93 protein-coding genes and 1 pseudogene are annotated in these 99860 nt (G+C 72.0%); 47 read left to right on the forward strand and 47 right to left on the reverse strand.

Annotated features, from left to right (window positions below; genetic code table 11):
* Positions 1-545: enolase C-terminal domain-like protein (locus tag ACLQ3K_RS23940; protein WP_426001944.1), on the forward strand; the 545-nt coding region annotated here is incomplete at its 5' end.
* 13 nt (positions 546-558) lie between these two features.
* On the opposite strand, the gene ACLQ3K_RS23945 is transcribed toward ACLQ3K_RS23940, so the two are convergent.
* Both ACLQ3K_RS23945 and glpK read right to left on the reverse strand, forming a co-directional pair.
* Entirely contained in the window at positions 559-1716 is a 1158-nt protein-coding gene (locus ACLQ3K_RS23945) for a PLP-dependent aminotransferase family protein (RefSeq protein WP_426001945.1), read from the reverse strand.
* Between the two features lie 68 nt (positions 1717-1784).
* Complete coding sequence (glpK, locus tag ACLQ3K_RS23950; RefSeq protein ID WP_426001946.1) at positions 1785-3344, reverse strand: glycerol kinase GlpK; 1560 nt, start codon at positions 3342-3344, stop codon at positions 1785-1787.
* Between the two features lie 27 nt (positions 3345-3371).
* Between glpK and ACLQ3K_RS23955 the strand changes: the two genes are divergently transcribed.
* Positions 3372-5186 carry a glycerol-3-phosphate dehydrogenase/oxidase gene (locus tag ACLQ3K_RS23955; RefSeq protein ID WP_426001947.1) on the forward strand — a complete coding sequence of 605 codons (1815 nt, stop codon included), beginning with the start codon at positions 3372-3374 and terminating at the stop codon, positions 5184-5186.
* Here ACLQ3K_RS23955 and ACLQ3K_RS23960 read toward each other — a convergent pair whose 3' ends face one another.
* Positions 5187-5702 (reverse strand): META domain-containing protein, encoded by a 516-nt coding sequence (locus ACLQ3K_RS23960; protein WP_426001948.1) that lies wholly within the window; start codon positions 5700-5702, stop codon positions 5187-5189.
* A gap of 50 nt (positions 5703-5752) precedes the next feature.
* Positions 5753-7378 (reverse strand): MDR family MFS transporter, encoded by a 1626-nt coding sequence (locus tag ACLQ3K_RS23965; protein ID WP_426001949.1) that lies wholly within the window; start codon positions 7376-7378, stop codon positions 5753-5755.
* Positions 7379-7506: 128 nt separating this feature from the next.
* Here ACLQ3K_RS23965 and ACLQ3K_RS23970 point away from each other — a divergent pair, with 128 nt between their 5' ends.
* The gene (locus ACLQ3K_RS23970; protein WP_426001950.1) at positions 7507-7950 is read left to right on the forward strand and encodes an SRPBCC family protein; all 444 of its coding nucleotides are present in this window, start codon (positions 7507-7509) and stop codon (positions 7948-7950) included.
* Between the two features lie 26 nt (positions 7951-7976).
* On the opposite strand, the gene ACLQ3K_RS23975 is transcribed toward ACLQ3K_RS23970, so the two are convergent.
* The 5 genes and pseudogenes from ACLQ3K_RS23975 to ACLQ3K_RS23995 all read right to left on the reverse strand — a co-directional run bounded on the left by ACLQ3K_RS23975 (position 7977) and on the right by ACLQ3K_RS23995 (position 12602).
* Positions 7977-8192, reverse strand: a complete 216-nt coding sequence (locus tag ACLQ3K_RS23975; protein ID WP_224647287.1) for a dodecin — start codon at positions 8190-8192, stop codon at positions 7977-7979.
* A gap of 65 nt (positions 8193-8257) precedes the next feature.
* Entirely contained in the window at positions 8258-8515 is a 258-nt protein-coding gene (locus tag ACLQ3K_RS23980) for a VOC family protein (RefSeq protein WP_426001951.1), read from the reverse strand.
* Between the two features lie 240 nt (positions 8516-8755).
* A complete protein-coding gene (locus ACLQ3K_RS23985) occupies positions 8756-9145 on the reverse strand; it encodes a PaaI family thioesterase (RefSeq protein WP_224647284.1) in 390 nt (129 codons plus the stop codon).
* A gap of 719 nt (positions 9146-9864) precedes the next feature.
* Positions 9865-11268: pseudogene (locus tag ACLQ3K_RS23990) on the reverse strand (acyl-CoA synthetase); the annotation flags it as partial.
* Positions 11265-12602: an SLC13 family permease gene (locus ACLQ3K_RS23995; protein ID WP_426001952.1), complete on the reverse strand. Its 1338-nt coding sequence runs from the start codon at positions 12600-12602 to the stop codon at positions 11265-11267. The pseudogene ACLQ3K_RS23990 and the gene ACLQ3K_RS23995, both read right to left, overlap by 4 nt.
* A 100-nt stretch (positions 12603-12702) precedes the next feature.
* Between ACLQ3K_RS23995 and ACLQ3K_RS24000 the strand changes: the two genes are divergently transcribed.
* Positions 12703-13446 carry an IclR family transcriptional regulator gene (locus tag ACLQ3K_RS24000; protein WP_426001953.1) on the forward strand — a complete coding sequence of 248 codons (744 nt, stop codon included), beginning with the start codon at positions 12703-12705 and terminating at the stop codon, positions 13444-13446.
* A 10-nt stretch (positions 13447-13456) separates the two neighbouring features.
* Here the strand turns inward: ACLQ3K_RS24000 and ACLQ3K_RS24005 are convergent, their stop codons facing one another.
* Entirely contained in the window at positions 13457-17923 is a 4467-nt protein-coding gene (locus ACLQ3K_RS24005; protein ID WP_426001954.1) for an ATP-dependent helicase, read from the reverse strand.
* Positions 17924-18094: 171 nt separating this feature from the next.
* Here ACLQ3K_RS24005 and ACLQ3K_RS24010 point away from each other — a divergent pair, with 171 nt between their 5' ends.
* The 3 genes from ACLQ3K_RS24010 to mftM all read left to right on the forward strand — a co-directional run bounded on the left by ACLQ3K_RS24010 (position 18095) and on the right by mftM (position 21140).
* Positions 18095-19519 (forward strand): carboxylesterase/lipase family protein, encoded by a 1425-nt coding sequence (locus tag ACLQ3K_RS24010; RefSeq protein ID WP_224647277.1) that lies wholly within the window; start codon positions 18095-18097, stop codon positions 19517-19519.
* 109 nt (positions 19520-19628) lie between these two features.
* Positions 19629-20246 carry an LGFP repeat-containing protein gene (locus tag ACLQ3K_RS24015; protein ID WP_224647275.1) on the forward strand — a complete coding sequence of 206 codons (618 nt, stop codon included), beginning with the start codon at positions 19629-19631 and terminating at the stop codon, positions 20244-20246.
* A gap of 87 nt (positions 20247-20333) precedes the next feature.
* On the forward strand, positions 20334-21140 hold the full coding sequence (mftM, locus tag ACLQ3K_RS24020; RefSeq protein WP_426001955.1) for a mycofactocin oligosaccharide methyltransferase MftM: 807 nt from the start codon (positions 20334-20336) through the stop codon (positions 21138-21140).
* Positions 21141-21146: 6 nt separating this feature from the next.
* Here mftM and ACLQ3K_RS24025 read toward each other — a convergent pair whose 3' ends face one another.
* From ACLQ3K_RS24025 to ACLQ3K_RS24060, 8 genes are all read right to left on the reverse strand, one after another.
* Positions 21147-21803, reverse strand: coding sequence for a MadR family response regulator transcription factor (locus tag ACLQ3K_RS24025; protein WP_224647271.1), 657 nt, complete (start codon positions 21801-21803; stop codon positions 21147-21149).
* Positions 21800-23134 (reverse strand): MadS family sensor histidine kinase, encoded by a 1335-nt coding sequence (locus tag ACLQ3K_RS24030; RefSeq protein ID WP_308011446.1) that lies wholly within the window; start codon positions 23132-23134, stop codon positions 21800-21802. Before ACLQ3K_RS24030 ends, ACLQ3K_RS24025 begins: the two co-directional genes overlap by 4 nt.
* The gene (locus ACLQ3K_RS24035) at positions 23131-24303 is read right to left on the reverse strand and encodes an iron-containing alcohol dehydrogenase (protein WP_336671307.1); all 1173 of its coding nucleotides are present in this window, start codon (positions 24301-24303) and stop codon (positions 23131-23133) included. Before ACLQ3K_RS24035 ends, ACLQ3K_RS24030 begins: the two co-directional genes overlap by 4 nt.
* Positions 24304-24462: 159 nt before the next feature.
* Positions 24463-25959: a MadC family VWA domain-containing protein gene (madC, locus tag ACLQ3K_RS24040; protein ID WP_426001956.1), complete on the reverse strand. Its 1497-nt coding sequence runs from the start codon at positions 25957-25959 to the stop codon at positions 24463-24465.
* On the reverse strand, positions 25946-27007 hold the full coding sequence (locus ACLQ3K_RS24045) for a MadB family AAA-type ATPase (RefSeq protein ID WP_426001957.1): 1062 nt from the start codon (positions 27005-27007) through the stop codon (positions 25946-25948). Before ACLQ3K_RS24045 ends, madC begins: the two co-directional genes overlap by 14 nt.
* Before the next feature lie 29 nt (positions 27008-27036).
* Positions 27037-28308 (reverse strand): NDMA-dependent methanol dehydrogenase, encoded by a 1272-nt coding sequence (mdo, locus tag ACLQ3K_RS24050; RefSeq protein ID WP_224647266.1) that lies wholly within the window; start codon positions 28306-28308, stop codon positions 27037-27039.
* A 177-nt stretch (positions 28309-28485) separates the two neighbouring features.
* Positions 28486-30249 (reverse strand): N-acyl-D-amino-acid deacylase family protein, encoded by a 1764-nt coding sequence (locus tag ACLQ3K_RS24055; protein WP_426001958.1) that lies wholly within the window; start codon positions 30247-30249, stop codon positions 28486-28488.
* Positions 30250-30342: 93 nt separating this feature from the next.
* Positions 30343-30903 (reverse strand): NADPH-dependent FMN reductase, encoded by a 561-nt coding sequence (locus ACLQ3K_RS24060; protein ID WP_426001959.1) that lies wholly within the window; start codon positions 30901-30903, stop codon positions 30343-30345.
* A gap of 125 nt (positions 30904-31028) precedes the next feature.
* Between ACLQ3K_RS24060 and ACLQ3K_RS24065 the strand changes: the two genes are divergently transcribed.
* Genes ACLQ3K_RS24065 through ACLQ3K_RS24075 form a run of 3 tightly spaced genes read left to right on the forward strand, consistent with a single transcriptional unit; the run spans position 31029 to position 32298 of the window.
* Entirely contained in the window at positions 31029-31289 is a 261-nt protein-coding gene (locus ACLQ3K_RS24065) for a type II toxin-antitoxin system Phd/YefM family antitoxin (protein ID WP_426001960.1), read from the forward strand.
* Positions 31286-31699, forward strand: a complete 414-nt coding sequence (locus tag ACLQ3K_RS24070) for a type II toxin-antitoxin system VapC family toxin (protein WP_426001961.1) — start codon at positions 31286-31288, stop codon at positions 31697-31699. Before ACLQ3K_RS24065 ends, ACLQ3K_RS24070 begins: the two co-directional genes overlap by 4 nt.
* Positions 31700-31719: 20 nt before the next feature.
* A complete protein-coding gene (locus ACLQ3K_RS24075; RefSeq protein WP_224647257.1) occupies positions 31720-32298 on the forward strand; it encodes a helix-turn-helix domain-containing protein in 579 nt (192 codons plus the stop codon).
* A gap of 3 nt (positions 32299-32301) precedes the next feature.
* On the opposite strand, the gene ACLQ3K_RS24080 is transcribed toward ACLQ3K_RS24075, so the two are convergent.
* Complete coding sequence (locus tag ACLQ3K_RS24080; RefSeq protein WP_224647255.1) at positions 32302-32718, reverse strand: hypothetical protein; 417 nt, start codon at positions 32716-32718, stop codon at positions 32302-32304.
* A gap of 186 nt (positions 32719-32904) precedes the next feature.
* Here ACLQ3K_RS24080 and ACLQ3K_RS24085 point away from each other — a divergent pair, with 186 nt between their 5' ends.
* Complete coding sequence (locus ACLQ3K_RS24085) at positions 32905-34125, forward strand: DUF222 domain-containing protein (protein ID WP_426001962.1); 1221 nt, start codon at positions 32905-32907, stop codon at positions 34123-34125.
* Here the strand turns inward: ACLQ3K_RS24085 and ACLQ3K_RS24090 are convergent.
* The 14 genes from ACLQ3K_RS24090 to ACLQ3K_RS24155 form a co-directional block, all read right to left on the reverse strand.
* Positions 34122-34349 (reverse strand): hypothetical protein, encoded by a 228-nt coding sequence (locus ACLQ3K_RS24090; protein ID WP_426001963.1) that lies wholly within the window; start codon positions 34347-34349, stop codon positions 34122-34124. The genes ACLQ3K_RS24085 and ACLQ3K_RS24090 overlap by 4 nt on opposite strands.
* A 3-nt stretch (positions 34350-34352) precedes the next feature.
* Complete coding sequence (locus ACLQ3K_RS24095; protein WP_224647250.1) at positions 34353-36161, reverse strand: acetyl/propionyl/methylcrotonyl-CoA carboxylase subunit alpha; 1809 nt, start codon at positions 36159-36161, stop codon at positions 34353-34355.
* Positions 36162-36290: 129 nt separating this feature from the next.
* Positions 36291-37751, reverse strand: a complete 1461-nt coding sequence (locus ACLQ3K_RS24100) for a condensation domain-containing protein (protein WP_224647249.1) — start codon at positions 37749-37751, stop codon at positions 36291-36293.
* A 24-nt stretch (positions 37752-37775) separates the two neighbouring features.
* Complete coding sequence (locus ACLQ3K_RS24105; protein ID WP_224647247.1) at positions 37776-38192, reverse strand: SufE family protein; 417 nt, start codon at positions 38190-38192, stop codon at positions 37776-37778.
* The gene (locus ACLQ3K_RS24110) at positions 38189-39082 is read right to left on the reverse strand and encodes a sulfurtransferase (RefSeq protein ID WP_224647245.1); all 894 of its coding nucleotides are present in this window, start codon (positions 39080-39082) and stop codon (positions 38189-38191) included. The genes ACLQ3K_RS24105 and ACLQ3K_RS24110 overlap by 4 nt, the downstream gene beginning before the upstream one ends.
* Before the next feature lie 70 nt (positions 39083-39152).
* Positions 39153-40442, reverse strand: a complete 1290-nt coding sequence (locus ACLQ3K_RS24115; protein WP_426001964.1) for a hypothetical protein — start codon at positions 40440-40442, stop codon at positions 39153-39155.
* Positions 40439-41686: a phthiocerol/phthiodiolone dimycocerosyl transferase family protein gene (locus tag ACLQ3K_RS24120; protein WP_426001965.1), complete on the reverse strand. Its 1248-nt coding sequence runs from the start codon at positions 41684-41686 to the stop codon at positions 40439-40441. Before ACLQ3K_RS24120 ends, ACLQ3K_RS24115 begins: the two co-directional genes overlap by 4 nt.
* A 1-nt stretch (position 41687) precedes the next feature.
* Positions 41688-43070, reverse strand: coding sequence for a glycosyltransferase (locus ACLQ3K_RS24125; protein ID WP_426001966.1), 1383 nt, complete (start codon positions 43068-43070; stop codon positions 41688-41690).
* A gap of 1 nt (position 43071) precedes the next feature.
* Positions 43072-43779 carry a VC0807 family protein gene (locus ACLQ3K_RS24130; protein ID WP_426001967.1) on the reverse strand — a complete coding sequence of 236 codons (708 nt, stop codon included), beginning with the start codon at positions 43777-43779 and terminating at the stop codon, positions 43072-43074.
* Entirely contained in the window at positions 43776-45062 is a 1287-nt protein-coding gene (locus tag ACLQ3K_RS24135; protein ID WP_426001968.1) for a phthiocerol/phthiodiolone dimycocerosyl transferase family protein, read from the reverse strand. The genes ACLQ3K_RS24130 and ACLQ3K_RS24135 overlap by 4 nt, the downstream gene beginning before the upstream one ends.
* Positions 45063-45117: 55 nt before the next feature.
* Entirely contained in the window at positions 45118-46359 is a 1242-nt protein-coding gene (locus tag ACLQ3K_RS24140; RefSeq protein WP_426001969.1) for a phthiocerol/phthiodiolone dimycocerosyl transferase family protein, read from the reverse strand.
* Positions 46360-46624: 265 nt separating this feature from the next.
* Positions 46625-47254, reverse strand: coding sequence for a Maf family protein (locus ACLQ3K_RS24145; protein WP_426001999.1), 630 nt, complete (start codon positions 47252-47254; stop codon positions 46625-46627).
* Positions 47255-47274: 20 nt separating this feature from the next.
* On the reverse strand, positions 47275-47547 hold the full coding sequence (locus ACLQ3K_RS24150; RefSeq protein WP_336671165.1) for an acyl-CoA carboxylase epsilon subunit: 273 nt from the start codon (positions 47545-47547) through the stop codon (positions 47275-47277).
* Positions 47544-49196, reverse strand: coding sequence for an acyl-CoA carboxylase subunit beta (locus ACLQ3K_RS24155; RefSeq protein ID WP_426001970.1), 1653 nt, complete (start codon positions 49194-49196; stop codon positions 47544-47546). The genes ACLQ3K_RS24150 and ACLQ3K_RS24155 overlap by 4 nt, the downstream gene beginning before the upstream one ends.
* 61 nt (positions 49197-49257) lie before the next feature.
* Here ACLQ3K_RS24155 and ACLQ3K_RS24160 point away from each other — a divergent pair, with 61 nt between their 5' ends.
* From ACLQ3K_RS24160 to ACLQ3K_RS24170, 3 genes are read left to right on the forward strand one after another with little or no spacing between them, the layout of a single operon-like run.
* The gene (locus ACLQ3K_RS24160; RefSeq protein ID WP_426001971.1) at positions 49258-50064 is read left to right on the forward strand and encodes a biotin--[acetyl-CoA-carboxylase] ligase; all 807 of its coding nucleotides are present in this window, start codon (positions 49258-49260) and stop codon (positions 50062-50064) included.
* Positions 50065-50066: 2 nt separating this feature from the next.
* Positions 50067-50636 (forward strand): PH domain-containing protein, encoded by a 570-nt coding sequence (locus ACLQ3K_RS24165; RefSeq protein ID WP_426001972.1) that lies wholly within the window; start codon positions 50067-50069, stop codon positions 50634-50636.
* On the forward strand, positions 50633-51322 hold the full coding sequence (locus tag ACLQ3K_RS24170; RefSeq protein ID WP_426001973.1) for a response regulator transcription factor: 690 nt from the start codon (positions 50633-50635) through the stop codon (positions 51320-51322). The genes ACLQ3K_RS24165 and ACLQ3K_RS24170 overlap by 4 nt, the downstream gene beginning before the upstream one ends.
* Positions 51323-51332: 10 nt before the next feature.
* On the opposite strand, the gene ACLQ3K_RS24175 is transcribed toward ACLQ3K_RS24170, so the two are convergent.
* Together ACLQ3K_RS24175 and ACLQ3K_RS24180 are read right to left on the reverse strand one after the other, a co-directional pair.
* Positions 51333-52634 (reverse strand): sensor histidine kinase, encoded by a 1302-nt coding sequence (locus ACLQ3K_RS24175; protein ID WP_426001974.1) that lies wholly within the window; start codon positions 52632-52634, stop codon positions 51333-51335.
* Between the two features lie 11 nt (positions 52635-52645).
* Positions 52646-53131: a GtrA family protein gene (locus ACLQ3K_RS24180; protein ID WP_255603464.1), complete on the reverse strand. Its 486-nt coding sequence runs from the start codon at positions 53129-53131 to the stop codon at positions 52646-52648.
* A 216-nt stretch (positions 53132-53347) separates the two neighbouring features.
* Here ACLQ3K_RS24180 and ACLQ3K_RS24185 point away from each other — a divergent pair, with 216 nt between their 5' ends.
* The 6 genes from ACLQ3K_RS24185 to ACLQ3K_RS24210 all read left to right on the forward strand — a co-directional run bounded on the left by ACLQ3K_RS24185 (position 53348) and on the right by ACLQ3K_RS24210 (position 58458).
* Positions 53348-54532 carry a 5-(carboxyamino)imidazole ribonucleotide synthase gene (locus ACLQ3K_RS24185; RefSeq protein WP_426002000.1) on the forward strand — a complete coding sequence of 395 codons (1185 nt, stop codon included), beginning with the start codon at positions 53348-53350 and terminating at the stop codon, positions 54530-54532.
* Positions 54525-55031 carry a 5-(carboxyamino)imidazole ribonucleotide mutase gene (gene purE, locus ACLQ3K_RS24190; RefSeq protein ID WP_224647218.1) on the forward strand — a complete coding sequence of 169 codons (507 nt, stop codon included), beginning with the start codon at positions 54525-54527 and terminating at the stop codon, positions 55029-55031. Before ACLQ3K_RS24185 ends, purE begins: the two co-directional genes overlap by 8 nt.
* 20 nt (positions 55032-55051) lie before the next feature.
* A complete protein-coding gene (locus ACLQ3K_RS24195) occupies positions 55052-55708 on the forward strand; it encodes a dihydrofolate reductase family protein (RefSeq protein WP_426001975.1) in 657 nt (218 codons plus the stop codon).
* Entirely contained in the window at positions 55705-56445 is a 741-nt protein-coding gene (locus ACLQ3K_RS24200) for a hypothetical protein (protein WP_426001976.1), read from the forward strand. Before ACLQ3K_RS24195 ends, ACLQ3K_RS24200 begins: the two co-directional genes overlap by 4 nt.
* A gap of 142 nt (positions 56446-56587) precedes the next feature.
* The gene (locus ACLQ3K_RS24205; protein ID WP_426001977.1) at positions 56588-57748 is read left to right on the forward strand and encodes an acyl-CoA dehydrogenase; all 1161 of its coding nucleotides are present in this window, start codon (positions 56588-56590) and stop codon (positions 57746-57748) included.
* Between the two features lie 98 nt (positions 57749-57846).
* Positions 57847-58458, forward strand: a complete 612-nt coding sequence (locus tag ACLQ3K_RS24210) for an AMIN-like domain-containing (lipo)protein (RefSeq protein ID WP_426001978.1) — start codon at positions 57847-57849, stop codon at positions 58456-58458.
* Between the two features lie 4 nt (positions 58459-58462).
* On the opposite strand, the gene ACLQ3K_RS24215 is transcribed toward ACLQ3K_RS24210, so the two are convergent.
* Both ACLQ3K_RS24215 and ACLQ3K_RS24220 read right to left on the reverse strand, forming a co-directional pair.
* A complete protein-coding gene (locus tag ACLQ3K_RS24215) occupies positions 58463-59164 on the reverse strand; it encodes a TIGR03089 family protein (RefSeq protein WP_114514669.1) in 702 nt (233 codons plus the stop codon).
* Positions 59152-60900 carry an LCP family protein gene (locus tag ACLQ3K_RS24220; protein WP_426001979.1) on the reverse strand — a complete coding sequence of 583 codons (1749 nt, stop codon included), beginning with the start codon at positions 60898-60900 and terminating at the stop codon, positions 59152-59154. The genes ACLQ3K_RS24215 and ACLQ3K_RS24220 overlap by 13 nt, the downstream gene beginning before the upstream one ends.
* 123 nt (positions 60901-61023) lie before the next feature.
* On the opposite strand from ACLQ3K_RS24220, the gene rfbD reads away from it, so the two are divergent.
* From rfbD to ACLQ3K_RS24240, 4 genes are read left to right on the forward strand one after another with little or no spacing between them, the layout of a single operon-like run.
* On the forward strand, positions 61024-61920 hold the full coding sequence (gene rfbD / locus ACLQ3K_RS24225) for a dTDP-4-dehydrorhamnose reductase (RefSeq protein ID WP_426001980.1): 897 nt from the start codon (positions 61024-61026) through the stop codon (positions 61918-61920).
* Positions 61921-61929: 9 nt separating this feature from the next.
* Positions 61930-62832, forward strand: coding sequence for a glycosyltransferase family 2 protein (locus ACLQ3K_RS24230; RefSeq protein WP_426001981.1), 903 nt, complete (start codon positions 61930-61932; stop codon positions 62830-62832).
* Complete coding sequence (locus ACLQ3K_RS24235; RefSeq protein ID WP_224647205.1) at positions 62832-63935, forward strand: sugar phosphate nucleotidyltransferase; 1104 nt, start codon at positions 62832-62834, stop codon at positions 63933-63935. Before ACLQ3K_RS24230 ends, ACLQ3K_RS24235 begins: the two co-directional genes overlap by 1 nt.
* A gap of 8 nt (positions 63936-63943) precedes the next feature.
* A complete protein-coding gene (locus ACLQ3K_RS24240) occupies positions 63944-64750 on the forward strand; it encodes an SGNH/GDSL hydrolase family protein (RefSeq protein ID WP_426001982.1) in 807 nt (268 codons plus the stop codon).
* A gap of 181 nt (positions 64751-64931) precedes the next feature.
* Here the strand turns inward: ACLQ3K_RS24240 and ACLQ3K_RS24245 are convergent, their stop codons facing one another.
* Positions 64932-65585 carry an O-methyltransferase gene (locus ACLQ3K_RS24245; protein ID WP_224647203.1) on the reverse strand — a complete coding sequence of 218 codons (654 nt, stop codon included), beginning with the start codon at positions 65583-65585 and terminating at the stop codon, positions 64932-64934.
* Positions 65586-65827: 242 nt separating this feature from the next.
* On the opposite strand from ACLQ3K_RS24245, the gene sigE reads away from it, so the two are divergent.
* The 5 genes from sigE to ACLQ3K_RS24270 all read left to right on the forward strand — a co-directional run bounded on the left by sigE (position 65828) and on the right by ACLQ3K_RS24270 (position 70188).
* Positions 65828-66481, forward strand: coding sequence for an RNA polymerase sigma factor SigE (gene sigE / locus ACLQ3K_RS24250; RefSeq protein WP_224647201.1), 654 nt, complete (start codon positions 65828-65830; stop codon positions 66479-66481).
* Between the two features lie 118 nt (positions 66482-66599).
* A complete protein-coding gene (locus ACLQ3K_RS24255) occupies positions 66600-66980 on the forward strand; it encodes a hypothetical protein (RefSeq protein WP_426001983.1) in 381 nt (126 codons plus the stop codon).
* Between the two features lie 10 nt (positions 66981-66990).
* A complete protein-coding gene (locus ACLQ3K_RS24260) occupies positions 66991-68472 on the forward strand; it encodes a S1C family serine protease (RefSeq protein ID WP_426001984.1) in 1482 nt (493 codons plus the stop codon).
* A gap of 60 nt (positions 68473-68532) precedes the next feature.
* Positions 68533-69024, forward strand: coding sequence for a Sec-independent protein translocase protein TatB (gene tatB, locus ACLQ3K_RS24265; protein ID WP_224647197.1), 492 nt, complete (start codon positions 68533-68535; stop codon positions 69022-69024).
* 639 nt (positions 69025-69663) lie between these two features.
* A complete protein-coding gene (locus ACLQ3K_RS24270) occupies positions 69664-70188 on the forward strand; it encodes a hypothetical protein (protein WP_426001985.1) in 525 nt (174 codons plus the stop codon).
* 198 nt (positions 70189-70386) lie between these two features.
* Here the strand turns inward: ACLQ3K_RS24270 and ACLQ3K_RS24275 are convergent, their stop codons facing one another.
* The 3 genes from ACLQ3K_RS24275 to ACLQ3K_RS24285 all read right to left on the reverse strand — a co-directional run bounded on the left by ACLQ3K_RS24275 (position 70387) and on the right by ACLQ3K_RS24285 (position 73659).
* Entirely contained in the window at positions 70387-71523 is a 1137-nt protein-coding gene (locus ACLQ3K_RS24275; protein WP_426001986.1) for an Mrp/NBP35 family ATP-binding protein, read from the reverse strand.
* Positions 71524-71579: 56 nt separating this feature from the next.
* The gene (locus tag ACLQ3K_RS24280) at positions 71580-72920 is read right to left on the reverse strand and encodes a lytic transglycosylase domain-containing protein (protein WP_426001987.1); all 1341 of its coding nucleotides are present in this window, start codon (positions 72918-72920) and stop codon (positions 71580-71582) included.
* 100 nt (positions 72921-73020) lie between these two features.
* A complete protein-coding gene (locus ACLQ3K_RS24285) occupies positions 73021-73659 on the reverse strand; it encodes a dTMP kinase (protein WP_426001988.1) in 639 nt (212 codons plus the stop codon).
* A gap of 52 nt (positions 73660-73711) precedes the next feature.
* Here ACLQ3K_RS24285 and mtrA point away from each other — a divergent pair, with 52 nt between their 5' ends.
* The 6 genes from mtrA (at position 73712) to secA (ending at position 82417) form a co-directional block, all read left to right on the forward strand.
* Positions 73712-74398: an MtrAB system response regulator MtrA gene (gene mtrA, locus ACLQ3K_RS24290; RefSeq protein WP_224649371.1), complete on the forward strand. Its 687-nt coding sequence runs from the start codon at positions 73712-73714 to the stop codon at positions 74396-74398.
* 94 nt (positions 74399-74492) lie between these two features.
* Positions 74493-76103 carry an MtrAB system histidine kinase MtrB gene (gene mtrB, locus ACLQ3K_RS24295; protein WP_224649473.1) on the forward strand — a complete coding sequence of 537 codons (1611 nt, stop codon included), beginning with the start codon at positions 74493-74495 and terminating at the stop codon, positions 76101-76103.
* Positions 76096-77907 carry an MtrAB system accessory lipoprotein LpqB gene (gene lpqB / locus ACLQ3K_RS24300; RefSeq protein WP_426001989.1) on the forward strand — a complete coding sequence of 604 codons (1812 nt, stop codon included), beginning with the start codon at positions 76096-76098 and terminating at the stop codon, positions 77905-77907. Before mtrB ends, lpqB begins: the two co-directional genes overlap by 8 nt.
* Before the next feature lie 23 nt (positions 77908-77930).
* The gene (locus tag ACLQ3K_RS24305; protein ID WP_336671156.1) at positions 77931-78611 is read left to right on the forward strand and encodes a ComF family protein; all 681 of its coding nucleotides are present in this window, start codon (positions 77931-77933) and stop codon (positions 78609-78611) included.
* Between the two features lie 230 nt (positions 78612-78841).
* A complete protein-coding gene (gene hpf, locus ACLQ3K_RS24310) occupies positions 78842-79567 on the forward strand; it encodes a ribosome hibernation-promoting factor, HPF/YfiA family (RefSeq protein WP_224649388.1) in 726 nt (241 codons plus the stop codon).
* 135 nt (positions 79568-79702) lie between these two features.
* On the forward strand, positions 79703-82417 hold the full coding sequence (gene secA / locus ACLQ3K_RS24315) for a preprotein translocase subunit SecA (protein WP_426002001.1): 2715 nt from the start codon (positions 79703-79705) through the stop codon (positions 82415-82417).
* A 66-nt stretch (positions 82418-82483) separates the two neighbouring features.
* Here secA and ACLQ3K_RS24320 read toward each other — a convergent pair whose 3' ends face one another.
* Positions 82484-83164 (reverse strand): lysophospholipid acyltransferase family protein, encoded by a 681-nt coding sequence (locus tag ACLQ3K_RS24320; RefSeq protein ID WP_426001990.1) that lies wholly within the window; start codon positions 83162-83164, stop codon positions 82484-82486.
* Between the two features lie 66 nt (positions 83165-83230).
* The gene (locus tag ACLQ3K_RS24325) at positions 83231-83791 is read right to left on the reverse strand and encodes an Rv3235 family protein (protein ID WP_336671153.1); all 561 of its coding nucleotides are present in this window, start codon (positions 83789-83791) and stop codon (positions 83231-83233) included.
* Positions 83792-83898: 107 nt separating this feature from the next.
* On the opposite strand from ACLQ3K_RS24325, the gene ACLQ3K_RS24330 reads away from it, so the two are divergent.
* The 5 genes from ACLQ3K_RS24330 to ACLQ3K_RS24350 all read left to right on the forward strand — a co-directional run bounded on the left by ACLQ3K_RS24330 (position 83899) and on the right by ACLQ3K_RS24350 (position 88957).
* On the forward strand, positions 83899-85302 hold the full coding sequence (locus ACLQ3K_RS24330) for a WS/DGAT/MGAT family O-acyltransferase (RefSeq protein WP_426001991.1): 1404 nt from the start codon (positions 83899-83901) through the stop codon (positions 85300-85302).
* Positions 85303-85851: a DUF6912 family protein gene (locus ACLQ3K_RS24335; RefSeq protein WP_224649400.1), complete on the forward strand. Its 549-nt coding sequence runs from the start codon at positions 85303-85305 to the stop codon at positions 85849-85851.
* 31 nt (positions 85852-85882) lie between these two features.
* The gene (locus ACLQ3K_RS24340; RefSeq protein ID WP_224649402.1) at positions 85883-86317 is read left to right on the forward strand and encodes an META domain-containing protein; all 435 of its coding nucleotides are present in this window, start codon (positions 85883-85885) and stop codon (positions 86315-86317) included.
* Between the two features lie 72 nt (positions 86318-86389).
* Entirely contained in the window at positions 86390-87535 is a 1146-nt protein-coding gene (locus ACLQ3K_RS24345; RefSeq protein WP_224649405.1) for a ferredoxin reductase, read from the forward strand.
* A 162-nt stretch (positions 87536-87697) separates the two neighbouring features.
* Complete coding sequence (locus tag ACLQ3K_RS24350) at positions 87698-88957, forward strand: fatty acid desaturase family protein (RefSeq protein ID WP_426001992.1); 1260 nt, start codon at positions 87698-87700, stop codon at positions 88955-88957.
* 63 nt (positions 88958-89020) lie between these two features.
* On the opposite strand, the gene ACLQ3K_RS24355 is transcribed toward ACLQ3K_RS24350, so the two are convergent.
* Entirely contained in the window at positions 89021-89362 is a 342-nt protein-coding gene (locus ACLQ3K_RS24355; RefSeq protein ID WP_426001993.1) for a hypothetical protein, read from the reverse strand.
* Between the two features lie 258 nt (positions 89363-89620).
* Between ACLQ3K_RS24355 and ACLQ3K_RS24360 the strand changes: the two genes are divergently transcribed.
* From ACLQ3K_RS24360 to msrA, 5 genes are read left to right on the forward strand one after another with little or no spacing between them, the layout of a single operon-like run.
* The gene (locus ACLQ3K_RS24360; protein WP_224649418.1) at positions 89621-90907 is read left to right on the forward strand and encodes a fatty acid desaturase family protein; all 1287 of its coding nucleotides are present in this window, start codon (positions 89621-89623) and stop codon (positions 90905-90907) included.
* 33 nt (positions 90908-90940) lie between these two features.
* Complete coding sequence (locus tag ACLQ3K_RS24365; RefSeq protein ID WP_426001994.1) at positions 90941-92359, forward strand: fatty acid desaturase; 1419 nt, start codon at positions 90941-90943, stop codon at positions 92357-92359.
* A 60-nt stretch (positions 92360-92419) separates the two neighbouring features.
* On the forward strand, positions 92420-93787 hold the full coding sequence (locus ACLQ3K_RS24370) for an FAD-dependent oxidoreductase (protein ID WP_426001995.1): 1368 nt from the start codon (positions 92420-92422) through the stop codon (positions 93785-93787).
* Positions 93784-94272, forward strand: coding sequence for a GNAT family N-acetyltransferase (locus tag ACLQ3K_RS24375; RefSeq protein WP_426001996.1), 489 nt, complete (start codon positions 93784-93786; stop codon positions 94270-94272). The genes ACLQ3K_RS24370 and ACLQ3K_RS24375 overlap by 4 nt, the downstream gene beginning before the upstream one ends.
* Before the next feature lie 44 nt (positions 94273-94316).
* The gene (msrA, locus tag ACLQ3K_RS24380; RefSeq protein ID WP_426001997.1) at positions 94317-94853 is read left to right on the forward strand and encodes a peptide-methionine (S)-S-oxide reductase MsrA; all 537 of its coding nucleotides are present in this window, start codon (positions 94317-94319) and stop codon (positions 94851-94853) included.
* Positions 94854-94865: 12 nt separating this feature from the next.
* Here msrA and ACLQ3K_RS24385 read toward each other — a convergent pair whose 3' ends face one another.
* From ACLQ3K_RS24385 to aroA, 3 genes are read right to left on the reverse strand one after another with little or no spacing between them, the layout of a single operon-like run.
* On the reverse strand, positions 94866-96041 hold the full coding sequence (locus ACLQ3K_RS24385; protein WP_426001998.1) for a glycosyltransferase: 1176 nt from the start codon (positions 96039-96041) through the stop codon (positions 94866-94868).
* Between the two features lie 35 nt (positions 96042-96076).
* The gene (gene rsgA / locus ACLQ3K_RS24390) at positions 96077-97069 is read right to left on the reverse strand and encodes a ribosome small subunit-dependent GTPase A (protein ID WP_224649439.1); all 993 of its coding nucleotides are present in this window, start codon (positions 97067-97069) and stop codon (positions 96077-96079) included.
* 3 nt (positions 97070-97072) lie between these two features.
* A complete protein-coding gene (aroA, locus tag ACLQ3K_RS24395; protein ID WP_426002002.1) occupies positions 97073-98350 on the reverse strand; it encodes a 3-phosphoshikimate 1-carboxyvinyltransferase in 1278 nt (425 codons plus the stop codon).
* 81 nt (positions 98351-98431) lie between these two features.
* Here aroA and ACLQ3K_RS24400 point away from each other — a divergent pair, with 81 nt between their 5' ends.
* A complete protein-coding gene (locus ACLQ3K_RS24400) occupies positions 98432-99301 on the forward strand; it encodes a hypothetical protein (protein WP_224649444.1) in 870 nt (289 codons plus the stop codon).
* Between the two features lie 33 nt (positions 99302-99334).
* A complete protein-coding gene (gene soxR / locus ACLQ3K_RS24405; protein WP_224649446.1) occupies positions 99335-99787 on the forward strand; it encodes a redox-sensitive transcriptional activator SoxR in 453 nt (150 codons plus the stop codon).
* Positions 99788-99860: the final 73 nt, after the last annotated feature.

The raw sequence follows: 99860 nt of genomic DNA on the forward strand, positions 1-99860 counted from the left end.
CGGAGTTCTACAGCCCGGAGGGTTACAAGTTCGAGGGCAAGGTGCTCAGTGCCGCTGAGATGGGTGAGTTCTACGCCACGCTGATCGGTGAGTTCCCGCTGGTCTCGATCGAGGATCCGCTGTCGGAGGACGACTGGGAGGGCTGGGTCGACCTGACGGATGCGATCGGCGACAAGATCCAGCTCGTCGGCGACGATCTGTTCGTCACCAACCCCGAGCGGCTGGAGGACGGCATCGCCCGCGGCGCCGCGAACGCCCTGCTGGTGAAGGTCAACCAGATCGGCACGCTGACGGAGACCCTCGACGCGGTCGCGCTGGCGCACAACAACGGCTACAAGAGCATGATGAGCCATCGCTCGGGCGAGACGGAGGACACCACCATCGCCGACCTGGCCGTCGCGGTGGGCTCGGGCCAGATCAAGACCGGTGCCCCGGCGAGGTCGGAGCGGGTCGCGAAGTACAACCAGCTGCTGCGCATCGAGGAGGAGCTGGGCGACGCCGCGCGGTACGCCGGCGACACCGCATTCCCCCGCTACGGCGCTTGACTGGCCTGCCCGATCACAGCACCGTCGACAGTCGCCGGACGGCCTCGCGGAGGTCGTCCGGCGATCCGGTCGTGAAGCACAGGCGCAGGGCGTGCTCGAGGTCGCGCTGCACCGCGAAGGCGGAGCCGGGGACGTAGGCGACGCCGGCGTCCACGGCCGCAGTGAGGGCCCGGGATGTCGGTGTGCCGTCGGTGAACTCGCCCCAGAGGAACATTCCGCCCTCGGGCGTGGTCAGGCTCAGCCGGTCGTCGAAGGCGTCGACGAGTGCGGCGTGCAGGGCCAGCGCCCGCTCGGCGTAGACCTCCCGGATGCCGGCGACGTGCGAATCGAGCCAGGCGGTGTCCGCGAGCAGCTCCGCCGCGATCGCCTGGGTGAGGCTCGAGCCGCACAGGTCGGCGCCCTGTTTGAGCCGCTCCACGAGGGCGAGAACGGAAGCGTCGCCGTGCATCCAGCCCACGCGCAGCGACGGCGCGACGATCTTCGACGCGCTCGACAGGCGCAGCGCCCGGTCCGAGAAGGCGGCGACGGGCGGCACCGTCGTTCCGGCGAAGCGCAGCCCTCCGTACGGGTCGTCCTCGATGATCCAGAAGCCGAATTCGTCGGCGAGGCGGGCGAGTTCGCGCCGCCGTTCCTCGGAGAGGGTGGCGCCGCCGGGGTTGTGGAAGTTCGAGACGGTGTGCACGACCCGGACCCGCTCGCGCTCCAGCAGCGGGCGCAGCTCGTCGACGCGCATCCCGTCGGCGTCCATCGGCACGCCGATGACGCGCGCGCGGGTGGTGTCGAAGGCCTGCAGCGCGCCGATGTAGCCGGGGTCCTCGACGATCACCGCGTCGCCGGGGTCGAGCAGCGCCTGGGCCAGGAGGGAGAGCGCCTGCTGTGAGCCGTGCGTGACGACCACGGCGCCCGCGTCGCGTCCGAGCGCGGCCGACTCGCGGGCGTGGACCACGTCCCGGAGTGCGGGGGCGCCGGTGGTGAGGCCGTACTGCAGCGCCGACGGCGAGCGCAACGCGGACTCCGCCGCGCGGGCCACCCGTGCGGCGGGCAGCAGGTCCGCCGCCGGCAGACCGCCGGCGAGGGAGATGACCCCGGGACGTTCGGTCACGGCGAGCAGATCGCGGATCGCCGAGCCGCGCACGGCCCGGACGGACTGGGAACCGGTTTCCTCGGACATGCGAGCACTCTCTCAACAACCCCTCCCAGTTGTCGAGATAGATATCTCAGTATATGAACACTCGCAGGTCAGGCCCAGTTCAGCGTGCGCTCCACCGCGCGGTTCCACTCGCTGAACAGGTGCTCGCGCTCGTCGGCGGGCATCGTCGGCAGCCACCGGGCGTCCTCCGCCCAGTTGGTGCGGATCTCGTCGAGCGTCCACACGCCCGTGGCGTAGCCGGCCGCGTAGGCGGCGCCGAGCGCGGTGGTCTCGATGATCCGCGGCCGGATCACGGGCACGTTCAGCACGTCGGCCTGGAACTGCATCAGCGTGTCGTTGACGACCATGCCGCCGTCGACCCGCAGCTCGGTGAGCGGGATCCCGCTGTCGCCGTTCATCGCCTCGATCACCTCGCGCGACTGGTACGCGGTCGCCTCCAGGGCGGCCCGCGCGATGTGCCGCTTGTCGGAGAAGCGGGTCAGGCCCACGATCACCCCGCGGGCGTCCGGCCGCCAGCGCGGCGCGAACAGGCCGGAGAAGGCCGGCACCACGTAGACCCCGCCGTTGTCGGGGACGCCGGTGGCGAGCTCCTCGATCTCGGGCGCCGCGGAGATGATGCCGAGGTTGTCGCGCAGCCACTGCACCAGCGAGCCGCTCACCGCGACGGACCCCTCGAGCGCGTACACGGTGGCCTCGTCGCCGAGTTTGTAGCAGACCGTCGTGAGGAGGCCGTGTTCGCTGAAGATCGGTCGCTCGCCCGTGTTGAGGAGCAGGAAGTTGCCGGTGCCGTAGGTGTTCTTGGCCGAGCCCTCGTCGAGCGCGGCCTGGCCGAACATCGCGGCCTGCTGGTCGCCCAGGATCCCGGCGATCGGCACGCCGCCGAAGACGCCGCGCTCGCGGACGGTGCCGTAGACCTCGGCGCTGGAACGGATCTCGGGGAGCATCGCCATGGGGATCCCCATCGCCGCGCAGGTCGCCGGGTCCCAGGCGCCGTCCGCCAGGTTCATCAGCATCGTCCGCGAGGCGTTGGTGATGTCGGTGACGTGCAGGGGGCGGGCGGTGTCGCTGCGCTCCGTGCCGGTGCCGAAGTCGTCGTCCGTGGTCAGGTTCCACACGAGCCACGAGTCGATGGTCCCGGCGCACAGCTCCCCGCGCTCGGCGCGCTCGCGCGCACCGTCGACGTGGTCGAGGATCCAGGCGATCTTGGGTCCCGAGAAGTAGGTGGAGAGCGGCAGGCCGGACGAGGCCTTGAACCGGTCGCGGTCGGGCTCGTCGAGGCCGACGGCGGCGAGCTCCTCGCACAGCGCGTCGGTGCGGGTGTCCTGCCAGACGATGGCGTTGTGGATCGGTGCGCCGGTGGCGCGGTCCCAGACCACGACGGTCTCGCGCTGGTTGGTGATCCCGACGGCTGCGATGTCGGTGGCGGTGAGGTCGGACGCCGCGAGGGCCTCCGCGCACACCAGTCGCGTGTTCACCCATATCTGCGTGGCGTCGTGCTCGACCCAGCCGCCGCGTGGGAAGATCTGGTCGTGTTCCCGTTGTTCGGAGGCCACGATGGTCCCGTGCCGATCGAAGATGATGCACCGCGTCGAGCTGGTGCCCTGATCGATTGCGGCGACGAACTGCGGGTCGCGCGATGAAAGAGCCACGACCGAATACTGACATGGTGATCACTGATGAACGCTGCCAACCCTGAAACCGCCACGACTCCGGGGAGTTCCGGAACGGCGTCCGCGGGTGTCGCGACCGCCGCGCCGCTGCTGTCGCCGGAGTACCGGGCGCAGGCCTGGGACCGGCTGGGCTCGGAGGAGTTCGACGTCGTCGTGATCGGCGGCGGCATCGTCGGCGTCGGCTCGGCCCTGGACGCGGCCACGCGCGGTCTCAAGGTGGCGCTGGTTGAGGCCCGCGACTTCGCGTCGGGCACCAGTTCCCGCAGCTCGAAGATGTTCCACGGCGGGCTCCGCTACCTGGAGCAGCTGGAGTTCGGCCTGGTCCGCGAGGCCCTGCACGAGCGTGAGCTCTCGCTCTCGACGCTGGCGCCGCACCTGGTCAAGCCGCTCCCCTTCCTCGCGCCGCTCACCAAGCGCGTCTTCGAGCGGCCCTACATGGCCGCCGGCATGTTCCTCTACGACACCATGGGCGGCGCCAAGTCGGTGCCCGCGCAGAAGCACCTCACCCGCGCCGGTGCCCTGCGGCTCGCGCCCGGCCTCAAGCGCGGCGCGCTGGTCGGCGGCATCCGCTACTACGACACCGTCGTCGACGACGCCCGGCACACCATGACCGTCGCCCGGACCGCCGCGCACTACGGCGCGGTCGTCCGCACGTCGACGCAGGTCGTCGACTTCCTCCGCGAGGCCGACCGGGTCTCCGGCGTGGTGGTCCGCGACAGCGAGACCGGCGCCACCACCGAGATCCGCTCGACGGTGGTCATCAACGCCACCGGCGTGTGGACCGACGAGCTGCAGGCCCTCTCGCACCAGAAGGGGCGCTTCCGCGTCCGCGCGAGCAAGGGCGTGCACATCCTGGTGCCGCGCGACCGCATCGTCAGCGACGTGGCGCTGATCCTGCGCACCGAGAAGAGCGTCCTGTTCGTGATCCCGTGGGGCATCCACTGGATCATCGGCACCACCGACACCGACTGGAACCTCGACCTGGCGCACCCCGCGGCCACGGCGACGGACATCGACTACATCCTCGACCACGTCAACAAGGTCCTCATCACCGAGCTGACGCGCGAGGACATCACCGGCGTCTACGCCGGCCTGCGCCCGTTGCTGGCGGGGGAGTCGGACGAGACGTCGAAGCTGTCGCGTGAGCACGCTGTGGCTGCCATCGCGCCCGGCCTCGTGACCATCGCTGGCGGCAAGTACACCACCTACCGGGTCATGGGATCCGACGCCGTCGACGCCGCGGAGGCCTACCTGCCGCACAAGATCCCCGCGTCCTGCACGGAGAAGGTGCCGCTGCTCGGCGCCGACGGCTACTACGCCCTCACCAATCAGACCACGTCGATCGCGCGCGAGCACGACGTGCACCCGCACCGCGTGACGCACCTGCTCAACCGGTACGGCTCGCTCATCGGCGACGTGCTCGCCCTCGCCGAGAGCGACCGCGGCCTGCTGGAGCCCCTGGCCGGGGCGCCGCAGTACCTCCGCGTGGAGGCGCTCTACGCGGCGAAGGCCGAGGGGGCGCTGCACCTCGAGGACGTGCTGGCCCGACGGACCCGCATTTCCATCGAGTACCCGGACCGCGGGCTCGAGGCCGCCGCCGAGGTCGCCGAGCTCATCGCCCCCGTCCTGGGCTGGTCGGCCGCGGACGTCGAGCGGGAGCTCGAGAACTACGGCGCGCGCGTGGCCGCCGAGCTCGAATCGCAGAACATGCCCGACGACGAGACGGCCGACGCGCTGCGCGCCGCCGCGCCCGAGGCGCGGGGCGAGATCCTCGAGCCCGTGCCGGTGCCCGACGCGGTCGCGCGGGCGATCAAGCGCTGATCAGCGCGCGGGGGTGACCGCGGCCGACGGTGCCGGGGTCGCCGCGCTCGACGAGGCGCCCGCGGGGGTCAGGACGAAGGTCCACGCCCGGTTGTTGTCGGGGTCGGTGAGCACAAGCTCGGTGCCGTTGCGCGACCAGATGCGTTCGCCCTTGAGGGCCTCGCTGATCGCCGTCTGCGTGCCCTTGGGGTCCGTGCAGTAGCGCGACGTGGCCGCGAGGCCGGCACCGAAGTCGACGCGGTCCGCGGTGGCCAGCGATGTGGCCGTGCCGGTGAGCGAGTTGCAGGAGTCGTTGCCCGTGATGTTCGAGCCGCGGACCCAGAACCAGGCCGTCGGATCGGACTTCAGGCGCCACTGCGAGCCCACGAGGGCGGGCTTCGACGGGGCCGCCGACGCGGACGGGGCGGCGGACGTCGAGGTGGCCGGGTCGGCGCCCGCGGAGGCGGCGCAGCCGGCCGTCAGGACCGCGGCGCCCGCGAGCAGCGGAAGGGCGAGGGAGGCGGACTTACGCATCATGCCTGCGATTATGCCGTCTCACTCGCCCCTTGCGCACCTTCAGTTACACCTCAGTTGGTCTTGGAGATCCCTACCCGAGGCCTGTCGGCGGCCTCCGTCGGGGCGCCGGTGACGGCGTCCGTGCTGGTCGGGGCGTTCGGGCCGGTCTCGTCGGCCGGCGCGGCATCCGCGCCGGACTCCATGTCGATCGTGGTGCGCAGCGGCTTGTTGGGCAGCAACGCGACCGCGATCAAGGTGACGATCGCGCACGCCGTCGAGACCAGGAAGATGCGTCCGGTCGCGTCGCCGAACGCGGCATTGGTGATCTCCCGGATGAGCGGGCTGTGCGGATCGCGGACGTGGTTCGCGACGACGCCCTCCTTGACCAGGTCCGTGACGCGGGCGGTGAGGACCGCGCCGAGCGCGGAGACGCCGATCGCGCCGCCGAAGGTCCGGAAGAAGGCGACCGAACTGGACGCTGCGCCGATGTTCTGCACGCTCACGGTGTTCTGCACGGCGAGCACCAGGTTCTGCATCAGCGCGCCGATGCCGAAGCCCATGACGGCGATGTACGCCTGCACCTGCCAGATGGGCGTCAGGTGATCGATGGTGCTGAGCAGCGCGAAACCGATGACCAGGATGACGGCGCCGCCCACGACGTACCGCTTCCACTGGCCGGTGCGGGTGATCAGCTGGCCGGAGGCGACGGACGAGATCAGCATGCCGAGCACCATCGGGATGGTGAGGATGCCGGCCATCGTCGGGCTGTAGCCGCGCGAGTTCTGGAAGTACAGGCCCAGGAAGGACATGGCGCCGAACATGCCCACGCCCACGGCGATCGAGGCGATGATCGCGAGACCCGTGGTCTTCTCCGTGATGATCTTCAGCGGGATGATCGGCTCTTTCGCCCGCGATTCCACGAACACGGTGGCCGCGAGCAGCCCGAATCCGCCGACGAGGTACACGACGGTCGACACCGATAGCCAGCCGTAGTTCTTGCCGGCGAACGAGACCCAGATGAGCAGCACGGAGACACCGGCGGTGAGCAGAGTGGCACCGAGCCAGTCGATGGAGACCTGGTCGTTGCGCTTCGTCGGCAGGTGCAGGGTGCGCTGGATGAGGATCAATGCGGCCACCGCGACCGGGACGCTGATGTAGAAGCACCAGCGCCAGCCGATGTGATCGGTGATGATGCCGCCCAGGATGGGGCCGCCGGCCATCGAGACCGCCATGACGGCGCCCATGTAGCCGGAGTACCGGCCGCGCTCGCGCGGCGGGATGATGCTGCCCATGATGGCGACGACGAGCGCCGTGAGGCCGCCCATGCCGATGCCCTGGATCACGCGGGCGACCAGCAGGACCTCGATGTTCGGGGTGGCGCCGGCGAGGACCGAGCCGGCGACGAAGATGACGATCGCGGCCTGGACCAGGACCTTCTTGTTGAACAGGTCGGCCAGCTTGCCCCAGATCGGGGTGGAGGCCGCGTTGGCCAGCAGCGCGGCGGTGATGACCCAGGAGAACGCCGTCGTGGAGGCGCCCAGGTCGGAGATGATCTTCGGCAGCGCGGTCGAGACGACCGTGGTGCTCAGCAGTGCGGTGAACAGTGCGGCGAGCAGGCCCGCCATGACCTCGAGGATCTCCCGGTGCGTCATGGGGGCCGAGGCCTGTGGTTCGGCTTCCGCCGTGATCTCGGACATCGGGACCTTCCTTCAAAGCTCTAAGCAATAACGTGCAGGGTGCAACTGTAACTTCGGCGAAGATATTCCGCCACCTCATTACCTGTGACTCAGCTCGCAACGGGTGGAACATGTTCTAGGTTGGTGGCATGCCCTTCACCATCGATCACACCCGCGAGATCGCCGCCCCTCCGGCGCTCGTCTGGCAGGCGCTCACCGACTTCGACGCCTACGGGCAGTGGAACCCCTTCGCCGTCGAGGCGGCCTGCGACCTCCGGCCCGGCGGCGCCATCACCATGCGGGTGGCGCTCCGGCCGCCGAAGGTGATGACGCAGAAGGAGTTCATCGTCTCCGTCGACGAGGGCCGCGGCTTCGCGTACGCCATGAAGCCCGCGCCCGCCGGGCTGTTGCGCAGCATCCGCGAGCAGGACATCGTCGACCTCGGCGACGGCCGGTCGCGCTACACCTCGCACTTCCAGCTCGACGGTCCGCTCTCACCCGTCGTGGGCGCACTTCTCGGCGCGCACCTGCGCCGCGGCTTCGACGGCAACGTCGACGGACTCGTGAGGCAGACGGAGAAGCTGGCTCGGTGACCGCCGACCGCCTGACCCGCACGGGGTCAGGCGGTGTCGTCCATCCGGAAGCCGATCTTCAGCGTCACTTGGGTGTGCGCGACGGCGCCGTTCTCGATGTGTCCGCGGGTGGACACCACCTCGAACCACTCCAGGTTTCGCATCGTCTGCGAGGCGCGGCCGACCGCGTTCGCCACGGCCGCGTCGTACCCCTCGGTGGAGGTGCCGACGACTTCGATGACTCGGTACACGTTGTTCGTCATACCTCCCCATACTCCGCTTCCCGCGGTGCCGGGGTGGCGGAACGGCGAGGTCGCTAGCGTCCGGCTCAGTCCACCGGGGAGACCCGGATGAGGTTGCCGTCGGGGTCCGTGACCACGAACGTGCGGCCGAAGACCGCGTCGTGCGGCTCCTCCACGACGCGGACCCCCTTCGCGACCCACTTCGTGAAGATCTCGTCCACCGCGGACGCCGGTCCCGGCACCATCAGTCCGACCTCGCTCGTGCGCGGGGTGGCAGGGACGACGTGCTCGCCGCCTCCCGTCCACACCGCGAACAGGACGCCGGGAGCGACGTCGAAAGCCACGTAGTGGGGGGGTGATGAAGCTCGGTTCGATCTCGAACAGGTCGCTGTAGAAGGTCGTCGCGGCCGTTGCGTCGCGGACGTAGGTCAGGAACAGGTTGGGTGCGGGCACGGAGCGCTCCTCGGGTCGGTGACTGTCGTACCGCTCCAGTCGACCGAACCATCGGGACAGTTCCTGTCCCGAATTCGCCAGGAACGCCCAGGGGGCCGCCCCGCCCTCGATCGGCGCCCCTGTAGGGCGGGCTATCTCGCGCGGACGCGCCGGGTGAACCGGGCGGTGGCGCGGGCGATCACCTGCTCCTCCGGGTCGGTGACCCGGATGACGAAGATGTCCTCCTTGGGGAGCCGCTCGCCTACGCTCGCCTCGGCGCGCAGGGCGTCGCCGAGGCGGGTGGGACGCAGGTAGTCGATGTGGATCGCGCTGGCGACGCCGGTGTGCTCGTCGTCGTTCGCCGCCGCGGCGACGGCCGTGCCCACGAGGGCGAAGACGAAGGCGCCGTGCGTGGTGTCGTGCGGGTTGAGGTGGTCCTCGGTGACGGTCACCGTCGACACCGCCCGGCCACCGCCGTGCCCGGTGACCTCGATCCCGAGGAACTGCGCGTAGCGGTCGACGGGCTGTTGCGGGGTGCTCATCGGTCCATCTTCTCCGATCGGGCATCGGCCGCCGCGAGCGCGGCGCGCATCGCCTCTCGCTCGGCCTCGGGCCAGGGGCCGGACGCGGCGAGGGGGATCTCGGTGAGGAAGCGCCGTTGGTCCTCCGGGATCCGGGTGACGAACAGGTCGGGGTCGCGTCCCGCCGTCGCGAACAGGTCCGGGCCGTCGGCGTAGTACGGGTCGATGAGGACGGGGCTGCCGTCCGCGCGGAGCATGACGTTCGACGGGTTGGTGTCGAGCGGCCCGCACCACGGCAGGTCTCGGAGCGCGTTCTCGTGGACCCGGCCCACGACGGCCGCCAGCTCGGCGACCTCCTCCGTCCCGGCCGCGATGGACCGATGGAAGGCCTCCGCCGCGCCCTGCGGGGCCTCGGCGAGCCGCTCCATCACCTGCAGGTCGCCGCCTCCCGCCAGCCGGCGGTGCGCGTGCAACACGGGAACCTGCCCGGTGCCGGCCGCCTCCCGGTACAGCGTCGCGCTGTACGGCCCGACGGGGTCGAACGGGCTGATCCGCGCGACGAGGGCACCGTCGGGCGAGGCCAGCGCGACGGCCCAGTCCCCGGCCCCGCACCGCTCCCAGCCCGCGGCCGCGAAGGCGGCCTCCGCGGCGCGATGATCGGCGCCGGACGGCAGGTCGACGGGGAGCGGGTCCATGGCCCCAGTGTGCCCGGCGGCGTCGGCGGCGGGCCCGTCGCCGCGGATCAGGGCGGCCTTCTGCACCTTGCCCATCGCGTTGCGCGGCAGTGCGTCGACGAAGCGGATCTCGCGCGGACGCTTGTGCCAGGACAGCTCGCCGGCGACGTGTGCGACGAGCGCCTCGGCGTCCGCGTCGCTCCCGGGTGTCGCGGCCACGTACGCGACGATCCGCTGCCCGAGGTCGGCGTCCGGCACGCCCACGACGGCGACCTCGCGGACCTCCGGCCGGGCGAGGAGTGAGGTCTCGATCTCGCCCGCACCGATCCGGTAGCCACCGGACTTGATGAGGTCGACGGACTCCCGCCCGACGATGCGGTGGAACCCGGCCCCGTCCTTGACGGCGACGTCGCCGGTGATGAACCAGCCGTCCTCGGTCCACGACGCGGCGGTCGCGTCCGGCCGGCCCAGGTAGCCCGCGAACAGCATGGGGCCGCGGACTTCGAGTCGTCCGACGCTCTCGCCGTCGGCCGGCACCTCCGCGCCGTCCTCTCCGCGGAGCCGGGTGTCGACGCCGTCGACGGCGGAGCCCACCCACCCGGGGCGGCGCTCGCCGTCGGCGCGGGTGCTCAGCGTGATCATCGTCTCGGTCATGCCGTACCGCTCGATCGGCGCGTGGCCGGTGAGTGCGCGCAGCCGCTCGAAGACGGGCAGAGGGAGCGGGGCGCTGCCGGACACGAGCAGCCGCGCGTCGGCGAGTGCGCGGGCGGACGCCTCGTCCGCGGCGATCCGCCCCCACACGGTGGGGACGCCGAAGTACATCGTGGCCGGTGTCGCGGCGTACCGCTCGGGCACGGCCTTCCCGGTGTGCACCACGCGGGACCCGATGTGCAGCGAGCCGAGGATCCCGAGGATGAGCCCGTGGGTGTGGAACAGGGGCAGGCCGTGGGCGACGGTGTCGCGGTCGGTCCAGTCCCACGCCTCCGCGAGCGCGTCGATGCCGGCCGCGATCGCCGCACGACTGAGCAGCACGCCCTTCGGGGCGCCCGTGGTGCCGGAGGTGTAGAGGATCATCGCGACAGCGTCGTCGTCCGGCTCCGCCTCCTGCGCCGGAACGGATCCCGTGTCCGGGACGACCTGTTGGACGGGCAGGTCCACGTGCTCGCGCGGCTCGCCGACCCAGGCGGTCGCCGCGGAATCCGCGAGGATGTGGGCGATCTCGGCCGAACCGGCGTCGGGCGGGACCGGTACCGCGGTGATGCCGGCTAGGAGGCAGCCGGTGACGGCGACGACGGTCTCCAGGGTCGGCGTCGCGCAGATCGCGACGGGGCCGCGGGTGTCCAGGGATGCGGCGAAGGACAGGGCTGACGCACGCAGTTCGGCGCGGGAGACGCTGTGGCCGTCGACGGTGACCGCCCGCGGATCGTCGGCACGGGTGCGATCGAGGAGGGCGGCGAGCAGAGCAGTCATGAGAACACCATTCCTGGGACGATGAGGACGAGCGTGAGGACGATCGGGCCCGCGACGACCATGGACAGGCCCCAGCGGGTGAGCAGCCGCGTCATGCGCGGCCGTTCGGCCTCGTCGACGGTGGTGGCGACGTAGGTCGCGCCGACGGTGGAGAAGGGCGAGACGTCGACGATCGACGAGCACACGCCGATCGCGCAGATCAGGGCCCAGCCCGGGATGCCGCCGTCGGCGATGAGCGGGAGCGCGAGGGGGACCAGGGCGGCCAGCATGCCCGTGGTCGAGGCGAACGCCGAGATCAGGCCGGCGGCGGCGCAGAGCAGGAGGGCCGCGACGAGCGGGGAGCCGAGGTGGACGGCCTGCTTGCCGAGCAGGTCGACCACGCCGAGCCGGGTGAGGACGCCGACGAAGGTGATGATGCCGCCGACGAGGAGGACGGAGCCCCAGTCGATCCGGGTCATGGCCTGCTTGCCCGCGACGGGATCGACGAGGGCGAGGACGGCGCCGAGGGCGAAGCCGAGGACGCCGATGTCGGGCTCGAGGCCGCTGACCGAGAGCGCGATGACAGTACCTACGAGGCCGGCCATGGCGACCACGGTGAGGAGCTGGATCGGCGTCGGGCGACCCGGCGGCACCGGCTCGGCGGAGAAGTCCTCGTCGACGGCGAGGGTGGTCTGGCCGGATTCGGAGAGCGCGGCGCCGCGGGCGACCATGGCCTCCGCGAAGGCGGGCGTGCGGCGCTCCGCGCGTGAGCGTCCGAAGAGGGCGTAGGCGACGGCGACGAGCACCAGGTTCACGGCGACCGCGACGCCGAACAGTAGGAGCGGGCTCAGCGGGATGCCCGCGGCGTCGGCGGTGCCCCAGGTGATGATGCCGAACAGACTGGTGGGCGCGAAGGCGCCCGCGCTCAGGCCGGCGCCCATGGCGAGCGCCATGAGCATCGGATCGATGTTCCGGCGGTGCGCGATGCTCATGCCCATCGGCGCCATCACCAGGCCGCCGAGCGGGGCGCCCATCGCCGAGAGCGCGGCGGTGAGGACGAAGAAGACGACCGGGAAGAGCTTGTCCCGCCCGCCGACCCGGGCGAGTGAGGACTCGATGAGCCAGTCGACGGTGCCGTTCGCGTGCGCGACGCCGAAGAAGTAGGTCACCCCGACGAGCAGCACCAGGATGGACAGGGGGAACCCCGCGACGACGTCCTTGAGCGCCATGTCCGCGACCCAGAGCCCGACGCCGCACGCGGCCGGGAACATGACGATCCCGATGTTCACGTTCCGGGCGGCGGACAGGGCGAAGATCGCGACGAACACTCCCAGCGCTATCAGTTGTGCTGACACGGGGACCTCTTTTCCTATCGGTCCACTGTGTGGCACAATGGACTACAGTATGGACCAGCGGGATGTAATGTAGATCACGACCGAGGAGCGGGGCAAGGGAATGGCGACGAACAGTGTGGTCTCGGCGTTCAAGGTGCTCGAGGCGGTGGCGCGGATGCAGCCCGTGGGGCTCTCCGAACTCGCCCGCGCGGTGGAGCTCCCCAAGAGCACGACCCAGCGGTGCCTGCTGACGCTCCAGGAGGTGGGATGGCTGGCGCCCACCGAGGGCAGTCCGCCGCGGTGGCAGATGACCTATCGCGCCATCGCGGTCTGCGGCCGCGCCGGCGTCGGGCGTGGGCTGCGCGACGTGGCGATCTCCACCATGAACGAGCTGCAGCTCGCGACGACGGAGACCGTCCACCTGTGCGCACCGGACGGCGATTCGCTGGTGCTCATCGAGCGCCTGGACACCTCGCACCCGCTGCGCGCCTTCCTGCCGCTCGGAGAACGGATCTCCTTGCACGCCAGCGCGACCGGGCTCGCCTACCTGTCCGCGTGTACGGCGGAGACCATCGACGAGTACCTCGCCGGACCGCTGGTGGCGTCCACGCCGGATTCGATCACGGACCCGGGCCGGCTCCGCGAGGTCCTCGCGGCGGTGGCGGAGCGGGGTTATTCGACGAACGTCGGCGGGCTGTCCGTGGGGATCAGCTCGATCGGCGCGCCGATCCTCGACCACGGCGGGTCCCCGGTCGGTGCGATCTCGGTGTCCGGGCCGAGCAGCCGGCTGGTCGAGGACCGCTTTGACGAGCTCGGGCCTCAGGTCGCCGGCGCCGCCGCGCGGATCGGCCTTCTCCTGCAGTGACTCCCGCGGGTCAGCGCACGCGCAGCCCCTTCGGGGTGCGCGCGAAGCCGGCCGCCGCGAGCGCGCCGGCCAGCGGCGAGGTGAGCGCGGGGGCACCGTCGACCTTCTCGACGGTGAGGCCGCCGAGCCGCGGCGCCGCCCCCGCGAGCGCGGTGAGGGCGGCGTCCGGCGCGTCGGTGAAGGTCAGCAGGGTGCGGCCGCCGCGCTCGACGAACAGCGCGAGCGCACCGTCGACCAGCACGACGAGGGCACCCGCCTTGCGGCCGGGCCGGGCACCGTCGGGCGTCTCCGGCCAGGGGAGCGCGGCGCCGTACGGGTTGGCGGGGTCGGTGGCGGCCAGCACCAGCGCGGACACCTCGCCCCGCTCCTGGGCCCGCTCCAGCGCGGACGCCGCGTCGCGCAGCGCGTCGACGGTGCCGCCCCGCGCGAACTGTGCCGCCCCCAGTCGCTCGATGAAGTAACCGCGCCGCGCCTTCCCGGACTCCTCGAAAGCGGCCAGGGTGCGGTAGATCCGGGCGAAACCGCCCTCGACGTGCTCGGCCATCACCGCGCCGCGGGTCACCACGCCGTACCGCTCCAGCAGCTGCTCCGCCAGGGCGGCGGACTGCTCCGTGGCGCTCGCCTCCGCCGGCGCGGGCGGCAGCGACCAGCGGCCGGCGACCATGGGCGGCGACTGGTCCACCGCGACCCGGAACCGCGCGCGGGGAGCGCGCCGCGGCGTGCGGTGGGCGGTGGCGCGGCGGCCGCCCGCGAGCCGGGCCCGGACCGGGGCGAAGGTATCGCCCGTGAGCCGGCCCGCCCACACCAGGTCCCACAGCGCCTCCGGGGTGGCGCCGGTGAGCTGGCGGTAGAAGTACGCGCCGCCGCCGCGGACCGCGTCCTCGATCGCCTCGTGCGCCGCGGCGGTGTCGAGCGCGCCCGGCGGGGGAAGGGTGAGCGGCGCGAGATCCGCGGGGTGGAACGCGATCCAGCCGTCCTGCGCGCCGATCGCCCCGTGCCCCGTCCACACCACCTCGCCGGTGCCGGTCAACTCGTCGAGCATGGCGGGTGAGTAGTCGGAGACGCGCTGCGGCAGCACGACGGACTCCCACGCGGACGCGGGGATCGGAACCCCGGCGAGCTGGTCGATCACGGCGGCGACGCCGTCGATCCCGCGCAGCGGGGCCTTGAGGTGGTGCCAGCCCGCGAGGAACTCGGCGTAGGCCCGCTCGGGCACCGGTTCCACGTCCTGCCGGAGCCGGGCGAGGCTCCGCTGCCGGATGCGTCGCAGCACCTCGGCGTCGCAGAACTGCGGGACTCCGTCGACGCCCGCGTCCTCGCCGTCCGGGACGAAGCGGCCCTCGATCACCTTTCGCGACGCGACCAGTTCGGTCAGCGGGCGCTGCACCACCGCGACGCCCAGGCCGTAGCGCGCGGCGACCTCGGCGGCGGTGAACGGGCCGTGCCGGCGGGCGTACCGGGCGACCAGGTCGCCGACCGGGTCCGGCACGGCATCAGTGAACGCCGACGCGATGCCCGGCTGCAGGGGGACGCCGAGCCCGTCCCGCAGGCGCGCCGCGTCCTCGACGGCGGCGATCCAGCCGTCGCCGTACTCGAAGACCCTTCCCGCGCCGAGTAACTCGTCGACCGCAGAGGGCGCCCCCTCGGAGCGCTCGCCGATCTCGGCGCGCGTGAGCGGGCCCAGCTCGCGGATCAGGTCCGCCACCTGCTCGACCGTGCGCGCCCGATAGCCGGGCGCAGTGCGCTGCAGCTGCGCCGCGATCTCGGCGAGGATCTCGGCGTCGAGGAGCTCGGTCAGCTCGACCCGGCCGAGCAGCTGGGAGAGCACCGCCGGGTCCAGGCTGAGCACGGCGGCGCGGCGCTCGGCCAGCGGCGCGTCGCCCTCGTACATGAACGCGCCGACGTAACTGAACAGCAGCGAGGCCGCGAAGGGCGAGGGCGCGACCGTCTCCACCTCCGCCAGCCGGACGGTGCGCGACTCGAGCGAGCGGTGCACGGCGATCAGCTCCGGCACGTCGTAGACGTCCTGCAGGCACTCGCGGACCGCCTCGAGGACGATGGGGAACTGCGGGTAGCCGCGCGCCACCTCGAGCAGCTGACTCGCGCGCTGGCGCTGCTGCCAGAGCGGCGCCCGCTTGCCGGGGTCGCGGCGGGGCAGCAGCAGCGCCCGGGCCGCGCACTCGCGGAACCGCGAGGCGAACAGAGCGCTGGATCCCACGGCCTCGGTGACCAGGGCGTCGATCTCGTCCGGTTCGAAGCGGAAGAGCTCGGCGCCGGGCGGGGCGTCGTCGGTGTCGGGCAGGCGGACGAGGATCCCGTCGTCCGTCGCGGTGACCGCGCCGGAGAGCCCGAGGGTGGCGTTCAGCCGCGCGCCGATCGCGAGCGCCCAGGGGGCGTGCACCTTCATCCCGAGCGGCGAGTGCAGCGCCACGCGCCAGTCGCCGAGCTCGTCCCGGAACCGCTCCACCACGAGCGTGCGGTCGGTGGGCAGGACGCCCGTGGCCCGCTGCTGCTCGTCGAGCAGGGCGACGAGATTGTCGGTGGCCCACGCGCCCAGGCCCACCTCCCGGGCATGCGCGCGCTGCTCGGCGTCGCCGAGCGCGGTGAACTCGCGGGTGAACCGGCCGATGGCGCGGCCCAGCTCGGCCGGGCGGCCTACGGTGTCGCCGATCCAGAAGGGCAGCCGTCCCGGCTGGCCGAAGGCGGGGGAGACCAGCACCCGGTCGTGCGTGATCTCCTCGATCTTCCAACTGGTGGCGCCGAGCGCGAAGACGTCGCCCACGCGGGACTCGTAGACCATCTCCTCGTCGAGCTCACCCACCCGGGAGGCCTTCTCGCCCACCATGAAGACGCCGAAGAGGCCGCGGTCGGGGATGGCGCCGCCGGAGGTGACCGCGAGCCGCCCGGCGCCGGGACGCCCGGTGAGCGTGCCGGCGTCGCGGTCCCAGACCACGCGCGGGCGCAGCTCACCGAAGTCCTCCGCGGGGTACCGCCCGGAGATCAGGTCGAGCACCGCCTCGTACGCCGAATCCGGCAGCGCGGCATAGGGATGTGCCCGCCGCACCAGGGCGAGCCAGTCGTGCACGTCCAGCTGGTCCATCGCCGCGGCGGCGATGGTCTGCTGCGCCAGCACGTCGAGCGGGTTGCGGGGGACGACGAGCTTCTCGATGGCGCCCTCACGCATCCGCTGCACCGTGACGGTGCTGTGCAGCAGGTCCGTGCGGTGCTTGGGGAAGAAGACGCCGCGGCTGGGCTCGCCCACCTGGTGGCCCGCGCGGCCCACGCGCTGCAGGCCCGCGGCCACCGACGGCGGCGCCTCCACCTGGATCACGAGATCGACCGCGCCCATGTCGATCCCGAGTTCCAGGCTGGACGTGGCGACGACGCAGCGGAGCCGGCCGGACTTCAGATCGTCCTCGATGATCGCGCGCTGCTCCTTGCTCACCGAGCCGTGGTGCGCCCGTGCGAGCACCGCGTCCGCACCGTGCGTCTGACCGCTGGCGAGCACCTGCGCCGGGGAGCCGCCCGCGACCGCGGGGTTCGGCGGACCGGCGTGCACGCCCGCGGCCAACTCGTTGATCCGGGCCGTGAGCCGCTCCGCGAGGCGGCGGGAGTTGGCGAAGACGATGGTGGAGCGGTGCCGCTCGATGAGCTCCACGATGGACGATTCCACGTGCGGCCACAGCGAACCCTGCTGCACCGGCTCGTCCGGATCGTCCGAGACCACGTCCAGCTCCGTCATGTCCGGGACCGGCACCGTGACGGTGAGCTCGAACTCCTTCTGCGACGGCGGGCGCACGACCGTCGCCGGCCGCGGGCCGCCGAGGAATGCCGCCACCTCCTGCGCCGGCTCGACGGTGGCGGACAGCCCGATCCGCTGGGCGGGCTCGTCCAGCAGCTCGTCGAGGCGCTCGAGCGAGAGCGCGAGGTGCGTGCCGCGCTTGGTGCCGGCGACGGCGTGCACCTCGTCCACGATGACCGTGCCAACCTGCGCCAGGGTCTCGCGGGCCTGCGAGGTGAGCATGAGGAAGAGCGACTCGGGCGTGGTGATGAGGATGTCCGGAGGCCTGCGGACGAGCTGCCGCCGCTGCTGCGCCGGCGTGTCGCCCGAGCGCACGCCGACGGTGACCGCGGGCGCCGGCTCGCCCCGGCGCTCCCGGACCCGGGCGATCCCGGCGAGGGGCGCGCGGAGGTTGCGCTCGACGTCGACCGCGAGGGCCTTGAGTGGGGAGACGTAGAGGACCGACGTGCCGCGCGGACCGTCGGACTCCGACGGTGCGGGGCGGTCCGCGAGCCGATCGAGGGCCCAGAGGAACGCCGAGAGGGTCTTGCCCGAGCCCGTGGGGGCCACGACCAGCGTGTTGTTCCCCTGCGCGATCGACCGCCAGGCGCCGGCCTGTGCCGCGGTGGGCGCGGCGAAGGACTCGGCGAACCATTCGGCGGTGGCGGGCGTGAACGCCCGGAGGGCGTCCGGCATGGGTCCATCATGGCGCAGCCCTCCGACATGTGGCCGCGGCCGGAATGCCGCACGTGTGCATCGGTCGGTCGCAAAGCCGTCGGACCGCCGCGAGTTCTGCTTCAATCGCAAAGGACAGGTGTTGGAACGGGCCGTTCGGGCGACCGCCGGTCCCGGTGAAGGTGGTGCGGAATGAGTGGACCCAGGGTCGTGTGCCCGGCCGGCGAGATCAGCGGCGCATTGGTGGGAGGTGTCGCGCGGTACCTCGGGATCCCGTACGCCAAGCCCCCCGTGGGGGAGCGCCGCTTCGCGCTGCCCGAGCCGGCGGATCCGTTCGACGGTGTCTTCGAGGCCACCGCGTTCGGGCCGACGCCGCCGCCGTCGATGGAACTGCCGCAGCCCTACACCTACCCGGTGATCGAGGGCGACGACTGGCTCACGCTCAACGTCTGGGCGCCGGCCGATGCGCAGCCGGGCGACGCGCTCCCGGTCTACGTGTGGATCTACGGCGGCTCGTTCGCCATGGGCAACACCGCGCAATCGCTCTTCGACGGGACCGCCTTCGCGCGCGACGGCGCGGTGTACGTCTCGGCGAACTACCGGGTGGGCCTCGAGGGCTTCACGCACCTGCCGGACGCCCCCGACAATCGTGGCCTGCACGACCAGCTGCAGGCGCTGCGCTGGGTGCAGGCGAACATCGCCGCGTTCGGCGGCGACCCCGGGCGCGTGACGATCGGCGGCGAGTCCGCGGGCTCGATGTCGGTGTCGTCCCTCGCGACCACGGAGTTCGCCGGAAAGCTGTTCCATCAGGTCATCTGCGAATCCGGCATCGGCGTGGCGGCCGACGTGCCGACGGCGGCGAAGCTCGCGGACCCGCTCAAGGCCGCGTTGGGCCTGCACCTGACCGCGAAGGCGCTGCGTGAGAAGGACCCTCGGGAGTCCGCCGCCGCCGTCGCGAAGGTGCTGCGCAAGCTGAGCCCGCACAACGTGCTCACGCTGTTCCCGCCCGTGATCGACGGCGAGCTGCTGCCCGAGAACCCGGTGAGTCGCCTGGCGAAGGGACCCGTGCCCGTCCGGATGATCATCGGCAACAACCACAAGGAGTCCGACTTCTGGCGGGTCTTCGGCGAGTTCGTGCCCGGCGACAATCCGCTCAAGGCGCTCGACGTGCTGCTGCGCCCGTTCGGCGACACGGCGCCGATCGTGGGCGCGTACCGGAAGGTGTACGGCGATACGCTCACACCGGGCGAGATCGTGCTGGAGCTGCTGTCCGACGGTGCCTTCGGCGGACCCAGCTACGCGGCGCAGCGGGGACAGGGCGAGAACTGCTACGCCTACTACTTCACGTGGCCGTCGAGCGTGCACACGAAGTCGGCGATGCACACCCTCGACCTCGGTTTCGCCTTCGACAACGTGGCCGACCCCGGCTTCGCGATGTACGCGGGCGACGCCGCGCCGCAGGCCCTGGCCGACGACATCCACGGGCGCTGGATGGAGTTCATCGCGACCGGCGTTCCGGGACAGGACTGGCGGCCGTTCGGCTCCGAGGCCGACGTCAAGGTGTTCGGGCCGCCCGCCACGCGGAACCTGGACGCGTTGGGCTCCTGGCAGTACTGACGTCCGGTGTGTCGCCGGGCACACGCCCGGCGACACACCAGTGATTGTTGTTGTTTGTGTGGCTTATGTGATTCATGATGTTCAGGAGGTACGGACCTAAGGAGCAGGAATGACCACGCACGTCTCGTCGAACAGCCACCGTCGCGCCTGGGTCCGGGGTGCCGTCGCTGCGGCGGCCGTCGCCGTCGGCATCAGCGGCACCGTGGCTGCGGTAGCCAGGGCCGACCAGCAGGTCGGCCGCTTCCTCGTCAAGGGCCAGATCGAGGTCTCCTACTTCGCGACGGGCGGGCCGTCGACGTGGGGAGTGCCGCTCATCGCCGAGACGAACGCCGGCCGCGGCGGCAAGTTCCAGACCTTCAAGAACCAGGCCTCGTTCTACTGGCACCCCGGCGCCGACGGGGGCAACGCCCACCAGATCGGCGGCGCGATCCGCGCCAAGTGGGGCGAGAACCGCTGGGAGAACGGCCCGCTGGGCTACCCGACCACCGACGAGCTGCAGTCCCGCGGCCCGTTCAACGCCGTCACCGGCGCGATGAACGCCTTCCAGGGCGGCGTGATCTACTGGTCGCCCGCGTCCGGCGCGTGGCCCGTGTGGGGCGAGATCCTGGTGAAGTGGAGCGCCGACAAGCGCGAGTCCGGCAAGTACGGCTACCCGACCGGCCCCGAGATCCGCACCGGCAGCACCTTCTCCCAGACCTTCCAGCGCGGCGTGATCACCTGGCCGTGACGGCCGGCGCGTCCCCTCCGACCGGGTAGGCCTCCGCCCCGCCGTCGGCCCGGCGCGGTGCGCCGCGGGCGTTCCTACGCTCGGAGGATGATCGATGTCCTCGCCCCGCAACGACCCGGAACCTGGTCCGACGGAACGGTGACCGTGTCCCGGTCGGCCGAGCTCGACGGGGCGCTCGTCACCGTCGAACGCGCGGGCGGGCGGGTGCACCTGCGGCACCGGCTGCGGCCCGAGCACCTGCGGGACTCCCTCGCGGCGCGCCTCGCCGCCGTCGCGACGCCGCGCACCGTCGACGAGTTCGAGCGGCTCGTCGTGGGCGCGGTGCGCAGCACCGTCGACGCCGCGGACGCGGCCTGGCTCACCTACTACCGCAACTCCCTCGCGGACCTCGAATCCGGCTGCACCCCTTTCGCCCCCGTCCACGCCCGTGCAGAGGAACTGTTGGAGGGGGATTCGCTGCTCGACCTGGGTTCCTGCTTCGGCTTCTTCGCGCTGCGCGCGGCCCGCCGCGGGTGGCGCGTCACCGCCTCGGACCTGTGCCCCGGCACCATGGACCTGCTCGCGCGGGTGGCGCCCGATCTGGGCGCGCCGCTCCGCACCCTAGCCGCGGACGCCGCCGCGACCGGCCTGCCCGACGGGTACGCCGACACCGTCACCGCCCTGCACCTGCTCGAGCACGTGCCGCCCGCGGCCGGGCGCGCGATCCTCGCCGAGGCGGTGCGGCTGGCCCGCCGCCGGGTGATCGTCGCGGTGCCCTACGAGGACGAGCCCGACGCCCGGTACGGGCATGTGCGCACCTTCACGGCCGCGGCGCTGCGCGACCTCGGCGCCGCGACCGGCCTCGACTTCTCGGTCTCCGAGCACCACGGCGGGTGGCTCGTTCTCGACCGGTGACGCTCGCTAGATGATCCCGCGCTTGCTGGCCTCGTAGGCCGCCTCGGTGCGGCGGCTCACGCCCAGCTTGCGCAGCAGGTTGCTGACGTGGAACTTGACCGTGGTGGGCGAGATGAACAGTTGCTCGCCGATCCGGCTGTTGGAGTGGCCCTTCGCCAACAGGCGCAGCACCTCCAGTTCGCGGACGGTCAGGGTGTCGTCGGGCGCGCCGCCCGCGAGCGTCCGCACCACGGCGACGGCGGTGCGCGAGTCGAAGGCGCTCTGCCCGCGCGAGACCGACCGGATGGCGCTCACGAGCTCCGTGGTGTCGACGTCCTTGACCACGTAGCCGCGCGCACCGGCCTGGACGGCCTCCACCACGAGCCGCTCGTCGAGGAACGTGGTGAGCACGAGCAGCCCGATCTCCGGGTGCGCCGCCGTGAGGTCGCGGCACAGGCTCAGGCCCTCGAGTTCCGAACCGCCCGACAGCTTCAGATCGATGACCATCACGTCGGGCCGCACGTGTTCGGCCACCGCGCGCGCCTCGGCCCGGGACACCGCCTCGCCCACGACCTCCAGGTCGGGCTCCCGCTCCAGCACGGACCGCAGCCCCTGCCGCAGGATGGCGTGGTCGTCGACCAGCACCAGCCGCGACCGCTCCGTCCGTTCCTGCGTCTCCGTCACGATTCCTCCTCCACCGGTAGTGCCACGTGCACGCGGACGCCGCCGATCCGCGAACGCCGGATCGCGAGCCGCCCACCGCATTCCGCGGCCCGCGCGGCCATGTTCGCAAGGCCGCGCCCGTGACCGTCGAGGTCGCGCTCCCGGCTGGTGGCGAGCGCGGAGCGCAGTGCCGCGGGATCGCCCGCACCGTCGTCGTCGACGGCGAGCTCGACGACGTCCGGCCCGTACCGCAGGGAGACCACCGCGCGGGTGGCCTCGGCGTGGACGGCGACGTTGAACAGCGCCTCGCCCGCGATCCGCAGCAGCGCGTGATCGACGGCAGCGGGCAGCTCGCGGGTCTCGCCGCGTACCCGGACCGAGACGGTCAGCTCGTCCGGCTCGTGCACGACGCCGAGCCGCCGCAGCATCTCCGGCAAGGCCGCGTCCTCGTGGTCGTGGCTGTTGCCCAGCGTGTAGATCGCCGCGCGCAGTTGTTCCACCCCACGCCGCGTCATCTCCTTCGCCAGGTCGAGCCGCTCGGCGCGCTCCGCCGCGGGGATGTCGCTGCGGCACACCTCGATCTGCATGCCCGCGGAGAGCACCGCCTGCGTGACGCTGTCGTGCAGCTCGCGCGCGATGCGGTGCCGCTCGTCGTCGAGCACGCGCTGTCGCTGCGCCACGCCGAGCTCGCGCTGCGTGCTGATGAGCTCCGCGTTGCGCACCGCGAGGTCGGCGGCCGTCCGCCGGGCCTGCGCGTGGGCCTGCTCGGAGCGGGTGAGCAGCGTTGCGATGCCCTCGTAGAGTGCCGCGTTGTGCAGCGCGACCGCCGTCTGGCTGGCCAGGATGCTCAGCACCGCGGCGTCGGTGCCGTCCAGCTCGCGTCCCTCGGGCACCCACGCGGCGATCGCGCCGACCACCGCACCGTCGAGCACGAGCGGCACGAACGCGTGCCGCCCCTCGAGGGACGTCCGGTCCGACACGGTCGCGGGGTCCCGGATCCGTTCGAGGCAGTCGACGACCTCGTAGGGCAGCGGCGGGCCGGTGACCCGGTCCACGAGATACGGGATCCCGTCCGGGCCCAGCACGAGGCGTCGCATGCCCGCGGCCGTGAGCCGGCCATCGGTGAGCGCGAAGACCACCCAGTCGGCGCGCAGGTGCTCGCGCGCCACCTCCGCGACCGAGCACACGAGCGTCTCCGGCCCCTCGACGGTGCGCACCAGCGCGCCCGCGATGAGGTCCAGCGCGTGCAGCACGCGCTCGGCGCGCTCTACCGCCCCGCGGTACTGCGGGTAGTAACTGCTCTTGCCCGACCGCAGGCCGGTGAGCGCGGCGAGGTCGGATTCGGCGGTCACATCGCCGCCCGGAAGAGCTCGGTTATCTCGCCGACCGTCGCCGCCCGCGGGTTCGTCGTCATGCACGAGTCCTCGAGACTCTGCGCGGCCAGGCGCGGGAGAACTTCCTCGGGCACGCCGAGCTCCGACAGGCCCCGCGGGACGCCGACCTCCCGCGCCAGCTCCTCGACCCGGTCGGCGACGGCGGCGGCCGCCTCCGCGGCCGGCGCCTGCTGCTCGTCGAGCCCCATCCCGGCGGCGATCGCCACGTACGGCGTGGGATCGGCGGCGGCGTTGAACCGCACCACGTGCGGCAGCAGGATGCCGTTGATGACGCCGTGCGGCTTGTCCAGGAGCCCGCCCACCTGGTGGCTCATCGCGTGCGCGGCACCGAGGATCGCGTTGGTGAAGGCCATCCCCGCCTCGAGGCTGGCCTGGGCCATCACCAGCCGGGCCGAGATGCTGCGCGGGTTCGCCATGCTCGCGGTCAGGGATTCGGAGACCAGGCCGACGGCCCGCAGCGCGTGGTGGTCGGTGAGCGGGTTGTGCGCGAGCGAGACGTACGCCTCCACGCCGTGCGTGAGCGCGTCGAGGCCGCTCGCCGCGCCCAGCCACTCCGGCATCGTGGTCAACAGTCGCGGGTCGATGACGGTGACGTCCGGGACCAGTGCCCGGCCCAGGATGGTGACCTTGGTGGCCCGCTCGGTGTCGGTGACGATGCAGAACTGGGAGACGTCGGCGCCCGTGCCCGCGGTCGTGGGAACCATGACCGTCGGCGGGATGGGGCGGGTCACCCGGTCCACGCCCACGTAGTCGAGGATCCGGCCTCCGTTGGTGGCGAGGATCGCCACGCCCTTCGCCGCGTCCATGACGGACCCGCCGCCGATGCCGAGCACCACGTCGCAACCCGCCTCGGCGTACCGCTCGAAGGCGGCTGCGACCTCGTGGTCCTTCGGATTCGGCGTCACCGCGCTGAAGACCTCGGGCCGCAGCCCGGCGTCGCGCAGGTGCCCGAGGAGCTCGGCGACCCAGCCCGCCTCGATCAGCCCCGGGTCGGTGACGAGCAGTGGGCGCACCGCGCCGAGGCGGACCGCCGCGTGGGCGGCCTCGCCGAGGGAGTCGACGCCGAAGACGATCTCCGGGGCGTGGAACTTGACGGTGCGCGGCACCTCCCGGGACACCAGCGGCATCATCGCGGCGCGCTGATCCGGGCCGGCGGCGGGGCGATCATCGAGGTGGTTCACGGGCTGCTCCTCAATGGATCGATGTGACCCATGTTACGTCAGCCCGGGGTGCCGGCGGTGGGCCGTTCGCAGGGGCGGGTACCTGCCCGATCGGGCAGGTACCCGTCAGCGCAGCGCGTTCCCGAGCTCCGCCGCCCGCGCGATCAGCTGGTCCGCGTCGCGGGCGGTGACCACCGCGTCGCAGTGCTCGCGGTAGACGGGCATCGCGCACGTGGCCTGCGCCCAGTACCGCTCCGGCTCGGGCGTGATCCAGGCCAGCCGGTGCACCCGCCGCCGAAGCTCCGCGAGGTGTTCGGCACCGTCGGGCAGGCCGCCGGAGCGCCCGTCGCCCACGATGAGCACCGACGTGCGCCGGGTGAGACCGGCGGGCGCCGTGAGCAGTTCGGCGAAGACCCGGGCGTAGTCGCTGGAGGCCTCGAGGTCGATCTCCGGGTCGGCGAGCACGCGGGCGAGGGCGTCGTCGCCCGCGCCGGGCAGGAGGGCTTCGGTCACGTCCACTGGCCGGTCGACGAAGCCGTAGACCTCGCACCGCGCGGTGCGCCGCCGGAGCGACTGCGCGAGGCGCAGGACGAACGCGGTGACCGGCCGCACCGAGAGCGACACGTCCGCGAGGATCAGCAGCCGCAGCCGGTCGGGGCGGGGGACTCGGGTGGCGAGACGGAACGGGACGCCGTCGGTGCGCTGCGCGGTCCGGGCGGTCGCACGCAGGTCGAGCCGGCCGTGACCGTGGTAGCGCACCCGCTCGCGGGGCGCGCCGCGCATGCGGCGCAGCACCTCGTGCACCGCCAGTTCCAGCTCGGCGTGCGGGCGCGATTCGACCTCGCCCGGCGGCCCGGGCGAGGTCTGGCCGGCCGCGGCCAGCGCCTCGACGAAGGCGCTCAGCGCCGCAGCCAGGCGGTCCGCGGTGGCCTGCGTGAGCTCCTGTTCCGGTCCGGCGTCGGCGTAGACGCGGCTCGGGTCGTAGCGGTCCAGCCAGGCCAGGATCGCCGCCGGATCGTCCCAGCGCAGCGTGCCGGACGCGGCCATCGCGGCACCGTCGGACAGCGCCCCGACCTCGGCGGTCCCGGCCCGCGCCACGTCGAGGGTGTAGCTGACGCCGCGGCGGCCGCCGTCCTCGGCGGAGACCGCGAGCTCCGCGTCCGCCGCCGCAGTCACCGAGAAGTCGTCGTCGTCCTTGTGCGGGTTGAAGCCCTCGTCCGCCTCGGGGGTGTCGACGACGAGGTCGCCGACCTCCGCGGCCCGCTCGTTGTAGTCGGCGTAGCGGCCGACCTCCGCGTCGGGGTCGAGGACGAGGTCCTCGGGCAGGCCGCCGGTGAGCGCCGCGTGGGCCGGTGCCGCGTCCGGGGCGTCGACGCCGTGCCGCGCGGCGGCGAAGAGCTCGGCGAACGCGGCGTCGAAGCCGGCGTCCTCGTGCGCGTACTTGACGCAGGTCGCCCGCAGGCCCGCGCCGAGTCGCGCCCGGTCGCGGGCCCCGTAGAGCGCCAGCACGCGCCGCACCTCGATCACCTCGGCGGGGGAGGCGCCGACGCCGTGCGCGCGCAGCCGGGTGCCGAACGCCGCCGCCACGACGTCGAGCAGGCCCGCGGTCTCAGTTGCCGCCACGGCCCCGGCCCCCGTGCCCGCGGAAGACGGCCGTCGTGGTGTTGGCGGGGTTCGACGCCACCGTCGTCCGGTCCGGCCGGCCCGTCGCCTCCATCGGGCCCGACGGTGCGCCCGCGTCCCGCGTCCGCACCAGGTCCACGTCGGTCGAGTACTTGAGGAGCGCGGCGTAGAGCAGCTCCGGCCGGTCGGCCGGCGCGGTTCCGCTGCCGGCCAGCACGGCCGCGATGCGGGCCGCGTCGATCACCTCCGAGATCGACGGGCTCTTGCGCAGTGGCAGGTCCCGCAGCCGGCCCGCGAGCTCGACCACCTCCGCGACCGCCGCCGGCTCGACCTCGGGGGCGCGCGCGGCGACGATGTCGCGCTCGCGATCCGCGGCGGGGTAGCCGAGGTGGTAGTGCAGGCAGCGGCGTTTGAGGGCGGCGCTGAGCTCGCGGGTGTCGTTGGAGGTCAACACGACCCACGGCCGGGTGCGGGCGGCGAAGGTGCCGATCTCGGGCACCGTCACCTGGTTCTCCGCCAGGACCTCCAGTAGCAACGCCTCCATCGACTCCTCGGTGCGATCCACCTCGTCGACCAGCAGCACCACCGGTTCCTCCGAGAGGATCGCGGCGAGCAGCGGGCGCGCCGCGAGGAAGGTCTCCGAGTAGAGACCGAAGTCCTTGGCGGCCAGATGCGCCGACGCCTGGTCCAGGGTGTCGAAGGCCGCCAACTCGGTGCCGATCCGGTCCCGCAGCATCTGCACGTGCAGCAGCTGCCGGGCGTAGTCCCACTCGTAGAGCGCGCGGCTGTCGTCCAGCCCCTCGTGGCACTGCAGTCGGATCAGCCGGCGGCCGGCGACCTGCGCGAGTGCCTTCGCCAGCTCGGTCTTGCCGACGCCCGCCGGCCCTTCCAGCAGTAGCGGCCGGCCGAGCACCGTCGACAGGTGGACCACGGTGGCCAGGTCGGGGTCCGCTATGTAGTCCGCGCCGCGCAGCGCCTCCCGCAGCGCGGGCCCGTCGGCGAATCCCGCTTCCGCCGTGGGCGTCTCGATCAAGGCCACCGTGGTCATCTCTGCTCTCCTCCCGAGTCCTCGTGGTGTCAGTACGTGCCGTTGATGCAGTGGTCGACGACGGGGATCATCGACGAGACCGTGACCTCGCGCGGGTTGCCCGGCGTGCACCAGTCGCCCTGGATGTGCTCGGAGATGGCGAGCACCGACTTCTCGTCGCCCTTGATCACCTCGCCTCGGCCCGCGTACTTGCCCGAATTCATCTGGTTCTTCTCGTACGAGTCCGTGCGGATCTGCCCGAAGTTGTCCGGGATGCCCACGTCCTTCGCCAGCCGGATCGCCGCCTCCACAGCCGCGTCCGCCGCCTGCACCGTGGTCATGTTGCGGGTGTCGACCCCCATCGCGACCGCGATCTCGGCGTAACGCTCGTAGCGCGAGGGCAGGTTGTACTCCCACACGCGGGGCAGCGCGATCGCGTTGTTGAGGCCGTGGTGGCTGTCGAAGAAGGCGGAGACCGCGTGCGAGATCGAGTGCACGATGCCGAGGCCGCCCGAGTTGAAGGCCTGCGCCGAGATGTACTGGGCGTTCATCATGCCCTCGCGGGCCTTGAGGTTGCGCGGCTCGAAGGTGGCCTCGCGCAGGTTCTTCGCGACCAGCTCGATGGAGTACAGGGCGTTGCCCAGCGACGGCGCGAAGTCGAGCCGGGAGACGTAGGGCTCACTGCCGTGCGCGAGGACGTCGAAGCCGCAGTACGCCGTGAAGTGCTGCGGGCACGAGTAGTACAGCAGCGGATCGTCGATCGCGAGCGTCACGATGGAGGCCTCGTCGAAGGCCACCCACTTGTGCGGCTTGTCCATGTCGGAGGTGTCGGTGATGACGTACGCCCACGAGGTCTCCGAGCCGGTGCCGGCGGTGGTGGAGACGGCGATGTGGGGCGGGTTCTTCTTGTTGGTGGACTTGGCGAAGCCCTCGAACTCGTTGATGTTGCGGCCGTCGTGCGCGATCACCACACGCGCGCCCTTGGCGGCGTCGTGGCTGGAGCCGCCGCCCACGGAGATGATGCTGTCGCACTTCTCCTTCTCGTACATGGCCGCGGCTTCCATGACGTTGTAGTCCTTGGGGTTCGACTCCACCTTGTCGAACAGGACCACCTCGACGCCCTGGTACTCGATCTTGCCGATGAGCTCCTCGATGATGCCCGAGCCGCGCAGGCCGGTGGTCACCAGCAGGGCGCGCTTGAAGCCGAGGTTCTTCGCCTCCACGCCGATGATGTCGTGCGCGCCGACCCCCATCAGCGCGCGGGGGAAGGGATGGAACTCCTTGATCGGGAAGTCCCAGATCTGGTTCAGCTCGATGGCCATGTCGTCTCTCCTGCGTCTGCGGTCCGGGCGAGATGGCGTGATCCATCTCACAGGGACACTGTGGGCGCGGAGAGTCGTGCGGGGGAGGGCCTCGGGGCGAAACCGTCCGGCCGCCACCCCTGCCCCGTCCGGTCGGGCAGGTGCGGCACCGGCCCGACCGGCGGGCGCTGAGGCGCTCTAATGCGTGCCGGCGCGGAGGTAGTGCCCGGTCTGCTGATCGCGGCCGTAGCCGGGGACGAACTCGCCGAGCCGGAAGACGATGCGGCCGCCGATGCCCGTGGCGACGACGGTCGCGTCGTTGCGGTTGACCATGCGTGAGAGGTCGTCGAAGAACGGCGCTTCGGCCTCGTTGTACGCGTCGACGGTCTCGTCCAGCCGCTCCGGATCGACGATCACGAAATCGGCGCGGTCGCCCTCGCGCAGGAAGCCGGCGTCGAGCCCGAACCAGGCGCCCAGCTCGCCGGTGAGGCGGTGCACGGCCCGGCCCAGCGGCAGCACCGTGCGGCCCGCCTCGTCGGCGTCGCGCATCCGCTTGAGGAAGCGCAGCGGGAAGTTGTAGAAGGCCATGTTGCGCAGGTGCGCTCCCGCATCGGAGAAGCCCAGGTGCAGGTTCGGATCCTTGGCCATCTCGTCGAGCACCGCGGGGCGGTCGTTGCCGACGGTGGTGGTCCAGCGGACGTTCTTCTCCCCGTTCTCGACGAGGACGTCCAGGAAGGCGTCGAGCGGCGCGATGCCGCGCTCGTCGGCGATCGCGCCGAAACTCCGGCCGATCAGCGAAACGTCGGGGCAGTCGACGATGACCGCGTCGTGGAAGTCCTTGTGCCACAGGCCGGGCTTGTGCTTCTTGAGGGCGAACTCGCGCCGGAACCGGCGGCGGTACTCGGTGTCGGCCATGAGCTCGTTGCGCTCGAGCTGGTCCCGGATGTGCAGCGCGGCGGTCCCTGCGCCGAACTCCTCGAAGACCGGCAGGTCGATGCCGTCGGAGTAGAGGGTGAAGGGCAGCGGCAGGTGCTGGAAGGCGACCCGGGAGCCGAAGACCCGGTTGCCGAGCGCGGCGGCGGTGCTGAAGAGGCGGTGCGCGCCGCGGGCGGACTTCGAATCAGCCGCGACCAGCAGGCTCACCGGAACCGTGCGGCCGCGCGCGAACAGCCGGCTGCTGGACGCGAGGAAGAACATCACCACCGTGAGCGGGTTGTTGATGTTGGGCGCGCTCTGCAGGATCCGGCCGCGCTTGCGCAGGACGTTGATGAGGTGCCACCGCTCGTGCCACCAGGCGTAGGTGGAGGGCAGTGCTCGGGAGCGGAAGCGGTCACCGTCGAGCTTGTCGATGGGGGCGTCCATCCCGGACATGCCCACCATGCCGGCGTCGAGAGCGCGGTCGAGCATCTCCGCCATGCGGCGCAGTTCCGCCCGGGACGGGAACGACCAGGTGTCGGTGGCGCGGCGCAGGCCCATCACGGCGGTGCGCAAGTCGGAATGGCCCAGGAACGACGCGACGTTGGGGCCGAGCGGCAGCGAGTCGAGGCGCTTGACGTAGCCCTCGGGTTCGGTCCAGTCCTGGAAGTCCTCCAGCGCGGCGATGACGTGCTTGCGGGGCACCGCCTCGACGCGGCTGAACAGGTCGGCGGCGTCCTCGGGGCGGGCGTAGACGGTGGACATCGAGCAGCAGCCCAGGATCGCGGTCGTCACGCCGTGCCGGACGGATTCGCCGAGTCCGGGGTTGAGGAGGATCTCGGCGTCGTAGTGGGTGTGGATGTCGACGAAGCCGGGCAGGACCCACTTCCCGTTCGCGTCGATCACCTCGGGGCACCCGGCCTCGTCGAGCGGCTCCGCCGAGACGGTGGCGACGCGATCGCCGACGATGCCGAGGTGCGCGCGCCGGGGCTCGGCGCCCGTCCCGTCGAACCAGAGGCCGTCGCGGATGATGAGGTCGTAGCGCATGGGGCTCCCCGCTCGTCGTGTGACGATTGCAAGCGTAATCGATCCCGCGGTCGCGCGCCGGGCCCTGCGGGAATGGGCCCGGCGCGCGGGAGCTCAGCGAGCGGAGGCCAGGTGGCGCTCGGTGGCGGCGGTCAGCTCGTCGAGCAGCGCGGCCAGCTCGGCAGGGCGGCGGTCGATCGGGGCGAAGGCGCCGGCACCGTCGAAATCGGTGAACAGACCCAGGCTGACCTGGGCGCGGGCGTCGACCATGGAGAAGTTGGCGGTGATCTGGCGCCAGTGCTCCACGGCGCGGACGCCGCCGTCGGCGCCGTAGGCGACGAAGCCGACGGTCTTGCCGGCCCACTCGGGTCCGATCGAGTCGAAGGCGTTCTTGAAGGCGCCGGGGATGGAGTGGTTGTACTCCGGGGTGACGAAGACGAAGCCGTCCTGGGCGTCGATCGCCTCGCCCCAGGCGGTGACCGCCGCGCTGTCGTACTGACGGTTCGCGGCGCCCGGCACGGTGGCGGAGGTCAGCAGCGGGACGTCGAACTCCTTGAGGTCCAGCACGGTGACCTCGACGCCGTCGCGCGCCGCTGCGGCCGCGGCGACCCACTGGCCGACCTGCTCGGCCTTGCGGCCGTCGCGGATGGAGCCGAGGATGATGCCGATCTTCATAGGGGTCCTTTCGATGGGGTTTCTCGCCCGCTCGGGCGTGGTGTCCACCGTAGCGGAGCGGACCGCGGTCCGCTAGGTGCGTCATGGGTCTAGACTGTCTGGACTGATCTCGGTACCCTGGACGCATGCGGGAATGGCAGGTGCAGGAGGCCAAGCAGCGCCTCAGTGAGCTGCTGCGCGCCGTCGGCGAGGGGGAGCCGCAGGTGATCACCCGGCACGGCGATCCCATCGCGGTGGTCGTGGACATCGAGGACTTCCGCGCGACGCACGGACGGGATCGGAAGCCGAGCTTCTCCGAATTCCTGCTGTCGGCGCCCGCCGTCGATGACTTCGAGATTCCCGAGCGCACCGTCGACCCGGATCGCACGGAGGGGCTCTTCGATTGACCGCGGCGTACCTCTTGGACACGAACGTGGTGTCGGAGTCCATGAAGCGCCGCCCCAACCAGGCGGTGGTCGAATGGCTCGCCGGCGTGGGGAACGCCGGATACCTCAGTGTGCTCACCATCGGTGAGCTGCGCCGTGGCGAGCGCATGTTGGCTCGGAGGGACCCCCGGCAGGCGGAGGCCGTCGCGACGTGGATCGCGGGTATCGAGGACGCCTACCGCGATCAGATCATCGATCTGGACATCCCCGCGGCTACACGATGGGGAGAGATATCGGCGACGGGCCGGACGCTGCCGATCGTCGACGCCCTCATCGCCGCCACGGCGCTCGCCCACGACCTCACGCTGGTCACCAGGAACGTCCAGGACTTCGAGGGCCTCGACGTCCGGACCCTGAACCCGTTCGGCTGATGGCGGGCACAATCGGTCCCATGGCAGACGATCCGGTTCTCGAGCAGGTCGGCCCGCGGCTCCGCGCGATCCGGCAGGAGCGCGACATCACCCTGACCGCGGTCGCGGAGGCCACGGGCATCTCGGTGAGCACGCTCTCGCGGTTGGAGGGCGGCACCCGCAAGCCCACCCTGGAGCTGTTGCTGCCGCTCGCGCGCACGTACGGCCTGCCGCTCGACGAGCTCGTCGACGCGCCCGAGACGGGCGATCCGCGCGTGCGGCTCAAGCCGGTGCGGCACGGCGACCACGTCATCGTGCCGCTCACCCGCCGCGCCGGTGGGCTGCGCACGTTCAAGGAGGTCATCCGGCCCCGGCCCGGGGCGCAGACGCGCACGCAGGTCTCGCATCCCGGCTACCACTGGCTGTACGTGCTCGACGGGAACCTGCGGCTGCTGCTGGGGGAGAAGGACATGGTGATCAAGCCCGGCGAGGTGATCGAATTCGACACCCGGCTGCCGCACTGGTTCGGCAGCGCCGACGGCGAGCCCGTCGAGTACCTGGGCATCTACGGCCCGCAGGGCGAGCGCGCCCACCACGTGGGGCGCGCGGAGCCGGAGTAGCGGTCAGTCGCCGCCGAGGCCGGTGACCTTCTTGAGCTGATTGACGCCGGGGAGTTTGCCGACGCCCCGTTCGACGCCGCGCTGTACGTCGCTGAGCTTGTTGGTCACGTCGACCAGCGGCGGGAGCACCGCATCCAGCGTGTTGAGGGCCGGGTCGGCGACGGCGGTGAGCCGCTCCACACGGTCGATGACGTTGTTGGCGCGCTCGATCATGTCGGCCATCGCGAGCATCACCTTCGGCAGCTCGGCGATGAGCTCGATGGTGTCGGGCGGGATGGTGCTGAGCTTGCTGACGCTGGTCACCGTGCGGCCGGTGTTGTCCATCGCCTTGCCGGCGGCGGACCGCACGGAGTCGACCAGGTCGTTGACCGATTCGCTGATGCTGGGTGGGGCCTTCGGGGGCTCCGGCTTTCTCGCCATGTCTCGATCATCGCTCGCGAGGGTGCCCTGGCGTGGGATTTCGCTCTGGACGCGCGACTCGGTATCGGTACTGGTCCGTGAGGAGGAGAGGCGTCAGCGTGTTCTCGTGGCCCGTGTGAACAGGCATCGTTCGATACAGTGTTGCGATGGCGAAAACTTGTCGGTGGGTCGGCGTAGCGTCAGGGCATGGACGAAGACGTTGGTGTAGAGGATGACCGACCACCCGATGGTGGCGTGGCGGAGCGGTTGCGTTCGATGGAGCGGCGGCGGTGTCGGACGGTGTTCGAGCAGTACCGGTTGGCGGCGGAGTTGCTGCGGGAGCGGGTGTGCGAGCGGGTCGCGGCGGGGTTGCCGCAGGATCGCTGGCAGCAGGGTGTGGCGGCGGAGGTCGGGTTGGCCATGCATTTGTCGCCGAACACAGCCGCGAGGTTTGTGAATCGGGCGGTGGAGCTGGAGAAGAGCCTGCCTCACACCCGCGCCCGCCTGCGGGACGGTGACCTCTCCCCGGAGGCGGTCCCGGTGATCGTCGGTGGCCTCGCGCACCTGGACGCATCGGACCGCCATGTCGCGGATGCGCAGTTGTGTGCCGATCCGGCGACGCTCGCGGGGATGGGGCTCAAGCAACTCGCCACGCGGGTCGAGCAGGTCGCGTATCGGCTGGACGCGCAGGCGACGGTGGATCGGAATGCGTCCGCGGAGAAGGACCGGACGGTGACGATCCGCCCGCTGCTCGAGGGGATGGCCAGGGTGTCGTTGCTGCTACCGGTCGCTCAAGGGGTCGGCATCTACGCGGCGCTGCGCAAGCATGCCGCAACGTTGATCGGGATCGGCGCGGACCTGCGGACGCGGGGGCAGATCATGGCCGACACCGCCTTCGCTCGGATCACCGGCCGCGAGGCCACCGAAGGCCAACCGGTCACGGTGAACCTGACGATGCCCGCCACCGTCCTCCTCGGCGACCAGCCGGGCACCGCGCATCTCGACGGTGGTGGGACGGTGCCGGCGGAGATCGCCCGCAACCTCGTCGGCCGGGCCACCGCCGCCGGCGTTGCCTGGGTCAAACGCCTCTACCTTGCGCCCGAGTCGGGCGCGGTCGTCGGCATGGACTCCCGGCAGCGCTGCTTCCCCGATGGGTTGGCGGAGATGATCCGGGCACGGGACCGGTACTGCCGCACCCCGTACTGCGACGCTCCGATCGCGCACACCGACCACGTCGTCCCGCACGCGGCCGGCGGCCCCACCAGCTTCGAGAACGGGCAGGGGCTGTGCGCCGCGTGCAACTACGCCAAGGAAGCAGCCGGCTGGACCAGCGCCGTCATCGATGACGCGAGCGGGCGGCACACCGTCGAAACGCGGACACCGAGCGGACATGCGCACCGGTCCACCGCGCCGGAGCAGGCGGCCTAGAGACTCGCGCCGAATCGCTGCACGGCGGCGCGGGCGGTGCGCAGGCCCTCGCTGTCGGGGCCGTCGACGGTGACTTCGCCCGAGGGAAGGAGGGTGACCTCGCCGATCGAGTCGCCGGTGGTGTTCACGCGGACGGCCCAGGCGTAGGCCTCATCGGCCAGCCAGGCGTCGGGGCGCAGTTCCGTGAGGTACCACGCCCCGACGTTCAGGCCGATCGGATCCAAGAATCAGGCCTCGTCGGACTTGATCTCGAGCAGCACGGTGCCCTGGGTGACGGCGGTGCCGGGCTCGACGGACAGGCCGGTGACGATGCCGTCCTTGTGCGCGGCGACCGGGTTCTCCATCTTCATGGCCTCGAGCACCACGACGAGGTCACCGGCGCTGACCTGCTGGCCGTCCTCGACGGCCACCTTGACGACGGTGCCCTGCATGGGGGCGGTCACGGAGTCGCCCGTGGCGGCAACGCCGGCGCCGCGGTCGCGGGTGCGCGCCTTCGGCTTGCGGCGGATGACGCCTGCACCGCCGGCCGCGCCGCCACCGCCGAGCGAGAGCTCGCCGGGCAGTGAGACCTCGACGCGGCGGCCGTCGACGACCACGACGACGTTCTGGCGGGGGAGCGAGTCGTCCTCCTCGATGGCCTGGCCACCGGTGTACGGCTCGATCGGGTTCTCCCAGTCGGTCTCGATCCACTTGGTGTAGACCTCGAAGCCGTTCTCGTCGCCCACGAACGCCGGGTTGGAGACGATGTGGCGGTGGAACGGGATGACCGTCGCGAGGCCCTCGACCTCGAACTCGGCGAGCGCGCGCCGCGAGCGCTCCAGCGCCTCCTGGCGGGTCGCGCCGGTCACGATGAGCTTGGCGAGCATCGAGTCGAACTGGCCGCCGATGACGTCGCCCTGGTCCACGCCGGAGTCGACGCGCACGCCGGGGCCGGTGGGCTCGCGGTACACGCTGATCGGGCCGGGAGCGGGCAGGAAGCCGCGGCCGGCGTCCTCGCCGTTGATGCGGAACTCGAAGCTGTGACCGCGAGGAGTGGGATCCTCCGTGATCGTCAGCTCCTTGCCCTCGGCGATGCGGAACTGCTGGCGCACGAGGTCGATGCCCGCGGTCTCCTCGGTGACCGGGTGCTCGACCTGCAGGCGGGTGTTGACCTCGAGGAAGCTGACCAGGCCGTCGGCGGCGACGAGGAACTCGACGGTGCCGGCGCCGTAGTAGCCCGCCTCGCGGCAGATGCGCTTCGCCGACTCGTGGATGGCGGTGCGCTGCTCCTCGGTGAGGAAGGGCGCGGGCGCCTCCTCGACCAGCTTCTGGAAGCGGCGCTGCAGCGAGCAGTCGCGGGTGCCGGCGACCACGACGTTGCCGTGCTGGTCGGCGATGACCTGGGCCTCGACGTGGCGGGCCTTGTCCAGGTAGCGCTCGACGAAGCACTCGCCGCGGCCGAAGGCGGCGACGGCCTCGCGGGTCGCCGACTCGAACAGCTCGGGGATCTCCTCGATGGTGTACGCGACCTTCATGCCGCGGCCGCCGCCGCCGAACGCCGCCTTGATGGCGACGGGCACGCCGTACTCCTTGGCGAAGGCGACGACCTCGTCGGCGTCCTTGACCGGGTCCTTGGTGCCGGGCGCCATCGGAGCCTCGGCGCGCTCGGCGATGTGCCGCGCGGTGACCTTGTCGCCCAGGTCGCGGATCGAGGCCGGGGACGGGCCGATCCAGGTCAGGCCCGCATCGATGACGGCCTGCGCGAACTCGGCGTTCTCGGACAGGAAGCCGTAGCCGGGGTGGATCGCGTCGGCGCCGGACTTGGCGGCGGCGTCGAGGATCTTGTCGAAGACGAGGTAGGACTCGGCCGAGGTCTGGCCACCGAGGGCGAAGGCCTCGTCGGCGAGGCGCACGAACTTGGCGTCGGCGTCGGGCTCGGCGTACACGGCGACGCTGGTCAGGCCGGCGTCCCGGGCGGCGCGGATGACGCGGACGGCGATCTCACCGCGGTTGGCGATGAGTACCTTCTCGATCTTCTTGTCAGCGTGGGCTGCCACTCAAGTCTCCTCGTTCCGTTGCGGCGCACAGCGGCGCGCCGCCCTCTCCATGTCCCGTCCGGGCGCAACTCCTGACGAGTGTATGCCTACTCACTTGTGGCGCAGCCGACAGTCCCCTCGCGGGTTCGGTTACCCGCGAGTAACCGTCGCATCGCCTATTTCGGTCAACAACGAACGTAGCGCGCCGAGGTACAGAGTGACACTCCGGCGTGCCGTTTCGAAGCCGGGGAACCGTGCCGCCACGTGCAGACCGGACGGCGTGCGCAGCATCCAGAGGTAGACGTCGTCGATCGAGTAGTCGTGCGAGCGGAGCGCCCCGGCCCCGCCCGCGTCGTTGACGTCCGAGCCGGGGGCGGAGCGCGTGTCCATGAACGAGACGACGAAGCGCGGCGGCGGCGCCTGCGAGCGGCCCGGCTCCTCGGCGAGCACCTCGCCGATCCGCAGGTAGGGCAGGGTGCTCCCGATCTTGGACGGCTTCCACGCCGCCTGCGCCCGCTGCGCCAGCTCGCCGAAGGTGCGGGCTCCGGTGGTGTCGAGCCGGAAGGGCGCGATGCCGACGAACCAGCCGAGCGCCGCGATCCACTGTTCAGCGTCGCGGGTGTGCCGGGTGACGGCGCACCGGAAGACGGGGCCGAAGCCGAGGTCGGTGTTGATCTTCGCCATGCACGCGAGTACGCCCGTCACCAGCGATGCGCCCGACTCGGAGCACACGCGGGTGAAGTTGTTGGACCGGTCGTCGTCGAGCAGATGGAAGTTCAGCGACCCCTGCGGCAGCCGGGGCACGCCGTCCGGGTCGCGGCTCAGGGCGGCGCGCGTCTCGTCGGCCAGTGTCTTCGCGCTGAGGGGGAGCAGCGGCATGGGGAAGGGATCGGGCTTGAAGCCGGTCTCGCTGAGGTACTCGTCCCACATCCGCGCGGCCGGGTGGCCCGCGCCCGCGCGGTCAGCGGACTGCCGGTCGGTGTCGGAGTAGTTGACGTAGCTGCCGGTGGGCAGCAGCCGCGGCGGGTCGCCGTGCACGGCTTCCCGGTAGAACTCGCGCAGCTCGTACGGGCTGAGGATGAGGGAGTAGCCGTCGAGCAGGGAGTGGTCGGCCGCGAAGAACAGGGTGAACGAGTCCTCGCGCGCCACCGTCGAGAACATGTAGGCGGGCCAGGTCAGCGGGGCCGTCGACCGGTCGAACTCGCCGAGCAGCTGCTCGGCCAGGGGGCCGGTGGACCGGTAGGTGCCGATCGTCTTGATCCGCAGGTCGACGGTGGCGGTCTGCGCGCTCCGGCGGCGCGGCCGGTCGTCCTCGAGGAAGACGTGGGTGCGCAGCACCTCGTGCCGGTCGATCCACGCGCGCAGCGCGGTGCGCATCCCGGGGATCGACAGCGGCTCGTCGAACTCGATGCCGAGGCCGAGCCAGGATTCGCGCCCGCCGTCGATGTGGCGGCGCCGCAGCACCGCCTGCGCGCCCCGCAGGTGCGCCTCGTGCACGTGCGACGTGGCGCGCGGGTCGTCGCGCCAGCGCGCGGCGGGACCCGTGGTGGGGATCCAGTTGCGCAGTTCACCCGGGCGCAGCGGGTACGCGTCCAGCTCGGTGAATTGCATGGCGGGGCTCGCTTCGTGACAGTGCTACCCGGCGAGCCGGCGCTTGATGCGGGCCAGCATCGCCGACATCCCGCGCAGGCGCAAGGGGCTCACCACGGAGTCGAGGCCGAGGGCGTGGTGGAAGTCGTCGGGCACGGCGACGATCGCCGCGGCCGGCTGCCCGTCGAGGCCCTGCGCCAGGATCGACGCGAAGCCGCGGGTGGTCGGGGCCTCCGGCGGCGCGCTGAAGTACAGCCGCACCGCCTCGGGGTCCGAGGCGTCGACGTCGAGGAACAGCGGCGACTGGCACTCCGGCACCGGCTCCATCGCCGCGGCGGTCAGGTGCTCGGGGAGCTCAGGCAGCTCGCGCGAGAACTCCAGCAGCAGTTCGAGCCGGTCCTGTTCGCCGACCCCGGCGAAGTCGTCGACGATCTCCGCCAGGGGCGCGGGCAGGGCGCTCATGCGCCGGGCGCGGCGCCGGGCTCCTCGCCGCGCACGATGGGGGCCCGCACGGTGTTGCCCCACTCGGTCCACGAGCCGTCGTAGTTCTTGACGTCCGTGAAGCCGAGGAGGTGGGTGAGCACGAACCAGGTGTGGCTCGAGCGCTCGCCGATCCGGCAGTAGGCCGTGACCGGTGCCTGCGGATCGAGGCCGCCGTAGACCTCGAGGAGATCGGCGTGGGGGAGGAACCGGCCGTCCTGCCGGGCGGCCTTGGCCCACGGGATCGACACCGCGGTGGGGATGTGGCCGCCGCGCAGGGCGCCCTCCTCCGGGTAGTCGGGCATGTGGGTGCGCTCGCCCGTGTACTCCTGCGGCGAGCGCACGTCGACGAGGGCGCGCGTGCCGATGTCGGCGCGGACCTGGTCGGCGAACGCGCGGATCACCGTGTCGTCGCGCTCGACGACGGGGTAGTCGCTGCGCGGGTACTCCGGCTGCTCGAGCGAGACGTCGCGGGCGTCGCTGATCCACTTGTCGCGGCCGCCGTCGAGCAGGCGCACGTCCGGGTGGCCGAAGAGGGTGAACACCCACAGGGCGTACGCGGCCCACCAGTTCGACTTGTCGCCGTAGATCACGACGGTGTCGTCGCGGCTGATGCCCTTGGCGCGCATGAGTTCCGCGAACTGCTCGCCGGTGATGTAGTCGCGCGTCACCGGGTCGTTCAGGTGCAGGTGCCAGTCCACCTTCTGCGCGGTCGGGATGTGCCCGATGTCGTAGAGGAGCACGTCCTCGTCGGACTCGATCACCTTGAGGCCGGGGACCCCCAGGTGCCCGCTCAGCCAGTCCGCGGTGACGAGGCGCTCGGGGTGTGCGTAGTCCTGCAGTTCCGCGCTCGGATCGGTCTCGATAGCCACGTCCGCAAGCCTAGCCCCCAGGCCGCCCGGGCGCCCCGCGGCGACCCCGGGCGGCGGCGTGTTCCCGCACTCAGTGGTCCGCGTACTCGGGCAGCGACCGCTCGACGACGCCCTGCAGGTCCGCGGCGGCCGCGAGATTGCTCGCGACGAACAACGAGGTCTCCGCCTCGGTGCCCGTCCATCCCACGTAGAGGTACGGCGGGCGCGGCGGCGCGATCCGGCCGGGGAGCGCGGACCAGGCGAGGCGGAACCACGCGCGGTCGGAGGGGGTGCCGTCGGGCGCGCGGACGGGCGCGGGCAGGGCGCCGACGCCGGCGCACGTCGTCACCGGGTGCGCCGGATCGGCGGGGGCGTCGATGAGCGAGGCCAGCGTGCGACGGGGCAGCAGGGTCAGCAGCGGGCCGAAGGCGTCGTAGCGACCGGCGTCGGGCAGCGCGCCGAGTACGCCCTTGACGTCCGCCCGCAGGGCGACGATCCCATCGGGGCCCGTGGCCGGATCGACGAGGAGCTCGGCGTCGACGATCGCGTTGCCACGCAGGTCGCCGTCCTCGCGCCGGTTCACGGACAGGCCGAGCACGGCCTGCCCGTCGGGCCGGATCCAGCCGAGTTCGGCGGCGATCCGCGCGGCGGACCGGAACAGCAGGGTCGATTCGGTGCCCCCGGATTCCTCGGCCCGCGCCGCGAGCGCCGCGCGGTCGAGGTGCGCGACGGCCCAGCGGTCCGGCCCGACGGGGTGCGCCGGCGCGGGGCCGGTCGAAGCGGTGCCGGTGTGCTCGAGGCGGCCCCGCGCCAGGCGGGCCGCGGCCGCCGCTGCCCGCGCCGCGGCGGGGAGCTCGCGCGCGACCAGGGCGGCGTCACGGCGGACGGCCCGCAGCGGGGTGGTCGCCTCGCGGGGGTAGGGCAGGTCGCGGACGGCGCCCGATGCGGCCTCCGCGACGGCGGTCGCGGTGCCCACCCCGTCGGCGAGGACGTGCGAGACCACCAGGGTCACGGCGGATCCGCCGTCGGTCAGTGGCAGCACGCCCAGGTGCCAGCCCGGCCCCGACCACGGGTCGATCGGGGCGGCGGCGCGCTCGTCGAGCCAGCCGTCGATCGCCTCCCGCGGGCGCGGTGCCGCCTCCACGGCGATCCGCGGCGCGGCGGTGGTCGCGACCCAGCGGTCCCGGCCGAAGGGCAGCGGCGAGTGGGCGATCCGGCGGCCCAGCAGCCCGCCGGTGAGCGCGGTGCGGAACCGCTCGAGCCCGGCGAGGTCGACGCCGTCGTCGTAGATCCAGGTCACCTGGATGAGCGAGTTGCGCCCGGTCGCGCGGGTGCCCGAGGCCGCGCCCTGGTCGACGAACGCCAGCAGGTCGGCCGTCATGCGGCGGCCCCGGCGCCGACGAGACCGGACTCGATCCGGTCCCGGATGCGGCGGGCGGCGTCGGGCGCGAGCGTGCCGGGCGCGTGCCGCAGCTCGATCGACAGCCGTCCGTCGAAGGTGAGGGCGTGGTGGTGCAGGCCGACGAGCGGCGCCAGCGCCTCGGGCGGGGCGCCCCGCACCAGCGCGCGGACCCGCTCGATGTCGACCTCGGAGCTGGTGTGGAAGTCGAGCGCGGTCACGCCCTCCGGGGTCGCCGGTGCCGGGATCGCCCCGATGTTGCTCAGCCGCACGGGAACCCCGCCGGTCACGGTCACCGGGGCGGCGCCGGTGAGGGCGGCGGCGACGGTGCCGTCGGCGAGGTCGGCGCGCAGCCCCTCCAGGACGGCGCGGCCGATCGCCTCGGGGGAGGTGTCGCCGCGCACGGCCACCGGCACCGTGGACGAGCCGGCGAAGTTCGTGACCGCTGCGGCCGGGACGGCGGGCTCGGCGCGGGCCCGGAGGTCGACGGGGCTGAAGACGGCGAGGGGCACCGCCTCGTCGCCGGGCCGGTCGAGCTCGGCGCGCTCCGCGGCGACGATGATGCCCGCCAGCAGGCCGTGCAGGCTCAGGCCGGCCTCCTTGGCGCGGCGGCGCAGGGCGTCGGTGGAGGCCGCGTCGAGGCGGATCCGCTCGAAGGCGAAGTCTCCGGCGTCGACATCGGCCGGCGAGGGCACCGTCGCGGTGGGGTGGACGTCGACGACGGACGGCGCGGGCGGCGCGCCCGCCGCGAGGCGGTCCGCCAGCTCGGTCGGGGCGGCGGGGAGCCCGGCGGGTTCCGCGGGCTCGGCGCCCGAGTACAGCTCCCACAGGCGCAGATTCAGGTACAGGGCGTGCGCGCCGTCGGCGACGGCGTGGCTCACCCCGAGCGTGACGCGGTGCAGGTCGCCGTCGGAGACGAGCTGCACCGCCGCGATCGCCCGCTCGGCGTCGACGCCGAGCCGCACGTCGCCGGGCGCGAACGCGCGCAGCTCGACCTGGATCGGCGCGGACTCCTCGTCGGGCGCGGCGTCGGGCGCGACGAGGTCGAAACCGAAGGCGTGGGGCTCGATCCGGCCCGCGAGGACGGGGTACTCCCGGCGGAGCGCGGCGTAGGCGCGGGCCAGGCGGCCAGCGTCGATCGGGCCGCGGACGGTGAAGCTGCCGCTGGAGGTGGTCCCCGTCAGCACGTAGGGGATCTCGAGCGGGGTCAGGGCTCGTCGGGACATCTCACACCTCCAGCCCGGCGAGGGAGACCACGTCGGCGGCGTCGAAGTCGACGGTGTCGGGCGCCGTCACGGCCGCGACGGTGCGCACGTCCACGCCGTCGTCCTCCGCGATCGACTCGATGATCGTCGCGGCCCGGCGCGCGGGGATGTCGCCGAGGTCGATGAGCGACGAGATGCGCTGCGCCCGACGGCGGGTGGCCGGATCGAGCAGCAGGTCGAAGGCCGCGTGCAGGCGCTCCGCGGTGAGATTGCGCATCGGCAGGCAGGCGCCGACGCCGAGGTCGGTGACCCGCGCGCCCCAGAAGGGCTGGTCCGCGAGTACCGGGCAGATCAGCGTGGGCAGCCCGGCGCGCAGCGACGCGGCCGTCGTGCCCGCCCCGCCGTGGTGCACGGCGGCGGCGCAGTGCGGCAGCACCTCCGCGTGCACCACCTCGTCGACGACCTGGACGTGGTCGCCGAGGTCGGCGCCGACCAGATCGCTCCAGCCGGCGACGATGAGGCCGCGGCGGCCGCGCTCGGCGCAGACGCGGGCGAAGGTGCGTGCCATGCCGTCCGGGTCCGCGATTCGCATGCTGCCGAAGCCCCAGTAGATCGGGGCGTCGCCGTCCTCGAGCCAGGCCATGAGGTCGGCGTCGGTGCGCTTCTGCTCGCCCTGGCGGAGCCAGGCGTCGGCGGGGACCTCGAGGAAGCCGAGCATCGGCCGCGTCCGGCTGAACTCGGGGACCAGGTCCGGGGTGAGGGCGGGGTCGTAGAGCTGCAGGTCGACGATCTCGTTGGCGTCGCGGTTCTTCGCGCGCCGCGAGCGGTACGGCGCCTCGCCCACCGACATCCGGTGGAAGTTCACCGCGGCCCGCACGTGCGTCCAGGTGAAGGAGTCACCGAGCGCCCAGGTCGCGCGCTTGACCATGCGCGGCGACCGCGACAGCACGTCGCTGGTCAGGCCCGCGGGGGTGTACTGGGTCATCGGGTAGACGCTGTTGGTGGTGCCGGGGAAGAACCGGTAGCTGATGATCGTCGCGCCGCTGCGGCGGGTGATCGGCAGCGCGAAATCGACGGCGTCCGAATGGGTCAGCACCACGTCGGCGTCGCGGCACACGGTCTCGGTCTCCCGGGAGATGGTGGCGATGTTGCGCACCAGCCAGCGGCCGTAGGCCCGCATCCGCTCGACGGGGCGGTGGATCACGTCGCGGTAGTCGTCGTCGTAGTCCGGCACGAAGTCGTTGAGCCGGTGGGCGTCCAGGCCCGCGGAGCGGATGAGCCGCACCAGCGGATCGCCCATGGCGGCGATGGTCACCTCGTGCCCGCGGGCGCGGAGCGCGAGCCCGATCGCGATCGTCGGCTGGACGTCGCCGCGGCTCCCCATGGCGAGGATGCAGACCTTCATGTCAGTTCGTCCTTTCGACGGTCGGGTGGAGCTCGGTTCGAGAAGCCCGGACGACGCCCTCGTCGGCGGCGCCGGCGAGCGCAGCCCGGACCGGGCGCAGGAGGAGCAGCGTGAGCGGGAGCACGGGGACGGCGACCAGCAGGGGGATCACCTGGCAGGCGACCACCGCGTAGTCGATGGGCAGGCCCAGCGCCGCGCTGATCGAGGCGGTGGTGCTGATGACGACCGCGACGAGCCACAGCGGGTCGACGGCGCCGATCGCCCGGACGCAGGGCCGCTCGGTGCGCACGCGCCGGTTCCACTGCTGGGCCCGCGCCGCGTCGCCGCGCACCGAGAGCCGCATCATCAGCGTGGCGACCGCGCGCCGCCGCAGCACCAGGCCGGCGGCGATCGCGACCGCCATGAGACCCCCGATGGCCGTCTCCACCAACAGGATCACGCGCGGGCTGCCCGAGATCGCGGCCGCGGTGATCGAGCAGGCGAGCAGCGTGAGCGTGAACAGCTCCAGCGGGTCGGCCGCCCGGCGCACGATCGACCGGGCCAGGATGCGGACCGCCACCAGCGCGGTGCCGGTGACGAGCGCGACGAGCTGCCCCGCGCCGACCAGGTAGCGCAGCGCGAAGTACACGCCCAGCTGCAGGCCGACGTCGACCAGCAGCGCCACCGGCGGGGCCGGCGGCGACTCGGTGTCGGCGAGGGGGACCGTCATGCCGCGGTGCCGATCTCGAACAGGGCGTGCGCACCGTCGGCGATGCGGTCGAGGAGGCGGAGACGGGTCTGCGCGTCGAGCGTGCCGGGCAGGACGCGCAGCTCGATCGAGAGCCGCCCGCCGAAGGCGGAGACCAGGTACGAGGTGCCGATCGGCGAGGCCGGGACGCCCGTGCCGGTGTGGCCAGCGGCGTACTCGCGGATCCCGCCGGCGCTCCGGACGATCTGCGCGTGGAAGTCGAGCACCTCGAGCCCGACGGGCACGACGGGTGCCGGGACCTCGCCGAGGTTGCTGATGAGCACGGGCGGGCCGTGGCGCCGGGTCCGCGCGTCGGGCATCGGGCTCACCGCGGTCCGCAGCACGGTCCCGTCGCGCACGTCGGAGCGGATCCGATCGGAGACGGTGCGCGCGATCTCGGCGGTCGGGCCGTCGCCGACGGCGACGTAGGAGAAGCCGCACAGCGCGGTGACCGAGCGCAGGGGGATCGGCGGCGTGATGCGGCTGCGGAAGTCGACCGGCGTCAGGAGGGCGACGGTGGAGTCCTCCGCGCACTCGGCGAGCTCGGCGCGGGCGATGAGGCCGCTGACCAGCGCGTGGGACGAGACCCCGTGGGAGCGGGCGGCGGCGTCGAGCGCCGCGCTCTCGCCGGCGGTGAACCGGACCCGCAGTGCGTCGTCGACGTCGGGCCCGGGCTCGTCGGGGAACTCCGCCGGGACCGCGCCGTGCCAGACCGTGCCCGCCAGCCGCTCCTCGTAATCCAGCTCCTCGGGGAGGTGGCCGCGCGCCGCCATCACCAGGTGCGGCTCGGCGGGGAAATCGTTGGCGCGCCGGATGATCGGCGTCGCTCCGCTTGCCAGCGCGGTGTACAGCTCGAACAGCCGGGCGGCGATCGCGACGATGCCGGAGCCGTCCGTCGCGGCGTGGCTCGCCCACAGGGTGAGCCGGTACCGATCGCCGATCCCGGTGAGCGACAGCGCCGCCAGCTGCTCGGAGCCGACGAACCACGGAGGCGTCTGCTCGTAGCCGGTCCACGGCGCCGTGGTGTCGCGGAAGCCGATCGCGGCGGCGACGGCGGCGTCGCCCGGGGCGAAGTGCGGGCGGCCCTTGACGTCCACGATGCGGGCCGCGAGCACGGGGTACTCCTCCAGCAGGGCCGTGAACGCGGAGCGCAGCGCGGTGCCGTCGACCGTGCCGCGCAGCTCGAACGACGTGCCGATCACCTCCCGGGAGGTGGGGCGGACGAAGGAGGCCTCGGAGAAGGTGAGTGCGCGGTGGTTCTGCATGTGCGGCTCCTGTTCTGGACGGCGGGTTCGGCGTGGACGGCGGCGGTGCGGGGCGTCAGGCGGCGGGTGCCCGGCGGGCCGCGGCGTGGACCAGGGCGTCGATGCGGTCGGCGACGGCGGCGCGGGCGTCGGCGGAGGCGGTGCCGCCCAGGGTGATCGCCTCGATCCCGAGGCGGCCGCGGAAGGTCGAGATCTGGTGGATCGTCGCCGACGGGGACGGGCGACGCGGACCGTCGGGCACGTGCAGGGCGGCGGAGTCCATCGACAGGATCGGGCGCAGGTCCTCCGCGACCAGGCCGTCGGGGAGCTCCACGTCGATCGGACCCAGGTTGCTGAGCACGACCGGGGGCTCGGGCGCCTCGCCCGCCGCGGCCGCGATCGCCAGCGCCGTGAGCGCGCGGCCGCCCCGGACGTCCCGGCGGACGGTGCGGGCGAGCTCGTCGCCCACGGCGGCGGGGTCGGAGGCGGACGTGAGCTCGGGCGCCGCGTACGAGGCGCCGACGAAGTTTGTCACCTCGGTCGGGTCGAGCAGCGGGCGCACCCGGCGGCGGAGATCGACGAGGGTCATCGCGCCGACCCGGACGGGTGCGGCGGGGTCCTCGCCCAGGAAGCCGGCCCGCTCCGCGGTGAGCAGGATGCCGGAGAGCAGGGCGTTCAGGCCGATGCCCTCGGCGGCGGCGAGGAGCCCCGCGGTGGTCTCGGGGGAGAAGCGCAGCGAGATCGTCTCGGGGAGCACGGCGTCGCCGCCGCGCGGGCCGAGGATGGGCGCGCTGCCGTACCACCGCGCACCGTCGAGCCGGGCGCGGCCGGTGCTGACCTTGGGGACGTCGAGGTCGGCGAGGACCCGCTGCGCCGAGCCCGGGAACGGCTGCGGCGCCCCGATGTCCGTGGCGCCGGTGCGCACGAGCGCGGTGTAGTGCGACCAGAGCCGGCGCAGCAGTGCGTAGAGGTGCGTGCCGTCGGCGAGGGCGTGGTTGACGGCGAGCGCGATGCGGTGCCGGTCGTCGAACGAGGTGACGTGCAGGCGGGCCAGGGCCGTGGCGGGGTCGACGAGCGGCGCGCCGGGGCCGTCGGTGCGGGCGGCGCCGCCCGCGGGGGCGACGAAGGCGTAGCCGTCACCCGCGGGCGCGACGGCGGCGTCGAGTGCGGGGTGCTCGGCGCGCAGCGCGGCGAAGGCGTGGGTGAGCGCCTCGGAGTCCAGCGGGCCGCGCACGGTCAGCTCGAAGGCGCACGTGGTGGGGTGCGGGCCCACGAAGCCGATCTCGGAGGAGGCGAGGGGGCGGAGCGTCGTGGTCATGGGATGACGCTAAAACGACGTCCATTCCTTTCGCGAGGCGAAGTAGTGGTGTCGCTCGTCACGCTCCCGGACCCTTGACCAGGGTTGGTGAACATTGTGGTGGGCGATTGCTTCGGTGTTCTTGCAGCTCGAACGGTGTACGCGATTGAAGCTTCGACAGTGGTTCTCAGCTGCGGAAACGCGCTGATTGCGGGGAGTTAACGCAATGCTTACGGAATTTGGATCGAGAATCCTGTGAGGTCCACCACGTCCGTGATGGCGAAGATCAGGCTCGGTCCGACCACAGGGCGACCGGGGACACGCCCAACTCGGTCAGCAGCTGCCGAGTCAGCGGCAGGGAGATGCCGATGACGGAGCTCGGGTCGCCGTCGATGCCCTCGACGAACCAGCCGCCGAGGCCGTCGAGCGTGAAAGCGCCGGCCACCTGCAGGGGTTCGCCCGTCGCGACGTACGCCTCGATCTCCGCGTCCGACGGTGCGCCGAACCGCAGCGTCGTCGCGCGGGTGCCGCCGGCCTCGCCGGCCACGGCACCGTCGTCGAGGAGGATCGCGCAGTGCCCCGTGAGGAGGCGACCCGTGCGGCCGCGCATCGCGCGCCAGCGCGCCGCCGCGACCTCGGGGGTGTGCGGCTTACCGACCAGCTCCCCGTCGATCGAGAGCATCGAATCGCAGCCGATCATCACGGCGCGGCCGGGCAGCGGCTCCTCGGCGAGGATCCGTCCGACCACGTCCTGCGCCTTGGCCCGCGCGAGCGCGGCGACGGCGTCCTCGTGCGCGACGTCCGGGCCCAGGCCGGCGAGGATCGCGTCCTCGTCGACCTGCGACACGGAGACCAGCGGCGACGTGCCCGCGGCGCGGAGCACCGACAGCCGCGCCGGCGAGGCCGACGCGAGCACGAGCCGCACGGGAGCGGGGATCAGGACCCCTTGGTCCAGAACACCGGCGTCTGGCTGGTGAAGGCGTTGGGGCCGTTGAAGTACTGCGGCCGCATGCGGTCGCGGTTCTGGCCCCACAGCGACTTCGGGCCCTCCGGGCCGGACTGCGGCGCCGAGCCGGTGGCCGCGGCGAGCACCGCGACGACGGCGGCGACGTCCGCGGCCGACGGGTTGCCCTTCTCGAACCGGATGGCCGCCTTCAGCTTCTCGACGTCGGTGGCGCTGGCCTCGACCGGCTTCTGCTCGGCGCTCACAGCGGGATGTTCCCGTGCTTCTTGGGCAGGGTGGCGACGACCTTGCGCTCCAGCATGTTCAGCGCCGTGACGATCTGGCCGCGGGTGTGCGAGGGCGGGATCACCGCGTCGACGTAGCCGCGCTCGGCCGCCACGTACGGGTTGACCAGGGTGTCCTCGTACTCCTCCTGCAGCTTCAGGCGCAGGGCCTCGACGTCCTCGCCCTTGTCGGCGGCCTCCGCGAGCTCCTTGCGGTAGACGAAGCCGACGGCGCCGCCCGCGCCCATCACCGCGAACTGGGCGGTTGGCCACGCGAGGTTGATGTCGGCGCCCATGTCCTTGCTGCCCATCACGCAGTACGCGCCGCCGTACGCCTTGCGGGTGACCACGGTGATCTTCGGGACGGTGGCCTCGCCGTAGGCGTAGAGCAGCTTCGCGCCGCGGCGGATGATGCCGTCGTACTCCTGGCCGGTGCCGGGCAGGAAGCCGGGCACGTCGACCAGGGTGACGATGGGGATGTTGAAGGCGTCGCAGAAGCGCACGAAGCGGGCGGCCTTCTCCGAGGCGTCGATGTCGAGGCAGCCGGCCAGCTGGGTGGGCTGGTTCGCGACGATGCCGACGCTGCGGCCGTCGATGCGGCCGAAGCCCACGATGATGTTCATCGCGCGCTGCGGCTGGATCTCGAGGAACTCGTCGTCGTCGAGCAGGCGGCGGATGACCTCGTGCATGTCGTAGGGCTGGTTCGGCGAATCCGGGATCAGCGTGTCCAGCTCGCGGTCCTCGTCGTTGACCGAGTCCTCGATCGAGCCCGTGAGCGGGTCGGTCGGGACGAAGCGCGGGGCCTCGGCGCGGTTGTTCGACGGCAGGTAGGTGAGCAGCTCGCGGACGTAGTCCAGCGCGTCCTGCTCGCCCGACGCGACGTAGTGAGCGGTGCCCGACTTGGTCATGTGGGTCTGGGCGCCGCCCAGCTCCTCCTTGGTGACCTCCTCGCCGGTCACGGACTTGATGACGTCCGGGCCGGTGATGAACATCTGGCTCTCGTGATCGACCATCACCACGAAGTCGGTGAGCGCGGGGGAGTAGACGTGGCCGCCGGCGGCCGCGCCCATCACCACGGAGATCTGCGGGATGACGCCCGACGCCTGCGTGTTGCGGAAGAAGATCTGCGAGTACAGGGCGAGCGAGACGACGCCCTCCTGGATGCGCGCGCCGGCACCGTCGATGATGCCGACCAGCGGGCGGCCGGTCTTGGTGGCCAGGTCCATGACCTTGACGATCTTCTCGCCGTAGACCTCGCCGAGCGAGCCGCCGAAGACGGTCGAATCCTGGCTGAAGACGCACACCTCGCGGCCGTCGATGGTGCCGTAGCCCGCCACCACGCCGTCGCCGATGGGGCGGCGCGCGGCCATGCCGAAGTTGGTGGACCGGTGCTGCGCCAGCTTGTCCAGCTCCACGAACGAGCCCTCGTCGAGCAGCGCGAGCACGCGCTCGCGGGCCGTGAGCCGGCCCTTCTCGTGCACCTTGTCGATCGCCGCCGGGCCCATCGGGGCGAGCGCCTCGGCGTCCTTCTTGCGGAAGGCGGCCAGCTTGCCGGCCGTCGTGTGGATGCTGGGCTCGGCGTCAGCGGTGTTGCCGCCGGAGGCGCCGTCGGTGGTGGAGGCACTCGTCATGGACCCGACTCTAACCAATAGAGTCGATTCCGAACCGCACTGCCCATAGAAGGAGGACGTCGTGGTGCTCCCCGATCAGTCCGCGATCGCCGCAGCCGTGCGCGGCACGCGCTGGCACCAGGTGTCGGTGGTGCCCAGCACCGGCTCCACCAACGCCGATCTCGCGGACGGCGTCCGCGCGGGCGACGAGCCCGGCCGCGTGCTCATCGCCGACGTGCAGACCGCCGGCCGCGGCCGGCACCAGCGGCTGTGGTCCGCGCCCGCCGGAAGCTTCCTGCCGATCTCCGTGACCGTGGCCGTGCCCACCGCCGCGGCGCCCCGCGCGGGCTGGCTCTCGCTGGTCACCGGCGTCGCCGCCGTCGCCGCGGTGCGCGAGGTGACCGGCCTGCGCGCCGGCCTCAAGTGGCCGAACGACGTGCTGCTCGAGGCCGAGCCCGGGGGGCGCGGCGGCAAGACCGCCGGCATCCTCTCCGAGCTGGCGACCGCGCCCGGCGGGAACCTCGTCGCCGTGATCGGCACGGGCCTCAACACCACGCTGGCCGAGGCCGACCTGCCGGTCGAGACGGCCACGTCGCTCCAGCTGGCCGGCGCGGAGGACCCCGACCGCACCGCGCTGGCGATCGCCTACCTGCGGCATCTCGACGCCGGGCTGACCGCCTGGACCGACAACCCCGCCGCCGCCCGGGCCGACTACCTGGCCGCCTGCGTCACCGTCGGGCAGGAGGTGACGGTCTCGCTCCCCGCCGACGAGGTGCTGCGCGGCACCGCCGTCGACGTCGACGCCGAGGGCCGCATCGTGGTGCAGGACGCGGCCGGCAAGCGGCACGTGCTCTCCGCCGGCGACGTCACCCACCTGCGACCGGCTTGAGAATGGGATTCCCGGCGAAGGCCCTCGTCGACGACGAGCGGATCCTGCTGCACACCCGGCCGCACGCCACCCGGATGATCGTGCCGGTCCTCGTGCTGTTCGCCGCGTGCGCCGCCGCCGGCGTCGCGCTGGGCCTGCTCAGCCGCGCGAAGCTCGACGGTGCGCTGCCCGACTGGCTGCTGCTCGCGGTCGTCGTCGTGTGGGTCCTCATCGTCGGCTGGTTCACGGCGCGCCCGTGGGCGGTCTGGCGGGCGACCCATCTCGTGGTCACCGACCTGCGGATCATGTTCCGCTCGGGCATCGTGCGGCGCCGCGGCATCGACATCCCGCTGCGCCGCATCAACTCGGTGCAGTACCACCAGCGGCTCGTCGACCGCGCGCTGCGCAGCGGCGTGCTCACCGTCGAGTCGGCGGGGGAGGACCCGCTCGACTTCCCCGACGTGCCGAGGATCGCCGCGACCCATGCGCTCATCGTCGACGCGCTCGACGACGCGCTCGACGACGCGCTCGACGACGCGGACGACTACCGGGGTCGCGACGACGGCTCGGCGGAGTACTCTCGGCGGTCATGACGACGCGGGTGCTCCTGGCCGAGGACGACGAGGCGATCGCCTCACCCCTGGCCCGCGCGCTGTCGCGCGAGGGCTACGAGGTGGAGGTGGCGGGTACGGGCACCGACGCGCTCCGGCGTGCGCTCGACGAGGAGTACGCGCTGCTCATCCTCGACCTCGGGCTGCCCGAGCTGGACGGGCTGGAGGTGTGCCGCGAGGTGCGCGCCGCCCGCCCCGAGCTGGCGGTCCTCATGCTGACCGCCCGCACCGACGAGATGGACTTCGTGGTGGGCCTCGACGCGGGCGCCGACGACTACGTGGGCAAGCCCTTCCGCATGTTCGAGCTGATGGCCCGCACCCGCGCCCTGCTGCGGCGCAGCGCGCCCGCGCAGGACGCGCCCGAGGTGGTGGAGGCCGGCGGCATCCGGCTGGACTCGACCGCGCGGCGGGTCACCGTCGACGGGGCCGACGTGGCCCTCGCCAACAAGGAGTTCGAGCTGCTGCGCTTCCTCATGGAGCACGCCGGCCGGCTGCTCACCCGCGAGGAGATCCTCGCCGACGTCTGGGGCGATTCCGACCTGCGCGGATCCAAGACCCTCGACATGCACATCTCCTGGCTGCGCCGGAAGATCGGCGACGACACCGGCGCGGCCCAGCGGCGCATCGTCACCGTCCGCGGCGTCGGCTTCCGGTTCGACGCGGAGTAGTCCCGCTCGGTCAGCGGGGCTCGGGCTCGCGGGCGGGCGGCTCGGGCTGCACGTCGGGTGCGGCCGCGGGCAGGAAGATCGCGAAGGCCGTCGGCTTGCGGCTCTGCAGCTGGAGGCGGCCCCCGTCGGCCTCGACGAAGGCGCGGGCGAGCGCCAGGCCGACCCCGGTCCCGTCGCCCACGGAGTAGCCCCGCCGGAAGATGCGCTGGGCGTCACCGTCGGAGATGCCGGAGCCCTCGTCGGTGACCGTGACCAGCACGGTGTGCGCGCCGACCGAGCCGAGCCGCACGACGACCTCGCCGCGGCCGTGCACCAGCGCGTTGTCGACGAGCACCGCGGTCGCCTCCCGCACCCGCGTCGCGGTGGCCCGGGCGGGGAGCGGCGGACCGTCGGGCGGGAGCACCGTGAGGCGCCTCCCGGCCCGGTCGAACGACGGGGCGAGGTCGGCCAGCAGGGGCGCGAGCTCGGCCCGCACGTCGACGGTGCCCTGCGGCGATCGCTCGGCCCGCGACATCTTGACCATGTCGCCGACGGACGAGGTGAGCCGGTCGACCTGGTCGAGGGCGGCCCGCGCCTCGGTGACCACCTCGGGGTCGGGGTGCAGGGTGAGCTCGTCGAGGCGGATGTGGATGGCGGTGAGGCGGCTGCGCAGCTGGTGCGAGACGTCGCCGACGATCTGCCGCTCGCGCTGCAGCCGGTCGGCGATCTCCACCGTCGCGGTGTCGAGCACGTCGAGCACGCGGTCGAGCTCCTCGATGCCGTGCCGGTGCGGGTCGGGCCGGAAATCGCCGTTCGCGAGGCGCTGCGCGCGCTCGGCGACCTCCTGCACGGGGTCGGCGACGCGGCTCGCGGTGACCGCCGCGACGACGACGCCCGCGGTCAGCGACAGCACCATGACGATCAGCTCGACGCTGAGCGCCCGGAACTGGCCGTCGCGCACGCCGGCGTAGTCCTGCTCGATCCGCAGCATCCCCGCGTCGCCCAGCGAGGTGCCCTCGACCATGGCGTGCTCGATCGGGCCGCTGCCGACGGCGAGCTCGCGCGGGGCCCCGGTCCGGTCGGTGTAGGTGAGCACGAGGCGGCCGTCGGAGGGGACCAGCAGCCGGAGCGCCTCGACCGGCGGCTCATCGGTCACGCCGGTGCTCTGCTCCTGGAGCAGGATCGCGGACGAGGCGCGCTGCAGCCGGTGCTGGAGGTCGGTGCGGGCCGCGTCGTCGAGCCAGCGCCACGTGTAGAACATGAGCGGGAGGCCCAGGAAGAGGCCGGTGACCGCGACGACCGCGATGGTCGAGCGGAGGATCCGGTGCCGCACGCCCGGGAGGCTCAGCGCTCGGTGGAAGCGCTGGTCTCGTCGTCGGGGATCGACTCCTCGACCGGGGCGTCGCGCATGTCCTCGGGGAAGGCGTAGCGGCGCAGCGCCCAGAACCGGAAGGCCATCTGCAGCAGGTTGCCGACGATGTAGTTGAGCACGAAGTCGACGATGATCAGCGTGGTCTTCGAGTCGGTGGCGCGCAGGTTGAAGAAGTTGTTCGCGATGAAGATGGGGGCGGCCATGATGAGCACGCCGATGCCCGAGATCGCGAAGAAGAGCAGCGCCTCGTGGTGCTTCTCGCGGCCGCCGCGGTGCTTGAAGCTCCACTCGCTGTTGAGGATGTAGGAGAGGATCACGGCGCAGACGCCGGAGAAGATCTTGGCGACGGTCGGCTTCTCGTCCAGCACGGTGAGCACGAGGCCGTAGAAGATGGCGAGGTCGAAGACCGCCGTCGTGCTGCCCACGATGGCGAACTTGATCAGCTCGTGGTGCTGCATAACGAGACCGCGGAGCGGTGCCGGGGTGCGATCCAGAATCGCCTCGATGAAAGCCACGTGCGCCACTCTAACGGAACCGTGAATAGTACCGCGGAGAGTGTGACGCGGTCGGTACCGGGGGCGTGCGCCGTGCCGGGCGCCCCCGCGGCGGCGTGGACCTGCGATTATGGAGCGGTGAGTGATGTTCAACCGCGCCGGTCGCGGCCCGTGGTGGCCATGGTCGGCGGAGGTCAGCTGGCCCGCATGACCCATCAGGCCGCGATCGCGCTGGGGCAGTCCCTGCGCGTCCTGGCCGCCGCCCCCGACGAGCCCGCGCCCCAGGTGTGCGCCGACGTGGTGCTCGGCGACCACGACCGGATCGAGGACCTGCGCCGCGTCGCGACCGGCGCGCATGCGCTGACCTTCGACCACGAGGGTGTGCCCACCGAGCACCTGCTGCAGCTGCAGGCCGAGGGCGTGACCGTCAACCCGCCGCCGCAGGCGCTGCTGTACGCGCAGGACAAGCTTGCGATGCGGCACCGTCTGGCCGAGCTCGGCGCGCCCGTGCCGGGCTTCGCGGAGATCGCCACCGTCGCCGACGTCGAGGCCTTCTGGGAGCGGTTCGACGGTGCCGTCGTGCTCAAGGCCGTGCGGGGAGGCTACGACGGCCGCGGCGTGTGGCTGCCGGACGCGCTGGACGAGGCGCTGGAGGTCACGGAGCAGCAGCTCGCGGCCGGGGTGCAGCTGCTCGCCGAGCAGCGGGTCGAGCTGGCCCGGGAGCTGTCGGCGATGGTCGCGCGCTCGCCCTTCGGGCAAGGGGCGACCTGGCCCGTCGTGGAGACGGTGCAGCGGAACGGGCAGTGCGCCGTCGTGCTGGCGCCCGCACCGAACCTTTCCGACGAGGAGTCCTCCTTCGCCGAGTCGCTCGCGCTGCGGCTCGCGAACGAGCTGGGCGTCGTCGGCGTGATGGCGGTCGAGCTGTTCCAGACCCCGTCGGGCGAGATGCTGGTCAACGAGCTCGCGATGCGTCCCCACAACTCCGGCCACTGGTCGATGAACGGCAGCGTCACCAGCCAGTTCGAGCAGCACCTGCGGGCGGTGCTCGACTACCCGCTGGGGGACACGGCCGCGACCGCGCCGCTCACCGTGATGGCGAACGTGCTCGGCGCACCGTCGGAGCCCGAGATGGGCGTCGACGAGCGGCTGCACCACCTCATGGCCCGGATGCCCGAGGCGCACGTGCACATGTACGGCAAGGAGGGGCGGCCAGACCGCAAGGTGGGGCACGTGAACCTGGTCGGTGATCTCGACGGCGACCGGAACGATCCCGATTACGTAGCGGAGCTGCGGGAGCGGGCGGAACGCGCGGCGCACTGGATGGCGACCGCGGAGTGGACCGATGGATGGAGCGAGCATGGCTGACGGACCCCGCGTCGGATTGATCATGGGCAGCGACTCGGACTGGCCGACGATGGAGGCCGCCGCCGAGGCGCTCGCCGAGTTCGGGATCCGGTTCGAGGTGGGCGTGGTCTCGGCGCACCGCACCCCGCAGCGGATGCTCGACTACGCGAAGGGCGCCGCGGACCGGGGCGTCGAGGTGATCATCGCCGGCGCCGGCGGCGCCGCGCACCTGCCGGGCATGGTGGCCTCCGCGACGCCGCTGCCGGTGATCGGCGTGCCGGTGCCGCTCAAGCACCTCGACGGCATGGACTCGCTGCTGTCGATCGTGCAGATGCCCGCCGGCATCCCCGTGGCGACGGTGTCCGTGGGCGGCGCCCGCAACGCCGGCCTCCTGGCCGTGCGCATCCTCGGCGCCGCCGACCCCGCTCTCCGGTCACGGATGGCCGCCTTCCAGGCGGACCTCGAGAAGATGGTGCTGGCCAAGGACGAGGCGCTGCGGAAGAAGCTCCTCGAGGGCTGATGGCGGCTAGCCTGATCCGCATGACGGGTCAGGTGCGGGTGCACAACTTCGCGATCTCTCTCGACGGCTTCGGCACCGGCGCGGGCCAGAGCGTGGACGCGCCCTTCGGGCATGCCGGCGGGTCGCTCATGGAGTGGTTCTTCGGCACGCGACGGGGCGCCGCGATCCACGGGCTGACCAGCGCGGCGCGCGGCGTCGACGACGCCTTCGCCGAGGCCTGGGACGAGGGCATCGGCGTGGAGATCATGGGCCGGGGCAAGTTCGCGCCGACGCCCGAGGTGCTCGCCGACGAGTCCTGGCGCGGCTGGTGGGGCGAGCAGACGCCGTTCACCACGCCGATCATCGTGCTCACGAGCAACCCGCGGCCGACGTTCGCCACGGAGGACGGCGTGGAGTTCCGGTTCCTCGACGCCTCGCCCGCCGAGGCCGTCGCCGCTGCCCGGGAGATCGCGGGAGAGAAGGACATCCGCATCGGCGGCGGCGTGGCGACGGTGCGTGAGTTCCTCGCCGCCGACCTCGTCGACCACCTGCACCTCGTCGAGGTGCCGATCGTGCTCGGCCGCGGCGAGCGTCTGTGGGACGGGCTCGAGGGCGTGCAGGAGAGGTTCTCGATCGAGTCGACGGTGAGCCCCGCCGCCGGCGTCGTGCACCGCGTCTTCACCCGCCTGCCGCGATGACGATCGAGCCTGCCGATCTAAGAGACCCGGCTGCGTTCTATCAGCACGGGTTCGACCGCGGTTACCTCGACGACGCAATCAAGGGGCGGTTGGCCAGTGGTGTTCGGCGCGAGTCGGACCTGACAACGGCGATGGCATCAGCCGTTGGGTCGGCGGCCGACGTGATGATCGACTTCCTGCTGGAGAAGACAGGATTGGGCAGGGAGGAGGGGTGGCTATACCTCCTCAAAAGCCGAGCTGACCTCCAGGTTGGAACCCATCGGGTCCAGACATTCGGCAGCAGTGGCCCCGACCTCTTCGTCTCCAGGCGGCGTCTCGACGACCCGGACGGCGCCGTCAGTGGTGATCCACTAGTGGCAGTCGAAGTGAAGAAGCGGACCGCCAGCTGGAACGGGCATCCGGATGCGTGTCCTTCGGGTCTGCACCCCACCTACGGTGCGCAGATGTTCTGCTACCCGATGGGCTGTTGGCTGAAGCCCTTCAGCCGGGGACTGGTGGCCGTGCGGTACCTGTGGCTCGACCACGAGTCTCGGTGCGTGGACTTCCGAGACGGGGCGAAGTCCAGGCTTAAGGAGGAGTGGAATCTGCCCGACTTCGACCAGATTCACCGCCTGGAGGTCGCCGCACGGACGAGGTTGTGGCATGTCGCGGAGCTCGAGTCGTTGCTGGAGCACTTCGAAAATTCGGCGGTCCCCGCGAATCATCCGATGCGCGAGGTCGTGTGTGCACTGCTGTAACGGGACAGGAGCGGAAACGCTCGCTGATTGTTCCCGGGAACAACCACTGGCCCGAATGCTGGTTACGTGCGACTAACTGACCGTCGGACCGGCATGGATACAATCAGCGCGGACCTAACACGTAGACGCTGATGGAGGCCTCATGGCTGGCAACCCCGACTTCGACCTGTTCCAGCTCCCCGAGGAGCACGAGGAACTGCGCGCCGCCATCCGGGCGCTCGCCGAGCGCGACATCGCGCCGCACGCCAAGGACGTCGACGAGAAGGAGCGGTTCCCGCAGGAGGCGCTCGACGCGCTGGTCGCCAGCGGCTTCAACGCCATCCACGTGCCCGAGGAGTACGAGGGCCAGGGCGCGGACTCCGTCGCCACCTGCATCGTCATCGAAGAGGTCGCCCGCGTCTGCGGCAGCTCCTCGCTGATCCCCGCCGTGAACAAGCTCGGCACCATGGGCCTGATCCTCAACGGCTCCGAGGAGCTCAAGCAGCACGTGCTGCCGTCGCTCGCCAGCGGCGACGCCATGGCCTCCTACGCCCTGTCCGAGCGCGAGGCCGGCTCCGACGCCGCGTCGATGCGCACCCGCGCCCGCAAGGACGGCGACGAGTGGGTCCTCAACGGCTCCAAGTGCTGGATCACCAACGGCGGCAAGTCCACCTGGTACACCGTCATGGCCGTCACCGACCCCGAGAAGGGCGCCAACGGCATCAGCTCCTTCATCGTGCACAAGGACGACCCCGGCTTCTCCGTCACCGGCTACGAGCACAAGCTGGGCATCAAGGGCAGCCCCACCGCCGAGCTGGCCTTCGAGGAGTGCCGCATCCCCGCGATGCGCATGATCGGCGAGGAGGGCACCGGCTTCAAGACCGCGCTGCAGACCCTCGACCACACCCGCCCGACCATCGGCGCGCAGGCCGTCGGCATCGCCCAGGGCGCGCTCGACGTCGCGATCGAGTACATCAAGGACCGCAAGCAGTTCGGCAAGTCCATCTCCGAGTTCCAGGGCGTCCAGTTCATGGTCGCCGACATGGCGATGCGCCTCGAGGCCGCGCGCCTCATGGTCTACACCGCCGCCGCCCGCGCCGAGCGCGGCGAGAAGAACCTCGGCTTCATCAGCTCCGCGTCGAAGTGCTTCGCCTCCGACGTCGCGATGGACGTCACCACCGACGCCGTGCAGTTGCTCGGCGGAGCCGGCTACACCCGCGACTTCCCGGTCGAGCGCATGATGCGCGACGCCAAGATCACCCAGATCTACGAGGGCACCAACCAGGTGCAGCGCATGGTCATGTCGCGCCAGCTGCTCCGCTGACCCGCCCGCGGGCCGGTACCGGCTCGCCCACGGTTCGATAACGATCCGCCCCTCCCGACCGATCCCTGCATAGCCTGGACCGGACGAGAGGGGTGGACGTGCATTCGAGGACGACACGAGCGCTGTCGGGGGCGACGGCGGTGGTGCTGGGGGCGGCGCTGACCGCGTGCGGCCAGGACGGGCCGGTCACGGCACCGTCGGGCATCGCGCGCCCGTCGTCGGTCACGACGGTGACCGGGGCGGCACCGTCGAGCCCGGGGACCACGGTGACGAGCACGAGTCCCGGGACGACGACGAGCACGAGCGCCTCCGCGGGGCCCACCACGACGATGCTGAAGGACCTGCGCACCGGCGCCCGCGACGGCGCCGACCGGGTGGTGCTCGAGTTCACCGGCGCGGTGCCGCCGTACCGGGTCACGCGGGAGGCGGGGCCGGTGATGGACTGCGGGTCGGGCGCGGTGCTCGGTGGGCCGGGGGAGTACCTCGTGGTGCGCGTCGAGCCGGTGGCGATCTTCGACGACGACGGGAACGCGGCGTACGCGGGGGAGCGGACAGTCGCCGGGCCGGGGCGCGCGGTCTCCCGCGCGATCATCACCTGCTCGTTCGAGGGGCAGCTGCAGGTGGCGCTCAAGCTCACCGGGAACGCGCAGCGCTACGCGGATTCCACGCTGACGGGGCCGGGGCGCATCGTCGTCGACGTGCAGCAGTAGCGCGTCAGGCGACGCGGGCGGTGGCCTTCTCGGTCGCGAACTTGTCCGTGAGCTTCGCGGGGTCGGGGTGGGAGACGTGGATGACCGAGGCCGGGGCCGCGAAGGGCGCGAGCAGGCCGTCGTAGAGGTCGTCGACGGTGCGCCACTCCCGCGTGGAGAGCACCCGGTCGCCGGCAGCGTACCCGGCGGACGCGGCCAGGGCCGTGGAGCGGGCCAGCACGATCTCGGCGTCGTCGCCCGCGAGCGCGGTGCCCGCGCCGCCCGGCGTGAACGCGTCGGGGTGCACGCGGACCTCGGTGGTGTAGTCGTCGATGCCCGGCGGCAGGTCGGGAACGGCGAGGCCGAAGGCGTCGAGGCCGACGGCGAGGATCTCGTCGCCCTCCGCCTCGTCGAGGCGGTCGGGGGCGGCGAAGGTCACGTCGCCGGACTCGCCGAAGCGGACCTCGCAGCCGGCCCACCAGGCGCCGAACAGGATCCCCGCGGTCTGCCAGTGCGCCGGCAGCAGCACCCCGACGGGGTCGCCCGGGCCGAGGCCGTACTGGTCGCGCAGCAGGTTGCCGCACTTGGCGGCCCAGTTGCCCAGGGTGATCGCCGAGAGGCCCATGCGGGCACCGGCGGCATCGTCGTACCAGGTGAACCGGGGTGCGGCCCCGTCGGCCTGGACGATCGGCACGAGCAGCCGGTCGGTCACCGTCAGTCCACGCACGGGACGCCTCCGTCCTGCTGGGCGGTGAAGCCCGGGCGGTTGAGCAGCGAGCTGATGCGCGCCGCCTCGCTGGGGTCGAGCGCCTCGGTCATGCCCGGCGGGATCGAGGTGGTCGTCGCGGCGGAATCGGAGCCCGAGCCGGAGTCGCTCGACGAGCCCGGGCCGCTGTAGCCGTCCTGGATCAGCACCTTGACGTGCCCGGACTGGACGGACCCGCTCGCCACCACCGGCAGGCCGCCGAGCAGCGCGGCCACGGCCTTCGCGCCCTGGTCGTTCGCCGAGCTCGCGAGCACGGCGCTCTTGGAGCTGGAGGAGGATTCGGTGGACGAGGCGTTGCCCGTGGAGCCCTGCGCGAAGCCCTTGCCGCCGAGGAACGTCGAGACGGTGCTCGCGAGGCCCGACGTGGTGCCGGCGTTCACCACGTCCACCGTGTACGAGGAGCGGTTCACCGACGGCACGGCCGGGGATGAGCTGGTCGAGGTGGCCTTCGGCTTCGCGGTGCCGGGCTTGTCGCCGAGGAGGCCCGCGACGTACGCCTGCACCTGCTTGGGGTCGACGACCACGACGGACTGCTGGCCGTCGTCGCTCCAGCCGTCGTCGCGGACCACGGGGACCGTCGAGAACTGGACGTTGCCCGCGGAGAGGTTCGCCAGCTCCTTCGCGAAGCCCATCACGTCCCACTCCTGATCGAGGGTGACGGAGGTCGAGAGCGCGTCCTGCAGCTGGCTGAGCTTGCTGGGGCTGGTCAGGGTGCCGGTGGAGAGGATCTTGCTGGCCAGCGACGCCATGAAGACCTGCTGGCGGGTGACGCGGTCGAGGTCGCCGCGGGGCAGCCCGTGACGCTGGCGCACGAAGCTCAGCGCCTGCGGGCCTTTGAGCGTCTGCTTGCCCGCCTTGAAGCGCGCGCCCGAGTACGGGTCGTTGACGGGCTTCTTCAGGCACACGTCGACGCCGCCGACCGCGTTCGTGAGGCGGGAGAAGCCGACGAGGCCGATCTCGGCGTACCGGTCGACCGAGACGCCCGTCAGGTTCGCGACGGTTTCGATGAGCGCCTTCCGGCCCTCGCCGTTGCCCTTCTGCACGGCCGTCTTCTCGTCGTCGCCGTCGGCGATGGCCTTGTCGCGGGTCACGTTGGCCGCGCCCGCGAAGGCGGAGTTGATCTTGCCCTTGCCCTGGTCGGGGATCGCGACGTAGGCGTCGCGGGGGATCGAGATCGCGGTGGCCGACTTCCCGTCGTTGGGGATGCGGATGAGGATGATCGTGTCGGTGTTCAGGGTGCCGTCGTCGACGCCCGCGTTGAGCCGCGCCAGCTCCTGCTTGGTGAGCGGATTGCCCTTGGCGTCGGTGCGCGAGTCCGTGCCGACCAGCAGGATGTCCGTCGCGCCGTCGGGCTTGGCCGCGATGCTGGGGCCGCGAGTGATGTCGCCGGCGAACTGGGACCACCAGAACCAGGCGACGCCCGTCACCACGAGCACGATGGCCGTGATCAGCGCGATCAGGGCCTTGCCGCTGCGCTGCAGCCGCTCGCGGGTGTCGACCGAGAGGTCGCCGGCGCGGGGCACCGGCCGGGCGCGCAGGGGCTGCGCACCGTCGCCCTCGTTCTCGGCGCGGACGCTCCGGCGCCGGCCGCGCCCCCGCGCGTCGTCACCCTGCGCGGTCGACCGCTCGGCGGCCGCGCGCTTGGCGTCGGCGCTCCGGGAATGGCGCGCGCCGCGTCCACTCGGGCTGTCGGACACCCACCACTCCTCATCGTTCGGGACCGGGCCATCTGCTCCGGCCCGGTTGGTCACATCTCCATAACGGTACCGACTCGACATGTGAAGACTCCGCAGACGCGGCCGTCCCGTACCGTTCGCGGTGTGGAACTGGTGATCACCGGCGCGGCCGGACAGGTGGGGTCGGCGCTGGTCGCGGGCGCCGCGTCGCGGGGAATCGCGACCCGCGCCCTGGGCCGCGGGGACCTCGACGTGACTTCGCCACAGTCCGTCGCCGAGCTCGCGCTGGGCCCGTCGACGGTGCTGATCAACTGCGCGGCGCACACCGCGGTGGACGCGGCGGAGACCGAGCCGGGCGCCGCCACGGCCCTCAACGCGATCGCCCCGGGGCTGCTCGCCGAGCGATGCGCCGCCACCGGCGCGCGGCTCGTGCACGTCTCGACCGACTACGTCTTCGGCCCCGCGCCCGTGCCGCCGCGGCCGTGGGAGCCGGGCGACCCGACGGCACCGCGAAGCATCTACGGGCTCACCAAGCTCGACGGGGAGCGGAACGCGGCCGCCGCCGACCCGCGGACCGTCGTGGTGCGGACCGCCTGGGTGTACACGGGGCGCAGGCCCGACGGTGCCTGGGCGCGGGACTTCGTCGGGACGATGGGGCGGCTCGCCGACGACTGCGTCGACCCGAAGGTCGTCGACGACCAGACGGGCTCGCCGACCTACGCCCCGGACCTGGCAGCGGGGCTGCTCGACCTCGCGGTGCTCCTCGGCGCGGAGCCGGAGCGGCCCGGCGCGGTGCTGCACGCCGCCGGCGGCGGCACCGCCACCTGGTTCGACGTGGCCCGCGGGGTCTTCGAACGGGCAGGGACCGATCCCGCGCGGGTGTCGCCGTGCGGCACGGCGGAGTTCCCCCGCCCGGCGCCGCGCCCCGCGTACTCGGTGCTCTCTCCCGCCTCCTGGGTCGCGTGGGGGCTGGCGCCGCTGCCGGACTGGCGCGACGCGCTCGACCGGGCGCTGGACGCGCCCGCAAACCCCGCCCGGTAGCCTGGCCGCGTGCCCGGAACCGACAATGCGCTGCCCACGCTCGCCGTGGTCACCGTCACCTATTCGCCGGGTGAACACCTCGAGAACTTCCTGACCAGCATCGACGGTGCCTTCTCCGGGGTCGTCCCGCGGGTGCTGATGGCCGACAACGGCTCCGTCGACGGTTCCCCCGAGGCCGCCGAGGCCGCCCATCCCGAGGCCGAGCTGCTGCGCACCGGCGCGAACCTGGGGTACGGCGGCGCGATCAACTACGCCGTGGCCCGCCTGCGCGCCGATGACGCCGCGTTCCCCGACTTCCTACTGATCAGCAACCCGGACGTGGTCTTCGGCCCGGGCTCGATCGACGCCCTCATCGAGGCGGCCGCGCGGCACCCGCGCGCCGGAAGCCTCGGCCCCCTGATCCGCGACCCCGACGGCACCGTCTACCCCTCGGCGCGGAATGTGCCCAGCATGCGGTTCGGGATCGGGCACGCGCTGCTCGGCGCCGTCTGGAAGTCGAACCCGTGGACGCGGGCCTACCAGCAGTCGCAGGCCGAGGTGGCCGAGCGCGAGGCCGGGTGGCTCAGCGGTTCCTGCCTGCTGGTGCGGCCGGAGGCCTTCGCGGAGATCGGCGGCTTCGACGACCGCTACTTCATGTACATGGAGGACGTGGACTTCGGCGATCGGCTCGCCCGCGCCGGCTGGAGCAACGTCTACGTCCCGACGGCGGAGATCGTGCACGCCAAGGGCCACGCGGCCGGGAAGGTGCCGGAGCTCATGCTCCCGGCGCACCACGCCTCCGCGTACCGGTTCTTCGCCGACCGGCACCCCGGTCCGGCGGCCGCGCCCCTGCGCGCGGCGATGAAGGTGGGGCTGGCCGCGCGCTCGCGGATCAGTGTTCTCGCGGCGACGCGGAGACGAAAAGGGGAATGATGACCTCGGTGGATCAGGACGCCGGTGTGGACCTCAGCGACGTGGAGGCCGTGATCCTGGTGGGCGGCAAGGGCACTCGCCTGCGTCCGCTCACCCTGTCGGCGCCGAAGCCGATGCTGCCCACGGCGGGCAAGCCCTTCCTCACCCACCTGCTCTCGCGCATCCGCGACGCGGGCATCCGCCGCGTGGTGCTGGGCACCTCGTTCAAGGCGGAGGTCTTCGAGGAGTACTTCGGCGACGGCACCGAGCTGGGACTCGAGCTCTCGTACGTGGTGGAGAGCGAGCCGCTGGGCACCGGCGGCGGCATCCGCAACGTGCTGCCCGCGCTGAAGGCCGACACCGTGCTGGTCTTCAACGGCGACGTGCTCGGCGGCTCCGACATCCGCGCCGTCGTGCAGACGCACCGCGAGAAGGACGCCGACGTCACGATGCACCTCGTGCGCGTGCCCGATCCCCGCGCCTTCGGCTGCGTGCCGACGGACGCCACCGGCCGGGTCACCGCCTTCCTCGAGAAGACGCAGGATCCGCCGACCGACCAGATCAACGCCGGCTGCTACGTCTTCAAGCGCTCGGTGATCGAGGAGATCCCCGCGGGCCGGCCGGTGTCGGTCGAGCGCGAGGTCTTCCCGGCCCTGCTCAACGGCGGCAGCCGCCTCTACGGCCACGTCGACTACGGCTACTGGCGCGACATGGGCACGCCCGAGGACTTCGTCGCCGGCAGCTCGGACCTGGTCCGCGGCATCGCCCCGTCGGCCGCCCTCGACGGCGGTCGTGGCGAGTGCCTCATCCACCCCGGCGCCTCCGTGGCGCCCGGCGCGCTCGTGATCGGCGGGTCCGTCGTGGGGCGCGGCGCGGAGATCGGCGCGGGCGCCCGGCTCGACGGCGCCGTCGTCTTCGACGGGGTGCGGATCGAGGCCGGCGCGATCGTCGAGCGGTCGATCATCGGCTTCGGCGCGCACATCGGGCCGCGGGCCCGCATCCGCGAGGCCGTCATCGGCGACGGTGCCTCCGTCGGCGCCCGCTGCGAGCTGCTGCACGGCGCGCGGGTCTGGCCCGGCGTCGAGCTGCCCGACGGCGGCGTGCGGTTCTCGACGGACGTATAGGGGCTCCGGTGACTGACTTCCTGCGGTACGTGGCGATCGGGGACTCGTTCACCGAGGGGGTCGGCGACCCCGATCCGACGGGGACCCACGAGTACCGGGGCTGGTCCGACCGGGTCGCCGAGGTGCTGGCGTCGCGCTCCGCGGATTTCGGGTACGCGAACCTGGCGATCCGCGGCAAGAAGATGGACCAGATCGTCGCCGAACAGCTGGAGCCGTGCCTGGAGTTGGCGCCGGATCTGGTGACGGTGTACGCCGGGGCGAACGACCTGATCCGACCGTCGGTGGACGTCGACGCGGTGGTCGCCGCCTACGACGCTCTGCTCGCGCGGCTCGTGGACTCCGGCGCGACCGTCGTGGTGTGGACCGCCGCGGACACGCACGGCAGCGGGATCTTCGGCGCGCTCCGCGGCCGATTCGCCATCTACAACGAGCTGGTCCGCGAGATCGCCTCGGATCGCGGGCTGCTGCTGCTCGACTACTGGCGGATGAAGGAGTACCGCGACCTGCGGATGTGGGAGTTCGACCGCATCCACATGTCGCAGCCCGGGCACCTGCGGATGGCGATCGAGGTGCTCGACGTGCTGGGCGTGCCACACGCGCTTGAGGTCCCCGACCTGGGGCCCGAGCCGGTGATCACCCCCGCCGAGGACCGCGAGATCAAGAAGCGCTGGCGCCGCGAGTTCGCCTACCCGTGGATCTCGCGCCGGGTGCGCGGCATCTCCACCGGCGACGGCCTGCCGCCGAAGTACCCGACGCTGCTGCGGCCGGTCGGGGTGGACGCCGGCGAGCCGGAGGCGGCGGGCGAGCCGTTCTGATCCGTCGGCTATGTCATCGTGACCATGGGTGACAGATCCGGGTATCCGCCGAGGCGTCACGGTTCCCTGCGGTTTCGGCGGGGAAATCGCAGGTGAGCGCCGCCGAAACCGCTGGGAACGGACGATGGGACCCGCCGTGGAGCGGGCGCCGCGGACCGTCGGACCGGGGAACGGGGCCGGACTACTGCTCCGGGGGGACGAAGGCCTTCGCGGCGGCGATGAGGCCGCCGCCCAGGGGGAGGATGACGGGGAGCAGGTTCTCGTCGGCGGCGATGATGCGGGTGGCCTCGCGGGCGGCGAAGGCCTCGTCGTCGTAGGCCTCCGGATCGGGGATGCGGTAGCCCGCGTCGCCGAGGTTGACCACCACGACCCCGCCGGGGCGGAGGAGGCGCACCGCGTCGACGACGTAGCGCGGGTGGTCGACGGGCTCGCCGTCGATGAAGATGAGGTCGTAGGCGGCGTCGGCGAGCCGGGGGAGCACGTCGAGTGCGTGGCCGTTGATGAGGCGCGTGCGGTTCGCGGCGATGCCGGCCTGCTGGAAGCCGATCTTCGCGGCGGCCTGGAACTCCTGCTCCGAGTCGATCGTGGTCAGCACCGAATCGGGGCGCATGCCGGAGAGCAGCCACAGGCCGCTGATGCCGGCGCCCGTCCCGACCTCGACCACGGACTTCGCGCCGCCCGCCGCGGCCAGCACCGACAGCAGCGCGCCCACGGACGGGGAGACGGCGTCGACGCCCAGGTCGGCGGCGCGCTCGCGGGCGGACGACATCGCCTCGTCCTCGACGATGGCGTTCTCGGCGTACGTGACGAGGGCGGATGCGGCGGAGTTGGACACGCCGCAATGGTAGCCCGTCGCCCACCGGTCACCCCATCGTGACGCGATCGTTAGCAAAGGCGATGTATGCACAGGCAACACTCAGGGAGGAATCAGCGCTCCCACACCGCGGCAGGGAAAGGTATTGGACAGTGAAGAACGCCCGACCTGGAATTGCCGATCGTGGGAACAATACGGTCACCCCGGGAGTTCTGCAGTAGTAAGAGCGCCCCGCCGTCCGGCGGAGGCACGAGGAGGAGCGCATGGCCCTGGCCCGCAAGGCCGGACCCCGGCAGGAGCCGCAGCCCCAGGCTGCGTACGCGACGTTCGACGACGAGCGCGCCGCCGAACCCGCGGGTACCGCCGCATTCGATGCGTCGGGTGACCGTGCTGACATGCCCACCTGGGACGAGCTCGTCCGCGAGCACGCCGACCGCGTGTACCGCCTGGCCTACCGCCTCTCCGGCAACGCGCAGGACGCCGAGGACCTCACGCAGGAGACCTTCATCCGCGTCTTCCGCAGCCTGCAGAACTACGAGCCCGGCACCTTCGAGGGCTGGCTGCACCGCATCACCACGAACCTGTTCCTGGACATGGTCCGCCGCCGCAACCGCATCCGCATGGAGGCGCTGCCGGAGGACTACGAGCGCGTACCGTCGTCCGACCCGGACCCCGGCCAGATCTACGCGGACGCCAACCTCGGCCCGCAGCTGCAGAACGCGCTCGACGCGCTGGCGCCGGAGTTCCGCGCCGCCGTCGTCCTCGCCGACATCGAGGGCCTCTCGTACGAGGAGGTCGCGGCCACCCTGGGCGTGAAGCTCGGCACCGTCCGTTCGCGCATCCACCGCGGTCGCAAATCCATCCGCGAGGCCCTGGCGAATCAGGGTCTGACCAGCAGCGCCGCGCTCGCCTACTGAGCGCGCGCCCGGCACCGTCGGGAACTCCCGAGCGACTCGGCTCGTTGGGTAGAGGAGTGCAGGTACTGTGGCGGTAGATCCGCAGTACGCCATCGGACCGAGCAGAGGAGGGGAGCGCGTGGAGCACCTCAGTGGCAGTATCAAGCGCGCCTTCTCGCGTCGCCCGGGCGAGTTCTCGTCCACCGAGCACCTCGCCTACGAGGCGGTCGTCGCGTTCGTCGACGGCGAGCTGCGGATGAACGCGCACCTGCGCGCCGGGACCCACATCTCCCAGTGCGCCGTGTGCGCGGCGGAGGTCGACGCGCAGCGGCAGGTCCGCACCGCGCTGCGCGAGTCCGGCGAGATCACCGTGCCGCACCGGCTGCTGGGCCAGTTGTCCCAGATCCCCACCGATTGCCACACGGGTCGTCCGCCGTTCGACGGTTTCCCGACGTTCACGCCCGAGGCCCCGCGACGCGACGAGCGCAACAAGCGCGGCCGGCGGCGGAACGCTCGGTAGATTCGACTCCGTGACCTCCGAACCCGACACTCGGCGTCCGCGCCTGGAGCCGCGCCCCACGTACCGTCCCTCGGTGTCCGAGGGGGAGCAGGTCGTCTTCGGCAGGCCGGACGGGGTCGACGGTGCCTTCGCGCCCGAGTCCGTCCGCAGCGCCACCACCGCCCGCGGGCCGCAGCCGCAGGCCGCCGCCCCCGACCCGGTGCTCACCGAGGCCTTCTCCCGCCCTCCGGGCGCCCCCGAGGCGCTGCAGCGCGACCCGTACGCGGGTCCGCTCGTGCCCGAGCCCGAGCCGGAGCCCGAGCCCGAGGATCCGTGGCGCGACACCGACTCGCTCGCCGGGATCGGCGAGCCCGGCGTCACGGCACCGCCGCGGGCGGTCCCGCAGCCGGATCCGGAGCAGCTCGGCGTCCGCGACGTCCTCTTCGGGCGGCGCGTGTCGATCCGCGCACTCGCGGTCCTCGGCGTGCTGGCGGTGGTCATCGGCCTGCTCGGCGGCGCCATCGGCCGGATCACCGGCACCACGATCGAGAAGCTCACCGACTCGCGGGCCTCGCTGCCGGCGGCGCAGGGCCCGCCGGCCGACGCGGGCGCCGTGGCCTCCATGGTCGGCAAGGTCGGGCCGAGCGTCGTGACCATCGAGGTGCGCACCAAGACTTCCGGCGAGACGGGCTCCGGCTCCGTGATCGACGCCGAGCGCGGCTACATCATGACCAACAACCACGTCGTCGAGACCGCGTCCACCAACAAGGACGCCAAGATCGAGGTCGTCTTCTTCAACGGCACCCGGACCCCGGCGCAGCTCGTCGGGACGGACCCGTACACCGACGTGGCCGTCGTCAAGGTCTCCGTCGACGGGCTGCAGCAGATCGCCCGCGGCGACTCCGGGGAGCTCGCGGCCGGCCAGCAGGTCGTCGCCATCGGCTCGCCGCTGGGGCTACGGCGCACCGTCACCTCCGGCGTCGTGTCCGCGACGCACCGTCCGGTCCAGGGCCCTGCGAGCGGCCCGAACCCGCCCGCGACCTTCGACTCCGTGCAGACCGACGCCGCCATCAACCCCGGCAACTCCGGCGGCCCGCTGCTGGACCTGCAGGGGCGGCAGATCGGTATCAACACGCTCGGGCTGTCCCCGGGTGGCGCCGGGTCGATCGGCCTGAACTTCGCCATCGCGTCGAACGTCGCGTGGCCGATCGCCGAGTCGATCATCCGCGGCCAGAAGGTGGTCCACGCCGACCTCGGCATCAACGGCCGCGAGGTGAGCAACGAGGCCGCGTCCGGCGTGCGCGTCGAGAACGTGAAGAAGGGCGGCGCCGCCGAGAAGGCCGGCATCCGCGAGGGCGACGTGATCACCAAGGTCGGCGACACCGAGGTCGCCGAGGCCGCCGACGTGATCGTGGCGATCCGCGCCGTCGGGGTCGGCAAGGAGACGACGGTGACCGTCGCCCGCGACGGCCGGCAGGTCCCGATCAAGGTCACGCCCGAACCGCTGAGCTGAGGGGCCGGGCCGCGCCGCCGCGAGGTGCGTGAGCTCCTGAGCTTCCCGTAGCATGGCGGGGTGTTCTCGAATCTCGGTATGGGGGAGATCCTCATGCTGGTCGTCGTGGGTCTGGTGATCCTGGGGCCGGAGCGACTCCCGGGCGCGGTCAACTGGTTCTTCACGGCGCTGCGGCAGGTGCGCGACTACGCCACCGGCGCGACGCAGCAGCTCAAGGACGAGATGGGCGGCGATTTCGATGCGATCCGCGAGCCCCTGCAGCAGATCCAGAACCTGCGCGGCATGACGCCGACGGCCATCGTCACCAAGCACCTCCTGAACGGCGACGACTCCGTGATCCGCGAGATGAGCGATCAGGTGCGCTCCACCGCTGATGCGCTGAACCTGCGCAAGGCGGTCGACGCGGCCGCGCCCGTAGCCCCCGTCGCGCCCGTCGCCTCGTTGGAGAAGGCGCTGCCCGAGGTCCCGGCCGGCCCGATGCCCACGATGCCGCGGATGCACAAGCCGCTGGCCCCCGAGGAGCGCCCGCCCTTCGACGTCGACGCGACGTAGCGCGTCCGAACCTCCGGTGGCCCGCGAATTCCCGCCGAGTTCAGGGCGAACGCTGCCGACATCTGCGAACGCTGCCGACTACCGGCAGCGCTGACGAGTTTCGGCAGCTGTCAAGCTCGTTCGCGGCAGCGGCGACGTTGCTCGTCCCGACGGGTACGGGGCGGCCTGTGGATAACGCTGAAGTTGTGGATAACTCGGTCATGGGCGTCAGCCGGGCGGAGTCACCCGGGTTCAATGGTCCGCATGGGGGAGATCTGGACACGGCGACAGCTCACGGCGATGGGGTGGAGTGACACGCGGATCGCGCGTGCCTCCGAGGAAGAGATCCAGCGGCTCGCGCACGGTGTCTACGGCGTGCGCGACGACGACGCACCGGTCTGGGTGAGGGACCGCGATCGGGTGCGAGCGACCGCATTGACCTGCGACGGTGTGGTCAGTCACGAAAGCGCTGCGGCCCTCCACGGAATTCCCTTCCTCCGGCCCGAGCGGAGGTACGTCCATTTCACGATCGACCGCACGAGCGGTGGGTACCGACGACGCAATCTGCACGTGCACGCGCGGCCGTTGCCCGCGGAGCACACGATGATCCGCGACGGCGTGTGCGTGACCACCCGGTGTCGCACGGCGGTGGATGCGGCCATGACCGGCGGACTCGAGCGCGCAGTCGTCGCCTTCGACGCGGTTCGTCTGGTACCGCGGTTCGGGCAACCGGAGGAACCGGCCCCGGTGCCGCTGGCGCAGTTGGAGGACTGCATCGCGATGCTGGTCCGCTGCCGGGGTGCAGCGCTCGCCCGCCGGGCGCTCGCCTTGTCCGTGGAGTGCAGCGAATCGGCGGGTGAGTCGCTGTCGCGCATGCAGATGCTGTCGGCCCGCCTCCCGATGCCGCGCCTGCAGGTGCCGCGCATCCTCGGCGACGAGCTCTTCTACGCCGATTTCGACTGGGGCGCGATGACCGGCGAGTTCGACGGCCGCGGCAAATACGGCGACGAGCCCGCGGACGTGGACGCCGCGATGGCCGAGGAGAAGCGTCGCCACGAGCTGTTCGCGGACGCGGGGATCGAGGTGGTCCGTTGGCGTTGGCGAGTGCTCAACGCGAACGACGGTCTGCGTCGCTTGCTCCTCCCCGCGATGGCGCGCAACGGGATCATCCCGTCGGCCGCGTGATCGTGCGCTGCCGACTTCGGCGCACGCTGCCGGTTACTCGCTGCCGCGCTGCTGATATCGACGGACGCTGCCGCGGATCGGCAGCGCACGCGAGTTTCGGCAGCGGATGGGCGGATCGCCACCCGCCGCAGCGCCACCCGCCGCAGCGCTACCTGCGGCTTTGATCTCCGCGGCGGGAGCGGACCGCAGACCGTCGGGTTAGAGGTGACGGGTGGTGTCGATGCCCAGCGACATTCCGGCCAGGCCGCGCTTGCGGACGGCGAGCTTGTCGGCGATGGCGCGCAGGGCGGAGCCGGTGGGGGAGTCCGGCGCGGAGAGCACGACCGGGGTCCCGGCGTCGCCCGCCTCGCGCAGCTGCGGGTCCAGCGGAATCTGGCCGAGCAGGGGCACGTCGGCGCCCACGGCGCGGGTGAGCCGCGCCGCGACCTGCTCGCCGCCGCCGGAACCGAAGACGTCGAGGACGGTCCCGTCGGGCAGGGTCAGCCCCGCCATGTTCTCGATGACGCCGGCCACGCGCTGGCGGGTCTGCAGCGCGATGGCGCCGGCTCGCTCCGCGACCTCGGCCGCCGCGGTCTGCGGGGTCGTGACCACCAGGATCTCGGCGCCGGGGATGAGCTGCGCGATGGAGATAGCCACGTCGCCGGTGCCGGGCGGCAGGTCGAGGAGCAGCACGTCGAGGTCGCCCCAGAAGACGTCCGCGAGGAACTGCTGCAGCGCGCGGTGCAGCATCGGGCCGCGCCACACGACGGGAGTGTTGCCGGTGGTGAACATCGCCACCGAGATGACCTTCACGCCGTGCGCCTGCGGCGGCATGATCATCGAGTCGACCTGGGTGGGACGCGCGTCCGTGCCCATCATGCGCGGCACGGAGTGGCCGTAGATGTCGGCGTCGAGCACGCCCACGGACAGCCCGCGTGCGGCCAGCGACGCCGCGAGGTTCACCGTCACGGAGCTCTTGCCCACGCCGCCCTTGCCCGACGCGACCGCGTACACGCGGGTCAGCGAGCCGGGCTGGGCGAACGGGATCACGGGCTCGGCCTTGTCGCCGCGCACCGTCTTGCGCAGCTCCGCGCGCTGCTCGTCGTTCATCACGTCCAGCTCGACGCGCACCTCGCCGGTGCCCGGCACGTCGGCGACGGCCGCCCGCACGCGGTCCACGATCTGGGTGCGCATCGGGCAGGCGGAGGTGGTCAGGTACACCTCGACGTCGATCGACGAGTCGGCCTGCACCGCGACCGACTTCACCATCCCCAGATCGGTGATCGGCTTGCCGATCTCGGGGTCGTTCACGGTGGCCAGGGCCGACCGGATCGCGTCTTCGGTTACCGCACTCATAGCGCCCTCCATCGTATCCGCAGGCCCGGTGGGGAAAATCGGTGGGGGAACCCGATCTACCGCGCGGGACGGGGCACCGTCGGCGAGGACGACGGTGCGGGCCCGCTCGACGGGGCGGGGCGCGCCGAGGGAACCGCGGGCCGGGCCGCGGACGGCGGCGCCGGCCGGGTGGTCGACGGTCCGCCGGACGGGATCGCCAGCGCGCCGCCGGGGCCGGCGGGGACGGAGGCGCCGGGCGGCATCGGCCGGGGCGGGCCCGACGGTGCGCCGGGCGTGCTCGGGCCGCTCGGCGGTGGGGTCGCGCACCGGGTCACCGTGGTCGCGAGCGGCGCGCCGTCGGGCCCGCGCTGCGCACCCGACGCCGACGCCGACGCCGGCCCGGAGGGCTTCGCCGGCCCGGAAGGCTTCGCGGAGGGCTTGGCGGGGGTCGTCGTCGCGGGTCCGGGCCTGGCGGAGGTCGCGGCCGCCGCGGGCTTCCCGGGCCCGGCGGACGGCACCATCGATCCGGACGGGCCCGGCGCCACCGATCCGGACGGCGCCGGCGCACCGTCGGGCGTCCCGCAGCCGACGATCACCACGGTGCCGGGCGGCAGCGGCTTGGGCAGCGTGGACGGCGGCGCGACGGGGGCCGCCATGTCGGGGATGCCGCCGACGGGGATCGCCCGGTCGCGGTAGGCCTTCGACCAGGCCACGACGTTGTCGACGTAGGAGTTCGACTGGTTGTAGGCGAACACGGCCACGCGCTGGGCGGCCTCGTCCTGCAGCCCCGTCGCGCTGGAGCAGAGGTAGCGGGCGGCGCCGTAGGCGGCGTCGCGGACGTTGTTGACGTCGGCGTTCCCGTCGCCGGAGTTGTCGCCGCCGAACAGCGCCCAGGTGGTGGTGAGGAACTGCATCGGGCCGAGCGCGCGGGCGAAGCCGGCGCCGTCGCGGATCACGGCGTTGCCCGCGAGCGAGCCGTCGAGCACGGGACCCTGGATCGGGGTGAGGGTGTTGCCCGCGGCGTCGACGTTGCCGCCGTCCGCATGCCCCGACTCGATGCGGCCGATCGCCGCGACCAGGTTCCACTCGATCCCGCAGCCGGGCGCCTCGAGGGCCATCCGGTCGGCGGCGCCGCGGTAGGCGGCGAAGGCGGCGCCGGGGATGCCGAGCGGCCCGGGTGCGACCTTGACGGCCTCGGGGCGCGGCGGGATCGGCACGTGCCGCGCCGCGGGCGCGGCCGGGGCATCCGACGGTGCCGGCGGGCGCAGCTCGGCGAGGCCGATCGCGGCCTGGGCGACCAGCTCGGGCCCGGGCGAGCGGTGGACGGCCGGGGCCTGGGACGCGGTGGTGTCGGCTCCCGCGACGCCGAGCAGCAGCGCGGCGGCGCCTGCCGCGGCGGTGGCCCCGAGGATGCGCACGGTCGTCCCTCCCGGTTACTGACGAGTCAGTTTCGTGGCGCACGTTACTGCGCCACAGCACCGTTGCGGGTGGGACTTCAGTGAATAACAGGCCTGTTCTTCAGGAAAGGGCCGCGATCGCGTCGGCCAGCAGCTCCGGGGCGTCGTCCACGGCGTGCACGCGCCACGGCGACACCCAGTCCGCCGCCGCCAGCCCGGTGTAGACCGCGCCGGTGCGGGCCTGCAGGTCGCCGTCCCGCTCGTAGGCGTCGCGCTCGCGGGCGGCGTCGCTCGCTTCGCGCGACCGTGCGCGCTCGGCCGCGACGGTCACCGGCACGTCGAGGTACACCTGCAGGTCCGGCACCGGCAGCCCGAACCGCCCGAACTCGAGCTCGCGCACCCAGCCGGCCACGGCACCGTCGGCACCCTCGCCCAGGCGGGCCGCGCTGTACGCGGCCGAGGAGGCGGCGTACCGGTCCAGCAGCACCACGTCGTGCGCGGCGAGGGCGGCCCGGATGTCGGGCGCCGCGGCCTGCCGGTCGAAGGCGAACAGCAGGCCCATGCCGTACACGGACTCGGCGACGTCGCCGTTGCCGCCGCGCAGCGCCTCGGCGGCGAGGTCCGCGAACTGCGTGCCGTAGCGGGGGAAGGCGAGCGCGGTCACCGTCCGGCCCGACGCCTGCAGCCGCGCCGTGACGGCCCGGGTGAGCGTGTTCTTGCCGGCCCCGTCGAGGCCTTCGATCGCGACGAGTCGTCCCATGGAGAGGATCGTAAGGTGTCGTAAGAGCAGGAACGCCGACAGCAGTGACAATATGGACAGCATGAAACCCCGGATCCTGGTGATCGACGACGATCCCGCCCTGGCGGAGATGCTCACCATCGTCCTGCGCAACGAGGGCTTCGACTCGACGGTGGTCGGCGACGGCACGCAGGCGCTGAGCGCGGCCCGCGAGTTCCGCCCCGACCTGGTGCTGCTCGACCTCATGCTCCCCGGCATGAACGGCATCGACGTGTGCCGCGTGCTGCGCGCCGATTCGTCGGTGCCGATCGTGATGCTCACGGCGAAGGCGGACACCGTCGACGTGGTGCTGGGCCTCGAGTCGGGCGCCGACGACTACGTGATCAAGCCCTTCAAGCCGAAGGAGCTCGTCGCGCGCGTGCGGGCCCGGCTGCGCCGCACCGACGACGAGCCCAGCGAGCTGCTCTCGATCGGCAACGTCATCATCGACGTCCCGGCGCACAAGGTGACCCGCGACGGCGCCGTCGTCTCGCTCACGCCCACCGAGTTCGACCTGCTGGTCACCATGGCGCGCAAGCCGCGGCAGGTGTTCACGCGCGACGTCCTGCTCGAGCAGGTGTGGGGCTACCGGCACCCGGCGGACACCCGGCTGGTGAACGTCCACATCCAGCGCCTGCGCGCGAAGATCGAGAAGGATCCGGAGAACCCGGAGATCGTGCTCACGCTGCGCGGCGTCGGCTACAAGGCGGGGCCGGCGTGAGCGGGCCGATCGGCTCGTGATCGACCGGGCCGGGGCGGCCCGGCAGGTGGACTGGGTGCGCGGCGCGGTGCGCACGTTCCTGGCCGACCCCACGATCGCCCTGCGCGACGGTGCGCGGTTCGCCGGTGCCGGCTTGTCCTACGCGGGACGCGTCTGGCGCCGTTCGCTGCAGCTGCGGGTGGTCACGCAGACCCTCGTGCTCAGCCTCACCGTGCTGTTGCTGCTGGGTTTCGTGCTGACCTCCCAGATCGCGAACCAGCTGATCGACGCGAAGCTCACCGCGGGCAAGGAGGAGACCGCCCGGGTCAAGCAGAACGTGGAGCTCTCGCTCAGTCGCGCGGAGACCCGCACCGAGGGCGTGGAGTCGGTGCTGCGCAGCGTCCGCGCGAGCCTGGTGAGCCAGGGCCTCGACGTGGGTCCGACGGCCGCGCGGTCCGGCAACTACGACCCCGTGCTGATCGTGCCGCACGGCGCGGGCCGCCCGCCGATCGTGATCGGCAGCGAGAGCGAGGTACCGCAGTCCCTGCAGACCTTCGTCCGCGGCGGCCAGACCGCGTTCCAGCACGCGACGGTCACCGACAGCACCGGCCGGTACGGGAAGGTGCTGGTGATCGGCACCCCCGTGCAGTCGACGATCGCGGGCCTCGAGCTGTACCTGGTGTTCCCGCTCACCCAGGAGGAGAACACCCTCAACCTGATGCAGGGCACGCTGTACACGGGCGGCGCGGTGCTGCTCATCCTGCTCGCGGCGGTCAGCCTGCTCGTCGCGCGACAGGTCGTGCTGCCCGTGCGGTCCGCGGCGCGGATCGCGGTGCGCTTCGCCGAGGGCCGGCTCAAGGAGCGCATGCCGGTGCGCGGCGAGGACGACATCGCGCGCCTCGCGATGAGCTTCAACGACATGGCCGAGTCGCTGTCCAAACAGATCGGGCAGCTCGAGGAGTTCGGCAACCTCCAGCGCCAGTTCACCTCCGACGTCTCCCACGAGCTGCGCACCCCGCTCACCACCGTGCGGATGGCGGCCGACATGATCGCCGACTCCGTGGACGACCTCGACCCCGGAATGCGCCGCACCACCGAGTTGATGCAGAAGGAGCTGGACCGCTTCGAGACCCTGCTCGCCGAGCTGCTGGAGATCTCCCGGCACGACGCCGGCGTCGCGGAGCTGCACTCCGAGCAGATCGACATCGAGGTGCCGATCGCCTCCGCGATGGCCACCGTCCGGCACCTGGCGGAGCAGTCCGAGACCGAGCTGATCCTCGACATGCCCGACGACCCCGTCATCGTCGAGGCCGACACCCGGCGGGTCGAGCGGGTGCTGCGCAACCTGCTCGCCAACGCCATCGACCACAGCGAGGGCAAGCCCGTGATCCTCACCATGCGCGCCGACGACGACGCCGTGGCGGTCACCGTCCGCGACTACGGCGTGGGCCTGCGGCCCGGCGAGGAGAAGCTGGTCTTCAACCGCTTCTGGCGCTCCGATCCGTCGCGGGTGCGGCGCTCGGGCGGCACGGGGCTGGGCCTGGCGATCAGCATCGAGGACGCGCGCCTGCACAGCGGCCGGCTCGAGGCCTGGGGCGAGCCCGGCAGCGGCTCCTGCTTCCGGCTCACCCTGCCCCGCACGCGCGGGGGCCGGGTCACCGTCAGCCCCCTGCCGCTCAAGTCGATGACGCGGCGCGGCCCGGACGGGGGCTCCGACGATGTCTAGGACCCTGCGCACGCCCGCCGCGAAGGCGCTGGTGATCCTGCTGGCCGCGCTGGTCGCGCTCACCGGGTGCGCCAACATCCCCGAGTCGACGAATCCGCGCGTCATCGGCGACCTGGGCGGCGAGACCGCGGCGCCCGACCGGGGCCTGGCGCCGCGCCGCGACTCGCAGCCCGAGGTCATCGTCCGCGACTTCCTCAAGGCGAACGCGGTGGCCGACGGGAACTACGCCGCCTCCCGCAAGTTCCTCACGCCCAACGCGAGCTGGGACGTGCCGCAGCAGGCCGTCGTGGTGAAGGACATCGACGTGCTGCCGACGGAGCGCAGCACGAACTTCATGAAGGCGACGATCCGCGCGCAGGCCACGGGCTTCCTCGGCGCCGACGGCACGTTCGAGCCGGCATCGCAGTCGATCACGCAGAACGTCCAGCTCCTCCAGGTCGACGGCCAGTGGCGGCTGCAGGGGATCAGTTCGGTGGGCAACACCCCGATGCTGTTGATCGACACCGAGCAGTTCCGCGTCGTCTACCGCCGCTACCTGCTGTACTTCCCGGATCCGACGGGGCGCACCCTGGTGCCGGACGCCCGATGGCTGGCCGGGCCGCGCTCCAAGCTCGCCTCGGACCTGCTGTTGCTCCTGGTCCGCGGCCCGCGGGCGGCCCTCAAGGACGCCGTCTACAACCCGTTCGGGGCGAACGCCGGCATCCGCGGCGCCGTGACCGACGCGCAGGGCAACCAGCGCGACCCGGGCGTCGGCTTCGCGGGCGTGCGGGTGGACCTGACGGGCCTGCCGCGCGTCGAGCCCGACGTGGCCCGGCTCGTGGCCGGGCAGATCGTGTGGAGCCTCGCCGGCGCCGACGTGCAGGGCCCGTATGTGATCACCGTCGACGGCTCGCCGCTCGACGACAAGCACCAGTCCGGCTGGAACCCCAACGACGTCGCGTCGATCAGCCCGAACGCCTCGTCGGATCTCGCGGTCGGCCTGCACGGAGTGCTCGACGGCCGGTTCGTCAAGATCACCGGCGGCCAGGGCGCGGGCGGTCAGGTCACCCCCGTCGCGGGGCCGCTCGGGGCATCGACGTCGATCCGCTCGGTCGGGCTCTCGGGCACGGGGCGGCAGGTGGCGGCGGTGCTCGACGCGGGCGGCCGGGGCGGCCCCGGGACCGCGCTCGCCCTCGCGCCCTACGGTGGCGTGCCGACGCAGGTGCTCACCGCGGGCTCGATGACCCGGCCCTCGTGGACGCCCGACGACGCCGCGGTGTGGACGGTGCTCGACGGGACGCGCGTGGTCCGGGTCCGGCAGGACCAGACCACGGGGGAGGTCTCGACCACCGACATCGACGCGAGCGAGGTGGCGGCGGCCGCGCCGGGCCCGATCACCGAGCTGCGCCTCTCGCGCGACGGTGTGCGGGCGGCCCTCGTCGTGGGCGGGAAGGTGCTGGTGGGTGTCGTGCAGGCGGCGCCCAACGGGCAGACCAAGCTCGCCCGTCTCACGTCGGTGGTCACCGACCGGGAGCTGGTCGCCTCGTCGGTCGACTGGCAGACCGGCGACGTGATCTTCATCGGCCGCAACACCTCCGATTCGCCGGTGCTGTCCGTGCGGTACGACTCGGGCGAGGTCACCGCGGTGCCGAGCCGCAACCTCTCGCCGCCCGTCTACAACGTCGCGGTGTCGACGTCCGCGGTGTACGCGACGGACTCGTCGGGGGTGTGGGAGATCGGCATCGGTCCGGACAGCGACGAGCAATACTGGAGCCAGGTGGATCGCCTGGCGGGGGGCCGGGCGAACCCGGTGCTGCCCGGGTAGAGCGCACCTGGAACGGGGGAGCCGTGCGCATCGTGCGGGGCGTCGTCCGCGGGGTGGCCGGCGGCGTCGACGACCTGGTCGAGCTGGCGGTGCCCCGTACCTGCGGCGGCTGCGGGTTTCCGAGGGTGCGCTGGTGCGGCCGCTGCGAGGCGGCCCTGCACGACGTCCCGGCGCTGATCCGCACCACCGTCGATCCGGGGGTGCCCGTCTGGACACTGGGCCGGTACGACGGTGCGCGGCGCCGCGCCGTCCTGCAGCTCAAGGAGCGCGGTCGCGGCGATCTCGCCGTCCCGCTGGGCCGCGCCCTCGCGCACGCGCTGCTGCGCCTGCGGGCCTGGGGCGAGTTGGGCGATGATCCGGTCCTGGTGCCCGCGCCCACGACGGCGTGGGCCGCTCGACGCCGCGGCGGCGACGTGGTGACCGCGGTGTGCCGCGCCGGCGCCCGCACCGCGGCTCCCGTGTACGCGGTGACGGTCTCGCCGGTCCTGCGCACGGTGGGCGCCGCGGAGTCGGTGGGGCTGGGCGCCTCTGCGCGGGTCGCCAACGTGCGCGGCACCGTCCGTGTCCGGGCGCTCCCCGCGGACGGCACCGTCGTGCTGGTGGACGACGTGGTGACCACGGGGGCCACCCTGGCGGAGTCCGTCGCCGCCCTGGCCCGACGGGGCGTGCCCGTCGCCGCCGCGATCACCCTCGCCGCGGCGTGACGCGTCGGTGAACTCGCGGTGACCAAATCCTGGCGGGATCCGGAAAGCCGGGCTATCTTCGGGGGTACCTTTCCCGGTTCGAGAAAGAGGAGGTGATGGCACACCTTCCCAGGCGTCGGGCAGTCCGCCCGCCGTTCGAATCTGAGCCTGCTCCCACGCGCGCTGACCGAAGTGACGGACTGGTGATCCGTACGAGCGCAAGGGATTCGGGCCTGCATGAAAGGTTCCACATGACCCTTCTGTCCCCGCGCGACACGAATCGCGCCCACGCGACCCCCAACGTCGAGGTCGACCCCTTCCGCGAACCCGGCCACGTGGCCGACGAGCGCGACAAGGAGTACCTCACTCCCAACGCCCCCGTGGCCATCGACGGCCGCAACGTGGAGGTGCCCGAGCACTTCCGCGTCTACCTGGGAGACAAGCTGGCGCGGCTCGAGAAGTTCCGCTCCACCATCACTCTGTTCGAGGTCAGCCTCTTCCACGAACCCAATCCACGCCAGTCCAAGGCCTGCCAGCGCCTGGAGCTGACGGTCCGCGGCAAGGGCGGCGTCGCCCGTGCCGAGGCGGCGTCGGAGAACTTCTACGCCGCCTTCGAGACGGCCCTCTCCCGCCTGCAGAGTCGCCTGCGGAAGGCCTCGGACCGCAAGAAGGTGCACTACGGGAACCGCACCCCGGTCTCCGTGGCGGAGGCGACGGCACCGTCGGCCCTGCCCGACGCGCCGTCCGCGAGCGAGGCGGACGACGATCCGTACGCCGCCCTCGTCGAGGACCACCTGCCCGGCCAGGTCGTCCGGATCAAGGACCATCCGGGCACGCCGATGACGGTGGACGACGCCCTGTCGCAGATGGAACTGGTCGGCCACGACTTCTTCCTGTTCTTCGACAAGGAGGCCGAGAAGCCCTCCGTCGTGTACCGGCGGAAGGCGTTCGACTACGGCCTTCTCCGCCTGACCTGACGTTTCGCCTACCATGGATCCCGGTCGCGGACGACGCGGCCGGGATTCGTGTGTGCGCGCGCTCACTTTGACTCGTTAACGGATTGAGGTTGCTCAGTGGTTCTCTCCAAGGTGCTGCGGTTCGGCGAAGGCCGGATGGTCAAGCGGCTCGACGGCCTGGCCTCCTACGTGGAGAGCCTGAACGACGAGTACGAGGCGCTCTCCGACGAGAAGCTCCAGGCCAAGACCGAGCTCTTCAAGAAGCGCCTGCAGAAGGGCGAGTCCCTCGACGAGATCCTCCCCGAGGCGTTCGCCACCGCCCGCGAGGCGGCGTGGCGCGTGCTCGGGCAGAAGCCGTACCACGTGCAGATCATGGGCGCGGGCGCCCTGCACGAGGGCGACATCGCCGAGATGAAGACCGGTGAGGGCAAGACCCTGACCTCGGTCATGGCGGCCTACGCCAATGCGCTCACGGGCAAGGGCGTGCACCTGGTCACCACCAACGACTACCTCGCCAAGCGCGACGCGGACTGGATGGGCCGCGTGCACCGCTTCCTCGGGCTCGAGGTGGACTGCATCCTCTCCGGGCAGGATCCGGATCGCCGCCGCACGGCCTACAGCGCCGACATCACCTACGGCACCAACAACGAGTTCGGCTTCGACTACCTGCGCGACAACATGGCGCACAGCGAAGAGGAGCTGGTGCAGCGCGGCCACAACTACGCCATCGTCGACGAGGTGGACTCGATCCTCATCGACGAGGCCCGCACGCCGCTCATCATCTCCGGCCCCGCCGACGCCTCCTCGAAGTGGTACACCGAGTTCGCGCGCATCGTCCCGCTGATGGAGAAGGACGTCCACTACGAGGTGGACATCCGCAAGAAGACCATCGGCGTCAACGAGGCCGGCGTCGAGCTGGTCGAGGATCAGCTGGGCATCGAGAACCTCTACGACGCGACCAACTCGCTGCTGGTCAGCTACCTGAACAACGCGATCAAGGCCAAGGAGCTCTACGAGCGCGACAAGGACTACATCGTCCGCTCGGGCGAGGTCCTCATCGTCGACGAGTTCACCGGCCGCGTGCTCGCGGGGCGCCGATTCAACGAGGGCATGCACCAGGCCCTGGAGGCGAAGGAGAACGTCGAGATCCAGGCCGAGAACCAGACCCTCGCCACGATCACGCTGCAGAACTACTTCCGCCTCTACGACAAGCTCTCCGGCATGACCGGTACGGCCGAGACCGAGGCCGCCGAGCTGCACCAGATCTACAAGCTGGGCGTCATCCCGATCCCGACGAACCGGCCGATGATCCGCAAGGACCAGACGGACCTCATCTACAAGACTGAGGAGGCGAAGTTCGCCGCCATCGTCGAGGACATCGAGGAGCGCCACGAGGCCGGCCAGCCGGTCCTCATCGGCACCACCTCGGTCGAGCGGTCCGAGTACCTCTCGCGCCAGCTCGAGCGCAAGAAGATCCCGCACACCGTGCTCAACGCCAAGTTCCACGAGCAGGAGGCGGCGATCATCGCCAAGGCGGGCACGCCCGGCGCCGTCACCGTCGCCACCAACATGGCCGGCCGCGGCACCGACGTCGTGCTCGGCGGCAACCCCGACATCATCGCCGACCTGAAGCTGCGCGAGCGCGGTCTCGATCCGGTGACCACGCCGGAGGAGTACGAGGCGGCGTGGGACGAGACCATCGAGCAGGTCAAGAAGGAGTCGAAGGAGGCGGGCGACGACGTGCGCGACGCCGGCGGCCTCTACGTGCTCGGCACCGAGCGGCACGAGTCGCGGCGCATCGACAACCAGCTGCGCGGCCGCTCCGGCCGTCAGGGCGACCCGGGCGAGTCCCGCTTCTACCTCTCGCTCGGCGACGAGCTGATGCGGCGCTTCAACGGCGCGCAGATCGAGGCGTGGATGAACCGTGTCAACCTGCCCGACGACGTGCCGATCGACAACAAGTTCGTCTCCCGCGCCATCCGCAGCGCGCAGACCCAGGTCGAGCAGCAGAACTTCGAGATCCGCAAGAACGTCCTCAAGTACGACGACGTGCAGAACGAGCAGCGCAAGGTCATCTACGACGAGCGCCGCAAGATCCTGCGCGGCGAGGACCTCTTCGACCAGGTCAACCACATGACCGACGACGTGGTCTCGGCGTACGTCGACGCCGCGACGTCCACGGGCTACGTGGAGGACTGGGACCTCGACGAGCTGTGGACCGCCATGCGGACGCTGTACCCGATCGAGCTCGATTGGAAGCAGGTCGTCGGCGAGGACGAGAACGGCGACCGCGACGAGATCACCAGCGGTGAGCTCAAGGACGTCCTGCTCAAGGACATCCACGCGGCGTACGACAAGCACCAGGAGTCGATCGAGAAGGCCGCGGGCGAGGGCACGATGCGCCAGGTCGAGCGGTCCGTGCTGCTGTCGGTCCTCGACCAGAAGTGGCGCGAGCACCTCTACGAGATGGACTACCTCAAGGAGGGCATCGGCCTGCGGCAGATCGCCCAGCGCGACCCCGTGGTCGAGTACCAGCGCGAGGGCTACGACATGTTCAACGGCATGCTCGAGGGCCTCAAGGAGGAGTCCGTCTCCACACTGTTCAAGGTCCAGGTGCAGGAGCCCGAGGAGGGCGCGCCCGGGGCCGCCGATGCGGAGGCCGCCGCGCCGGCGCAGGTGAGCAGCCCCGTCGCCGACGTGGACCCGGAGAAGATCACCCTCTCCGGCCCGTCCGAGCAGGGCGAGCTCACCGAGATGTCGCAGAACGCCGACGAGCCGCAGGGGTCCCGGTCCGAGCGTCGCGCCGCCAAGCGCGAGGCCGACAAGGCCGCCCAGAAGGCCGCGGCCGCGCGGGGCAAGCACCGCCGGTAAGCCACCGAACGACGAAGGAGGGCGGCACTGCCGCCCTCCTTCGTCGTCGAGTTCGTCGTCGAGCGGCTACTTGCCGCCCTTCTTCGCGTACTCGGGGACGCGGTCCTGGCCGGTGTGCTCGCCGATCACGTCCATCAGGCGGTCGGTGGCGCGGCGGATCGACTCCTGATCGTCGAGGCTCGCGTCGCTCAGGTCCAGCGGCGGCAGTACGTCGACGGTGACGCGGCTCTTCCAGAAGTTCTTCCGGGTCCGGTTGTCGGTGCGGCCCAGCGCGATCGGGATGAGCGGCGTGCCGGTGGCGAGAGCCACCCGCACCGCTCCGGTCTTGCCCTTGTACAGCCGGCCGTCGGGGGATCGGGTGCCCTCCGGGTGGATGCCCCAGGCGCCGCCGTCCTCGACGATCTTCGTCGCCGCCTCGAGCGCGGGCGCCGAGACCGAGCCGCCGCGCCGGTCCACGGGGATCTGCCCCATGCCGGAGAAGAAGATCTTCTTGAACCGGCCCTTGATCCCGGGCTCGGTGAAGTAGTCCGCCTTCGCGAGGAAGCTGACGGGCCGCCGCGCGCTCTGCACCACGTAGAACGAGTCCGAGATCGCGAGGTGATTCGCGGCCAGGATCACCGGACCGGTGCGGGGAATGTTCTCCAGCCCCGTGTATTCGGGGCGTCCCCAGGCCCACAGCGCGGGGCCGATCAGGAAGTGGCGGGCCACCCGGTAACGGAACGCGGCACGCAGCGAGCTCAGCGACATGTCCCTTGTGTACCGCCCCGCCGCGCCGGGCGGTCGTGATTCGCGCAAACACAGGAGTAACCCGCGTCACGCCGCCGTGGTGAACGCGACCCACCGCCACCGTCCGGCCGCGGCCTCGACCCGGCCCGCCGCGGCGAGCACCCGCTCCCCGCGGGTGTAGGTCAGGAAGATCTCGGACCCCACCTCGGGCCCGCGCGGGCGGCGGGCGCGCTGTGCCAGCGCGCGCGGGGTGCCCACGTGCACGTCGCCCCACCCGGAGACCGTGCCGGCCGGCCCCGTCTCCGCGAGCGTCCGCAGCACGTCGACCACGGTGCCCGAGGCGATCGCAGCGAGGTGCTTCGCCGGGCGCCGCCGGTCCAGTACCTCGAAGACGGGCCGGAGCGTGGAGAGCACGAAGCGGTGCGCGTCGGGGTGCACTGCGGCCACGGGCCCGGGCAGGGCGATCGGCTCCGGCGGGGCGGGATCCGACGGTGCCGGCAGCGGCGGCGCGGCCCGCGCGGCCTTCACGCGCACGAGCGGCCGCGCGGGAGGTTCGGCGTCCGGCGCGCGCAGCACGACGAAGCCGGGTTCCGGTGTGCGCGGCGTGCGGGACCGTGCCCCGTCGGCCGCGAGAATGATCGCCCCCATACTGATTAGACGCATCAGGAAGCCGTTCGGATCCCGTGTACTCGAACCGGCGGCGAGCGGTCGATCCCGTATGCTGACGCCGAAGATCGGTCACCGGGGGAGGTGCAGTGAAGGGCAGGCTCGGCCAGTCCGACGCGGAGTTCTACGCGTTGGAGAATTCCACCACTCCCACGCACGTGGGGTCGCTCGTCATCGTGCGCCGACCCGAGGAGCGGCTGGAGTACGAGCGCTTTCTCGACACCATCGAGGAGCGCCTCGCGGAGGTGCCCCGGTACCGGCAGAAGGTCCGCGCGGTGCCGCTCGGCATCGCCCGCCCGGTGTGGGTCGAGGACCGCGACTTCGACATCACGTACCACGTGCGGGTCTCCGCGCTGCCCCAGCCGGGCAGCGACGATCAGCTGCACGACCTGGTCGCGCGCCTCAACTCCCGGCCGCTGGACCGTGAGCGCCCGCTGTGGGAGGTCTACCTCATCGAGGGGCTGGCGGACGACCGGCTCGCGGTGTTCACGAAGACCCACCTCGCGCTCGTCGACGGCCGCGCCAACGTCGACCTGATGCAGCTGCTGCTCACCGGCACCCCGCACACGCCGGAGCCGCCCGAGGACCTGTGGATGGGCCAGCACGAGCCCAGCGACGGCGAGCTCGTGATGGGCGCCGTCATCGACATGCTCTCGCGCCCCGCGCGGACCGCGTCCATGATCCAGGGCCTGGTCGGCGAGGTCGCCGAGTCGATCACCGGCCTGCAGGAGGACGCCGCCAACGTCATCGAGCGCGCCTCCAGCCTGGTGCGCGCCCGCACCGCCGTCACCCCGGTGCGCTCGCTCAACGTGCCGATCTCGCGGAGCCGCCGGTTCGCCGTCGCCCGGATGGACCTCGACGAGTTCCGCCGGCTGCGGGCGGCCTACGGCTGCACCGTCAACGACCTGCTGCTGTCGGTGATCGCGGGCGGCCTGCGCACCTGGCTGATCTCGCGCGGCGAGCCGATCAGCGCCGGCACCGAGGTGCGGGTGCTCGAGCCGATCGCCGTCGACGACGTGGGTCTCGGCGTCGGCGAACAGGTGCGCGCGTACATCGTGCGGCTCCCCGTCGCGGAGAGCAACGCGGTGGTCCGGCTGCGCCAGATCGCGCACGGCGCCGCCGCCCAGGTGGACCGGAACCGCCAGGTCGCGGCGCGGGCGCTGGCCGCCAGCGGCGGCTTCACGCCGCCGACGCTGCACGCGCTGGGCGCGCGGACCGCGATGAGCGTCTCGCCGAGGTCCTTCAACACCCTGGTCACCAACGCGCCGGGCCCGCAGGCCCCGGTGTACCTGTCCGGCATCGAGGTGCAGGAGGTGTTCCCGGTGCCGCCGCTCATCGCCAACCAGGTCGTGTCCATCGGCATCACGTCGTACAACGGCACGGTGTACATCGGGCTCAACGCCGACCGCGACGGCATGTGGGACGTGATCTCGATGACGGAGTTCCTGTACGAGGCCTTGGACGAGCTCGCCGCGTCCGCGAAGGGGGAGTAGATGACGGTCCGCGTGTACGTGCCCAGCACCTTGGCGGGGCTGCAGGTCCTGCAGCGCGACGGGGAGCTGTTCCCGTTGGGCGGCACCGTCTTCGGGGTGACGCCCGCGCTGCGCGAGGCGTACACCTCGGGCGATGACGAGGAGCTCGCCGAGGCCGCCATGCGCCAGGCGGCGCGCGCCTCGCTGCGGCTGCTCGCCGTCGACGAGCCGGAGCCGGCCGACGGTGCCGAGGCCGAGGCCGAGGGCGACGGTGCCGCGCCGGATCCCGTTCGGCGCGTGGTGATCACGGCCGACGTCCCGGCCGCGAAGGAACGCCCCGACCTCGACGACGCCGTCCTCAAGGTCACGGAGCCCATCCGGCTGAAGAACGTTCTCGCGGTGCACGTCGACGTCTCCGAGGCGGAGGCGGCCGTGACCCGCGCCGCGCAGGTGGTCGACGCCGCGGACCTCGGCGACGAGGACGCGGAGCTCGCCGTCGGCGACGCGGAGGACCACGATCTGGCCTGGTACGCCACGCAGGAACTGCCCTTCCTACTCGAACTGCTCTGAGCCAGCTCGCGGGCGGGGTTACGGTGGTGGCATGACGGTGCGCGGTACCCGGTTGGCGGCGGCCCTCCTCGTGGGGGCGGGCGTCGCGGCGTCCGCGCCCGTGGCGTCGGCGGCTCCGGTGCCCCTGACGGGCACGCAGTGGAACTTCGCGTCGAGCGGCTTCGCGCGGACCGCGCCGGTGAAGTACACCGGATCGCCCGCGCACTTCAGCATCGATGGCAAGCGGGCCGGCGGGAACGACGGCTGCAACGTCTTCGGCATGACCGCCGAGGTGAAGGGTGACCGCGCCACCTTCAGCGGCCTCTTCTCCACCCTGCGGATGTGCTACGTCGCCGGCGCGGGCGAGCAGTTCCGGCAGGCCTTCGACGGCCCGCGCACCGTGAAGGTCACCGGGAACCGGCTCACGATCTCCGACGGTCCGCGGGGCTACTGGAACTTCGTCGCCGCGGGCCCCGCGAAGCGGTAGCCGCGCCGCACCCGCATAGGACAACCTCACAGAAATTGTCCCAACAAGCTACGGCACCGTAGGCTCACCCCCATGAGCAACTCCTTCCGCGCTTTCCGTGATTGGCTCGAGGCCCCGGCCAAGAACGTCTCCGCCGAGCATCCCCGCACCAACCTGGTGCGCGGCGCGGTCGCGAGGCTCACCACGCCGCTGCTGCCGGACGACTACCTGCACCTGATCAACCCGCTGTGGTCGGCGCGCGAGCTGCGCGGCAAGATCGTCAAGGTCGAGCAGGAGACCGACGAGTCGGTCACGCTCACCATCGAGACCGGCTGGGGCTTCAACACCAAGTACGAGGCCGGCCAGTACGTGGGCATCGGCGTCCTCGTCGGCGGCAAGTGGACGTGGCGCTCCTACTCGCTCACCTCCGTACCGGACATGGGCCACGGCCGCGCCCCGCGCGAGGTGTCGATCACCGTCAAGGCGATGAACGAGGGCTTCCTCTCGAACCACCTCGTCACCGGCGTGCAGGAGGGCACCATCGTGCGCCTGCAGGCACCGTCGGGCGACTTCACGCTCCCGAACCCCCTGCCGCCCAAGGTCCTCTTCCTCACCGCGGGCAGCGGCATCACGCCCGTCATGGCGATGCTCCGCACGCTGGAGCGGCGCGGCATCCCCGCGTCGACCGACATCGTGGCCGTGCACTCCTCGCCGAACGCCGACTCCGCCCTGTTCCGCGACGAGCTCGAGGCCTTCGACGCCGACCACGACAACGTCAGCGTGCAGCTGCGCTACACCCGCGACGCCGGCCGCCTGACGCCGGCGAACCTCGGCGAGGCCGTCCCGGACTGGCAGGAGCGCCAGACGTGGATCTGCGGGCCGGGCGTCTTCCTCAACGACATGGAGAAGGCCTGGAAGGACCGCGGCATCGAGTCGCGCCTGCACCAGGAGCGGTTTACCGTCGAGCGCGCGGACGTCTCCGCGAGCGGCGGCGAGGTCACCTTCCTCAAGGCCGGCAAGACCACCGACGTCGACGGTGCCACCACCCTCCTCGAAGCGGGCGAGGCCGCCGGCGTGCAGATGCCCTTCGGCTGCCGCATGGGCATCTGCCAGACCTGCGTGGTGCAGCTCGCCGACGGCCAGGTCCGCGACCTGCGCAGCGGCGACCTGCACACCGAGGGCGAGCGCATTCAGACGTGCATTTCGGTGGCAGTGGGCGACTGCACCCTCGACGTCTAATCCGGGGCCGTCCCATTGCATCTCCGTGCGGTAGGGGACTGCACCCTCGACGTCTGACCGGGCGCGTTCCACCCGCCCGGTCGTCTCCGATTGACACCTCCGAGGCCGTAACTTACGGTTGCGTAGGTTAGAGATTCGAGACCGACCACGAAGGGCGGCCGCATGGCGATCACCGACATCCCCGAGTACGCGCACCTCACGGAGGCCGACGTCGAGACGCTCGGCGCCGAGCTGGACGCGATCCGGCGCGACATCGAGGCGGTCCGCGGCGAGACGGACGTGCAGTACCTGCAGCGCACCATCGCCGCCCAGCGCGGGCTCGAGGTGGCCGGCCGGCTGATGCTGCTCGGCGCGCACAAGCGCGGCTTCTGGTGGGGTTCGGCGGTGTCGCTGGGTCTGGCGAAGATCATCGAGAACATGGAGCTCGGGCACAACATCATGCACGGGCAGTGGGATTGGATGAACGATCCCGAGGTCCACTCCACGACGTGGGAGTGGGACAACGCCGGCACGTCGCGCCTGTGGAAGCACACCCACAACTACGTGCACCACAAGTACACCAACGTCCTCGACATGGACGACGACGTGGGCTACAAGACCCTCCGTGTGACCCGGGACCAGCCGTGGACCCCGTTCAACTCGGGGAACCTGGTCTACAACACGATCCTCATGCTGCTCTTCGAGTACGGCGTGGCCATCCAGCACCTCGAGCTGGGCCGCGCGGCCACCAAGTGGAAGAAGTCCTGGTTCGACCGCGAGGGCTTCAAGGCCGACGCCTCCGACGTGGGCCGCAAGATCGGCCGCCAGGTGCTCAAGGACTACGTCGCGGCTCCGCTGGTCGGCGTGCCCTTCGGCGGCGCGCGCGGCTGGCGCAAGGCGCTCACCGCCACGATCACCGCCAACGTGATCCGCAACGTGTGGACCAACGCGGTCATCTTCTGCGGGCACTTCCCCGACGGTGCCGAGAAGTTCACCAAGCAGGACGTCGACAACGAGACCCAGGCCGAGTGGTACCTCCGCCAGATGCTGGGCAGCGCCAACCTCTCCGGCGGCCCCGTCATCGACTTCCTCTCCGGCAACCTGAGCTACCAGATCGAGCATCACCTGTTCCCCGACCTGCCGTCGAACCGGCTGTCGGAGATCGGCGTTCGTGTGCGCGCGCTGTGCGAGAAGTACGACCTGCCGTACACGATCGGCCCGCTGCACGTGCAGTACTACAAGTCCTGGCGGACCATCGCCAAGCTCTCGCTCCCGGACAAGTACCTCCGCGACACCGCGGACGACGCCCCGGAGACGGCCTCGGAGGCGATGTTCGCCGGCACCGAGTTCGCCGAGCCGCGCATCGACGAGCGCACCGGCCGCCGGTTCGGGCTCAAGGCCGCCCGCGCCGCCGTCCACGCCCGACGGGGCCGTCGGGCCTGAGCCCGTCGTACGTCACCGCCGCCGCACCCGGATCACCGGGCGCGGCGGCGGTCTTCGTCGGGGCTACTGCCCGCCGAACTTCGCCTCGAGCGCCGCGAAATCCGCCTGCGCCGATCCGCTCGCCCGCGTGCTCGGGTCTGTGTTGATCAGCGCCTTGCGCTGCGCCAGGGTCAGCCCGGGCTCGGTGAACGGGTCGACGGGCAGGCATGCGTTCGGGCGGTCCGGCTTCGGGCTGCCGTCGGCGTTGATGAACTCCGTGCACTTCTTGAGGTTGTTCACGCCCACGCCGGGGTCGGCGCTCGCGGTGCCGGACAGGGCCAGGCCGCTCAGGACGGCGCCGGCGGCGACGGCGGTGCCCGCCGCGGCGGTGAGGATCCGGGTACGGCGTGTGGTGCTCGTGCTCATGGGCCTGCTCCATTCGTGTCGGTGGTGCCGCCGGTGGTGGCGACACGGCCCACGTTGCGATCCGAATGTCGCGGGACCGTCGCAACGGCGCCTCAGCCCGCCCCCGATCCGGTACCGGTCCCGGCCGGTCGGGTGGCGCGCCGTGTGACATGCGCCCCAGGTGGAACAAGATCGATGACTTTGTTCCATCTCGCTGCTACAGTGGAATCGTTCTGTTCTAGGCCGCTGCATGCGGTCCGACCGATTGGGGATCGCCTCGTGGCTATCACTGACATCGCGGAGTACGCGCACCTGACCGACGCCGACATCGAGGCGCTCGGTGCTGAGCTGGATGCGCTGCGCCGCGAGATCGAGGAGAGCCGCGGCGAGGAGGATGCCAAGTACATCCGCCGCGTGATCAAGAGCCAGCGCATCGCGGAGACCGCGGGCCGCGTCTTCGGCCTCGGTGCCGGCATGAAGGGCTGGAAGGGCAAGGCCGCCTGGGCCGCCTCCGCCGCGTGCCTGTCGTACGCCAAGGTCATCGAGAACAACGAGCTCGGCCACAACATCATGCACGGCCAGTGGGACTGGATGAACGATCCGGAGATCCACTCCACCAACTGGGAGTGGGACAGCGCCTCGGACGGCAAGTTCTGGCGCCACACCCACAACTACATGCACCACAAGTACACCAACGTCACCGACATGGACGACGACATCGGCTACGGCATCCTGCGCGTCACGCGCGATCAGCCGTGGGAGCCGTACATGCTCTTCAACCCGATCTACAACTTCACGCTGATGATCGGCTTCCAGTACGGCAAGGCCGTGCAGCACCTCGAGCTGATGAACGCCATGAAGGCGGCGCTCAACGGCGGCGAGCAGTACGAGAACTACGACTGGGAGGAGTTCCGCAGCCGGCTCAAGGTGGTCCTCACCAAGATCACCAAGCAGACCGCGAAGGACTACGTCCTGTTCCCCGCGATGGCCGTGCCCTTCACCGGCGCCCGCGGCTACAAGAAGGCCGCCTCGGCGAACTACGTGGCCAACACCGTGCGCGACGTGTGGGACCACATGACCATCTTCTGCGGCCACTTCCCGGACGACGCCGAGAAGTTCACCATCGAGGACATCGACAACGAGACGCTCCCCGAGTGGTACCTGCGCCAGATGCTGGGCACCGCGAACTTCGAGGGCAGCGACGCCCTGCACTTCATCACCGGTCACCTGGGCCGCCAGATCGAGCACCACCTGTACCCGGACCTGCCCTCGAACCGCTACAACTACATCAACTCGCGGCTCGTCGAGATCTGCGAGAAGTACGACCTGCCCTACAACACGGGCCCGATGTGGAAGCAGTACGCGGAGTCCTGGCGCACCATCATCAAGCTCTCGCTGCCGGACCGGTTCCTCAAGGACACCGTCGACGACGCGCCCGAGACCCACTCGAACAAGCGCTTCTACGACGAGAACGGCAAGACCACGGTGGTCAAGGGCGAGATCGATGCAGACGGCAACCGTCGCGGCCTGGTCTCGCACGTCGAGGAGCTGGCGGCCGCGAAGTGACGCGGACCCCCGGACTGCGCGTAGCCTGAACACGTGGCAATCACTGATGTCGGCGAATACGCCCATCTCGACGACGCCGACATCGAGCGGCTCGCGCAGGAACTGGACGCGATCCGCGCCGAGGTCGAGTCGTCGCGCGGCGATCGGGACGCGCGGTACATCCGTGGCGTGATCCGCGCCCAGCGCGTTCTCGAGGCGGCGGGCAGGCTCACGATCCTCGGCTCCAAGAGTCGCTGGTTCTGGGCCGCCGGCGCGGGCATGCTCGGGGTCGCGAAGATCATCGAGAACATGGAGCTCGGGCACAACGTCATGCACGGGCAGTGGGATTGGATGAACGATCCCGAGATCCACTCCACCACGTGGGAGTGGGACATGGCCTGCGTGGGGTCTCACTGGAAGCACTCGCACAACTTCCTGCACCACAAGTACACCAACGTCGTGGGCAAGGACCTCGACGTGGGCTACGGCGTGCTCCGGGTGACCCGGGACGAGCAGTGGGAGGCCAAGCGCTCCGCGCAGTTCCTCAACAACCTCTTCCTGGGGCTCACCTTCGAGTGGGGCATCGCCCTGCACGACATCGAGCTGGCGGAGGCGATCGCCGGCAACAAGCCGTGGCCGCAGACCCGCAAGCAGCTCCGCGAGCTGGGGATCAAGGCCTCGCGGCAGCTGGGCAAGGACTTCCTGCTCTACCCGGCGATCAGCAAGGCCGTCGGCGGCTCCTTCGGCCGCACACTGTCGGCGAACCTCACCGCCAACGTGGTCCGCAACATCTGGACCTACGTGGTCATCTTCTGCGGACACTTCCCCGACGGTGCGGAGAAGTTCACCACCGAGTCGATCGTCGACGAGACGCCCGGCGAGTGGTACCTGCGGCAGATGCTGGGCAGCGCGAACATCTCCGGCGGCCCCGCCATGGACTTCATGACGGGCAACCTGAGCTACCAGATCGAGCACCACATGTTCCCGGACCTGCCGTCCAACCGGCTGTCCGAGATCGCCGTGAAGGTGCGCGCGATCTGCGAGAAGTACGACATCCCGTACACCGAGGGGCCGCTGCTGCGGCAGTACTACCTCTCGCAGCGCACCATCGCCAAGCTCTCGCTGCCGGACCGGTGGCTGCGCGCCACCGCCGACGACGCGCCCGAGACCGCCTCCGAGCTGCGCTTCGCCGCGGTCCGGGAGCGGCTCACGCAGGCCCAGGAGAGCGCCCACGAGCGGTTCGTGCACGCGCAGGAGAACGCGCAGGAGCGCCTGGCGCACGCGCAGGAGAACGCCCACGAGCGGCTCGTCCACGCCCGCGAGGCCGCGCACGCGGCCCAGGAGGAGGTCGAGCGCGTGGGCCTGCGGTCCGCGATCGCCGAGGCCGCGCGGCACAAGGTCGAGCAGAAGCGGCTCGAGGTCGAGGCGAAGCGGGCGCGTCGCGCGCGTCGTCGCCGCTCGGGTGTGGCGTAGACTTCCTACTTTGGGCAGCCTAAGAAGGTTGCCGCGCCGTCCGTTTCGGGAGTGTTGTTGATGAAGCCCTTGCGCGTCGCGATCGTGGGTTCCGGCCCGTCGGGATTCTTCGCCGCCGGGAACCTGTTGGAGCAGGACGACGTCGAGGTGCAGGTCGACGTCTTCGACCGGCTCCCCACGCCCTTCGGCCTGGTCCGCTACGGCGTCGCGCCCGATCATCCCGCGATCAAGTCGGTCACCAAGATCTTCGACCGCACCGCGCAGCATGAGAACTTCCGCTACTTCGGCAACGTCGAGGTGGCCTCCGACATCCAGGCCGCCGAGCTGGCCCAGTGGTACGACGCCGTGATCTACGCGATCGGCGCGTCGGGCGGCCGCCGCCTCGAGGTCGACGGTGCCTGGCTCCCCGGCAACCACCCGTCGAGCGACTTCGTGGGCTGGTACAACGGCCACCCCGACCGCCGCGACCTCGACGTCGACCTGGGCGTCGAGCGCGCCGTCGTGATCGGCAACGGCAACGTCGCGCTCGACGCGGCGCGCATCCTCGTCACCGATACGGACAAGCTCTCCGGCACCGACATGGCCGAGCACGCCCTCGAGGCGCTGCACGGCTCCTCGGTGCGCGAGGTCGTCGTCCTCGGCCGGCGCGGCGCCGAGCAGGCCGCGTTCACCCCCTCCGAGGTCGCCGAGCTGGGCAAGCTGCCCGGCGTCGACGTCATCGTCGACCCCGCCGACGTTCCCGCCGAGGACAAGGAGCGCGACAAGGCCCGCCCGCCCGTCGAGCGCAACAACCTCAAGCAGCTGCGGAAGCTGGCCGCCCAGGAGCCCACCGGCGCGGACCGCCGGATCGTGCTGAAGTTCCTGCGCTCCGTGGTCGGCATCGGCGGCGAGGGGCGCGTGCGCACCGTCTCCGTGGCCACCAACGAGCTCGTCGCGGGCGAGGACGGCTGCGTCGAGGCGCAGCCCACCGGCGCCGTCGCCGAGCACGAGGCCGGCATGGTCATCCACGCCGTCGGCTACCACGGCACGCCCATCCCGGGCATCCCGTTCGACACGGAGCGGGGCGTCTTCCGCAACGCCGACAGCCGGATCGTCGGCTACGACGGTGCGCCCCTGCCGGGCCACTACGTCGTCGGCTGGATCAAGCGCGGACCGTCGGGCGTGATCCCCACCAACCGCGACTGCGCGCGCGACACCGTCTCGGTGCTGCTCGCCGACGTCGCCGCGGGCAAGCTCGAGCGCAGCGACTTCGACGGCGCGCAGGTCGAGAAGTTCATCGTCGACCGCGCGCCGAACCTCGTGGAGTACGACGGCTGGATGGCCATCGACGCGCACGAGACCGCCCTCGCAGAGGAGGACGCGCGCCCCCGGGTGAAGCTGACCAGCGTCGACGCCATGATCGACGCGGCCCAGGCCGCCGCGGAGTGATCGCCCGCGCGGACTTCGCCGACCCGGCGCTCGCCGCGTTCCTCGCCGCCCACCACGCCGACATGGCGCCGACCGCGCCGCCGGAGAGCCAGCACGCGCTCGGCCTCGGCGAGCTGCGGGCGCCCCACGTCCGGTTGTGGACCTGCCACGACGACGGCGCACTCGTGGGGACGGTCGCCCTGGCCGCACTCGAGCCCGGGCACGAGGAACTCAAGTCGATGCGCACCGCGCCGCACGTGCGCGGGCGGGGGATCGGGCGCCGGCTCCTGGCCTTCGCCCTCGACGACGCCCGGTCCCGCGGCGTGCAGCGGATCTCGCTGGAGACGGGCAGCCAGGACTTCTTCGCCCCCGCGCGGGCCCTGTACGCGGCGCACGGCTTCGTCCCCTGCAGCCCCTTCGGCGGCTACGTCGACGACCCGAACAGCGCCTACCTCACCCGAGTGCTGGGAGTACCGTCGGAATCGTGCGAGGCACGGCGGTGTTGAAGCGATTGGCGGGAGCACTGGTCTCCCGGCGGAAGGAGCTGCGCATGACTGACAACGGCACCATCACCACGGTCCCCGGCCGCGAGACCGCGGTCCTGGCGGGCGGATGTTTCTGGGGCATGCAGGATCTGATTCGCAAGCAGCCCGGCATCGAGAGCACCCGCGTGGGCTATACGGGCGGCGCGAACGAGCACGCGACCTACCGCAACCACCCGGGCCACGCGGAGGCCGTCGAGATCGTCTTCGACCCCGCGAAGACCAGCTACCGGGACGTGCTGGAGTTCTTCTTCCAGATCCACGACCCGTCCACCGTCGACCGGCAGGGCAACGACGTGGGCTCGAGCTACCGCTCGGCGATCTTCCCGCTCGGCGACGAGCAGGAGCGCGTCGCCCGCGACACCATCGCCGACGTCGACGCCTCCGGCCTGTGGCCGGGGAAGGCCGTGACCACGATCGAGGCGGCGGGCCCGTTCTGGCAGGCCGAGCCGGAGCACCAGGACTACCTGGAGAAGTACCCGGACGGCTACACCTGCCACTTCCCGCGCCCGGGCTGGAAGCTGCCCAAGCGCGCCTCCGCGTAGCGGGTCGACGGCTCAGGCGAGCGAGGCAGGGAAGGCCGAGAGGTCGGGGAGTGCCTGCGTACGGCGCGCGAAGCGCTGTGCGTTCCGCCGGTACGCGGGGTCGGCCAGGATCTTCGCGGTGGCCGAAGCGATCTCCTCGGCCGACGCCGTTGCCGGATCGAGCGCGATACCGGCACCGAGGCGCTCGACCTGTGCCGAGTTGCCGGGGTGATCCCCGAACAGGGGGAGCAGCACCGCCGGTACGCCTGCCTGCAGCGATTCGCGAACCCCGTTGAAACCGCCGTGCGAGATGAAGACGTCGCACGTCGAGAGGATCGTCTGCTGATCGACGAAGTCGGTGACGACCACGTTGGCGGGCGGATTCGGGACCGGATGCGATCCGACCGCCACCACGGCGCGCACGTCGAGTGCGCCCAGTGCCTGCACGATGCGGTCCAGGAGCACGCCGCCGATGCCGATCCGCGGCGCGACCGAGCCGAGGCTCGCCAGCACCAGCGGTCCGTCGGCGGGTAGATCCGCGATCGCGGCGTCGAGCGGCGCGTGTGTGCGGGGTCCGGGCCGGAAGCAGTGCACGTCCTCGACGGGCCGCCCGGGCGGGTAGAAGTCGAGTGGGGTCTGTGCGATCCGTGGCGCGCTCGGCGGCTCGGCGACCTCGGGCAGGTCGTGCGCGCGGCGGACCTCGTTGAGGACCGCGAGCAGCTCCGGCGCGCGTTCGTCGAGCATCGGCGCCACGTCGAGGACGGCCTCGCGGCAGCCGAGCTTCTCCGCGACGAGGTGACCGCCGAACTCGGTGTTGTCGCGCAGGATCAGGTCGGGCACGGTGTCGCCGAGCGCGTCGAGGAGCGCCGTCGCCGCGCGGTGCGCGAGGACGCCGATGAAAGCGCGTGCCGAGAGGAGGACCGAGGACGTCGGCAGCGACCCGCCGATCGGTGGCAGCGACGCGGGCGGGGCGTAGCCGGTCACGGTGAAGTCGTCGGCGCGCAGCGCCGGGTCGGTCACGATCTCGCGGAGCTCGGGCACGCCGCGGAGCGGGAGCGCCTCGAATCCGTACTCCGTCACCAGATCCACGCCGGCGTCGGGGACGGCGATCGTCACCCTGTGGCCGGAATCCCGGAGTGCCGACGCCGCGGGCAGGACGAACGGGACCAGGTGCGAATAACCGGCTACACCGGTGATCAAGATGTTCACGTAACTAACGATATAGGAGTCGGTCCCCGCCGCGCTCAGGCCCAGTCGGGGGTGGCGGTCAGGTCGGCCAGCAGGCCGCGGACCGCCATCGCCCGACGGTGCGCCGTCCCCTCCAGCCGGTCCAGCGCGCACTCGGGGTCGGCGGGCGGCCCCTGGTGGGTGCAGCCGCGCGGGCAGTCCTCCACGGCTTCGGCGAGGTCGGGGAACGCGGCGACCACGTCGTCGATGGAGATGTGCGCGAGGCCGAAGCTGCGGATGCCGGGGGTGTCGACGACCCAGCCGCCGTCGGGCAGCCACAGTGCGACCGACTGGGTGGACGTGTGCCGCCCCTTGCCGACCCCCGAGACCACGCCGACCGCCCGATTGGCATCGGGGACGAGGCGGTTGACCAGCGTCGACTTGCCGACGCCGCTGTGCCCGATGAGCGCGGTGACGCGGCCGGTGAGGAGGTCGTGCGCGGCGTCGAGCGGATCGTCGCGGCCGGCGGCGATCACTGTGAGGTCGAGGTCGGCGAAGGCGGCGGTGAACTCCTCCGCGTCGGCGAGGTCGCCCTTGGTCAGGCACAGGACCGGGGTGAGGCCGCCCGCGTAGGCGGCGATGAGGGTGCGCTCGACGAAGCCGGTCCGCGGCGGCGGGTCGGCCAGGGCCGTGACGATGAGGAGCTGGTGCGCGTTCGCGACCACGATCCGCTCGTAGGGGTCGGTGTCGTCGGCCGTGCGGCGCAGCACCGTCGACCGCTCGTCGACCCGGACGATGCGTGCGAGCGTGTCCTTGCGGCCCGTCAGGTCGCCGACGACGCCCACGGAGTCGCCCACCACGATGGGGGAGCGGCCCAGCTCGCGGGCCCGCATGGCGACGATGATCCGTTCGGGGTCGCCGCCGAGGGCGCAGCCCCACCGCCCGCGGTCGACGGAGACCACCATCGCCGTCTCGGCGTCGCTGTGGTCGGGCCGGTTCTTGGTGCGCGGCCGACTGCTCTTGCCCGGGCGCACCCGGACATCGGTCTCGTCGTACTCGCGCTTACCCAAGGCTCACGATTCGCCGCCGAGCAGCGTGTGCCAGAGGGCCGGGAAGTCGGGCATCGTCTTGGACGTGGCCGCGATGTCCTCCACCTGCACACCCTCGGTGACCAGGCCGAGGATCGCGCCGGCGGTCGACATCCGGTGGTCGGCGTAGCTGTGCCAGACGCCGCCGTGCAGCGTCGCGGGCTCGATGTGCAGGCCGTCCTCGGTCTCGGTGCAGCGCCCGCCGAGGTTCGTGATCTCGGTGGTCAGGGCCGCCAGGCGATCGGTCTCGTGGCCGCGCAGGTGCGCGATGCCGCGCAGGTGCGACGGCGAGTCCGCCAGGGCGGCCAGCGCCGCAACCGTGGGCGTGAGCTCGCCGATGTCGCGCAGGTCCCAGTCGACGCCGTGCAGCGTACCGGTGCCGCGGGCCGTCAGCGCACCGTCGGCGTGCGTGACCTCGGCGCCCATCGCGGCGAGGATGTCGGCGAACTGGACGCCCGGCTGGGTGGACTGCGAGTTCCAGTGCGGGACGGTCACGGCGCCGCCGGTGACCGCGGCCGCCGCGAGGAAGACGGTGGCGTTCGACAGGTCCGGTTCGACGGTCCAGTCGTGCCCGCGGAGCCCGCCCGGCGCGACGCGCCAGGTGTTCGGCTCGGAGGTGTCCACGTCGGCGCCTGCGGCGCGCAGCATGTCGACGGTCATCTCGATGTGCGGCATCGACGGCACGGGCTTCCCGTCGTGGTGCACGACGACGCCCTCGGCGAAGCTCGGGCCGCTCAGCAGCAGGCCGGAGACGAACTGCGAGCTCGCGGAGGCGTCGATGGTGACGGCACCGCCGCGGATCGGGCCGTCGCCGTGCACGGTGAAGGGCAGGCCGTCGCCGTCGATGCGGGCGCCGAGCCCGCGCAGCGCGTCGAGGACGGTGCCCAGGGGCCGGGTCCGGGCCTGCGGGTCACCGTCGAATTCGACGGTGCCGCGCGCCCCGGCGGCGAGCGGCGGGAGGAAGCGCATGACGGTGCCGGCGAGGCCGCAGTCGACCGTGCCGCCGTGCAATTCACCGCCGGTGACCGCAACCGTGGTGTCGGTAACGAAGTCGACGCGCGCGCCGAGCGCGGTCAGCGCCCCCGCCATGAGGTCGGTGTCGCGGCTGCGGAGGGTGTTCGTCAGCGTCGACCGCGACGGGGCCTGCGCGGCAAGGACGTACGCGCGATTGGTGATCGATTTCGAGCCGGGGAGCGCGACGGTGCCCGTCACCGGACCTGCGGCGAAGGGCGCGGGCCAAAGCTCCAACTGCTCCACGCGCATATCCTTGCACATGAGGGTGGCCTCACCGCGTGCTACCTTGCTGGGCGAAACAGGTCAGGTCATCACCGCCGGGAGATCTCGATGAAGCGCACTCGTACGTTCGTGGGCAGGACCGTCGTGTCCGTCGCCGCCGTCGCCACCCTTGCGGGTGTCCTCGCACCGGCCGCGTCGGCCGATCCCAAGCCCGGCGATCCGAAGCCGGCCGCCGCGCCGACCAACAAGGCGGGCGAGCTGATCATCGGCTCCGGCAACCTCCCCGACGGCATGAGCTTCGGCGGTGCGGTGCTGTCCGGTGCCGCCGCCGGCTGGAACGGCGCGTGGGCGTCGCTGAACCGTGCGGCCGTCACGCCGGCCGAGTGCAAGGTGCTGTACGCGGGCCTGCCCATCCCCAAGGGCACCGACACCGCGCAGACCAACGGCTCCACCCGCGGCGTGAACTGGTCGATGGTGGTCTCGAAGTTCGCCATGGACGTCGCCCCGCTGCGCGCCGCGCTGCCCAAGTGCGGCACCTTCAAGGCCGTCCGCGACGGCGCCACCACCGAGGTCAGCGTGCGCTCGATCGCGGTCACCGGCGCGCCCGACGGCCTGGGCCTGGAGTTCACCACCAAGACCAAGCGCGGCAACCAGGTCGAGTACCTGCAGTCGCGGCAGTACACCGCTGTCGTCAACGGCGTCACCATGTCGCTGCGCGGCGGCCGCCAGTCCCGCGAGCCCGCGCCCTTCGTCGGCGCCGACGACCAGCTGGCCGTCGACCTGCTGGGCGTGCAGGTCGCCATCCTGAAGAACCCGCCGAAGCCCGCGGTCGCTGCCCCGGCGCCCGCCGCGAGCGGTTCCGCCAAGCCGGCCGCCCCGGCCGCGTCCGCGAAGCCGGGCGCACCGTCGGCGAAGCCCGCCGCCCCGGCCGCGAAGCCGGCTGCCGCGTCGTCTTCGGCGGCGAAGCCCGCGCGCTGATCCCTGAACTAACGTTCAGGTAGTCTCGACGGGGTGGAGACCACCCGGGAGTTCAGCGTCGGCCAACTGTCCGCGCGCAGCGGCGTCGCGGTGTCCGCGCTGCACTTCTACGAGCGTGAGGGCCTGATCTCCGCGCGGCGTACCTCCGGCAACCAACGGAGGTACCCGCGGGAGATGCTGCGCCGCGTCGCGTTCATCCGGATCAGCCACCGCGTGGGCATCCCCCTCGCCACGATCCGCGACGCCCTCGCCGAGCTGCCCGACGGCCGCACGCCGACGAAGGCGGACTGGGAGCGGCTGTCGCGGCATTGGCACGACGACCTCTCGCACCGGATCGACGAGCTCACCCGGTTGCGCGACAACCTCACCGACTGCATCGGCTGCGGCTGCCTGTCGATGGCCTCCTGCGCCCTCGCGAACCCCCACGACGCCCTCGCCACCACCGGCGCCGGCCCGCGCCGCGTCTTCGACGAGTTCCAGGCCTGACTGTGAGGATGGGATCTGCCACCTCGATGTGCCAGCAGGATCGGTGTTTCGGTGGTGGGCTGTAGCTGACGGC

It is taken from the genome of Tsukamurella sp. DT100, assembly GCF_049844855.1.
GTDB lineage: Bacteria > Actinomycetota > Actinomycetes > Mycobacteriales > Mycobacteriaceae > Tsukamurella.

Excerpts from the sequence above, each read along its gene's own strand:
- ACLQ3K_RS24325 (WP_336671153.1), bottom strand. The coding sequence starts at position 83,791 with ATGGGGGCGATCATTCTCGCGGCCGACGGGGCACGGTCCCGCACGCCG.
- ACLQ3K_RS24185 (WP_426002000.1), top strand. The coding sequence starts at position 53,348 with ATGGTCGGCGGAGGTCAGCTGGCCCGCATGACCCATCAGGCCGCGATC.
- ACLQ3K_RS24170 (WP_426001973.1), top strand. The coding sequence starts at position 50,633 with ATGACGACGCGGGTGCTCCTGGCCGAGGACGACGAGGCGATCGCCTCA.
- ACLQ3K_RS24135 (WP_426001968.1), bottom strand. The coding sequence starts at position 45,062 with ATGCAGAACCACCGCGCACTCACCTTCTCCGAGGCCTCCTTCGTCCGC.
- ACLQ3K_RS24350 (WP_426001992.1), top strand. The coding sequence starts at position 87,698 with ATGGCGATCACCGACATCCCCGAGTACGCGCACCTCACGGAGGCCGAC.
- mdo (WP_224647266.1), bottom strand. The coding sequence starts at position 28,308 with ATGGCCATCGAGCTGAACCAGATCTGGGACTTCCCGATCAAGGAGTTC.
- ACLQ3K_RS24320 (WP_426001990.1), bottom strand. The coding sequence starts at position 83,164 with ATGTCGCTGAGCTCGCTGCGTGCCGCGTTCCGTTACCGGGTGGCCCGC.
- ACLQ3K_RS24075 (WP_224647257.1), top strand. The coding sequence starts at position 31,720 with ATGGCAGACGATCCGGTTCTCGAGCAGGTCGGCCCGCGGCTCCGCGCG.
- ACLQ3K_RS23975 (WP_224647287.1), bottom strand. The coding sequence starts at position 8,192 with ATGACGAACAACGTGTACCGAGTCATCGAAGTCGTCGGCACCTCCACC.
- ACLQ3K_RS24400 (WP_224649444.1), top strand. The coding sequence starts at position 98,432 with ATGAAGCGCACTCGTACGTTCGTGGGCAGGACCGTCGTGTCCGTCGCC.
- ACLQ3K_RS24180 (WP_255603464.1), bottom strand. The coding sequence starts at position 53,131 with ATGCAGCACCACGAGCTGATCAAGTTCGCCATCGTGGGCAGCACGACG.
- ACLQ3K_RS24155 (WP_426001970.1), bottom strand. The coding sequence starts at position 49,196 with ATGACGAGTGCCTCCACCACCGACGGCGCCTCCGGCGGCAACACCGCT.
- ACLQ3K_RS24335 (WP_224649400.1), top strand. The coding sequence starts at position 85,303 with ATGACGGTCCGCGTGTACGTGCCCAGCACCTTGGCGGGGCTGCAGGTC.
- ACLQ3K_RS24120 (WP_426001965.1), bottom strand. The coding sequence starts at position 41,686 with ATGTCCCGACGAGCCCTGACCCCGCTCGAGATCCCCTACGTGCTGACG.
- ACLQ3K_RS23955 (WP_426001947.1), top strand. The coding sequence starts at position 3,372 with ATGAACGCTGCCAACCCTGAAACCGCCACGACTCCGGGGAGTTCCGGA.
- aroA (WP_426002002.1), bottom strand. The coding sequence starts at position 98,350 with ATGCGCGTGGAGCAGTTGGAGCTTTGGCCCGCGCCCTTCGCCGCAGGT.
- secA (WP_426002001.1), top strand. The coding sequence starts at position 79,703 with ATGGTCAAGCGGCTCGACGGCCTGGCCTCCTACGTGGAGAGCCTGAAC.
- ACLQ3K_RS24105 (WP_224647247.1), bottom strand. The coding sequence starts at position 38,192 with ATGAGCGCCCTGCCCGCGCCCCTGGCGGAGATCGTCGACGACTTCGCC.
- purE (WP_224647218.1), top strand. The coding sequence starts at position 54,525 with ATGGCTGACGGACCCCGCGTCGGATTGATCATGGGCAGCGACTCGGAC.
- ACLQ3K_RS24275 (WP_426001986.1), bottom strand. The coding sequence starts at position 71,523 with ATGAGTGCGGTAACCGAAGACGCGATCCGGTCGGCCCTGGCCACCGTG.
- ACLQ3K_RS23985 (WP_224647284.1), bottom strand. The coding sequence starts at position 9,145 with ATGAGCACCCCGCAACAGCCCGTCGACCGCTACGCGCAGTTCCTCGGG.
- ACLQ3K_RS24085 (WP_426001962.1), top strand. The coding sequence starts at position 32,905 with ATGGACGAAGACGTTGGTGTAGAGGATGACCGACCACCCGATGGTGGC.
- sigE (WP_224647201.1), top strand. The coding sequence starts at position 65,828 with ATGGCCCTGGCCCGCAAGGCCGGACCCCGGCAGGAGCCGCAGCCCCAG.
- ACLQ3K_RS24165 (WP_426001972.1), top strand. The coding sequence starts at position 50,067 with ATGGGATTCCCGGCGAAGGCCCTCGTCGACGACGAGCGGATCCTGCTG.
- ACLQ3K_RS24270 (WP_426001985.1), top strand. The coding sequence starts at position 69,664 with ATGACCGGCGGACTCGAGCGCGCAGTCGTCGCCTTCGACGCGGTTCGT.
- ACLQ3K_RS24035 (WP_336671307.1), bottom strand. The coding sequence starts at position 24,303 with ATGCCGCTGGTGTCCCGGGAGGTGCCGCGCACCGTCAAGTTCCACGCC.
- ACLQ3K_RS24065 (WP_426001960.1), top strand. The coding sequence starts at position 31,029 with ATGCGGGAATGGCAGGTGCAGGAGGCCAAGCAGCGCCTCAGTGAGCTG.
- lpqB (WP_426001989.1), top strand. The coding sequence starts at position 76,096 with ATGTCTAGGACCCTGCGCACGCCCGCCGCGAAGGCGCTGGTGATCCTG.
- ACLQ3K_RS24205 (WP_426001977.1), top strand. The coding sequence starts at position 56,588 with ATGGCTGGCAACCCCGACTTCGACCTGTTCCAGCTCCCCGAGGAGCAC.
- ACLQ3K_RS24140 (WP_426001969.1), bottom strand. The coding sequence starts at position 46,359 with ATGACCACGACGCTCCGCCCCCTCGCCTCCTCCGAGATCGGCTTCGTG.
- hpf (WP_224649388.1), top strand. The coding sequence starts at position 78,842 with ATGACCCTTCTGTCCCCGCGCGACACGAATCGCGCCCACGCGACCCCC.
- ACLQ3K_RS23960 (WP_426001948.1), bottom strand. The coding sequence starts at position 5,702 with ATGATGCGTAAGTCCGCCTCCCTCGCCCTTCCGCTGCTCGCGGGCGCC.
- ACLQ3K_RS24370 (WP_426001995.1), top strand. The coding sequence starts at position 92,420 with ATGAAGCCCTTGCGCGTCGCGATCGTGGGTTCCGGCCCGTCGGGATTC.
- ACLQ3K_RS24015 (WP_224647275.1), top strand. The coding sequence starts at position 19,629 with ATGACCACGCACGTCTCGTCGAACAGCCACCGTCGCGCCTGGGTCCGG.
- ACLQ3K_RS24125 (WP_426001966.1), bottom strand. The coding sequence starts at position 43,070 with ATGAAGGTCTGCATCCTCGCCATGGGGAGCCGCGGCGACGTCCAGCCG.
- mftM (WP_426001955.1), top strand. The coding sequence starts at position 20,334 with ATGATCGATGTCCTCGCCCCGCAACGACCCGGAACCTGGTCCGACGGA.
- ACLQ3K_RS24005 (WP_426001954.1), bottom strand. The coding sequence starts at position 17,923 with ATGCCGGACGCCCTCCGGGCGTTCACGCCCGCCACCGCCGAATGGTTC.
- mtrA (WP_224649371.1), top strand. The coding sequence starts at position 73,712 with ATGGACAGCATGAAACCCCGGATCCTGGTGATCGACGACGATCCCGCC.
- ACLQ3K_RS24200 (WP_426001976.1), top strand. The coding sequence starts at position 55,705 with ATGACGATCGAGCCTGCCGATCTAAGAGACCCGGCTGCGTTCTATCAG.
- ACLQ3K_RS24115 (WP_426001964.1), bottom strand. The coding sequence starts at position 40,442 with ATGACGGCCGACCTGCTGGCGTTCGTCGACCAGGGCGCGGCCTCGGGC.
- ACLQ3K_RS24010 (WP_224647277.1), top strand. The coding sequence starts at position 18,095 with ATGAGTGGACCCAGGGTCGTGTGCCCGGCCGGCGAGATCAGCGGCGCA.
- ACLQ3K_RS24080 (WP_224647255.1), bottom strand. The coding sequence starts at position 32,718 with ATGGCGAGAAAGCCGGAGCCCCCGAAGGCCCCACCCAGCATCAGCGAA.
- ACLQ3K_RS24055 (WP_426001958.1), bottom strand. The coding sequence starts at position 30,249 with ATGCGCTACGACCTCATCATCCGCGACGGCCTCTGGTTCGACGGGACG.
- ACLQ3K_RS24285 (WP_426001988.1), bottom strand. The coding sequence starts at position 73,659 with ATGGGACGACTCGTCGCGATCGAAGGCCTCGACGGGGCCGGCAAGAAC.
- ACLQ3K_RS24355 (WP_426001993.1), bottom strand. The coding sequence starts at position 89,362 with ATGAGCACGAGCACCACACGCCGTACCCGGATCCTCACCGCCGCGGCG.
- msrA (WP_426001997.1), top strand. The coding sequence starts at position 94,317 with ATGACTGACAACGGCACCATCACCACGGTCCCCGGCCGCGAGACCGCG.
- ACLQ3K_RS23965 (WP_426001949.1), bottom strand. The coding sequence starts at position 7,378 with ATGTCCGAGATCACGGCGGAAGCCGAACCACAGGCCTCGGCCCCCATG.
- ACLQ3K_RS23970 (WP_426001950.1), top strand. The coding sequence starts at position 7,507 with ATGCCCTTCACCATCGATCACACCCGCGAGATCGCCGCCCCTCCGGCG.
- ACLQ3K_RS24045 (WP_426001957.1), bottom strand. The coding sequence starts at position 27,007 with ATGACCACGGTGGCCTTGATCGAGACGCCCACGGCGGAAGCGGGATTC.
- ACLQ3K_RS24130 (WP_426001967.1), bottom strand. The coding sequence starts at position 43,779 with ATGACGGTCCCCCTCGCCGACACCGAGTCGCCGCCGGCCCCGCCGGTG.
- ACLQ3K_RS24195 (WP_426001975.1), top strand. The coding sequence starts at position 55,052 with ATGACGGGTCAGGTGCGGGTGCACAACTTCGCGATCTCTCTCGACGGC.
- ACLQ3K_RS24060 (WP_426001959.1), bottom strand. The coding sequence starts at position 30,903 with ATGAAGATCGGCATCATCCTCGGCTCCATCCGCGACGGCCGCAAGGCC.
- ACLQ3K_RS24000 (WP_426001953.1), top strand. The coding sequence starts at position 12,703 with ATGGCGACGAACAGTGTGGTCTCGGCGTTCAAGGTGCTCGAGGCGGTG.
- ACLQ3K_RS24235 (WP_224647205.1), top strand. The coding sequence starts at position 62,832 with ATGACCTCGGTGGATCAGGACGCCGGTGTGGACCTCAGCGACGTGGAG.
- ACLQ3K_RS24100 (WP_224647249.1), bottom strand. The coding sequence starts at position 37,751 with ATGCAATTCACCGAGCTGGACGCGTACCCGCTGCGCCCGGGTGAACTG.
- ACLQ3K_RS24345 (WP_224649405.1), top strand. The coding sequence starts at position 86,390 with ATGAGCAACTCCTTCCGCGCTTTCCGTGATTGGCTCGAGGCCCCGGCC.
- ACLQ3K_RS23945 (WP_426001945.1), bottom strand. The coding sequence starts at position 1,716 with ATGTCCGAGGAAACCGGTTCCCAGTCCGTCCGGGCCGTGCGCGGCTCG.
- ACLQ3K_RS24340 (WP_224649402.1), top strand. The coding sequence starts at position 85,883 with ATGACGGTGCGCGGTACCCGGTTGGCGGCGGCCCTCCTCGTGGGGGCG.